This window comes from Odoribacter sp. N15.MGS-14, assembly GCF_000980245.1.
GTDB lineage: Bacteria > Bacteroidota > Bacteroidia > Bacteroidales > Marinifilaceae > Odoribacter > Odoribacter splanchnicus.
The window spans coordinates 1-91,396 of record NZ_LARE01000002.1; the positions used below are offsets into that span (position 1 = coordinate 1).

Annotated in this window: 70 protein-coding genes, 1 pseudogene and 1 CRISPR repeat array; of the genes and pseudogenes, 24 read left to right on the forward strand and 47 right to left on the reverse strand. The window is 43.6% G+C overall.

Annotation, left to right across the window (positions count from 1 at the left end; all coding sequences use genetic code 11):
• From WS34_RS00590 to WS34_RS00650, 13 genes and pseudogenes are all read right to left on the reverse strand, one after another.
• A pseudogene (locus WS34_RS00590) lies at positions 1 to 110 on the reverse strand (maltose acetyltransferase domain-containing protein); the annotation flags it as partial.
• A 170-nt stretch (positions 111 to 280) separates the two neighbouring features.
• Positions 281 to 481: a nitroreductase family protein gene (locus tag WS34_RS00595; RefSeq protein WP_286693568.1), complete on the reverse strand. Its 201-nt coding sequence runs from the start codon at positions 479 to 481 to the stop codon at positions 281 to 283.
• A gap of 198 nt (positions 482 to 679) precedes the next feature.
• A CRISPR array of direct repeats spans positions 680 to 6,058; the repeat unit is 30 nt; unit sequence GTTTCAATTCTACCTTAGTTCAATTAAAAG.
• A 218-nt stretch (positions 6,059 to 6,276) separates the two neighbouring features.
• Entirely contained in the window at positions 6,277 to 6,537 is a 261-nt protein-coding gene (cas2, locus tag WS34_RS00600; protein ID WP_046402458.1) for a CRISPR-associated endonuclease Cas2, read from the reverse strand.
• Positions 6,537 to 7,541 carry a type I-B CRISPR-associated endonuclease Cas1b gene (gene cas1b / locus WS34_RS00605; RefSeq protein WP_013611553.1) on the reverse strand — a complete coding sequence of 335 codons (1,005 nt, stop codon included), beginning with the start codon at positions 7,539 to 7,541 and terminating at the stop codon, positions 6,537 to 6,539. Before cas1b ends, cas2 begins: the two co-directional genes overlap by 1 nt.
• A gap of 41 nt (positions 7,542 to 7,582) precedes the next feature.
• A complete protein-coding gene (gene cas4 / locus WS34_RS00610) occupies positions 7,583 to 8,095 on the reverse strand; it encodes a CRISPR-associated protein Cas4 (RefSeq protein ID WP_013611554.1) in 513 nt (170 codons plus the stop codon).
• The gene (locus WS34_RS00615; RefSeq protein WP_046402460.1) at positions 8,092 to 10,815 is read right to left on the reverse strand and encodes a CRISPR-associated helicase/endonuclease Cas3; all 2,724 of its coding nucleotides are present in this window, start codon (positions 10,813 to 10,815) and stop codon (positions 8,092 to 8,094) included. The genes cas4 and WS34_RS00615 overlap by 4 nt, the downstream gene beginning before the upstream one ends.
• Before the next feature lie 2 nt (positions 10,816 to 10,817).
• Positions 10,818 to 11,597, reverse strand: a complete 780-nt coding sequence (gene cas5b, locus WS34_RS00620) for a type I-B CRISPR-associated protein Cas5b (RefSeq protein WP_013611556.1) — start codon at positions 11,595 to 11,597, stop codon at positions 10,818 to 10,820.
• Positions 11,594 to 12,532, reverse strand: a complete 939-nt coding sequence (locus WS34_RS00625) for a type I CRISPR-associated protein Cas7 (protein WP_046402462.1) — start codon at positions 12,530 to 12,532, stop codon at positions 11,594 to 11,596. Before WS34_RS00625 ends, cas5b begins: the two co-directional genes overlap by 4 nt.
• 16 nt (positions 12,533 to 12,548) lie before the next feature.
• Complete coding sequence (locus WS34_RS00630; RefSeq protein ID WP_286693569.1) at positions 12,549 to 14,369, reverse strand: hypothetical protein; 1,821 nt, start codon at positions 14,367 to 14,369, stop codon at positions 12,549 to 12,551.
• Between the two features lie 242 nt (positions 14,370 to 14,611).
• Positions 14,612 to 15,382 carry a CRISPR-associated endoribonuclease Cas6 gene (cas6, locus tag WS34_RS00635; RefSeq protein ID WP_046402465.1) on the reverse strand — a complete coding sequence of 257 codons (771 nt, stop codon included), beginning with the start codon at positions 15,380 to 15,382 and terminating at the stop codon, positions 14,612 to 14,614.
• Positions 15,383 to 16,056: 674 nt separating this feature from the next.
• A complete protein-coding gene (locus WS34_RS00640) occupies positions 16,057 to 17,316 on the reverse strand; it encodes a metal-dependent hydrolase family protein (protein ID WP_046402537.1) in 1,260 nt (419 codons plus the stop codon).
• A 92-nt stretch (positions 17,317 to 17,408) separates the two neighbouring features.
• The gene (locus WS34_RS00645; RefSeq protein ID WP_286693570.1) at positions 17,409 to 17,708 is read right to left on the reverse strand and encodes a sugar phosphate isomerase family; all 300 of its coding nucleotides are present in this window, start codon (positions 17,706 to 17,708) and stop codon (positions 17,409 to 17,411) included.
• Between the two features lie 778 nt (positions 17,709 to 18,486).
• Entirely contained in the window at positions 18,487 to 19,314 is an 828-nt protein-coding gene (locus WS34_RS00650) for a PepSY-like domain-containing protein (protein WP_286693571.1), read from the reverse strand.
• A 139-nt stretch (positions 19,315 to 19,453) separates the two neighbouring features.
• Here WS34_RS00650 and WS34_RS00655 point away from each other — a divergent pair, with 139 nt between their 5' ends.
• Both WS34_RS00655 and WS34_RS00660 read left to right on the forward strand, forming a co-directional pair.
• Positions 19,454 to 20,827, forward strand: a complete 1,374-nt coding sequence (locus WS34_RS00655; RefSeq protein WP_046402467.1) for an FAD-dependent oxidoreductase — start codon at positions 19,454 to 19,456, stop codon at positions 20,825 to 20,827.
• A 71-nt stretch (positions 20,828 to 20,898) separates the two neighbouring features.
• On the forward strand, positions 20,899 to 21,486 hold the full coding sequence (locus WS34_RS00660; RefSeq protein ID WP_013611564.1) for an acyl carrier protein phosphodiesterase: 588 nt from the start codon (positions 20,899 to 20,901) through the stop codon (positions 21,484 to 21,486).
• Positions 21,487 to 21,495: 9 nt separating this feature from the next.
• On the opposite strand, the gene WS34_RS15305 is transcribed toward WS34_RS00660, so the two are convergent.
• Both WS34_RS15305 and gad read right to left on the reverse strand, forming a co-directional pair.
• A complete protein-coding gene (locus WS34_RS15305) occupies positions 21,496 to 21,642 on the reverse strand; it encodes a hypothetical protein (protein ID WP_113028686.1) in 147 nt (48 codons plus the stop codon).
• A 347-nt stretch (positions 21,643 to 21,989) separates the two neighbouring features.
• Positions 21,990 to 23,387: a glutamate decarboxylase gene (gene gad / locus WS34_RS00665; RefSeq protein ID WP_013611565.1), complete on the reverse strand. Its 1,398-nt coding sequence runs from the start codon at positions 23,385 to 23,387 to the stop codon at positions 21,990 to 21,992.
• A 297-nt stretch (positions 23,388 to 23,684) separates the two neighbouring features.
• Between gad and WS34_RS00670 the strand changes: the two genes are divergently transcribed.
• The 10 genes from WS34_RS00670 (at position 23,685) to WS34_RS00715 (ending at position 37,234) form a co-directional block, all read left to right on the forward strand.
• The gene (locus WS34_RS00670; RefSeq protein WP_046402470.1) at positions 23,685 to 25,331 is read left to right on the forward strand and encodes an AMP-binding protein; all 1,647 of its coding nucleotides are present in this window, start codon (positions 23,685 to 23,687) and stop codon (positions 25,329 to 25,331) included.
• A gap of 87 nt (positions 25,332 to 25,418) precedes the next feature.
• The gene (locus WS34_RS00675) at positions 25,419 to 27,065 is read left to right on the forward strand and encodes an AMP-binding protein (protein WP_046402540.1); all 1,647 of its coding nucleotides are present in this window, start codon (positions 25,419 to 25,421) and stop codon (positions 27,063 to 27,065) included.
• 54 nt (positions 27,066 to 27,119) lie between these two features.
• Complete coding sequence (locus tag WS34_RS00680; protein WP_286693572.1) at positions 27,120 to 29,750, forward strand: FtsK/SpoIIIE family DNA translocase; 2,631 nt, start codon at positions 27,120 to 27,122, stop codon at positions 29,748 to 29,750.
• Positions 29,751 to 29,790: 40 nt separating this feature from the next.
• Positions 29,791 to 30,708, forward strand: coding sequence for a CPBP family intramembrane glutamic endopeptidase (locus WS34_RS00685; protein WP_013611569.1), 918 nt, complete (start codon positions 29,791 to 29,793; stop codon positions 30,706 to 30,708).
• A gap of 125 nt (positions 30,709 to 30,833) precedes the next feature.
• Positions 30,834 to 32,027 carry a C1 family peptidase gene (locus WS34_RS00690; protein WP_013611570.1) on the forward strand — a complete coding sequence of 398 codons (1,194 nt, stop codon included), beginning with the start codon at positions 30,834 to 30,836 and terminating at the stop codon, positions 32,025 to 32,027.
• Between the two features lie 133 nt (positions 32,028 to 32,160).
• On the forward strand, positions 32,161 to 33,354 hold the full coding sequence (locus WS34_RS00695) for an FprA family A-type flavoprotein (RefSeq protein WP_046402472.1): 1,194 nt from the start codon (positions 32,161 to 32,163) through the stop codon (positions 33,352 to 33,354).
• Positions 33,355 to 33,803: 449 nt separating this feature from the next.
• Complete coding sequence (locus WS34_RS00700; RefSeq protein ID WP_022161359.1) at positions 33,804 to 34,853, forward strand: TolB-like 6-bladed beta-propeller domain-containing protein; 1,050 nt, start codon at positions 33,804 to 33,806, stop codon at positions 34,851 to 34,853.
• 20 nt (positions 34,854 to 34,873) lie between these two features.
• Positions 34,874 to 35,374 (forward strand): hypothetical protein, encoded by a 501-nt coding sequence (locus WS34_RS00705; RefSeq protein ID WP_046402475.1) that lies wholly within the window; start codon positions 34,874 to 34,876, stop codon positions 35,372 to 35,374.
• Between the two features lie 59 nt (positions 35,375 to 35,433).
• Positions 35,434 to 36,615 carry a hypothetical protein gene (locus WS34_RS00710; RefSeq protein WP_046402477.1) on the forward strand — a complete coding sequence of 394 codons (1,182 nt, stop codon included), beginning with the start codon at positions 35,434 to 35,436 and terminating at the stop codon, positions 36,613 to 36,615.
• Positions 36,616 to 36,673: 58 nt separating this feature from the next.
• Positions 36,674 to 37,234 (forward strand): redoxin domain-containing protein, encoded by a 561-nt coding sequence (locus tag WS34_RS00715; protein ID WP_046402479.1) that lies wholly within the window; start codon positions 36,674 to 36,676, stop codon positions 37,232 to 37,234.
• On the opposite strand, the gene WS34_RS00720 is transcribed toward WS34_RS00715, so the two are convergent.
• The gene (locus tag WS34_RS00720; protein WP_046402481.1) at positions 37,231 to 37,902 is read right to left on the reverse strand and encodes a response regulator transcription factor; all 672 of its coding nucleotides are present in this window, start codon (positions 37,900 to 37,902) and stop codon (positions 37,231 to 37,233) included. The two genes, WS34_RS00715 and WS34_RS00720, sit on opposite strands and share 4 nt — an antisense overlap.
• Positions 37,890 to 39,233: a sensor histidine kinase gene (locus WS34_RS00725; RefSeq protein ID WP_286693573.1), complete on the reverse strand. Its 1,344-nt coding sequence runs from the start codon at positions 39,231 to 39,233 to the stop codon at positions 37,890 to 37,892. The genes WS34_RS00720 and WS34_RS00725 overlap by 13 nt, the downstream gene beginning before the upstream one ends.
• A 95-nt stretch (positions 39,234 to 39,328) precedes the next feature.
• Between WS34_RS00725 and WS34_RS00730 the strand changes: the two genes are divergently transcribed.
• The 3 genes from WS34_RS00730 to WS34_RS00740 all read left to right on the forward strand — a co-directional run bounded on the left by WS34_RS00730 (position 39,329) and on the right by WS34_RS00740 (position 42,745).
• A complete protein-coding gene (locus WS34_RS00730) occupies positions 39,329 to 39,571 on the forward strand; it encodes an NVEALA domain-containing protein (protein WP_046402484.1) in 243 nt (80 codons plus the stop codon).
• A gap of 9 nt (positions 39,572 to 39,580) precedes the next feature.
• Complete coding sequence (locus WS34_RS00735; RefSeq protein WP_046402486.1) at positions 39,581 to 40,651, forward strand: BF3164 family lipoprotein; 1,071 nt, start codon at positions 39,581 to 39,583, stop codon at positions 40,649 to 40,651.
• A 1,038-nt stretch (positions 40,652 to 41,689) separates the two neighbouring features.
• Positions 41,690 to 42,745 carry an O-antigen ligase family protein gene (locus tag WS34_RS00740; protein WP_286693574.1) on the forward strand — a complete coding sequence of 352 codons (1,056 nt, stop codon included), beginning with the start codon at positions 41,690 to 41,692 and terminating at the stop codon, positions 42,743 to 42,745.
• Here WS34_RS00740 and WS34_RS00745 read toward each other — a convergent pair.
• The gene (locus WS34_RS00745) at positions 42,721 to 43,386 is read right to left on the reverse strand and encodes a response regulator transcription factor (protein WP_046402489.1); all 666 of its coding nucleotides are present in this window, start codon (positions 43,384 to 43,386) and stop codon (positions 42,721 to 42,723) included. The two genes, WS34_RS00740 and WS34_RS00745, sit on opposite strands and share 25 nt — an antisense overlap.
• 9 nt (positions 43,387 to 43,395) lie before the next feature.
• Positions 43,396 to 44,718 (reverse strand): sensor histidine kinase, encoded by a 1,323-nt coding sequence (locus tag WS34_RS00750; RefSeq protein WP_286693575.1) that lies wholly within the window; start codon positions 44,716 to 44,718, stop codon positions 43,396 to 43,398.
• Positions 44,719 to 45,574: 856 nt separating this feature from the next.
• Here WS34_RS00750 and lepB point away from each other — a divergent pair.
• Positions 45,575 to 46,453 (forward strand): signal peptidase I, encoded by an 879-nt coding sequence (lepB, locus tag WS34_RS00755; RefSeq protein WP_046402493.1) that lies wholly within the window; start codon positions 45,575 to 45,577, stop codon positions 46,451 to 46,453.
• A gap of 55 nt (positions 46,454 to 46,508) precedes the next feature.
• Here the strand turns inward: lepB and WS34_RS00760 are convergent, their stop codons facing one another.
• Positions 46,509 to 48,791, reverse strand: a complete 2,283-nt coding sequence (locus WS34_RS00760; protein WP_022159422.1) for a bifunctional dihydroorotate dehydrogenase B NAD binding subunit/NADPH-dependent glutamate synthase — start codon at positions 48,789 to 48,791, stop codon at positions 46,509 to 46,511.
• Positions 48,792 to 49,009: 218 nt separating this feature from the next.
• Here WS34_RS00760 and WS34_RS00765 point away from each other — a divergent pair, with 218 nt between their 5' ends.
• Entirely contained in the window at positions 49,010 to 49,342 is a 333-nt protein-coding gene (locus WS34_RS00765; RefSeq protein WP_013611586.1) for a translation initiation factor, read from the forward strand.
• A 149-nt stretch (positions 49,343 to 49,491) separates the two neighbouring features.
• Here the strand turns inward: WS34_RS00765 and WS34_RS00770 are convergent, their stop codons facing one another.
• The 5 genes from WS34_RS00770 to WS34_RS00790 are packed head-to-tail and all read right to left on the reverse strand — an operon-like array spanning position 49,492 to position 57,317.
• Positions 49,492 to 51,882 (reverse strand): ABC transporter permease, encoded by a 2,391-nt coding sequence (locus WS34_RS00770; protein ID WP_046402495.1) that lies wholly within the window; start codon positions 51,880 to 51,882, stop codon positions 49,492 to 49,494.
• Positions 51,883 to 51,912: 30 nt separating this feature from the next.
• Positions 51,913 to 54,324 (reverse strand): ABC transporter permease, encoded by a 2,412-nt coding sequence (locus WS34_RS00775; protein ID WP_286693576.1) that lies wholly within the window; start codon positions 54,322 to 54,324, stop codon positions 51,913 to 51,915.
• Between the two features lie 13 nt (positions 54,325 to 54,337).
• On the reverse strand, positions 54,338 to 54,550 hold the full coding sequence (locus tag WS34_RS00780; protein WP_286693577.1) for a hypothetical protein: 213 nt from the start codon (positions 54,548 to 54,550) through the stop codon (positions 54,338 to 54,340).
• Entirely contained in the window at positions 54,547 to 55,797 is a 1,251-nt protein-coding gene (locus WS34_RS00785) for an efflux RND transporter periplasmic adaptor subunit (RefSeq protein WP_046402500.1), read from the reverse strand. The genes WS34_RS00780 and WS34_RS00785 overlap by 4 nt, the downstream gene beginning before the upstream one ends.
• Positions 55,798 to 55,802: 5 nt before the next feature.
• The gene (locus WS34_RS00790) at positions 55,803 to 57,317 is read right to left on the reverse strand and encodes a TolC family protein (protein ID WP_046402502.1); all 1,515 of its coding nucleotides are present in this window, start codon (positions 57,315 to 57,317) and stop codon (positions 55,803 to 55,805) included.
• A gap of 199 nt (positions 57,318 to 57,516) precedes the next feature.
• Here WS34_RS00790 and WS34_RS00795 point away from each other — a divergent pair, with 199 nt between their 5' ends.
• Positions 57,517 to 58,875, forward strand: a complete 1,359-nt coding sequence (locus tag WS34_RS00795; RefSeq protein ID WP_046402504.1) for a sigma-54-dependent transcriptional regulator — start codon at positions 57,517 to 57,519, stop codon at positions 58,873 to 58,875.
• Positions 58,875 to 60,197 carry a sensor histidine kinase gene (locus WS34_RS00800; RefSeq protein ID WP_046402505.1) on the forward strand — a complete coding sequence of 441 codons (1,323 nt, stop codon included), beginning with the start codon at positions 58,875 to 58,877 and terminating at the stop codon, positions 60,195 to 60,197. The genes WS34_RS00795 and WS34_RS00800 overlap by 1 nt, the downstream gene beginning before the upstream one ends.
• A 27-nt stretch (positions 60,198 to 60,224) precedes the next feature.
• On the opposite strand, the gene dacB is transcribed toward WS34_RS00800, so the two are convergent.
• The 21 genes from dacB to WS34_RS00905 all read right to left on the reverse strand — a co-directional run bounded on the left by dacB (position 60,225) and on the right by WS34_RS00905 (position 84,785).
• Positions 60,225 to 61,604: a D-alanyl-D-alanine carboxypeptidase/D-alanyl-D-alanine endopeptidase gene (gene dacB / locus WS34_RS00805; RefSeq protein ID WP_046402506.1), complete on the reverse strand. Its 1,380-nt coding sequence runs from the start codon at positions 61,602 to 61,604 to the stop codon at positions 60,225 to 60,227.
• Positions 61,604 to 61,804, reverse strand: a complete 201-nt coding sequence (gene xseB / locus WS34_RS00810) for an exodeoxyribonuclease VII small subunit (RefSeq protein WP_013611594.1) — start codon at positions 61,802 to 61,804, stop codon at positions 61,604 to 61,606. Before xseB ends, dacB begins: the two co-directional genes overlap by 1 nt.
• A gap of 45 nt (positions 61,805 to 61,849) precedes the next feature.
• Positions 61,850 to 63,232 carry an exodeoxyribonuclease VII large subunit gene (xseA, locus tag WS34_RS00815; RefSeq protein ID WP_118577274.1) on the reverse strand — a complete coding sequence of 461 codons (1,383 nt, stop codon included), beginning with the start codon at positions 63,230 to 63,232 and terminating at the stop codon, positions 61,850 to 61,852.
• Entirely contained in the window at positions 63,229 to 64,008 is a 780-nt protein-coding gene (locus WS34_RS00820) for a toxin-antitoxin system YwqK family antitoxin (RefSeq protein ID WP_046402508.1), read from the reverse strand. Before WS34_RS00820 ends, xseA begins: the two co-directional genes overlap by 4 nt.
• Positions 64,009 to 64,083: 75 nt before the next feature.
• Positions 64,084 to 64,686, reverse strand: coding sequence for a ribosome biogenesis GTP-binding protein YihA/YsxC (gene yihA / locus WS34_RS00825; RefSeq protein ID WP_046402545.1), 603 nt, complete (start codon positions 64,684 to 64,686; stop codon positions 64,084 to 64,086).
• A gap of 87 nt (positions 64,687 to 64,773) precedes the next feature.
• Positions 64,774 to 66,063 (reverse strand): DNA recombination protein RmuC, encoded by a 1,290-nt coding sequence (gene rmuC / locus WS34_RS00830; protein ID WP_046402510.1) that lies wholly within the window; start codon positions 66,061 to 66,063, stop codon positions 64,774 to 64,776.
• Between the two features lie 97 nt (positions 66,064 to 66,160).
• Complete coding sequence (locus tag WS34_RS00835; protein ID WP_046402511.1) at positions 66,161 to 67,975, reverse strand: DEAD/DEAH box helicase; 1,815 nt, start codon at positions 67,973 to 67,975, stop codon at positions 66,161 to 66,163.
• Positions 67,976 to 68,170: 195 nt separating this feature from the next.
• Positions 68,171 to 69,307, reverse strand: coding sequence for a cell division protein FtsZ (gene ftsZ, locus WS34_RS00840; protein ID WP_046402514.1), 1,137 nt, complete (start codon positions 69,305 to 69,307; stop codon positions 68,171 to 68,173).
• Between the two features lie 20 nt (positions 69,308 to 69,327).
• Positions 69,328 to 70,623, reverse strand: a complete 1,296-nt coding sequence (ftsZ, locus tag WS34_RS00845) for a cell division protein FtsZ (protein WP_046402515.1) — start codon at positions 70,621 to 70,623, stop codon at positions 69,328 to 69,330.
• A gap of 33 nt (positions 70,624 to 70,656) precedes the next feature.
• Positions 70,657 to 71,826, reverse strand: coding sequence for a cell division FtsA domain-containing protein (locus WS34_RS00850; protein WP_046402516.1), 1,170 nt, complete (start codon positions 71,824 to 71,826; stop codon positions 70,657 to 70,659).
• Positions 71,827 to 71,837: 11 nt separating this feature from the next.
• A complete protein-coding gene (locus tag WS34_RS00855; protein ID WP_046402517.1) occupies positions 71,838 to 72,563 on the reverse strand; it encodes a cell division protein FtsQ/DivIB in 726 nt (241 codons plus the stop codon).
• A 28-nt stretch (positions 72,564 to 72,591) separates the two neighbouring features.
• Positions 72,592 to 73,980 (reverse strand): UDP-N-acetylmuramate--L-alanine ligase, encoded by a 1,389-nt coding sequence (gene murC / locus WS34_RS00860; protein WP_046402519.1) that lies wholly within the window; start codon positions 73,978 to 73,980, stop codon positions 72,592 to 72,594.
• Between the two features lie 15 nt (positions 73,981 to 73,995).
• Entirely contained in the window at positions 73,996 to 75,093 is a 1,098-nt protein-coding gene (gene murG / locus WS34_RS00865; protein ID WP_046402522.1) for an undecaprenyldiphospho-muramoylpentapeptide beta-N-acetylglucosaminyltransferase, read from the reverse strand.
• Between the two features lie 68 nt (positions 75,094 to 75,161).
• The gene (locus WS34_RS00870; RefSeq protein ID WP_046402524.1) at positions 75,162 to 76,643 is read right to left on the reverse strand and encodes an FtsW/RodA/SpoVE family cell cycle protein; all 1,482 of its coding nucleotides are present in this window, start codon (positions 76,641 to 76,643) and stop codon (positions 75,162 to 75,164) included.
• Between the two features lie 33 nt (positions 76,644 to 76,676).
• A complete protein-coding gene (gene murD / locus WS34_RS00875; protein ID WP_286693578.1) occupies positions 76,677 to 78,026 on the reverse strand; it encodes a UDP-N-acetylmuramoyl-L-alanine--D-glutamate ligase in 1,350 nt (449 codons plus the stop codon).
• Between the two features lie 112 nt (positions 78,027 to 78,138).
• Positions 78,139 to 79,389: a phospho-N-acetylmuramoyl-pentapeptide-transferase gene (gene mraY, locus WS34_RS00880; RefSeq protein WP_013611608.1), complete on the reverse strand. Its 1,251-nt coding sequence runs from the start codon at positions 79,387 to 79,389 to the stop codon at positions 78,139 to 78,141.
• Positions 79,390 to 79,408: 19 nt separating this feature from the next.
• The gene (locus tag WS34_RS00885; protein WP_046402526.1) at positions 79,409 to 80,872 is read right to left on the reverse strand and encodes a UDP-N-acetylmuramoyl-L-alanyl-D-glutamate--2,6-diaminopimelate ligase; all 1,464 of its coding nucleotides are present in this window, start codon (positions 80,870 to 80,872) and stop codon (positions 79,409 to 79,411) included.
• A gap of 35 nt (positions 80,873 to 80,907) precedes the next feature.
• On the reverse strand, positions 80,908 to 83,013 hold the full coding sequence (locus WS34_RS00890) for a PASTA domain-containing penicillin-binding protein (RefSeq protein WP_046402549.1): 2,106 nt from the start codon (positions 83,011 to 83,013) through the stop codon (positions 80,908 to 80,910).
• Positions 83,014 to 83,018: 5 nt separating this feature from the next.
• A complete protein-coding gene (locus tag WS34_RS00895) occupies positions 83,019 to 83,399 on the reverse strand; it encodes an FtsL-like putative cell division protein (protein WP_013611611.1) in 381 nt (126 codons plus the stop codon).
• A gap of 18 nt (positions 83,400 to 83,417) precedes the next feature.
• Positions 83,418 to 84,326 (reverse strand): 16S rRNA (cytosine(1402)-N(4))-methyltransferase RsmH, encoded by a 909-nt coding sequence (rsmH, locus tag WS34_RS00900; protein ID WP_046402528.1) that lies wholly within the window; start codon positions 84,324 to 84,326, stop codon positions 83,418 to 83,420.
• A gap of 12 nt (positions 84,327 to 84,338) precedes the next feature.
• Complete coding sequence (locus WS34_RS00905) at positions 84,339 to 84,785, reverse strand: division/cell wall cluster transcriptional repressor MraZ (RefSeq protein ID WP_046402530.1); 447 nt, start codon at positions 84,783 to 84,785, stop codon at positions 84,339 to 84,341.
• A gap of 478 nt (positions 84,786 to 85,263) precedes the next feature.
• Here WS34_RS00905 and WS34_RS00910 point away from each other — a divergent pair, with 478 nt between their 5' ends.
• The 5 genes from WS34_RS00910 to WS34_RS00930 all read left to right on the forward strand — a co-directional run bounded on the left by WS34_RS00910 (position 85,264) and on the right by WS34_RS00930 (position 89,996).
• Positions 85,264 to 85,842: a hypothetical protein gene (locus WS34_RS00910; RefSeq protein WP_046402533.1), complete on the forward strand. Its 579-nt coding sequence runs from the start codon at positions 85,264 to 85,266 to the stop codon at positions 85,840 to 85,842.
• Between the two features lie 11 nt (positions 85,843 to 85,853).
• Positions 85,854 to 86,303 (forward strand): SsrA-binding protein SmpB, encoded by a 450-nt coding sequence (gene smpB, locus WS34_RS00915; RefSeq protein ID WP_013611625.1) that lies wholly within the window; start codon positions 85,854 to 85,856, stop codon positions 86,301 to 86,303.
• Between the two features lie 175 nt (positions 86,304 to 86,478).
• A complete protein-coding gene (locus WS34_RS00920; RefSeq protein ID WP_013611626.1) occupies positions 86,479 to 86,985 on the forward strand; it encodes a TlpA family protein disulfide reductase in 507 nt (168 codons plus the stop codon).
• Positions 86,986 to 87,234: 249 nt separating this feature from the next.
• Complete coding sequence (locus WS34_RS00925) at positions 87,235 to 88,542, forward strand: acetyl-CoA hydrolase/transferase family protein (RefSeq protein ID WP_013611627.1); 1,308 nt, start codon at positions 87,235 to 87,237, stop codon at positions 88,540 to 88,542.
• Positions 88,543 to 88,643: 101 nt separating this feature from the next.
• On the forward strand, positions 88,644 to 89,996 hold the full coding sequence (locus WS34_RS00930) for a deoxyguanosinetriphosphate triphosphohydrolase (protein ID WP_041557241.1): 1,353 nt from the start codon (positions 88,644 to 88,646) through the stop codon (positions 89,994 to 89,996).
• A 49-nt stretch (positions 89,997 to 90,045) separates the two neighbouring features.
• Here the strand turns inward: WS34_RS00930 and WS34_RS00935 are convergent.
• A partial coding sequence (locus tag WS34_RS00935) for a serine protease (protein ID WP_286693579.1) occupies positions 90,046 to 91,396 on the reverse strand: 1,351 nt, incomplete at its 5' end.

Here is a 91,396-nt window from a genome sequence, read left to right on the forward strand (position 1 = left end):
AAATTATACTTCATCAATAAACAATGTGTTTTTCTTTTCAGCTCAGGAAAAACGGGAACATGACAATCATACCACTCACCGGCCAGACATTTTTCCAGTTCTGTTTTCATAAGCCAAACTATCCGGTTTACAGTACAGTCACTATCTCATTCACCGGTTTCCTGACAGAAACACATGCCGGGAAGCGTTTACATACCCCAGGGAGATGATCACGACAGGCTCCTGCCATCCGGTAACTACAATCGAGATTTCACCCGTCCGGATCGAAATTATAACCCCATCAACTCCAAAATCCCTGTACCGCTACAGCCAAACAAATATGTTCGGCCGCTATCGCCGCACCGATATCTGCATGGTTCTTCTTATCCGGATTCCGTACCCAGCCAACCACTATATCGATACAAAATGACAATATACACCGGAGCGCCGGCAAACCATTACCGATCGTAGCATTGCCGTACTTGCTGTTTTCGTGCTTCACTTTTATAACATGCCAAATCGCCCTGTTTCTTCCCCGGCAAATGAATAAATGTCCGGAAGAAAGAGCTTTGAATATCCTGCAATATATTCAATCCAATATTCATCGTTCCGAGAAGATCAATACCCCGGCGACAAACTGACATTTCGGAATCTCACCCTTATCCGGGACGGTTAATAAAAACATGCCAGGTTGAGTCCAGTTTCAATTCTACCCTAGTTCAATTAAAAGTGCTGATATTTCCGCGAAATTCCTTTGGCAATAGAAGTTTCAATTCTACCTTAGTTCAATTAAAAGGGACAGCGCCTTTCCGGCCTACCAGTGGTGTTTCAAGTTTCAATTCTACCTTAGTTCAATTAAAAGTTTCGACCGCACACGCGGGATCAGGGTTTCCCGGAGTTTCAATTCTACCTTAGTTCAATTAAAAGGACTTTAAAGCTTATAATCGACAGGTGCGGTACCGAGTTTCAATTCTACCTTAGTTCAATTAAAAGTCAGACCATTGGCTGAAACAGATACCGGTGTTTCTAGTTTCAATTCTACCTTAGTTCAATTAAAAGAGGGCTTACCTATGAACTCCAGCAGAAAGAAGACATGTTTCAATTCTACCTTAGTTCAATTAAAAGGTTTTATTTCCATAAAGCTTAATAAGATTTTTAAACGTTTCAATTCTACCTTAGTTCAATTAAAAGCATCATTACTTTATTTTGTTGCAATTGCTGATAATACGTTTCAATTCTACCTTAGTTCAATTAAAAGTGACATGGCAAAAGAGGCGGGAGCATCAGAGGAAAGTTTCAATTCTACCTTAGTTCAATTAAAAGAACTCTATCCGGACCGGAAAGACTTCCAGAAACTGAGTTTCAATTCTACCTTAGTTCAATTAAAAGGTTAATTTTATATTTATAACTAATGAAGTACAAAAAAGTTTCAATTCTACCTTAGTTCAATTAAAAGTTCGATTCCGCCCTGAAAGAAAAACTCCTCAAACGGGTTTCAATTCTACCTTAGTTCAATTAAAAGCTTCAATCCAGAGGGCTACATACACCTCCAGCTTCAGTTTCAATTCTACCTTAGTTCAATTAAAAGATATTCTTCCTTTTGCTGCCTATCAGAAGATTTATGCGTTTCAATTCTACCTTAGTTCAATTAAAAGGGCTATTACTGGTATAAATAAGATTCGGCAAGAGTAGTTTCAATTCTACCTTAGTTCAATTAAAAGTTGTGGATTTGATCTTGAATTTACTATACTACTAAGGTTTCAATTCTACCTTAGTTCAATTAAAAGTTAATTAAAGCATATTTCAACATTCGTTCTAACAAAGTTTCAATTCTACCTTAGTTCAATTAAAAGCAAACTGCTCGTGATCAGATTTACGCGCATTTTGGTGGTTTCAATTCTACCTTAGTTCAATTAAAAGACAACTCCAAAACCAAGACAAAAAGCAAGAATCCGAGTTTCAATTCTACCTTAGTTCAATTAAAAGTTTTACAGTATTTGAAGCATTAACAAACATTTTTGGTGTTTCAATTCTACCTTAGTTCAATTAAAAGTGGGGTGTCCGTCCTTGGGATATGGCCATTATACTTGTTTCAATTCTACCTTAGTTCAATTAAAAGTAATATCTACATGGAAAGAGTATCGTGTATCTTCTACGTTTCAATTCTACCTTAGTTCAATTAAAAGCCCGGTCCAGGATAAGATCCGTCGAATGTTCCGGATGTTTCAATTCTACCTTAGTTCAATTAAAAGTTGCTGATATTTGCGCGCCACACCCTTGGCGATCGAAGTTTCAATTCTACCTTAGTTCAATTAAAAGAGGCATACCGGCAGAGACTATATTTTCAACTTGCGTTTCAATTCTACCTTAGTTCAATTAAAAGTATTGAGCAAAGAGCGATGCGGCATGAGAATAAATTGTTTCAATTCTACCTTAGTTCAATTAAAAGTCAATGGATTGTTTAGACTGATCATCAGCTTTCGGTGTTTCAATTCTACCTTAGTTCAATTAAAAGAGCATTACTACACGTCTGACAGACAAAGCGAGACAAGTTTCAATTCTACCTTAGTTCAATTAAAAGCAATCAGGCAAAAGGTCAAGGCATTACGAATGCCTTGTTTCAATTCTACCTTAGTTCAATTAAAAGAGGTCTGGTTTCGATCTTTCTCGTCGCATCTGCTTTGTTTCAATTCTACCTTAGTTCAATTAAAAGCTGAGATGCCTAATCAGGTTCCTGAGACCTTCCAGAGTTTCAATTCTACCTTAGTTCAATTAAAAGTCGGAAGTAGGAGCTGCAGCTGCAAACCACAATCAGTTTCAATTCTACCTTAGTTCAATTAAAAGCTGTCGGTTTGGGGGATTCTGCGGAAAACCAGGCGAGTTTCAATTCTACCTTAGTTCAATTAAAAGCATCTTTTGATTTCTGTGTTAATTCCGCAGAAATGTGTTTCAATTCTACCTTAGTTCAATTAAAAGTCAGAAATCACTTCCTCTTCCTTATCATATATCGTTGTTTCAATTCTACCTTAGTTCAATTAAAAGAATCGTAAAGGGGAATTAAATAACCTTTACTATTAAGTTTCAATTCTACCTTAGTTCAATTAAAAGCGCGCTACCAATAAGCGGGTCCATTATTCAGTAGACGTTTCAATTCTACCTTAGTTCAATTAAAAGTCAATTTACCAGGTTGTTTGTGGCAGGACCTGCAAGTTTCAATTCTACCTTAGTTCAATTAAAAGGAAAAATACCGTCTTGCCCGGACCCTCCACGAAAAATGTTTCAATTCTACCTTAGTTCAATTAAAAGATGGTTTCCTTTGTCATAAGGACCTTTCATTGTTTAGTTTCAATTCTACCTTAGTTCAATTAAAAGCTGGCTCCGGTCAAGGAGGAGTAAATTTCTCCTCTGAGTTTCAATTCTACCTTAGTTCAATTAAAAGAAATTCCATCAGTTTAAAAATAGTTGCCACCGCCGAGTTTCAATTCTACCTTAGTTCAATTAAAAGTTAATGCCTTTATTAAAGAAGCTCTGGAAAATCAGTGTTTCAATTCTACCTTAGTTCAATTAAAAGAGGGAGAGCGGAAAGAAAGGACAGAGTGGTAATCGCGTTTCAATTCTACCTTAGTTCAATTAAAAGACGATCCTTTTTTCGTGGTCGGCATATCGGAAATAAGTTTCAATTCTACCTTAGTTCAATTAAAAGTCGAGTGCCAACGAAACGAAATAGATAAACTATAAGTTTCAATTCTACCTTAGTTCAATTAAAAGTCAATGTTTTCGTATTGGTGGTTCTGTGAGCAACATGTTTCAATTCTACCTTAGTTCAATTAAAAGCCGCCTGGACAATCAGGCACAACAGGAACATAATAGTTTCAATTCTACCTTAGTTCAATTAAAAGCGTGTTCTCGATTCTATTTTTGCAGTAAAATGCGAGTTTCAATTCTACCTTAGTTCAATTAAAAGGAGTGCTTCCGTGTCCGGTGTTGGAAATCCTACTGCGTTTCAATTCTACCTTAGTTCAATTAAAAGTGGCTGGGGTACAACTCCAATAAATAGAATTATAGAGTTTCAATTCTACCTTAGTTCAATTAAAAGATATAAATATAACAATACAGTGTATACTATAGAATGGTTTCAATTCTACCTTAGTTCAATTAAAAGTTCTATTCTTGTCGTTCTTTCTGTGCGGTATGAACAGTTTCAATTCTACCTTAGTTCAATTAAAAGCATTGAGATTATCGACAAAAGGGAGGATGTAGAACAGTTTCAATTCTACCTTAGTTCAATTAAAAGTTTGGTTACTTTCCATGTATATACGATACCCAATAAAGTTTCAATTCTACCTTAGTTCAATTAAAAGAAATCACATCCAATCTCATCTATATATGTAGAGAAAAGTTTCAATTCTACCTTAGTTCAATTAAAAGAGAAAATACATTTTATTCAAAAAAAATGGAATGGTAGTTTCAATTCTACCTTAGTTCAATTAAAAGAAAGACTTTATGGAAAGCATTCAGGAAGTCAAAGAAAGTTTCAATTCTACCTTAGTTCAATTAAAAGTTATTTCAGGAAAGGCATAAATCAGATCTCAGACGGGTTTCAATTCTACCTTAGTTCAATTAAAAGAATTAATGGGAAATTAACTAAGTGTGAATAAATTATGTTTCAATTCTACCTTAGTTCAATTAAAAGTGCCGATCATTTTAGGATTAGTCAATGGGAACAAAAGTTTCAATTCTACCTTAGTTCAATTAAAAGCAATTTGCAGAAACCGGCTTGCGGGCGTTTTTAAAAGTTTCAATTCTACCTTAGTTCAATTAAAAGGGGCGGGCAGGAAACCTTCGACTAGCATCACTTCGGGTTTCAATTCTACCTTAGTTCAATTAAAAGTAATCTTTACCAACATACTATGCCGTTTTAATATCCTGTTTCAATTCTACCTTAGTTCAATTAAAAGGAGGCACCATCAACCCAAAAGCAGCACCATACACCAGTTTCAATTCTACCTTAGTTCAATTAAAAGAAGCGCGGATACGCTAACGACTTTGGATATACTCAGTTTCAATTCTACCTTAGTTCAATTAAAAGACGAAATATCATTTATTGAATGGCAGCAGCTTAAAAGTTTCAATTCTACCTTAGTTCAATTAAAAGAGTTTTACGGACAGGATTTTTATTGGTTGCACTTTTGTTTCAATTCTACCTTAGTTCAATTAAAAGACTGAAAGTAAAACCGCTCACACTCGGTCAGATTATGTTTCAATTCTACCTTAGTTCAATTAAAAGTCAAGAAATGGGTTGTCCTTGTATGTAGTTATAAAAGTTTCAATTCTACCTTAGTTCAATTAAAAGACACATTGAAAAACATGGACGGAAGACTACGAACAATGTTTCAATTCTACCTTAGTTCAATTAAAAGGGGGCAGGATGCAGACGGGGTGTATCTCAGGATAAAGTTTCAATTCTACCTTAGTTCAATTAAAAGCGTGTCTGATTCTGACTCTTCTCTTCCTTTAATAAAGTTTCAATTCTACCTTAGTTCAATTAAAAGGTTTCTTTTTCTTTTGTAAGCTGGTCTATCTGTTTTGTTTCAATTCTACCTTAGTTCAATTAAAAGCTTTGTCTACCATGTGCTGTTTATAGGCGGTTAGATGGTTTCAATTCTACCTTAATTCAATTAAAAGCCACCATTTTTATAGCGTTTTTTCGTAACAAAGCCTGTTTCAATTCTACCTTAGTTCAATTAAAAGGATAAATTCATTCCCTTTCAGACCGGAACCTTTAGGTTTCAATTCTACCTTAGTTCAATTAAAAGCGACTTATCCCCCAGGGCCTTCGTTTCAAAAACGTGGTTTCAATTCTACCTTAGTTCAATTAAAAGCAAATATCATATTGTGTATCGTGATAGGCTTATGCAGTTTCAATTCTACCTTAGTTCAATTAAAAGCAATAAAACTTCGCTATTGTGGACCCCCTCTATCAAGTTTCAATTCTACCTTAGTTCAATTAAAAGTATTAAAATGAAGAATAAACAGCTGAAAAAAGCATGTTTCAATTCTACCTTAGTTCAATTAAAAGCCGTTAAAAACGCCAACAAATATACTTCAAAATCAATGATTTATCATCCATTTATTCTCATTTTTTACAAACATTTGCAGTCGACCTTCAATTCTTAAATTTACCCTGACCTTCGACAACAACTTTTAAATTATTCATTTTCAACATGTCAAAGAACTATTATTCCATTTCTATTGTAATTACTCTCTCAACCCCCAATCATTTTTTTAAGGTCGACGCTATAAAAAATTAGAAACGCTGGCTTTTTCATCTCCTATAATCTCTTTTTCCAGCCATTTTTCGTCCCGGCTTTTAAAGAAAATCAAACTATCCTTTTCATCCATAAAATTCCGGGCTTCCGATGTTAATTGCTTCAACTGTACTTCTGAAATCTCCCCTTCAAATACACTGTTTTGTATCCATGAAAGGTAACGCCGGCACAATTTCAACATTTTAGCCGTCCGCTTCTGATCGACATCATATACTAAAATGACATACATTACCACCACATTTTCAAAGGTTTATATTCTTCCATCCCCAATAAATGCTTGGTCAGTTTATAACATTCTAATTTAATCAAATGCCTGTAACTGACACTTCTTCCCAATTTCCGGTGTTTTATCGTCTCTTTCGTCCTCTCTTCCCATTCCTGGGCTACTTTTTTCATAGAAGATTGCTTTAGCAGACATCGATTTAAGTGTTGATCGAAATCCGATTCCCTTAACTGTTTACGGTTAAACATGGAGAAAATCAATCGGTCCGCCAATATGGGTTTAAAGATTTCTGCCATATCCAGAGCCAGAGAATAACGCCTTTCCCCCGGCTCATGCAGAAAGCTGATCGTCGGATTCAATTGGGTATGATAAATGGCATCCAGACATAACGAATAACACATACTGTTAGCAAAAGAAATCATCGCATTCACCTCATTGGAAGGTGGCATCTTTGTCCGGTTTCCCATGGAAAAACCATCGATAATCGTATCAAATGCCTCATAATAGGTTTGACGGATATTCCCCTCGATTCCCATCAACATCGGAATATCGGTTGCAGTAGCAATCAATGGAATATAGGCTTCTATCCGTTCAATCTGTTGCCTGGTATCTTTTCCCCGATTCGTATAATATCTCAGATTCTTCAACATGTTAAACGCTGCCCCATCGATAAAACTTCGGGCAATTGCCATCCGTTTTTCCTGCCGGATATGGTGCTTCATCTGGGCAATCTGCATCTTGCCGGATAACAGGTAATCTTTAGGCATAAACGAACCAGTATAATGTTCATAATAATCGAAAAAATGAACCGCCACCTGATGCTTACCCAGAAAATTGTACATCATACTATTGGTATCCAAACTACCGAATACAAAGAGATTATCTACGGTTTCAATAGGAATGTAACGGGGTTGCCCTTCCTGTCCCTCTTCGTCTACCGGAGTAAATTTCAGCGTATTATCCTTCCGGCTCAACCGCCCGGGATTAAATAAATAGTACGTCCTTTTCATAAAACAATTTTAAGTCCATTAAAAAACATTTATTCCCTGTTTCATTCCCCTTCTCCGGAATAACAAAATTCATAATATGAACAGGCTCCGCATTTTCCTTTGGATAAAGCAGGCGGACATGCCTCCTCCCCGATCAGCTGTCGGATCTCCACCTCCATCTGACGCAATATTTCCCGGTCCCCCTCTTCCAACTCCACCCGCATCGTCTCCCTCAGTAAAGGGTATTCCAACATCCCCACCACATCGGCTATTCCTTCCCGTTCAAACAAAAGCAAATAATATTTCACCTGCCAGATATACGCCTCCTCTTTCGATGTAGATTTTTTGATTTCATGAATCACCTTCTCTTTCGGATCATAAAAATCAATCACAGAACCACCGATTCTCACTTCTTCATATCTGGCTGCCCGGTTCGGATACGAAGTCTCATGTACCAGCTTTCCTTCCGTGACTACATCCGAGGTATGTTCCATCCGGATACCATTGGCATGTAACCACGTTTCCCGTTTACACACCTGATAAAGATTAATCAAAGTTCCTGTCACATTTATCATATAAAAGTTATATCTTTCAATGCTCTGTTATTCAATCCCATTTTATAGTCGTACAATTTTCCGTTCACCCCCTCATCTTCCCAATGGGATAAATAAAAATACCCCAACTTTTCTTCCCCCGTCCCCCCTTTCAACTCCTGCAATTCTTTCGAATAACCAACCAAAGAAAAAGTAAAACACGACAATATCCGCTGCATGATTTTAAAACCGACCTTTTCTTCCAGATCAAATTTTGCAGGATGATCACGATATACGAGACGTTCGTACACCTCCCACACTTCCTTTCCATCCAACAGTCCCTCACAAGGCACAACCCCAAAATCTTCCAGAAATTGAAGTTCCCGGTCAGAAAACAGACGCTCTTTAACACCTTCTGTCATCGAATCCACTTCTACCGGCAACGGTATGGGGACAAAAACAGTTTCATTCTGCTGCTCGATTACCTGAAAATTACGATCTACCTGTTGAAAATCCAACCCTTCGACAAATCTCAAAAATCCCGAACGGAAATTCTGCACATAAGTCTGTTCGTTCATCCAATTTATCTTCTCAAAAACCAATTCATACAAACATCCGAAATCTTTTTCACGAAGAATACGTTCATATTCACCGACAGAAATTTGTTCCCAGACCATCTGATATCTTTTATCTTTTCCATACAAGACACTTGCATTATCCAGTCGGAACAAATAGACTTCACAGCCCACTTTACAGGCATTCCGGTTTACCCTCCCGGCCAACTGTTCATCACTGTCGATCAAGGATATATTTTTAAATCCTAAATCCATATCGATATCGACCCCAGCTTCAACAACCTGTGTCGTGATTAGCAATATATTTTTCTTCCGGCTGAGCGGATTTTTCAGCTCATTGATAATTTCCCGCCTCCGGGGTTCCAGAATTGTCCCAGAGAGAAGGAATACCTCGTCAAAAAAGGGCTCCTTTTCTTGTATGAAAGCATAAAATTCCGCGGCAGATTTTTTAGTGATAAACTCTATTATGGTATGAACCGTCCCGTTCTTCCCCGGTTTATCCCGATATTCCACTGATTTCCCAAGAACAAAATCCGCTAAATCGTTCATATCGATCTCTTCCTGGAACAACTCAAACCTGAACTCCACTCTCCCGGCAAAATTTGGATTCTGCATATAAGATTTTGCCTGAGGCAACAAATCCACAAATCCGGTTCTTTCCTTCAAAGGAATTCTCAGTTTACCGATCTTAGGTAAAGTCGCGGACATCAGAATAAAACGAACCTGAAAAAAGCGGGCATAATGTTCAATCAAATAATACATTTTATCCCACAAAAGCGGATTATAGGTCTGCAATTCATCGATAACCACCACCGCATTCGCCAGGCGGTGGAGTAAATAATTCGCTTCCTTCCGGTTTGTTTTCAACATATCGAAGAACTTCACATGCGACATAACGCACACAGGAAAAAGGGCAAACAAACGATCGATATAATCCTGCTTTTTATCCGCATACAGTCCATCCTCTCTTTCCTCCGTTTTTTCATTAAATCCGGCTTTGGAATGTAACTCCGCCAGTTCCGTAGAAGTCAAGCCCAAAGCATTTTTCAGTGTCTGATTTGTCTGGGTAATCAGAGTCGTATAGGGAAATACATAAAATACTTTCTGAATCTCAGGATGGACGGCCATTAATTCAGTCACCGCCAGCATGGATAAATTTGTCTTTCCCCCTCCCGTCGGAGCCTCAATATAAAACAAACGATCATCAGAATGTTCACGAACGGTCCGGATGACTTCCACAGCCATTCCGGTTCGCAGCCGATTCAAGTGATCACCGGATTTTTCCTGCGGATACTCAAAAACAAATTTATCCAATTGTTCATATATCCCCCGGTTATGCCTGTAATTTCGCAGATGCCCGATCATTTCCTCTACCCGGTGACGGTCTTCAAAAATTCCGGCCTCTTTCACCAGTCTCCCAGTCATATATGCATGAGTCGCCAGATAATCGGCAGCCGTCAGAACAGAAGAATTCAATTTAATCAGCGCATACAAAGCAAAAGAAGCTTCCCGTTGCGCATCCGTTTCCTTTCGGATAGCAACAATATGCTCGAATACAGCTTCGACACAAGTAAAATCCCCTTCATATCCCCAAACCGTCAGATAAGTATGCAATTCTTCATATCCCCCGGCAAATGAATTAAAAAACTCCTCCTCATCGGCACATCCCAAACCGCCGCTATGATGCTGCCGGATAACATAGGCAAAGAAAAAAGCATAGACAAACAGCATCTTTTTTTCTTCCTCCGTCAGGCACGGATCTTGCCACACACGGTCCAATTCAAAAGCCAGAAACAGCCAGGCGCTCAAAAACGAATGTCCATAGGCAGGTACCAATATTTCCGTCTTCCGATGTTTAAACAACCGATTCAACATCCTGGAATATTGAAAATTATCGTTTACCTTACCTGTATCATGAAAAACAAACACCGCCATAAACATCCGTTTCAACTCTTCCTGCACATTCTCCGAGTATTTTCCGGCAATCCCCGGAATCAAACGATCGACGACCTTCTCCAAACCGTGCTTGCCGATCAGCCAACAAGCCCTTTCAACCACTTTGGCCGTATGTTCCTGCAAAGATTCGGCAGATTTTCCGGGACAAATATGTGCCAGATAAGAATCATTTTTCAACCTGCCGAACAATAACTCCATCTGGCCCTGAATTATTTCTCTACAGTCTTTCATATTCAAAACAATTGAACAATCTTTCCTTCCTCTTCCAGCTGATACAAATTTACCATCTGCGTGGCAGCCTGTAAGGTCCAATCCGTAAAAGCGAAGTCGGCCAATTCATATTGCATCAGAACCGGATGAAAACCAACAGGCAAACGTTCGAAATACACAAAACTACCTCGATTCACTATGCCTTTCAGCGAAAACGAAAAACTGGCCTTTACCTGCTGTCCTTTCAATACTCCTTCTTTGATAAACAAGGATGAAACCCGAAAATCAGTTTCCGGTACAAAAGTTTTAAAAGCATATTCCCGGAACGAATCTCCGAACCAGGCCGGATATTCATTTTTACCCAAATAGGGAATATACTCGGCCCATCCTTCCCGGATATACTCGTACAACTTCCGGTGATCCGGATGCTCTTCCGACAACAAAAGATAGCAGCGATAGGCCGGACGAATCAGCATACTCTCTTCAACCAGCAGGTTACCATCCTGATTAGCATATCCGACCGTATTCGTATACTTGACTATCGTTTTCTGGAAATTCCCTTTCTCATGTCTCCCCTCCAAAGGTTCTATTCCCACCGGGAGGGCAGCCAACCGCTGGTAATATTCCGGCCATTCTCCTTTTTTCCGATAACCCCGCAAACCGATAATAGCCCCCAATATGCCTAACAGGGCGGGCTTATGTAACATATTATAGGTCAGCAACACCCCATCATTGTAATCGGGCTTTTTGAAGAAACCGAAATCAGCCTGTATATCAAATGAAATCAGTCGTTGATTATTCATAACCCGTTCAATTCAAGTTCGACCGTTCCTTCCGGCAGATGAATCACTTTTGTAATTCCCTTATTGTAAAACAATTCAATTTTTGAGATCTCATTTTTGATTTTTTCTTTGGACAATAAGGTACTTACTTTCGCAAAATCAATTTCCCGTTCTGCATTTACCTCTATCAAATCCACGAAAGAGGGTAATACCAGCTTCGACTCTTCTTTCAATTCCACCCACAACAAGGCCTCATTCTCCGTTCCTGCCTTGGAAGAGGAATCATAATATGTCACTCCGCAACGTAAAGCTTCTTTCAATTTGGCAATATCCTCCCCCGTTAATCTTCCATTATCGACAAATTCAGTCAGTTCGTCTAAATTACCGGGATTGACTGAAAAATGATGTACGTAATGGCCTTCCTGTAATTTAAATTGGGTTCCTAAAGTCGTTTGCATCGAATCCGTACTATTATCATTGGAGTTCCGGAAAGGCGAAGCAATCTGCTCTGAATAGATAATCCCTTCCACATATCGGTTCACCCCATGCGTCGGTTGTACAACACCATGAATAGACAAATTGGCCGTTTTACTGGCAAAAGTTCCGCCAAATAACCGTACATCCAGACAGCTCAACAAATTTCCCAGAATCACTTTACGCGCCTTGACCGCCTCTTTCTTATCCGCTTTCGGATAATCGCCGAAGAAACGGGCATAATTCTGGTCTAAATCCCGGGGTTGCATATCTCCATTCAGGCTTTTAAAATAAAATACCTTGTCTTCCGGATAATTTTTATCTATATAATTCCGAACGGTATATTTCAATGCTTTATCTGTTGCATATACTGCCCCATCGGGCAAAGTACGGGGCTGATGTGAAAAGTCCGCATTATAATTGGAATTGACAGATTTGATTACCACACAACCAAACACTCTGTTTTTAAATGTATTACTCATAATGTTTTATTTTAAGTTAGTTTTCTTCATTTGTTTCTTCTGATTTATTAACGCTAAAAAGCAGATTATCCGAAAAAATCCCGGCCAGCATCATGGGCAGGTAGTCCCGCATATTCGCTTGGGTCTGATAGGCCATAACCGATGCAAACGGATGACGGAAATTGCCTGAAAAATTCTCATGCTTATAGGTATCGAAAAGCCGGGCAATCGCTTTATTCAATTCAGAGGCGTGCACCTGCTGCAAAAAAGGCTCCAGCCGTTTATAACTTTTGTCTGCCGTCTTACTCTTATGTAATAAATAGTAAATCACCTGTCCGGCTGCAAAAGCATATTGTTCGTCGTTTTCCAATATAGCCTCACCTTGCGATAAGGCAACCATAAACACTCTCTGTTCTTCCAATTTACTTGCCATAGTATCTGTATTTTTAAATTGTAAATCAAAACGTTCAGCCAAACTGAACCAAATGTTCATTTTAGACAAAATCCCCCAGCGTTGGGTATGCTGGTTTCCTTTTAATTCATCCAAACGGATATCCTCCAAAATACCGGTCAATAAAATATGATCGAACATAGGACGGGTAACAGCCTGTAATCTGGATTTATAGATATAATCATAAAAAGCTTGCCGATACTTCAATACCAATAAATAGTTATTTTCCGATTTACAGTATTTCGGTTCTAATTCATCGAAATATTTACGTTGTGTATCTCCGGCTTTCGTTCGTGTAATCAACGAGTTATTAAATATTTCGCGTAACACTTTTTCCTCCAACTCAAATACATGGCTTATTTTCTCCGTAAAACCGATCTGAAAATGATCTTTTACCATCCAACCTTCTTTATCCCCACTCTGCAAACGATAGCGGAAACGGGAAACAAAATCGAAATCACAAACCGTATCGCCATAGTAATACAATAAATAATAATCACCGATATCGTCCTGATGATTTTTATAAAGCTCCCGTATGATCTCCTGATAACCGATCCTCTTGCCATCCGCCAAATACTGGGGGAAAACCGCAAGCATTTCGGTCTGCAACTCTTCCCGGTAAACAAACAACGGCAAAGGACGGGGTAAAACATTCCGGCGCATGATTTCCTGAAAATCATGGAGATTTCCAGCCATCTCTCCGGTAATCCGCCCGGCAATATCGAAAACAGCCGACTGATGGGATAAAAAAGGCTTTTTAGTTGGAAATCCATTCAGGAAATCGCTGGTCCCATAGAGTTGATTTTCTACCGAAATATTGTATTCATTAGTATTGAATAATTTGTCCGACAAATATTTTTCATGAACCCGGCGATATTTTTCCATCTCCTCCTCCAAATAAAGAATAATGTACTCCTTATCCTTGACTTCATCAACCTCTGACTGAAAACAGGCAAATAAAGCATTCAGTTTCTCTTTGGAGTTGATAAAATGCTGAAAAACCCTTATTCTTTCTTTCTCGCTATCCTCTTCGACGTAGGATAAAGCATTAGCAAAATAAGTATCGATACGGTCGTAGATTTTAGTCTTATCTTTCGCATATTTTCCTCCTCCTTCCAGAGATTCCCGTTTCAAGGCAATGCAATAAGGAGAACAGGAATGCAGCCCCTTAGCCGGAAGATCGAAACATTTATTGGTATTCACACACCATCCCACCTGAGCCAGCTCAGCACAATGCTGTAAAAAAGGATAATCGAATTCTGTCGCTTTCCGGGTCAGACAAACCCGGCAGACAGACTGTTCGTCCATAAAATGAGTTCCCTCCTTTTCCTGGATTTTCAGCAAAACATGCAGTCCTTCTTTAGGCTTCAGCCCCGCCTGCTTTAACTCAGCAGGCAAACTATTCATAAAGTTATTAATTTCCTGAAGCATATTATTGTTTTATTTTCATTCTGTAAAAATCTACTTAGGTCAATTAAAATAAGTACCTACGGTATCCCGATGGACATCGGCGGGTTATTTCAATTCTATCCCACTACTATTACAAATTCACCCAAAACAACCTGGATACCCAAACAAGGAGTTAAAAGTTTTGTTTTCCCGTTTACAACAGAATAAAAACTCAAACACCACACACACTAAACTTATTATCACTGTTTCAACACTTCCACACAACCGAATCCCTGGCTGTTCAATCGTCCGAAACCACCTTCGTAACCCAGGCGCAATAATTCCGGCTGTCCTTCCAGCTCAAAGCGGAAAGTATATCCTTTCATTCTGGTTTCCTCCGGAGTACCTACCTTCAGCACAATTGTTTTAGGCTTGGGCTCAGACAACAAATGCAAACGGGTCAGAGGCCAGGACGGATCGGGGTCCTGTCCATAAAACACCCTGTATTTATCCAGCAGATTCAAATGCAACAATTCTGCAAACTTCGGATTCCCCGGTGAAAGATGTATCGCTTTCCGGGTTTCCGGTAATTGCTCTTCAATAAACATAGGCGATAAAGTTTTAAAAGACATCCGGGAAGTGAATTCCGGCTCAGCCTGCCGCTCTAAGTTAAAGACTTCAAAGCGGACCCTTGATTTCCGGTCACCAACCTCCAATTGCCTGTTCTTAAACAGACCCATTACAAAAGCATCAATTGCTTCTATCGGATAGAACGACACAATCAACTGGGCCGTATCCGCCAAAACAAAAATCCGATCCCCCTCGATTCTGAAACACGGAAAATAGAAATTCGAAAAGGTAAATAATTTAAATGCTTTCTTTTCCTTACAATATCCTTTATCATGTAGCCAGGCAGTAAAAACCGGATTACCTTCATTCAATACCTTGTACAAACAACTTGACAATTCATACATATAATTACAAGGTAAAACGGTTCCTTCCACAATTTTAAGTACCAATTTCAAACGCATAATAATAATTCATATTTATGCCTTAAATATAATAAATAATTACAGTAACAAACAACTATATCGAACAAAAATTATCAGAAAATGTATTCGAATCCTCATTTGTGACAGACATGTATAACCGGAATACCGGACTCTTTCACTACGATCTTCATGCTATCGTAAATCAGAATCTGGTACTGATAACTCCATACGTTTTTTCATTAACTGCAAGGTTAGATTGAATGTCTGAAGACGACAAAGAATCATCCCCAAAACATGATAGAGTTGTAGACTTATACTTCCAGACTCTGCACATAGAAAACATATCGCACGCCCTCTCTTTTCCGGAGTGGAAATACATACCGTTCGCCCCAAAGGGCGGGAATATTCAATCCCGTACAAGTAAATTTCGATTCCCTTACCGTTGCCAGTCTGTTCTTGCGTTATCCCCTAACATAAATCCAATTTTATGCCCCCCAATTATATCTTCTCTACAAGATAATTTCTTTCTGCCTTCATATCCTGAAATGTAGAAGACAAAACTACCCGGATACCCCGATTATCTGTATCGTCTACACACATAAATCTCCCGGTTATCGATTAACCACTGCTCTGTTTTTTCCAAATATACAAAGCAGTGTTTAATCGATAACCGGGGAAAAATCCCGGTCTAAAAGGCTCTGGGGTAGCGGATATTATAAATCGTTTTTATATATTTTGCCGTCTTTCATGATCAACAGCATATTCTTGCCAGGATCGGTCAGCACTTTTATATCTTCGAGTGCATTTCCATCCACCACAATCAGATCGGCCAGAGCCCCCTCTTCGATCACCCCCAGTTTACCGGGATAAGGATTACGGCGGCCGGACAGAGCCAACAGTTCGGCATTATCGTGAGTGATCATCTTCAGGATTTCAAAGTTGGAAAACCAGCGGGTCATCTTTTCGATATTCAGGTTTTGATTCCGTGCATTGGCCGGACTGAAAAGCAAGTCGGTACCCCATGCCAGCTTCACCCCGTATTTCTTCGCCAGCTGATAGGCCCGGTCGGTGCCTTGTACCACCAGTTCGTGTTTCGCCTGCTGTACAGGATTGGTATAATGATTATTTCCTTCTCCGATAAAGGGTTGCATCGACAACCACACGCCTTTCTCTGCAATCAGTTTCATCGTCGGTTCATCGATCAGTTGACCGTGTTCGATACTTTTCACCCCAGCCCGGATAGCCCTGCGGATCGCCTCCGGCACATAGACATGCACCATCACATAAGTACCCGCATCCTCGGCGGCCATTACCGCCGCATGCAGTTCATCTTCGAAATACTGCACATCTTCCAGCTGGTCATACAACGAAGAGACCCCTCCGCCTGCCATCAGCTTGATCTGACTCGCACCCAGACGCAGGTTATTCCGCGAAGCGACGATCACGGCATCCACCCCGTCGGCGATGATAGCAGCCCCGATTTTCTCGGTATGAGTCAGGCCGCAACAATCGAAAGGCTCAGGGATATCGTATACCATACGAAAATCGGCATGTCCGCCTGTTTCGGAAATAATCGCCCCACTAGGATAAATACGCGGTCCCGGCAGTGTTCCCTCATCGATCGCCCTTTTCAGTCCGAATACCGGTCCCCCCGCATCCCGGATCGTCGTAAAACCCCGCAAAAGAGTCTTCCCGGCTTCCTCTCCGGCTCTCAGCTGTGTATAAGAAGCATGAGCGGTCAACAAATCGACCATCGTATTAGCAGCCAGATAAGCATGCCAATGTGCATCGATCAATCCGGGCATCAGAAATTTTCCCCGCCCATCGATCACTTCTACTTCTGCTCCGGCAACAATCGGTTCGGCCGATACTTTCCGGATCACATTGTCCTCGATCCATACATTTCCCGTGACGGTCTTTTCACTTTTCCCGTCGAAAATCACGACATTTTGAATCAGAATTCCCTTTCCCATAGTCAGTAACGGCAATAAAGCCCATAAAATAAATACGTACAACTTCAACATAATCCAATATACAAGTTTACAAATGAACGATCTCATCGAATTTATTGTACGTAATCATCCCAGAAAAGTTTATTTCCACCTACTCTCACCCAGCAACTACCACTTCGGACCGATATCCCCCCACTCTCCACGACACCGGTGATCTTTTTCCGATGCGGGACCGATGTCCCGGAAACGAACATCCAGAACCAGATTATGTTTTCTGTCACCACCGGTCCGTCTTTCCCTTTTGCCAGCCGGAGCATAATTTCCGTAGCCCCTAATTTTCTTATTTCCTGCTCGACCCAGAGCAACAGGAAATACCTCCACCGGTACAGGAAAATTTGTTCCCAACCGTCCAATCAACCTAGTGTTGTCGACAATAATAAATACAAAAAATATCATTAACAAACTCAGATAAATTAAATAGAAACAAAAATAGAGCGGCCGGCTTTCAAAAAGCCTTTCAAGAGAAAATAATTGAAATCAACAAATTTATTTGGCGAATAATAAAAAATAAACTATTTTTGTCATCGCTATCAAGTACTGTTTCAAACAGTTCCTTGCAATAAAAAATGGACGTTTAAATAGTTAGATGTAAAAAGGGATAGGTCACAAAACCAAAATACTTTATTGACTGAATAAGAGTTACTTAATAATGTTAAAAAAAGGAAATATTTGTTTGTTTTGAGAAGAAAATAAACGTCCGATTAAATTAGCCGGTAACGGACTTTTCGATAAATAAATTTCCTCAAAAAGTAACTTTTTCCATTTTTCTACATCATTAGTATTCAAGATCTTTGAATGTTTTGGACGTAAAAGATTCTTCCGGTGACGTCGCCGGGAATTGACCAGATATAAGAGAAACAGGCTGCATAAAAAGACAGGGTCCCGCGGAATTATCTTCTAATCAGGTGAAATCGATTCATACACTCTTTATGATATTTCACACGATAAATTCTACTTATGCATTTCTTACATACATACACACATACACACACACATGCGTAAAGCGGGACCCTTATTCCAATTAAATTCAGAGTTATAAAGTCTGTAAAGTTTATATAGTCATCGGATTCTTCGGACTTCATAAACTTTACAGACTTTATAAATTAACCTTCATCGTCCCGATAAATCGGATCACTGTAGGATATTTCCGGTAGGATCGATAGACAGATGTACTTCAGAATTTCCTTGTTCCAGATCGAAATAGTAATACGAATTGTTCGGCGTCTCATAAAAATGAATATCGTCGATGCGGTATTTTCCAAAATTCGAATGCCGGAAAGTTTCCATTACTACCGAAGGAACTTCGGCCTTGCTCACTTCCCAGGAAGTCGACAACCAATCGTTTCCCTGAAAAATCAATTCTTTAGCTTTTCCTCCATCCAGGATGTCCACTTCCAATTTACCTTTTTCATTATCCATTTCAATGATGGTAGCATCCGGATATTTTTGTTTGATCCAAGTCTGGATATCCGAAGCGACAGGCATATAAGAACTCCGTTTCTCTTTAGACACTTCATTCACGGTTTTGATCAGATTGCCGTTACCGACATAATACAGGTCGGTATCCAATCCTTCTTTTTCGAGTTCGATGATATACACTGCTTCCATTCCAGCCCGTTCGATCTTGTCGATATCGTCCTTTTTCCAGGTACTGTAAACACTTTTCTCGAATTGTTCGCGGATGGCCTGTGGCAGGGAACTATACCTCAGATTACTTTCCGTCATCACCCATTTACCGGTTCCGTCGAACCAAGCCTCGTGTTCGATACCGTCTTCCCGGAATTCTGCGACATAATACCCCTGCTTTTGTTCCCACTCTACTTTATCGGCCTGAGGATATTTGTTATTAAATGCCGCAACGATTTTCGCATCGGGACGATACTGGTTTTGTTGTTTACAACCGGCTATTGCAAAGCCACTGATGAATAACAAAATAAAAAGAATCAATCTGGTTTTCATATTTTTCATTTTTATGTGATCGTTTGTCTGCTGTATACGATAATCGCGGAAGGGATGTTCTAAGGAGTAATCAAACAATTCACCTTTGATTTTCGTAAGTAGTGGAGATTTCTGTAAATTTTAATCAATCACCCATTTTATGGAACATTTTGACGCAATCATTATCGGATTTGGAAAAGGGGGTAAACTACTGGCTGCTGATTTAGCTAACCGGGGACAGCAAGTAGCCATAATCGAACGTTCGGCTGCGATGTACGGAGGCTCCTGCATCAATATCGCCTGTATTCCGACCAAAGCATTGATCCATCAGGCCCAAATGATAAAGGAACTGAATCTGGCTTCTTTTGAAGAAAAGGCAGCAGCTTATCGGAAAGCTATCATAAAGAAAAACGAAATTATCGCCGCTTTACGAAAATTAAATTTCGACCGGCTCAACGACCATCCGAATATAACGGTATATACAGGAGTCGCCTCATTCCGCTCATCCCGTAAAATAGAGGTGACCACCGAAACAGACCGTCTGGAGATCGAGGGGAAACGGATCTTTATCGATACCGGAGCTCTTCCGGTGATCCCGCCGATATCAGGTATCCGGGAAAGCCGACGGGTATATACCAGTACCTCACTCCTGGAACTGGACCTGCTACCGGAAACCCTGGTCATCATCGGAGGAGGATACATCGGGTTGGAATTCGCTTCTATGTTTGCGGCTTTCGGAAGTAAGGTAATCGTATTGGAAAACACAACGGAATTTTTATCCCGCGAAGACAGAACCATTGCCGAAGCTGTACGGAAAGTAATGGAAAACCAAGGAATAGAATTTCATTTCAGTATAGAAATGCAATCGATCCAGGATACCGACGAAGAGACCGTAGTGACCTATCGGGATACGACCGATAAACCCCAACACAGCCTCTTTGCCAACGCTGTTCTGGTAGCGACAGGCCGTCAGCCCAACACCGAAAGCCTCGATCCGGGAGTGGCCGGAATACATTTAAACGAACATGGAGCGATCATCGTAAACGAATATCTGCAAACAACCGCATCGGATATCTGGGCGTTGGGAGATGTCAGCGGAGGGAAACAATTCACCTATATTTCCCAGGACGATTACAGGATTATCCGGGATCAACTGTTCGGTAAAGGCAGCCGGACCATTGTCGACCGGGAACCTGTCGTATATACGGTATTTATCGATCCACCTCTATCCCGCATCGGTTTGACAGAACAAGAAGCTATCGCCAAAGGATACGAAGTGATGACCAAAACCATTCCGGTCGAGGCCATCCCCCGAGCGCGGGTATCAGGTAATACCAACGGGGTATTGAAATCTGTCGTAAATGCCAAAAACGGAAAAATTCTGGGATGTACCCTGTTTTGTATCGATTCGGGCGAAGTGATCAACAATGTGGCCCTGGCCATGAAAGCCGGACTAGACTATTCGTCGCTCCGGGATCAGATCTATACGCATCCTTCTATGAGTGAGGCCTTGAACGATCTTTTCAGCTTTTAACCCGCAAAGGGGCTTTGGTAGTATCGTTTATAATGTGCAAATTTGTCCTTTACAAATAAGCTGAACGAATTATGAACTATCTCGCCCACATTTTCCTTTCGGGTAATGACCGTTGTATTCAGATCGGTAATTTTATCGGGGATGGGGTCAAAGGGGACGGGTATAAACAATATCCCCGGAAATTCCAGCAAGGAATTTTGTTACACCGCGAAATCGATGCTTTCTCGGACCGGCATCCGTTGGTCCGGGAAGCCGTAGGGATAGGCCGGGAAACTTTCGGGCGTTATTCGGCTGTAGTGAACGACATCTTGTTCGATTATTTCCTGGCCAGCCGGTTTCAGGACTATGCCGGTCTTCCCCTCAAACGGTTCAGCCGGAGGTTTTATACCGCCTTAGCCTGGAACTACCGCCACCTGCCGGAACGTTTTCAGGGGTTCATATGGCATTTCATCCTGACTGACCGATTGTGCCGTTATGCCTCCCTAACGGGAATCCAGCAATCCCTGGAAATCATGACCCGCTACCGGGGATTGCAGATCGATCCTGCCCAAACGCCGCTATTTATGCAGGAGCACGGAGAACGATTACAAAAAATATTCCGGGAGTTTTTCCCGGAATTACACGAAAGATGCAAACAATCGATTTATCTAAAGTCGTAATCCCCCAAATTAATTACCTGCAAACTTTGCCGGATACAAATACCAATCTTTATCCTCTTTTCCTCGGTAAGCAGCCCGACTCTTACATTTCGGATAAACGGTATCGATATGAATTCTTTCGGCCTGATAATTGAATTTCATCATATCCTTATTCATTCCCGCATCCAGATGGAAAGCAAACGGAGCTTTTTATGGTACTTTTTATTAGGCTTATCCCCAATTTACCTTCTAAGTAAAACCAATATCAACTGGTTTGAATATCTGAATCTTTCTTGTGTGACAGAATAAATAAAAACCGCTAATCTGTCTGCAAAGTTTTTCAGATAGATTAGCGGTTTACAAATTGGGTTAGCGAATTCTTTCAGAATTTTGACCGGCGAATCTGCGGCTCTGATCCATTCGTACCGATCATTCTAATTTTGTCGATTCCTTTTACGCCTATCCATTCTTGAAAGGAACACCGGTCCCATTGGGGACCAGCTCCTTCTTTTCTCTAAAAGAGATTATCTGGAGTGATTAAATCCTCTGGGCTTTTGTGGTTCTCTCTTATTCCACAAAATAGCGCTATTAGTCGGTTCCTGCAATTGATTCAACTGGGCAATATTGGTTTTAATATCTTTCACCAATAGATCGGCCAGGTCTTTACCGGTTCCCTGCCGTACAACGACACGCATGATCACGACATCTTCCATATTCTTCGGCATGGTATAAGCCGGTACCTGCCATCCCTGGGCATGCAAAGCATCCGAAAGGTCATATAACGTCCATTTCCGGGAAGAATCATTTTTCAGTTTCCAGATAAACAACGGATTAGGCATATCGTCACTGAAAAATTCAAAGATCCCCATCTCTTTTAACTGTTGTTTCAGATAGAGACATACATCGATACAATTCTGCTGGATCTGCCGGTAACCTTCCATACCTAAACGCAGGAACTGGTAGTATTGTGCCAATACCTGATTGCCCGGACGGGAGAAGTTAATAGAAATACTCGGAATGTTGGCACCCAGATAGTTCACGGCAAAGTTCATCTCTTCGGGCAGATATTGTTTATCTTTCCAAACCACCCAACCGACACCCGGATATACCAATCCGAACTTATGGCCGGAAACACTGATAGATAACACCCATTTCAAACGGAAATCCCAAACGGTATCCGGATCGATAAACGGATGGATAAAACCACCGGTAGCAGCATCCACATGAATACATATTTCCCATCCTTTTTCTGCGTTCAGTTTATCCAGGGCATCGTTGATCTCTTTTACATTATCATTCAATCCGGTGATCGTAACCCCCTGAATCGGAACGACACAAATGGTATTTTCATCACACATACCGACCACATCCTGCGGATCCATGGTAATTTTTTCCATCGTCACGGGAACCATTCTCATTTCAACGTCCCAATAGATGGCAAATTTTTCCCAAACGACCTGCATACAGGTGGAAATGATAAAATTAGGTTTATTGGTAGGCAAACCTTTGGCACGACGACGTTTTTGCCAGCGTTTCAGGGCAGCAATACCTCCCAGCATACAAGCTTCGGATGAACCGACGGTACTGGTACCGGTGCAATAGGGAGGTTCGGGTGAATGCCACAATTTAGCGATAATGTTCACACAACGTCTTTCTATCTCGGCAGTTTGCGGATACTCGGTTTTATCGATCATGTTTTTGTCCATATTTTCGGTCATCACCCGGCGGGCATAGTCGTCCATCCAAGTGGTAACGAAAGTGGCCAGATTCAATCGGGCATTTCCATCCATCATCGCTTCATCGTGTACCAACTGATAAGCCACCTCTCCCGGCATAGAGGTTTTAGGCATTTCAAACTTAGGAGCTACACGGGCTTCTTCAGGTGTTCCGAAAATTGGAGTGTTTGGATTTTCTGTTTTCATAATAATAAAGTTAAATTATTGTAACGTAATAATAATGAGCTTTTTGCATTCACTCGTCAATAACTACGCCCACCGTCGTTTTTTAGTTTCGACTTCTCACAATATTTAACTTTATACTTTTTACTTTCTACCTTTTACCTCTTTTTTGTAACCTTCTTTTCCCTATTCAGTATACATACACAGAGAACGCACCTCGAGCCCCCTCAACGGTGGAATTATGGACGAAATTAAACACGACCGTGCTGAAGCACATTCCACCCGGACCTGAGATGCGTTTTCTCATCAATCTATAACAAGATGGAAGAGAATTTTTTATACTATATAGAACATAGTATCCGAATCCATTGGGAAGAACCGGCCTTAACCGACTACCAGGGCCAAACCCATACCTTCGGAGATGTAGCCCACCATATTGCCCGTTTGCACCTGTTATTCGAAGAAAGCGGAATCCGCCGGGGAGATAAAATCGCTCTTTGCAGCCGGAATCAGACCAACTGGGGAATCGCTTTTCTGGCAATCCTTTCGTATGGAGCAGTAGCAGTACCTATTTTACACGAATTCAAAGCCGACAATATCCGCCATATCGTCAACCATTCGGAAGCCCGGATTCTATTTGCCGGTATTCCCATCTGGGAAGAACTGCAAAAAGAAGAAATGCCGAAACCGGAAACCGTCATCAAGATGGAGGACTATTCTCTTTTCTATAATACCAATCCGGCACTGGCAAAAGCTCACGGACATTGGGAAGAGTTATTCAGGCAAAAATACCCCGCCGCCCTGCGTCCGGAAGATATCCATTACGAGCCGGATCAACCTGACCAGCTGGCCATGATCAATTATACTTCCGGTACAACCAGCGCTTCGAAAGGAGTGATGTTGTCTTACCGCAGTATGTGGTCGAACCTGAAGTATGCCCTGGACAAAATGGGCTACAATCCGGGCGAACGGCTGGTCTCCATACTGACCATGGCTCATATGTACGGTCTGGCCTTCGAACTGATCTATCCCTTTGCCAGTGGTACACACGTTTATTTTATCTCCAAAACTCCGGCCCCGAAAATCATTAACGAAATATTTTCGGCTGTCCGTCCCAACCTGATCGTTGCCGTACCCTTGATTATCGAGAAAATCATCAAACACCGGGTACTGCCACAACTGGAAAAATTTCATATCAAGCTATTCCTGAAAATCCCCTATCTGAACCGCAGATTAAGGCTGTCGATCCGGGATAAAATCGTCAATGCTTTCGGGGGACGTTTCAAACTGATCGCTATCGGAGGCGCAGCATTAAATTTCGAAGTAGAGAAATTCCTTTCTTCCGTACAATTTCCTTACACCGTCGGTTACGGTATGACCGAATGCGGTCCGGCCATTTCTTATGACGACTGGCACACCTTCAAAGCCGGTTCATGCGGTAAAGCTGTCGACCGGATGGAAATTGCCATCAACTCCTCCGACCCCGAAAATATCGTCGGAGAAATATTAGTGCGGGGAGCGAATGTCATGGACGGCTATTATAAAAACCACGAAGCCACTTCGTCCGCTATCGACGAAGACGGCTGGTTGCATACCGGCGACCTGGGAATTATCGACAGTGAGGGTTATCTCTTTATCAAAGGCAGAAGTAAGAACATGATCCTGGGTCCCAGCGGACAAAATATTTATCCCGAAGAAATCGAGGACCGGCTGAATGCCCTACCCTATGTTTCCGAATCGCTGGTCATTGAAAAGGACGGTAAATTAATCGCCCTCGTCTATCCGGATTATGAAGTAGTGAAAAAAGAAAAGATCAGCCCTGAGCAGCTTAAAACTAAAATGGACGAAAACCGTAAACTCCTCAACCATATGCTGCCGATGTACAGCCAGGTTGCCCGTTTAAAAATCCAGGAAACCGAATTCGAGAAAACGCCAAAACGAAGTATAAAACGTTATCTGTATCAATAAAATAGAAAAATACGGACTCATTTTTTTCTTCCAACGTTTCCGGTTTAATACCTAAAATTCTATCTTTGTTCAAATAAACCCATGATTATGGAAGAAAATTTTATAAAATATATTGAACAGAGCATTAAAGATCATTGGGATCTGCCTGCCTTGACCGACTTTAAGGGAGCTACCAGTTCTTACAAAGATGTAGCCCGTAAAATCGAGAAATTACACCTTCTTTTCGAACATTGCGGAATCCGTAAAGGGGATAAGATCGCTCTTTGCAGCCGGAATACCAGCAGTTGGGGTATCGCTTTTCTGGCCACACTTTCTTACGGAGCTGTAGCTGTACCCATACTCAACGAGTTTAAACCCGATAATGTCCATCACATCGTGAACCATTCGGAAGCCCGTTTGCTCTTTGCCGGAGATGTGGTCTGGGAAAATCTCGACGAATCGGCTATGCCCGACCTCGACGGCGTACTCCGGATCGAAGATTACTCGCTCCGCACCTCGAATAGTAAGCAACTGACCGAAGCCAGAGCCAGATTAAACGAACTGTTCGGAAAAAAATTCCCCGATCGTTTCCGTGCCGAAGATGTTCATTACGAATACGATACGCCCGACCAGCTGGCCGTGATCAATTATACCTCGGGCACCACCAGTTCTTCCAAAGGAGTGATGCTGCCTTACCGTAGCTTGTGGACCAACCTGCAATTTGCCATCGATACCTACGGGATCAATCCGGGTGAACAAATCGTATGTATGCTCCCGATGGCTCATATGTACGGCCTGGCTTTTGAATTTATTTACCAATTTGTCAACGGGACCCACATCCATTTTTTATCCCGTACCCCGTCACCGAAAATCATAGCAGATGCTTTCGCCACGGTAAAGCCCGATCTGATCATTACGGTTCCCCTGGTTATTGAAAAGATCATCAAGAAGAAAGTTTTCCCGACCATCGAGAAACCGCATATGAAATTACTGATGAACATACCGATCATCAACGATAAAATCAGGGAAAGCATCCGGCAAAAGGTCATCGACGCCTTCGGAGGAAAATTCAAAGAATTAATCATCGGAGGAGCAGCCCTGAACAAGGAAGTAGAGCTCTTTCTCCGCTCGATTCGTTTTCCTTACACGGTGGGATACGGCATGACCGAATGTGGTCCTCTGCTCACTTACGACAACTGGAAAACTTTCCGTCAGAGCTCCTGTGGCAAGGCAGTGCCTCGTGTCGAACTTCGGATCGACTCCGGCGATCCCCAACATATCGTAGGGGAAATCCTGGCTAAAGGGATTTGTGTGATGACCGGTTACTACAAAAATCCGGAAGCTACGGCTGCCGCCATCGACCGGGACGGCTGGCTACATACCGGAGATATGGGAATCATCGACCAAGACGGCTACCTGTTTATCAAAGGACGATGTAAAAACATGATCCTCAGCTCAAACGGTCAGAACATTTATCCTGAAGAAATCGAGGATAAACTCAACAACATGCCCTATATCAGCGAATCCATCGTTATCGAAAAAGAAGGAAAACTCGTAGCCCTGATCTACCCCGATTTCGATCTGGTAAACGAAGAAAAAATTACCGATGAGAAACTGGACGAACTGATGACCGCCAACCTGAAAGAAATCAACCAACAGCTCCCGGCTTACAGCCAGCTGAATACTTACAAGCTCTATAACGAAGAGTTCGAGAAAACCCCGAAACGGAGTATTAAACGATTTTTGTATCAGTAAAAGCAAGATAAATTTTCAATTTTTCGTACCTTCGTAGGCTGAAAAATTGTAAAGATGAAAAAAATAAAACATAAACCTGTTTCCTCCAAAACGGAGAAAAAACAGGTTTCTTTGCTACCGGAATTTTTAAAAGAACAACGGACACGTATCCTTCTGGGAATTGCGTTGGCTTTGGTATCGTTGTATATTCTCTTCGCCCTGATCGGTTTCTTCTTTTCGGGAGGTATCGATCAAAGTCTGGTCGATGGTCCCTGGGGGAAAATCATTACCAATCCGGAAATCGAAGTCAGTAATCCTGCCGGAAAGATCGGAGCCTGGATTTCGGACCTATTGATCAACCGGTGGTTCGGTATATCTTCTTTCATTCTTTGCTATCTTTTATTATTATGCAGTTTCCGTCTGGGGAGTATCAAAGTAAAAAACTTCAGCCGCAGGTTATTCATCGGTATGTGTATTATTCTTTGGATCTCTTTATTCCTGGGTTTTCTCTCGGAGAGTATTTCCAATCTTTTCGAAGTCGGCACAGGCTACCTATTCCCGGGGGGAGGCCATGGACATTTTGTCAGCGTCTGGTTGAACTCATTGGTAGGACGTATCGGGACTATGCTGATTCTGATCCTCACTTTTATCGCCATTCTGTTTTTCGGATTCGAACGGACTTTCTATAAATGTGTCGATTATATCAAAGAACAAATCCGCCGTCACCAGGAAAAGGCACTGGCCGCACTAGCCGAACGGGAAGCCCGTGCTGCAGCTGCCCGTGAAGAAGCACAACGGCAAGCCGACGCACAACAAGATCCCGAAGACGAAGATACAACAAGCGATTCCGACAAGGAGAACGCAGACGAAGAACAAGAGGATTTTCCCCACGACAACGACGGTACGTTCCAACCGGAGGATACCGATTTTTCCAATCAACCGGAGCGTTTGTTAGCACCGAAAGAAACAACGGATCAAAATCCGGAAGCAATCACCTTGCAACAAGGTTTCGACCGCATGTCCGCTTCTATCAACAATTTCGAATTCAGCCAGGAACTATCGGATTTATCGGATGACCGAGCAAAATCGTCTACCGATGATGAAGAAGAAGGAGATACCGACTTACCGGCCGGAAACGATCAGGACATCACCTTGACCATCAGCAATAAGGATCAGGAAGAAACCGTCGATAAGAACCAGCCGACCGAAGATTACGATCCGACCCTCGACCTGTCCAATTACCAATATCCCGGTTTAGAACTCCTCGAAGAGCATTCCTCCGGTAATCCGAAAGTCACCCAGGAAGAGTTGGATGCCAACAAAAACAGGATTGTAGAAACGTTGCGTAATTACAAAATCGAAATCACCAAGATCAAAGCAACCATCGGTCCGACCGTCACCTTGTATGAGATCGTACCGGCTCCGGGTGTCAAGATTTCCAAAATCAAAAACCTTGAGGACGACATAGCGCTTAGCCTTTCTGCTTTGGGCATCCGGATCATCGCCCCCATTCCCGGAGCAGGAACGATCGGTATCGAAGTGCCGAACCAAAATCCGGAGGTAGTCTCCATGCGCGGAATCATCGCTTCCAAGAAATTCCAGGAATCCAAATACGCTTTGCCGGTAGCTTTGGGCAGAACCATCTCTAACGAGACGTATACTTTCGATCTGACAAAGATGCCCCACCTTTTGGTTGCCGGAGCTACCGGACAAGGTAAATCGGTCGGATTGAATGCGATCATCACTTCACTGCTTTACAAGAAACACCCGTCCCAACTGAAGTTTGTGATGGTCGATCCTAAAAAAGTAGAGCTCAGTATCTATTCTATCATAGAAAAACATTTCCTGGCCAAATTGCCGGATGAAGAAGAAGCGATCATCACCGAGACCGCTAAAGTAGTCAATACGCTCAACTCCCTGTGTATTGAAATGGACAGCCGTTACGACCTGCTCAAAATGGCACAGGTAAGAAACATTAAAGAATATAATGAAAAATTCATCAAAAGACAACTGAACCCCAATAATGGACACAAATACCTTCCCTATATCGTGGTGGTTGTGGATGAATTCGCCGACCTGATCATGACTGCCGGTAAGGAAGTAGAAACCCCGATCGCCCGGATCGCCCAGCTGGCACGTGCTGTAGGTATTCACATGATCATCGCTACCCAGCGGCCTTCTACGAATATCATCACCGGGGTGATCAAAGCCAACTTCCCGGCCCGAATCGCTTTTAAGGTAGCTTCCATGATCGACTCCCGGACAATCCTGGATTCACCGGGTGCCAACCAGCTGATCGGACGTGGTGATATGCTGATATCGGTAGGTAGTGAGATGACACGGGTGCAATGTGCTTTTGTGGATACTCCCGAAGTAGATGCGATCACCCACCATATTGCCAGCCAACAGTCATATCCGAGTGCTTTTGCCCTACCGGAATATGTACCTGAAAACGAAGGGAACGGCCTCAACGACATCGACCCGGGATCACGCGATCCGTTGTTCGAAGAAGCAGCCCGGCTCGTAGTCAGCACCCAACAGGGTTCCACCTCTTCCATCCAGCGGCGGTTTTCTATCGGCTACAACCGGGCCGGCCGTATCATGGACCAACTCGAGGCAGCCGGCATCGTCGGTCCCTTCGAAGGAAGCAAAGCCCGGCAAGTGTTGATATCCGACGAATATTCACTCGAGCAAATGCTAAAATGAGGCATTTGCTCTTCAACTTTTAATTTTTAATTTTTTACCGATGTTCCTAGAAAAAGTTTACTCCGGCCGAAATCAATGGTATTTCTACATTTTTTCGTTACTGATTATTTTCACTGCAACACAAATCGGCAGTCTTCCCTTGGTGGGATATATGATTATGGAAGACCCTTCCATCTTGCAAGGAGGGGATATATCGGCAGCCACAAGTACGAATACAGGGTTGGCTTTAACCTTACTCAGTTTTGCCGTAGGTTTCTTCACCATCTTATTTTGTGTTAAATATATCCATCATAAAAAAACGGCAGATATCGTAACCGGCCGGCAACGGATAGATTGGGGCAGGATTTTTTTCGGTGCTGCTGTCTGGGGTATTTTATCCCTGATCACCCTGGCCCTCCCTTTCCTTTTCGGGGATACCTCCCATCTGGTATTTCAATTCGAACCGGTTCATTTCCTGATTCTGGTCGTTATCTCGCTACTCCTTTTTCCTTTTCAGACCTCTTTTGAGGAGTTGCTTTTCCGGGGGTACCTCATGCAGTGGTCGGCCCTGCTCTTCAAATACCGCTGGGTAGCTGTCGTTATCACGGGTGTCCTGTTCGGCATCCTGCACGGTGCCAACCCCGAAGTCGAAGAATTCGGCATGTGGGTGGCCCTTCCCCAATACATCCTGATGGGATTGATCCTGGGCTTTGTAGCGGTGAAAGACGACGGAATGGAATTATCCCTGGGATTGCATATGGCCAATAATATTATAGCAGCCATCACCATAACCTCCGATTCTTCTACCCTGCAAACCCACGCCCTTTTCAAAGACCTGCATCCGACAGCTTCGCATTTCGACACGCTGACGATGCTTGTCGCCGGTGTGATCTTCATCTGGATTTGTAACCGGAAATATCACTTTTGGGGAAAGATCTGTTTATGGAAAAAGATCCAAAAGGAAAGCAACGAAATGTAAAGTGTTATTTTTTTCTTAAAACTTCGGCATTTCCGTGCTGAGACTTATTTTTAAATTTTCAATTGATTACCTTTGGCAGCATCGCAAACGTTAGATTTTTTTTATATCAATAACTATTTACAAACATGAGAAAATTTACCTGTTTCACCTTGGGCTTACTGTTAGCTTGTGCAGTGACTGTGAATGCCCAGGAACAAAAGAATGATCAGGAAGGTTACAAATTTACGGATATCAAACGCCTTCCGACAACAAGTGTTAAATCGCAGGATCGTGCCGGAACCTGTTGGTCCTGGTCGACTATTTCTTTTTTGGAATCTGAAATCATGCGTATGGGCAAAGATTCGCTCAGCCTGTCTCCGATGTATGTCGTATGGAACACCTATCATGCCAAAGGAGATAAATATGTACGGATGAACGGCCATGTAAACTTCGGACAGGGAGGTGCTTCTGCCGATGTGACCTGGGCAATCCGGAACTACGGTATTGTTCCGTTGTCTTTATACAGCGGCCTGAACTACGGCGAAGAGGTACATGTACACGGCGAATTGGATGCTATCCTGAAAGGTTATCTGGACGCTGTTGTCAGCAATCCTAACAAAAAATTAAGCACTGCGTGGTTAAGAGGTTATGACGGTATACTGAATGCTTATCTGGGCGAAAAACCGGAAAAATTCACCTGGCAAGGAAAAGAATATACTCCGATGACTTTCGCAACAGATGCCTGTGGGCTGAATATGGACGATTATGTCAGCCTGACTTCTTTCACCCACCATCCGTTCTATACTCAATTCGCTCTGGAAGTAGAAGATAACTGGATCGGCGAAATGTCATACAATCTTCCGTTGGATGAATTGATGGATGTACTCGACAAAGCGATCGACAAAGGCTACACTTTCTCCTGGGGATCAGACGTTTCTGAAATCGGTTTCACACGCGACGGCCTGGCTGTTGTTCCGGACGTGAACATCAAAGAAATGAGCGACGCAGAAATCGCGAAATGGGTGAAAATGCCGAAAACACAACAACAAGCCGAATTGCTAAAGAAACCGGGTAAAGAAAAAGAAATTACCCAGGAACTGCGTCAGCAAGAATTCGACAATAAACTGACTACCGACGACCATGGCATGCATGTAATAGGTAAAGCTGTCGATCAAATCGGAAATAAATATTTCATCGTGAAAAACTCTTGGGGTGACTATGGTAAATACAAGGGATACCTGTATGCTTCTTATCCTTTTGTAGCTTACAAGACTACTTCAGTGATGATTCACAAAGATGCTCTTCCCAAAGACCTGAAAAAGAAATTGGGTATAAAATAGACATTTGTGACGTAAAAGATTTGAAAGGCCAAGGAAGTTATGATAACTTCTTCGGCCTTTTCTATTTAACGCCTTTGAGGTTTTCGACCTTTTAACTAACTTTGCAAAAAATATAAGATTAAATCAACGACATATGAATAATGCTATCAAAATCAAAGACAACATCTACTGGATCGGCGTAAATGACAGAAGAACTCATATTTTCGAAAACTACTGGCCTCTCCCTAAAGGAGTAGCCTACAATTCGTATGTGATTGTAGACGAAAAAGTAGTCGTCATAGATACCGTCGAACGCAGCCGGATGGATGATTATCTGGATAGTCTGCAAGCTGTGCTCCAAGGCCGGAAGGTTGATTATTTGATCATCAATCATATGGAACCGGACCATACGGGAGCAATCAAAAACCTGCTCTGCCATTATCCCGACCTGACGGTAGTGGGCAACTGTAAAACTTTCCCCATGCTCCAAAATTATTACGGAGTAGATTCCAACTTGCTCGAAGTAAAGGAAGGCGATTCACTGAACATCGGTAAACGTACCCTGAATTTTTATATGGTTCCGATGTTGCACTGGCCCGAAACCATGGTTACCTATCTACCGGGCGAGAATATCGTATTCAGCGGGGATGTGTTCGGAGCTTTCGGAACCCTGGACGGTGGTATTTTCGATGACCAGGTCGATCTGGATTACCTGGAAGAGGAAATCAGCCGTTATTATTCGAATATCGTCGGGAAATACGGTATGCCGGCACAAACAGCCCTAAAAAAATTGAATACACTCACTTTCAACACGATATGTGCCACCCATGGTCCGATCTGGCGCTCACATGTGTGTGATATCATCGCTAAATATGAAAAATGGAGTAAATATGAAACCGAAGAAGGAGTGGTGATCGCTTTCAGCAGTATGTACGGTCACACGGAGCAGATGGCGGACACGATCGGACGTTTCCTCGCCGAACAAGGCGTTAAAAAGATACGGATCCACGACACTTCGAAGACACATCCTTCTTATATCATCAACGATATTTTCCGCTACAAAGGAGTGATCCTCGGCAGTTGTGCTTATAACGGCGGTATCTTCCCAACTATGGAAACCCTGTTGTGCGAACTGGAAAATATGGGCATTAAAAATCACCTTCTGGCCTATTTCGGTAATAAAACCTGGGGAGGCGGAGCCATCCCCCGACTGAAAGCTTTTGCAGAAAAAATGAAGTGGGAAGTGGTAGCAGAACCCAATGAAGCACTCGGAGCTATAAAATCTTCCGACATCGAGCAATGTAAAGCTATCGCCCAAGCTATGGCAGAAAAAATTAAAAAGAGTTGATAAGTTAAAAGAGTTACTAAGTTACTGAGTTACTGAGTTACTAAGGTATGAGTTGGAGAAGTTAAAAGAATTATTAAGTTGAGAAGAGTTTATAATCCCCATACTTATTTCAATTCAGTGTAATTTTATTGAAAACTTATTTAACTCAGCAACTCTTTTAACTCAGTAACTCAGCAACTCTCCAAGAAGATTGTTACTGTTATCCCCAATCCGAATTTTTTCTGGTCATAGATGAATGTAGCCGACGTCTTTTCACCTATTCCCAAAATCCCCCAAAACCGAAACCAGGCTCCCTTAACTAATATAACTTGTAATCCTTTTTAAAACTTTATTCATTATCTGATTTTAAGCTGTAACTAATCAGCTCGTCCATCCGTCCTACATGTGATATCTCGGTTTTTGACCGGATCAAATGGACCACCAGGTTACAAATGAATAAAATCAAGCATATGAATAAAACTCTACTTTTCCTGCTGTTACCAGGACTCCTGATTTCCTGTAAACCCACTCCCCCATCCGGAGATAACGGGGAGATCGTTCCCCTGACTTCGGAATGTTTGTTAAAAAACAGTGACCTATATATGAAATATCCATATAAAATAAAAGTACAGGATTCTATAATGTGTATTTGGGACCTGCATGGAGGAGATCGGTTCTATCATCTCTATTCTTATCCTGAGCTGCAATTCATCACTTCCTTTGCCGTGAACGGCCGCGGGCCGGAAGAATATATTTCGACAGGAGGATTTTGTATGGACGAGCAACATATTTATGTTTTCGACACTAGCCGGGCCCGCCTTTCGATCTTCCGGAAAGACAGTCTGATGCAACAACGCATTTCCCCTGCCCGGATAATCGACTACCCTCAAGCCGGCATTCCGATACTGAATTTTTGCCGGACGGACCAAGGGTTTGCCTTGCTCAATTTCGACGGACCGGAACGGATTGCATTTATCGATACTTGTGGACATCTGCTGAACAAAAAATACGAGATTCCGTGGGGAAATACCGCAAAAAACAAAGCCTACCCGACGATGACAGCCTCACTATGGAACTCTTATCTCGACTATAATCCCGACAATCACCTATTAGTCCTTGTCACCCAAAACGGAGAATTACTGGAAATCCATAACCTGGCGTCGGATTCTTCCCGGTTCATTGTCGGCAAAGGAGGTGAACCTGATTTTTTGAGTGATAAAAACGGACTCCTTGTCGGCAAAATCAAGGGTTATCAGGATGTACAAGTCGGGAAAAAAGCCATCTACACCTTATTCTCGGGCACCGATCACCAAGAAGAACTCAAAAAAATGATGAAGGGGCAGCCTACTCCTGATGGTGGCAATTTGTTTTTAGTATACGACCTCGACGGTAAGCTGATCCGGAAATTTTTGCTCGATCACTATACCAATGGTATAGATGTCCACGAAGACAGCAATATACTTTATACCGTAAGTTCTTCTGAAGAAAATGCAGTCAACAAATATCGGTTACCACTCTGATAGCCTATTACTGAAAATCTATGAAAAAAATTTTTTATTACCTTTTGCCTCTCTTCTTGTTGAGTCAGTCCGGAACAGCCCAACAAGATTCATTGACTTTACGGATTACAGACGAAAAAGGCCAGATCATCATCGGAGCCGTAGTCCTGCAATATCCCGAATCGTATCTTCTCGGAGCCTCTAATGAAAAAGGTGAGGTAGAAATAAAGGGGCTCCATATCCCCGCTCGGCAACAACTCGTTTTTCAATGCCTGGGATATGAGATGAAAGCCCTGCCTTTTCAAGCAGTGAAACAACATCCGAACGTCCGGTTAAAAGAAAAAACCACCGAATTGCCCGAAGCAGTAGTCCTCGCACAACCACTGCCTCGACTTCTCGCTCTCACTCACAAACAACTTTACAAAAAATACCCGGCGAAAAAAGAATATGTCCGGTATTATGCCCCTGCCTCCTACTATAAATCGGTAGAATGTAAAGGCCATTGCGTAAATCTACGCCATGAATACGGGCTTTTCATTTGATGAAAGTCCAAACGGCCAGAACCATCCTTTTCAATCACTTTTTTAAACCCTAATCCGTCATGATAAAAGTCTTTATCTACAGCTGTCTGCTCCTCGTTTTCCTCATAAATTGTAAAAGCAACATCCCGGAAGCCCGGAATAAGACCGATTATTCACAAATTACTCATTATTCGTCACGTTCCGCTCATCCGATATCTTCCGTCAATTTCGATACCATACGAATCGATGCCGGTAATGAAAACGAAATGACTTCCCTGCTAGGGAGTTTTCTTTTTCTGGGAGATACCCTTTGTTTTGCCGACCGGGAACAATCTACCCTATTCCTCTACGATCGGGACGGGCGTTTTTTGGGTACCCATCTATCCTACGGAAGAGGTCCGCAGGAAATACAGGGGATCTATGAGATTACCGCACTCCCACAAGGAGGTTATGCAATTATAAACGACTGGCATTTGAATATTTTCAATCAAAGTTGGGGAGGGAAACAACAGTTACGGATCGACTGGCAAAACGATAAAACCCCCGAAATCCTGCTCGCTTCTCCAGGTCCTGACGAAAGTGGAATTTACGAAATCGAACACTTTACCGGTCGATTATGCCCACTGGGAAACTATCTGGCCATCGCTATCGTTACCGACTGTATTACTTACAACGGTTTCCGTTCGAACAGCCAGGCAGCTCATTTTTATGAAAACAGTTATACCCTGGGACTCATCGATCCCCGTACCGGCAAAGTAGAACGGATGATGTGTACCCATTCTCCCATTTATAAACAGTACCGTTATATTCCTAATTTCAAGTCGATTCTATTCGATACCGATACAGAAAATACCTTATTTTATTCTTTCCAGATCGACTCCCTGATCTATCAAACGGACTTTAAGAACAACACCCTGCAATCTTTCGGCCTAGCCGGCCATCCGATGAATACGGATTACAGAGAAACCAATACTTTCGAAGAAGCCACTAACAATTACAAGGAAGATTATAAAAAATTCGGTTCTTACCGTTACCTGAAATACATCCCTGAAACCAAAGTCCTGTTCAGAAACTTTTACCATGGAGAACCTTCTTGCGGGGAAACCGTTCAAGCCTATAAAAATCAGACCCTGGTAGCAGAATTCAATGTACCCGACAACTTTCGGATATTCGGTTATTCAGCCCCTTATTACTATGCGTATGGCAAACCAGATCTCGACACCGAAAATATGATTATTTACAAATTCAAATTGGAAATTTAAACACGATTGACAAAACTTTTCTAATTTTGCATTCATAAATAGAAAACATCTATCGATTATGGTAAAATTTTTTAGTATTTGCCTAGTGGTATTACTCCTCAGTAGTTGCCATTCACGCCGGAAAGAAATAGCTCGAATCGTTGAAGAATGGAAAAATAAAGAAGTTATTTTTCCGGATCCCTTATTGCTAAAAGTACAAGGGCGGGATACCATCCTCCCGGATTTTCAGGAACGCAAATATAAAATCCTGAATTACATCGACACCAGTGGTTGTACGGAATGCCGGATGAAACTGGCCGAATGGCAATTATTGAAACAGGAAATCGATAGTATGGGTTACGATGTCGACATCCTATTCGTTGCCTGGGTCCACAATTACGACGAATTGGAAATCCTGCAACGTGCCAATCGTTGTCAGCTACCCTTCCTATACGATCCGCAGGGGGATATGCAAAAAATCAACCAGTTCCCTGCTGAACCGGCTTTCCAAACTTTCCTGCTTGATTCGCTCAACCGGGTCCTGCTTATCGGTAGTCCGGTCGAAAACGATAAAATCTGGACCCTCTACCAACGTTCCCTCTCCTCTTTAAACTCCGGGATTCCAGGACGGAATCCCTAGCGGGTCACTTTGAGCATATAGCCGTTGAATTTGTCAGTGACAATGGAGGCCGAAGTCAGTGAAATTTTATGCCGTAGGATACTGATGTATTTATTCAACTGCAAATGCAATTTATAATCATCCTTATCCCATCCTGCTTTGATCAATAATTCACGGGAAACTGTTTTCTCGCGGTTACGGCAAAGCATGGTAAAGATTTTAAATTCCAATCCCACCAATTTTTCTTTTCTTTCTCCGATCCATAATTCTCCGGAAAGCAGATCGAAAAATGATTTTTCTCCCAAGCGGATTTTATCACTGCCATTTTTACTTAGACAATTATACACCTGTGCTGCCACAACGGCAGGCGCGCAATTTTTCACCAGATAGGTATAGGCGCCACTTTCGAGTCCACGCATCTGGTTGGCTTCATCCCCTAACGAACTATAGATCACTATCGGTGTATAGTGGTCGGTAAGCCGGATAATTTGCAGCACCTCAAACCCATTATGACCGGGCATATCGACATCCAGCAAAACAACATTCGGTTGCCGCTCCCGGAACAGTTTCAGTGCCTCCGTCCCATTGGTAGCTACAATTACTTCAAATCCCCTCTCTTCGAGTTGCTCCGCAACCTCCATCACAGTCAGAGGATCATCCTCTGCATATAAAACCTTCAATTTTTCCATGATACCTGTGGTAAAATAATTAAAAACTTGCTACCGTTTCCTATTTCACTCTCTATATGTATTTTCCCTCCGTAAGCACAAACCACTTTATGTACGAAGGTCAACCCCAAACCAAATCCTGTTGTTTTCGTGACTTGCTGATTTCTGACACGATAGAATTGCTTAAAAATCTGTTTTTGATCTTTAGGTGCAATTCCCATGCCATTGTCTTCAACACCCAAAATATAATCAGTCCCCTCTTCATAGAAATTAATTTTAACGACCGGATGAACTCCTCCATATTTAATAGCATTGTCCACTAAATTGATAACAATATAATTGAAATATATTTTATCGAGGCAAGGGTATCCGAGTCCTTCGGCAATGTGATACTCCACCCGGGCATATTTTCGGATCATCGTAAACATTTCTGTGATCATCTCCAATTCCAGTTGCAGGTCGATCGGTTCGCGTTCCACCTCCAAAACCGAAGTTTTTAAAGAGGTCAGCATAGTATCGGTAATATCGGCCATCTTCATCAAACGTGCCTTTATCATCCCTAATTTTACTTCATCTGTAGGACATAAAGCAGATTCCTTCTGTTTCAACATCCCTCCTATCGCCGAAATCATCATAGCTAAAGGCTTTTTCAGCTCATGTTCCAAATGGGCAATTCCCATGGTCTGTACCCGTACACTTCTTAGTGTCATCTTTATCGAATTCCATTGCCAGACTAAACAAATAACGAAACCAATCAGAAAAAGTAATTCAATCCATAATACTCCTTTAAGGGCTCGGAAAACGAAAGGAAGTTTGAAGGAGGCCGTGATTTGGTGTTTGTAATCATATCCTAAATTTAGCGGAGAAGTAATGATAGTAGATGTACTTCGAAAAGAATTATCAGAAGTCATTATAACATTATTACTATCTTGAATTACTAAAGTCGGAATTTCAGTAATTCCTTCTTCTTTAAGATTTGTATAGTATTTAGATTTAATATCATTAATATCGATACAATTATTATAGAACAGACAATCATAGATTATTCTCGAACTTAAATTACTGTATATATCCATTGACACATTACTGATACTATCTTTCCTATATCCATATTTCCAAAAAAACAAATTATTAGGATGCCAACCATAGTTTAGTTCTAAAGTTGTCATTGCGTATAAATTTTTACTATCAATAAATTTTTGAACAGTGGTAGACAATACGCGATCAACAGTTTGTCTAAATTCATCAACTTTCATTTCACGAACTCGAAACAACCACATTCCTTGTCCCAATAGCACACACACTAACAAACCTACCGATAAACGTCCCATTATTCGCATACTGTTTTTCATACACCTGCCCTCTAGAATATTAAAGAATACATATTTTTTTACAAAAATAAGAATCTTTCCTAAGTTTGTACGCTGAAAATAAATAAATACTCAAAATGAATAAAAAAGTTAAATTTTTAATAGGTATTAGCATTATATTAGTTTCTCTATTTATTAATTTTGTTTTCTCTGAAAAACCAAACTTTTCAAAAATCATATTTGATAATATAGACGCATTAGCAGAAGGGGAATCTGGTAATAAGCCTAAACCTACGTGTATTCTTTCAGGTTATATTTGTTCTGGAGTTGATAAAGATGGAAATGTAGGGACATTTTATGGTTTAGATTTTGAACGCTAACTTAAAAAAATGAAAAAATTACACTATATCATCATCTCTGCCCTCCTGTTTGGAGGTTGTCAATCTGATCCGAGATTAGAGAGTGAAACTTCGCCGTTGGTACGGACGAAAGTTTCAGAGCTTTATTACGCTCAATCGGATAATATCGATTTAGAGGCATTAAACATTGTATCCCCTTCTAAATTTGTAAAGAAAGGAAACTTATATGCCATCCTGACCCCGAACAGTGCTTATCGTTTTGCCATATACGACAGTGAAAGCGGCAACGTTACCCGTTTAGTACCGGCAGGAAAAAACGAAGGTGAAGGGATGTACTATATTAGCATGAATCTACAAGGCGATATCGTTTCAGCCTTTGATTTCGGTTCCGGGCGATTGGTTGAAATCGACCTAAACGAATATGCCACGCCAGGTTACCGACCTGTTTTCACCAGTCTTGCGGAAGATGGAAAGACTCCATTCGGAGCAATCCGACTCGATGAAAGAATTTTATCCACAGGTCTCTACACTGCAGGGCGTTATTGTATTAATCAGGCCACAGGGCACAACTCCTATAGCGTAAGTTATCCAACCTGTGCCGCCCCCACTCTAACCGACACGTTAAAAAGTATTTTCTATGCCAGTAATATTTTGGCTCTGAACCCTACGCATTCTAAAGTCGCCTGTGCTAATATGCAATCCGGTTGTCTGGATATTTGTGAAATTCATGATAACGAACTGAGTCGTATCAATGAAGTCCATATGACTACCCCAAGAGTTAAATTCAACAGACATCGTCCGAAAGGCCGAGGCCTGACTCATCCGGTGACTTATTCCCGAAATAACGTGTTCGGATTCTGCGATTTGGCGGTATCGGAGAATTATATTTTCGCTCTGTATTCAGGAAGAACCCTGAAAGATTATAATCTGGATGTGGACAAAGGAAAAACAATCGTAGTATTCGATTGGAATGGTTTACACGTCCGGACTTATCAATTACAGAATGCTTGTTCAGCAATCAGCTATGATGCAGCGGACAATACAATTTATGCGCTGTCACAAGAAGGCAACAAACCTCAAATCATTACGCTGAATTTATAGATTCAAGCAGGGGATATTCTACCCGACGACGAGTATTGGAGAGAGCAAGTTGAGCAGTTAACTATTTTTTCCTAAGGGCTGCGTTTCTCGTTCCTCTCCTTTTTTATTTCTCCGGGCGAAAGTTATAATTGCCAATTATTTTTATAAATGGTATAGTCTGCAGGTCTCTCACAAAGAATTTTATTACATTAGTCAGATCACAAAACACAACTTCTATAGTCCGAGTCATTCTACCTGTACCGACTCCACTATAACCGACACGCTAAAAAGTGTTTTATACCAGTAACATTTTGGCTCTGACCTCTACGTATTCAAGAGTGGTCTGTACCAGATACCACTGTTTACCAACAAGTTAATGATCATTTTTTAGAATGGTATATTAAAGAATATAGACTGTTTTTTAGTCAAAAAGATCTTTTCTACATTTACAGTGTAGAAACAAATAAACAACAGATGAAGAAGAAGTAAACCGTAGCTTATCACTTTAGTTATATAAAGTCAGCCGGTTAAAACTAAATACAACGCAAAGGAGAGAGCATAGTAAAAGTGGAAAAAAACATTTCCCAAGCCCACTTTTCTTGCTCTTCTCCTTCTTATCAAAATGTTTTAGCAACAAACAACTCACAATAAATAGATTATCGATTATTTTAATTTTTGGTATATTAAAGAACATAGACCATTCTTTAGAAAAAATAATCTTTTCTAAGTTTGTCATGTAAAGATAAAAACAAATAATGAAGCATAGATGATAAATGATGGGGAGAATATCAGGTAGGTGATAAAACCCTAAGATTAAATAGTTGATACACAGCAACTATTTGGTGGAGAGTGAACCGAAGTTAGATAGAAATCCCAAGTCAATCTTTCTGAAGTTCCTCTTCATTTGTTTTTAGATAACAGAAAGCGATTTTTTAAATTGCAATGGAGTCGGCAAAGTATTAACTCTAGTTTTGCAATCAAGTGATTAACAAAAATTTGGGACCAGTACGGCAGCTGGTATTTTATTTTCATCTCCAAGATTTATGGGGTATTTTGTTTATGGGAAATGCTTTTCTCAACAGTGAGTCTTCTCATTTTTCAGATATACAGGCATTTAATCTCATTCTATTGGGAATTCTTTATCTTACGGTAAGGATATTGTCAGGACTTTCCCAATATATTCAGCTAACGGTAGTCTTAGGGTTACTTTTCTATTTCTTGGGTGAAGCAATAGCAGGTTTCGGTCAGATCCACGATTTCGTAACTCCCCGCCACCTTATAGCTCAGATGAGCGGCAGTTTCCAAAATTCTGAAAACTATGACGGTCTTCTGGCTTGTCTGCTTCCGTTATCTCTTTCCCTGGCTCTCCGGGCGAACGATGCTCCGAGTAAAAGATATCTCGTTGTACCTGTGTTATCGGGGTTCTGTACATTTCTGGTGCTCACTCTAATTCCAGCTAGCATGAATCCTTGTTGCTGGTTTATTGCAGGAATAGGATGTTATGTTGTAGTTCTCTACCATTTCCGGACTTTCCGTAGCTATAAGTTATTATTACGTTGGTATCCGAAGAGGGTTATTTTCTTTACCCTACTCCTTTTTGTCCTCCTATTTAAGATCGGAGACTCGATGTACACCTCGATGAAAAATCCGGAAGCAGATTGTACTTTTTTATGGGAACAAAGCGTCGGACTTATCCGTCGATCTCCGGATCAGGGATATGGCTTAGGAAGTTTCAGCCAACTGGTATCCATTCCTCATCTTTCTGAAAAAGGTTCCATTTCACCCGATTCTCCTGAAATATGGGCTATCGACAACCATACTTCCTACTGTTTTAACGAATATTTACGGATCACGGTAGAAAACGGAATACCAGGTCTCCTCTGGTTTCTCTTATTCCTGATCACGGCTTTTTACAATGCCCTTCGCTGCGGACAAATCGGTCTTAGCGGTTGTCTGTCAGCTTTCGGTATATTTGCTTATTTTTCGAACATTTTCGATATTATTCCTTTGAGTATAATCTTGACAATTATACTGGCACTCTGCGGTAGAAGGCTACCGTTCCTGCAACCTCATTGCAGGAAACGTCCCGCTTATTGTTCGATTTTAAGCCAATAACCCAAGGGCTTTTCGGTAAGGATATATACCGAATGATCACCTTTCAGCAATTTTCGTAAACGGCTGACCATTTTGTTGAGTTGCAGACTGCAATTAGGGGCCTGACTATTCCAACCTGCTTTCAGTAAATCTTCGCGAGCAACCAGAGTATTGCGGTTTTTACATAGGATGGAAAATATCTTATTCTCCAACATGGTAAGGTGATAGACAACATCCGACACCCTCAGGTTACAAGCCGAAAAATCATATTCGACCCGTTTACTCAAACGGATCACTTCCTCCCCACTTCGGGCTATACATCGCTGGATTTGGGCTAACAGCAGCGTCGGACTATAATTTTTCAGTAAGTAAACGTTAGCGCCCCATTCCAAACCTTTGATCTGTTTTTCTTCATCAATCAGGCAACTATAAATAATGACAGGTGTTTGGCTATCCTGAAGCCGTATAAACTGCAAGACCTCGAGTCCGTCTTTTCCAGGCATATCCACATCAAGAACGATCAGATCGGGTTTACAGGCAATAAATTTTTCCAGGGCTTCATTGCCATCGTAGGCGACAATAACTTCATAACCATTATTCTCCAGTTTTTCCTGAACTTCCATGACTGTCATAGAATCATCTTCTGCATACAAAATTGTCATTTTCCGTTTTTATTGTGGTAATACGACGATAAAGCTGCTGCCTACTCCAACTTTGCTTTCCACCTGAATATCTCCCCCATAGGTATCCACCACCTTCCGGACAAAGGTCAATCCTAAGCCAAAGCCCGTCGTTCTACGCACGCACCTAGTATTCATCCGATAAAATGCCCGGAAAATACGCTTCTGTTCTCGTTTTGGAATGCCGATCCCATTATCTCTGACAGCGATTACAAAATTATCATTTTCTTTCCAACAATCAATAGTTACACAAGGATGCTCACCACTATATTTTATAGCATTATCTACAAGATTGACCACCATATAAAAGAAATAGACCTGATCCAGACAGGCCGAAGTAGCCTCAGGAGTGATATGAAAACTCACTTTTGCATAGGGTTTGAGTATCTCGAAAAGTTCGAGTACCATGTCCATTTCTTGTCTGACATTCAAATCGGCACACTTGAATTGGGGTGTGGAATTACCACAAATCATGAGTAAAGTATCTGTCATATCAGCCATTTTGATCAATCTTACCCGCATCATTTTCAATTTCAGCTGCTCCCGTGCGGTCAGGATATCTTTGTTACTTTCCATCAGATCCTCTACTGCATTCAATAAAATCGCTATCGGTTTTTTCAGCTCATGTTCTAGATGAGCAGCCCCCATCATCTTTACTTCCGAAGCTTTCCAAAAAGTGTGAATGTAATGCCATTGCCACAATAAACTCAATATAAAACCGAGCAAAAAAATAACTTCCAGCAGCAAGATACCCATAAAAGCGTTGAATACAAAAGGGAGTTCGAAGGAAGCGATCAGGTGATGCTGAAATCCGCATCCCAAATTTGCCGGCACTGCCTGAATTAACTTATCGGAGCCGGAAACTTTCCCGCAAGTGAGTAAGATATGACCTGTATTCCGGTCTGAGATGGCCCAACAAACCAACGGAGGCATAGAACGTTCGGTCAAGGCATTCCGCAATAAAGAATCGAGTCGTCTCACATCGAGCTCCCGATTCTCGTACAAATCATCATATAACAAGTGGATTTTGTCCTCAGAAAATACATAGAAATGATTTACGGGAAAACATTTTTCATCTTTATTTTCTCTTAATCTCCCATTACGGAAAGAAGAATCTCTACCATAAGCCAAATACTTAAGCCCCTCGTCTGCAATATATTCCTCCGCCACTTCCGAAAGAAGATAACCTGCCCGCATTTTGAATTCTTTAACTTTCAATTCACGCACATGATAGATCCAGACTCCTTGTCCTAAGAAAAACAAGAATAACATAATGAGCGTTAATACATTGATAATCTTTATATTATTATTCACCACATAAAAGTTTTGTAAAAAGAATATTATAGAATACTTGTTTTAGCACAAAAATATAAATCTTTTATAATTTTGCTTTTGAAAAAACAAAAAACAATATTCAAAAAAGAGAAAAAACTGACATTTATAAATAATGATATAATTGTATCAGTTTTCTTATTTGAGTAAATAAATTAACTAATTTGAAAATAATACATAAAAAATAAATACAAACAAGTAATTTTACGTGCCTACAGTTCATAAACCGATTTAACCTATTAGAAAAAGAAAAACAGCATCAGAATATTTTGTAGGATTACCCATATTTCAAAATATAATGAGGTATTGAAATAGCCAGACCGGCAAGAACAAACGCTATATTTAAGTTACCTAGGATTGCCGACCTTACTATAAAGACGTTGCAAAGCGTTCTTGTTTATTCCGTAACGAAAAAAGCAAGCATTATCACTCTTGCCCGGTCTGAGCTAATTTGAAAGTTTTATATAATGAATCAAGCAATAGAAAGCATAACTAGATGATCACTGCCGACTCATCTACATGGGAGGAAAAGAAACCAAGGAAAGTATTCCCAAGTTAATCCTTGCAGGTTCTACCTCCCTTTCTTTTTGTCACTATTTCAACATATTCTTCACTTCTCCGTTTTGACATACACAGGCATACCGACCAGTTCTTTTTCATATTTTTCCTTTAAACTCTCTTTAAATTTAAACATTTTTTGCAAGCGGTCCCCGCAGGCTGTAACTCACGGGGAGGGAGAAAGCGGGCTATTGTTAAATAAATCGTGGAAAGTGATATATTTTTAAAATTATCGTTAACTTCAACCGTTCAATAAAACGGTGTTTCCGATCAGATTATAATGAAAAAAATTATCAAAAATATACTTCAATATATTGCAGTCATCGTTATTTCGTTAGTGATAGCAATCTTGTTACGGCTGTTTGTCGTCGATTTTTATTCCATCCCCAGCGACTCCATGCAACCGACGATAGAACCGGGAGATTTTATTATGGTAAATAAATTGAGTTTCGGTGCGCGGATGTATAAAAATTTCGATTTTCTGAAAGACCGAACAGAACCGGAAACTTACCGGATCAAAGGCTTTTCGAAAATTCATAATGGGGATGTGCTGGTTTTTAATTTTCCCTATTCAGGAGGATGGGACAGGATCAGTATGCACCTTTCCCGTTTCTATGTCAAACGCTGCATCGGTATACCGGGCGATAGTCTGCAAATCAAAGGGGGATTTTATGAAATCAACGGTCGGCGGGGAATAGGCAATCTGAACGATCAGGAGATGCTTTCCAATTATCGGGGTGAATATCCGCAGGGAATATACAACACTTATCCATTCGACTACCGGATAGGCTGGAACTTTATAAATTTCGGTCCCCTTTATCTGCCCCGTAAAGGGGATACCTTACCAATCGATACTTCAGCTGTCCGGATCTATTATAAAATGATTAAATACGAAAGTGGGCTGAACTTGCAAGAGCGAGAAGGTCAGGTGTGGTGTGGCGATTCGCTGGTCGAGCGTTATACTTTCCGTACCAACTGGTATTTTATGGGCGGTGACAATATGTGGAATTCTCAGGATTCGCGCTATCTGGGGCCTATCCCCGAAGAATTTATCATCGGTAAAGCGACCTTGATTCTGACAGCCAAAGATCCCGAAACGAAAGCCTATCGCTGGAGGCGTTTTTTTACCCGGATCAGGAAAGAGGTAAAGAACAGATAGGAGCTGACCACAAAAGCTAAAACTTTTGGACCAGCTCCTTCTCTATAAAGACCGATTACGATCTTAGCTGAGCATCCATATGAGCAGCTGCCCGGCGTCCGTCTCCCATAGCGAGGATCACCGTAGCTCCTCCCCGGACAATATCCCCACCGGCATAAAACTCCGGCAGATTCGACTGCATGGTAGCATCATTCACGACAATCGTACCTTTCTTAGAAACTTCCAGTCCGGCCACCGAACGGGGAACGATCGGATTAGGCGAAACTCCGACAGCTACCACTACCACATCGGCATCGATCAGGTATTCGCTCCCTTCAACCGGCACAGGACGACGACGTCCGCTGGCATCGGGTTCACCAAGTTCCATTTTCTGAACCCTGACTTGTTTTACTCTTCCCTTTTCATCAGCGATATATTCTACCGGATTGGTCAAAGTGATAAATTCGCATCCTTCTTCCTTGGCATGTTTCACCTCTTCGAGACGTGCAGGCATTTCTTCTTCACTGCGCCGGTAAACAATCATCGCTCTCTCGGCTCCCAAACGTTTAGCGGTACGAACAGAGTCCATCGCTGTATTTCCACCACCGACTACGACTACATTTTTTCCCCGGTAGACCGGCGTATCCGAAAACTCGTTATCAGCCCCCATCAAATTCACCCGGGTCAGGTATTCGTTAGAGGAAAGCACCCCATTCGCATTCTCTCCCGGAATATTCATAAAATTAGGTAAGCCTGCACCGGAAGCGACATAAAATCCTTTGAAACCCTCCTTTTTCAGGTCTTCGATACTTTCGGTCATCCCAACGATAAAGTTGGTTACAAACTTCACACCCATTTTTTTCAGGTTACCGATTTCCACATCTACGATATGATTCGGCAGACGGAATTCAGGAATACCGTATTTCAATACCCCTCCAATCTCGTGAAGCGCTTCGAAAACCGTAACCTCATAGCCTCTCTTCACCATATCTCCGGCAAATGAAAGTCCCGAGGGTCCTGAACCGATCACTGCTATTTTTATTCCGTTGGGAGCAGCCACTTCGGGTATCGCCATCTGACCGGATTCGCGTTCAAAATCAGCTGCAAAACGTTCCAGATAACCGATAGCTACCGGTGCTTTTTTCATTTTTTGCAGATAAAAACATTTCGATTCACATTGTTTTTCCTGTGGACATACCCGTCCGCACACTGCCGGCAGAGCACTGGTCTTTTTCAATACGGCAGCAGCTTCAAGAATCTCTCCACGCTCGATATTTTTAATAAATCCTGGAATATCGATCCCAACAGGACAGCCTTCCATACAGGTCGGATTAGCACAATCCTGGCAACGCCGGGCTTCCTGCATAGCCATTTCTTTCGTCAGCCCGGTATTCACTTCCAGGCGCTGGCTAGAGATCCGTTCCTGAGGAGTACGTTCAGGCATTTTCACCCTTTCGATCATCGTACGCTCTTTCGCTTTCACAGTTTCGCGCAGTGCTTTCCGCCAATCGGCATTCCGATCGCTCAGGGCACATTCGCCATGATGTACGAATTCCTCCATTTTTTCGGTTTCCGCCCCTTTAAAGCCTCCCAAGCGAGACAACATCTCATTGAAATCAATCTGATGGGCATCGAATTCAGGTCCGTCGACACAAGTAAATTTGGTCTTTCCACCGACAGTAACCCGGCAGGCACCACACATACCGGTACCATCCACCATGATAGCATTCAAGCTGGCAATGGTCGGGATTTCATATTTTTTAGTAAGTAAAGCACAAAACTTCATCATGATAGCCGGTCCGATAGTTACACACAGATCCACTTTTTCACGACCGATCACTTCTTCCATCCCCACGGTTACAACTCCTTGTTTACCATAACTTCCGTCATCGGTCATGATGATCACTTCATCGGAAGCTTTGCGCACTTCATCTTCCAGAATAATCAGTTCTTTAGTACGAGCAGCCAAAATACTCACTACCCGGTTACCGGCAGCCTTAAAGGCCCGTATAATCGGCAACAGAGGAGCCACACCGACACCACCTCCACAAGCCAACACGGTTCCCACTTTCTCTATATGAGTCGCTTTGCCCAATGGTCCTACCAAATCCGTTATATATTCTCCTTCTTCGAGATTACATAATTTGGTAGAAGAAACTCCCATTTTCTGGATCACAAGCGTAATCGTACCTTTCACCGGATCAGCGTCCGAAATCGTTAACGGCATCCGTTCGCCTTTTTCACCTACCCGTACAATCACAAAATTACCCGGTTTCCTGGATTTAGCTATTAAAGGAGCCTCGACGACCATTTGCACCACCTTCTCAGAGAAGTACGTTTTTTTCAGAATCTTATTCATTTTTTATACGTTTATAGTTCTTTGTTATATGGGCCGTATGGAATATTTTTCAATTCCACCTTTTGGTGATACAAAATTAGTGGCTATTTTCTCACAAACAACCCTTTAACAGAAAATTAAACAAAAAGTTCTATATTTGTATTTCTATTAAGAGATGGGAGAGAGGTGAAGATGAAAGATTAGGGATATATCATCTCAGAAATTTAAGATATTAGTTTATGAAAGCAGATAAAAAGAACCGAATCCACGTAGTTTATTCCACTGATCCGAACTATAATTACGAATACAATAACGAGACAGAAGACGAGACATTACCTCCGGAAAAACAAAATCTGAGAGTAATGCTCGACTCCAAACAACGTAAAGGGAAAACGGTCACCTTAGTACAGGGCTTTGTAGGCAGGGAAGACGATCTGAAAGAACTGGCCAAACTGCTAAAAAACAAATGCGGAGTCGGCGGATCGGTAAAAGACGGAGAGATCATCATTCAGGGAGAAGTGAAAGAAAAAGTCCTGAATATCCTCCGGGAAAATAAATACCGGGCCAAATAAAGGTTGTTCCATTACGTTCCAGCGATTTTATCAATTTAATTTTCCTCTGAAAGACGATATTATCTTCTTTCAGAGGAGTTTGTCAAGTCACTTCAGCCTTCTCCTTTCTGTTTCAGCCCTTAGCCTATAGCCTCCCGGCCTTTTACCTCTTATTCATCCCTCAGTGCCTCCACCGGATTCACCCGGATGATCGCGCGTATTTTCCAGGCAATGGTCAAAGCCACCACCGTCACCATCACAAAGATTATAAAAATCCAAAAAGCCGGACCGTGATCGAAATGCAGGGTAAACCTCTGAAGCCACAAATGCATGATCCAGTTCAGAAAAGGGAAAGTGAGCACCATCGCCGCCACTAATAACCTCAGGTATAACCGGGCAAAGAGACGTACAATCACATAAGCCGATGCTCCGTTGATTTTACGGATAGCGATTTCCTTTCGTCGCCTTTCGGTATCGATACTGATCGCCGAATAAATCCCCAGAACAGTAATCGACAGGCACACCAGCGTGAAAAACAGCAACATCGATTTCATCTGTTCCTGGGAGTGATTTTCTTTCTGTACCAATTCTTCCAGTGTAAAAACCCGGTTGTCCAGACTTTCCGGCACTTCTTCGGCCAGCATACGTTGCACCGTCTCCATGACCTTCGCTTTGGAGCCGGGAAGTACTTTAAGATAACACCACCTGGGATGTTCACTCAACATCCATAAACGTGCCCACATATGACTTTCTGCATAAATCTGAGGAATAGCTTCCACCACCCCACAGATATTTATTTTTTTCCCATCGATATCTTCAAATCCATCGGTGATGACCTTTCCTCCGTATATGCCGTCGATAATCCGGTCAGCCACCCTTTGCCCCGGATACTTAAACATTTCGCCGGCAAGTACGGGAATATGAAAGAAAGAAGCAAAATTCGGTCCGGTCCGCACCTCACAGAATTCCCGGTACTGCCCTTCCCCCAGCCGAACCGTCGTCGTCGAAAAGTGTCCGCCGAACAAATCCTTATCCATCGGCAAGACCTCGGTGACACCGGCAATCTCTCCGAACCGGGCGATATAAGCCGTTTCCAATCCCTGCAACTGCGGATAGGTGAGATTAACTTCGAGGATATGCTCCCTCTCCTGCTTATCGAGAAAAGGAAAAATATTCTTCATATTCATTTCCGATTGTAAATAAACAGCCAGTCCGCCGGTAAAAAACAGGAAACAAATCACCAATTGCATACCCAACATCCAATTCCGTAATCTGTTTTTTCTTATTTTCAGGGAGGTTCCTATACCGGTCTGTATGCTCTGACGATTCAGCCGATGGGAAATCCCCCAGCAAACTCCCAGAAACAGGACGACACAGCCCCCCAGATATTGTAACAAATGGCGGAACAGCATAGCCGGCTCAAAAACGATCATCTGCCTCGTCAGACTAAAATCCAACCTATCGTATAGTAATTCGAGCAAACAAGCCACGATAATCCCGACAGCCATAAGCATGATCATCGTTTCGGCAAATAACAACCCCAATAGCTGCCGACGACTACTCCCGATAGCCCGGCGGATATTGTATTCCTTTTGTCGATTCAGAAAATTACCGCTGATGAAAATAAAAAAATTCAGTACCGCCACCAACAGGATCAATAATCCGATGCATAAATACCCATAGCCGAGATCATGATAATATTCCGTACTGTTCTTTCCGGGTGATAATAACTGCGGTCTTCCTTCCATTCCCGAGACAAAAATCTTATTTTTTTCGGGATCGATCCTTTGATTCACCGTTTCTTTTTTCACTCCGGGATATAGCAAAGCAAACGTCGTACATCCGGTCCCCTCTCCCGGTATATACCCGGCAAATCGGCCCTGCTGATCGTTAATCAACAGGGCATCAATCCGATTCAGGAGACTATAACTGGCATTCACCGGCAAATCCTCCATCACTCCCGACACCACATAATCGATAGCGGCCAATTCTTCCGGAGTATAATTTCTTTCGGACCTTCTTGTCAATTTATTCGGATGGAATACCTTACCGATCGGATTTTGTTTTCCAAAAATCCGACGTGCAGCAGACCGGCTCAATACTACAGCATTCTTTTGCCGGAACAACTGCCGCCAATTTCCTTCGGTCAGTTGCACCGAGAAAACCTTCTGGAAATTGCTGTCGGCCTCGATCGTATAAAGCATACAGACCAAAGGTTTTTTCTCTCCGCGTTCGAAGGTTACATTCATTTGTCCCCCATAGGATACTGCCGTACAACACTCGATCTGTCCCGGGAAAGCCGTTTCCATATCCCCGGCCAAAGTCGGCGGTGTCCCGGCAAAATAATCCTGCAACTCCTCGCCTTCTCCTACCTTGATCTGTATCTCCGCCATCCGGTCATAGTTAGGGAAGACCTTATCTATCGAAAAGAACAAACGGGCACAAAAATTACACAATACAAAACAGAATAATCCCATCGCCAGACCGACTACCGCAATTCCGGCCGATACTTTATATTTACAGATATTACGCCAGGCAACAATCAAAATGTGTGGAATCATAATTTCATATCAGTTACAAAAGTTACATCTTCAATCGTTTTTCAATACCTCGGTCGGATTCACCCGGATGATTTTCAGCAATTGAGACCCGATTGTCAACAGCATAATGATCATCATCAGAATAAAAATCGCAGCAAACACGTCCGGTCTCAACGTGATCCGGTGGCTATATTCTTCCAGCCACCGATCCATCGTCGCGTATATCAGCGGAAAAGCGATACAGGCGGCAAAGATCAAGAGTTTCAGATAATGCAGACAAAAGATCCCGGCAATATCCGTCAAAGTAGCTCCGTTGATTTTACGGATAGCCATCTCCCGGCTTCGTTTTTCCACGGCCAGCATCATTGCCGAATACACACCCAAAGCACTGATCAGTATACAAAAAACAGCCAGCCAAAAGATCATACTGCCGAGTTCGATCACCTTACTTAAATAGCCTTCCATATCTACCCAAAGATTTTCAATATATAGAGGGGTAAACGAACTCAACTGAGCTTGCACTTTATCTTTCAATGGCTGTATCCCTTGCTGAACATATCCCGGCCTGAATTTCACATAAAGCGTTTCGTTGATATAACCTTCCGGGAAAGGCAGGTAAATTCCCGGTATGATCCGGAGTTCGTATCCTACGGGTAAAAGATTCTCCATGATACCGATAATCCGGTAAGTAATCACTCCCATCATCCCATCGATAGTCACAGACTTTCCGATCGGATTTTCACCCAGCCAATCGGCAAATGCCCGGTTAACGACCATCACATAAGGTTCACCGGTCTTGAAAAAGCGCCCCTCCTCCATTTTCGCATGGATAAAATCGGTATAGTTCGGGTCGACACAATTATAGTTCAACGTCACTTCTTTCTCTTCCTCCACACCTTCTATCCGATAGCCTTTGGGATACATCATCCAGGGAGCGAGTAATCCGGTACCACTCCGGCACCATTCTTCGGCATAGGGATTCGCCGCCAGCATATCGCGCATTTGTTTCCGGATCGGCTCGAGACTCTCACCATTCAGATTAAAGGCATAAATACGCTCCATCTCCGCCCGGGTCATCCCCCCAGCCATCTGGCTTTCCAAGGCTTTTTGCTGATTCTGCATAAACCAGGAGAGACCGATCAGGAACATACAAATGACCAGTTGGATTCCCAATAGCACTGTCTGCATACGGGCGCGGTAGGCAATCCCTCCTCCTTGTAAATTACGTAACATAGTCGCTTGCCGTACCTGCCGGATAATTCCGTATCCGACAGCCAACATCAACAGCCACACTCCGATCAGGTATTCGGATAAATCACCTCCCATTTTAATCACCCAACTCCCACCCTCGGAAAAATTCATATAATAGGTCCATTCCCCCGCAAAATACATCGAAATCAGTTCCAGCATGGCCGCCGCTATCACTCCGGTGATGAGCAAAGTCAGGGTTATTTCGACCATAAACAGCTGAAGCAGCCTCCCTGATGTCGCTCCGTGGAGTTCCCGGATACCCAGTTCTTTCCTGCGGTTAAACATCCTGCCGGCCGTAAACAACAGGAAATTGAACAGCGCTGTCAGCAAGACCAGCAACCCGATCCCGGAAAATATCAATCCCGCCTTACTCAATAGAGGCTTCCCGGTCAGTTTCTTATAGTCTTTGTAAGGATAAACTTTCACAGTCAAAGATGTATTTCCCCTCCACTCCGGATGTTTCTCCATATAAACACCGATTTTCCGGTTCAGCAATTCATAGGAAGTCCCCTCCCGCAAGCGATAGTATACGAAAACATAATCCCTGTATCGGGCCTGACGCAATGCATCGGAATTCAGGACCACCCCGTCCCCATACTGAAAATCCGTACGATGCGGAAAATTTTCCATCATCGCCGCCACGGTCCAGGAACGCTCAGTATTCTCAAAATCATTTACTTCTGTAAAACTCTTTCCGACCGCTTCCGAAGTACCGAAAATTTTATCGGCCCCTTCGGATGTCAGTATCAAAACATCGGGTTGCTTTTTCAATTTCTCCCCATTCCCCGCCGTCAGCCGAAAATCATAAAAATCGAAAAAAGAACTATCCGTCAGCACAAAGAAAGCCTTCGCAGCTGTCTGTTTCCCATTTTCCTGCCCGACGACACATAATTTATCGCTGACCCCGTACATACTGACATAATATACCGATTTTTCAATCTCAGGAAACTCCTGTTTCAACTGTTCAGCCAAATCCAGGCTGACCAACCCATCGACCTCCCCATTTTCCCGGATAGTGACCAATTTATAAGTCTCCCCGTAATGGGGTAACTGTTTATTCCAGGCCAACTCTTTCCTCAACATATAATTACATACCGTAAAGCAGGATAATCCTCCGGCTAACCCGAGTACACAAATCACCGATTGTAACTTGTACTTCAATAAATTCCGGTATGCCATTTTCAGTTCATGACAACTCATCTCTTTATTCAATTTTCTATAATTTCTACTCTCCTTCTTTCAGGGCCTTTGCAGGATCGCTACCGACAGCCCTGTTCACTTGCAGAGCCACCGCCAGGAATACAATTCCAGTGATCAAAACGGCTACGACGACAAACAAGTGTATTCCCGAACTCAGGGATTGTAGTTTATATTCTCCCAGCTCCCGCCAGACGATCTTCAAATCCTGTCTCAACATGCCTGCCTGCTCTTTTATCATTTGAGAATCAATTCTTCGGCATCTCCAAAAGTATCGTAACCCGAGGTGATCACCCGATCCCCTGCTTTCAATCCTTCGATAATCTCATATTGACGCGGATTCTGCCGGCCTACCGTAATGGGTACTTTCACCGCTCTGTTACCGGATTCGTCCAATTTGTAGATCCATTGTCCTCCCGTATACTGGAAGAAATTACCTTTCGGAATAACGACGGCATCTTCGGGCTGTCCCAGTTCGACCTGTACCCGGTAGCTTTTCCCGATGCGTACATTATCGGGCATCTTTTCACAAAATACCAAATCGACATCAAAGGTACGGTCCTTCACCTCAGGAACCACCCGGGTAATTTTCAGCGGATATTTTTCATCCTGATAATTGATGGTGGCGGGTAGTCCGGTTGTAATCCGGTCGATGTAATATTCGCTTAGAGAAGTGTGGATTTTAAACTGGTCGAGCACTTTGATCTCGGCAATGCTTTCATTCGGGCCTACCTGTTGTCCCGTGGTCACTTTGACAAAGCTCAGCTGTCCCTTCACGGGAGCTCTGACCACCAATTTATCCAGACGTTCACAGGCCCGGGCAAATTTTTTCTTTTCGCGTTCGAGATCGCCTTGCATCAATTCTTTCCGGATCACCGTCACGGTAGAATCGTGCTGTAATCCCTCGAGTTGTAAAGCCGTACTTTTCTTTTTGTATTCGTACTCATCCCGGGCAACTTCGAGCTGCGCCTTGCTTTTCACTCCCATCTTATATTCTTCCTGATCCAAAACATAGCTTTTTTCGAGGCGCTCCAATTCATAAGCAGCCTGTAATACCTGTTGTTTCAAATTCAGGCTTTTTTGTTCCATCTCGATCGCTTTCTCGCGGAATGCAGTAATTTGTTTATCCAAATCATCCCTTTGGTCATCGATAGAACGGATCAGTTCCGGATTGGTCAGTACCAGGATAGTATCTCCTTTTTCCAGCATCACCCCTTCTTCGCCGATGATCTTATCGACACTTCCCCCTTCACGGGTATTTACTTTCAACGTCAGGATCGGTTGTACAATCCCTTCGGCATCCACATACTCCAGGAATTTATCTTGTCTCACCGTTTCGATCGACAGTTTATCGGCCTCTGTACGAAGCTTGCGTCCTCCCATCGAATTTACGACCACGTAAATCAAAAAGGAGAGAAAAACGATACCGGCAATCAGATAGTTCCGATAGCGGATGATAAAAGGTTTTTTTTCAAGAATCCGGTCCATACTATTTAATTTTCAAGTTTTTTATAATCTACACTGATCTCCGAATGGCGGGCAAAATCATAGAGCGTCATACTCCGGAGCATATAATACAAATTCCAGTAATTACTCAAAGCATAAAGGAAATTACGGCTGGCACTGTCTTTCTCGGTGACCGATGCATTCAAATCGAGGATAGTGGATTTTCCCAGCAAGTACAGTTTACGGGCCACCTCATGGCGGCGGCGGGCTGTCTGGTCGGTTTTCATAGCAATCTGTACCCGTTCGGCCTGCAAGTTGAATTGTAATACCAATTTACGGACATTCATTTCCAGGTTGTTCCGTTGTTGTTCCACCTGTATTTTCACCAATTCTTCCCTGGATTTCGCCACTTTCACCCGTCCGCGTCCACGGCCCCAGTCGAGGATCGGTAAGGAAATCCCGACACGAACCTGTTGCTGATCGTTGGGATTTGTATAGGCCTGGTTAAAAGTGGTCCCCGTCTGTGACAATCCGCACTGCACATACAGATCGGCCTTCAATCCGGCATTCGCCCTGGCCTGTGCCACACCACTCTTACTTTCTAATAATTGCCGTTCGAGATCATCTATATCGGGACTATTACGGTTGAATAATTCGTAGGCTTGCTCCGGATTCACCTGGACCCGGGGAACTTCGACATTTACCCGGACTTTCAGAATAACATTTTTATCCAGACCCAAATACACACACAAAGCCTGACGGCAGTTGTCCATTTCAATAGAAGCATCCATCACGTTGGTCGATTCGTTCAACCGATTGATTTGCAACTGTAAAAGTTCGTTTTCTGTGATCCGTCCGATCTCATACCTGCCTTTACCGAATTTATACAGAGTATCCGCATTATTGTAATTGAACCGGGCCATATCGTAATTACTCTGAGCCTGTGCCAAAGCGAAAAATTTATTCACCGTTTCAGCCGATACCAGCTCGAGCGATTCCACATAGGCCTTTTTCGCCTCCCGATAACGTACCGGTTCGATCCGGCGGTCCCATCTCAGGCTATTGTATCCGAACAAGGATTGGCTATAACCGATAATAATCGGGGAAGAACGGAAGGATACCGAATTAGAATCGAATAATTTCATCCGTTGTAACGAACTCTGTACAAAAAAACTACCTCCGGTCAGGGAGACATTTTGGGAAATCGACAATTCACCGTCTACCGTCAACATATTCTGACTGACGTATTTCTCCGAACCATCCCCCAAGGTGACTTTACTAATCGTTCGTGTCAGATCGGGATTAGACGAAAGCGTCAATGAAGGCAGATAATTCGCCCGAAAAGAACGATAACTCCAATAAGCCGAACGGAAAGTGTGACGGGCAGATACTGCTGAGGGAGAATTTGTACGGGCCATGTCGACAGCCTCCTGCAAAGTCAATTCGGTCACCTGACCGCTATCCCGGGCTACTTTAACCGCAAGATCGCCCCTATTCTGGGCCGAAAGCCCGGTAGCTACCAGTAATGACCATCCTGTGATATAGCATAATTTCAGGTTCATAGGTTTCTTTTTACAAATCAGGGAGGCAAACAACGTGCCATAAACAAAATAATATAATAATCAACAACTTACAAAACAAAAGCGATAAAATAGATGTGCATATCCGCACAAAAAATGTTCGAATCCGCACATACAAGCTGTAAATATTATTCCTACATTTGTTTGAAATGAATAACAACACCTGTTCAATCCTAAAACCATGGATGGAAAAATTCTGATTGTAGACGATAATGAAGATGTGCTTTTTGCTTTGAATCTATTATTAGAGCCTTATGTGGAAAAAATAAAGGTCACCACTTCTCCTGCGCGTATAGAATATTTTATGGACAATTTCAACCCGGACATTATCTTACTGGACATGAATTTCAGCCGGGATGCCAGCAGTGGACAAGAAGGCTTTCTATGGCTGGAAAAAATTTTACAAAAAGACCCGCAAGCCGTCGTGTTGTTTATCACCGCATATGCCGACACCGAGAAAGCCGTGAAAGCTATTCGTGCCGGCGCGATCGATTTTATTCCTAAACCCTGGGAAACCGAAAAACTTCTGGCCACCATTTCCTCGGCTATCCGTCTCCGCCAAACCCGGACCGAAGTAGTGGCTTTGAAAGAGCAGCTGACAGCCCTTTCCGCTCCGGACGAAGGAGTAGAAATCATCGGTGAATCGCCGGCCATACTGGAAGTAATTCACACCATCAAAAAGATCTCGGGTACCGACGCCAACATTCTTCTATTGGGTGAAAACGGTACGGGGAAAGACCTGATAGCCAGAGCTATTTACCAAAACTCTCCCCGCAACGGAGCTCCTTTTGTCCCGATCGACCTGGGGGCAATCCCGGAAACCTTATTCGAAAGCGAGCTTTTCGGTTACGAAAAAGGAGCTTTCACCGATGCCCGGAAAGACAAAGCAGGACGTATGGAAACCGCCTCGGGGGGAACCCTGTTTCTGGACGAAATCGGAAATCTCTCGCTTCCCATGCAAGCCCGGCTATTGACAGCGATCGAGAAACGTCAAATCACCCGTTTAGGTTCTACTCAGCCTAAAAACATCGATATCCGTTTGATCTGTGCCACCAATGCCGATATCCACAATATGGTCACTACAGGAAAATTCCGCCAGGACCTTCTTTACCGCATCAATACCATCGAAATCCCGATTCCTCCCCTCCGGGAACGGGGAAAGGATATTTTACTCCTGGCCCGGTATTTTCTCAACCGCTATTGCTATAAATACAAAAAAGAAATTACCGGCTTTACACGAGACACCCAACAAAAATTGCTCCAATACAATTGGCCGGGCAATGTGAGGGAATTACAGCATGCTGTCGAACGGGCCGTTATCCTGGCCCCGGGCAAGCTGTTAGAACCGGACAATTTTATGTTACGTCCCCCATATAGTAGTACTACCGGTGACCTGGAAACCTTAAACCTGATGGAATTGGAACAAAAAGCGATAGAGAAAGCGATGAAAAAATGTGAAGGTAATATCAGCCGGGCTGCCGAAATGCTGGGCATCACCCGTTTTGCCCTTTACCGTAAACTGGAAAAATACGAAATCTGATGAAATCTTTTCTTCCCCCCCGTCTGCTCTTATTCTTACAAAGCGGAGCGCTGGTCTTCCTTTCCGTTTTGTTGGGAATCCTATTGATGAAATCGCTTTGGTTTTGTTCGCTCTTTACTTTTTTCGTCATTCTCCTGTTTATCCTCCATACCGACAAGCAGCAACAAAAGTTGACCGAAATGGTCATGCGGCTCATTACGGCTATCCGTTTTTCAGATTTTTCGTTGTCTTTCCGTCCGGGGAGTAAAAAACAGGCAGACCCTCGGTTAACGCAGGCGATGGAACAAGCTTTAAAGCAATTCCGGGAAAAAATGTACACCCTCGAAGAACAACACCTATATTATAATACCTTATTGAGTACCATCGATTCGGGCATATTGGTTCTCAACCGGAACGGAACCATCGAATGGTATAATAAAACCGTGCTTCGGGAATTCGGCCTGACCAGCCTTCGCCAACTTTCAGAACTGGCAGCGATTACCCCCGACTTACCCGACCTATTGCTGCGGCTTATCCCCGGAGAAACTCATATTCTGCGTCTGGAACAAGTCGGCCGGGTTCGTGAAATCGCTCTGAATCCGGTCATTTTCAGAATACAGGGCAAAGAATTATTATTGATCAGCCTGAAAAACATTCATTCGGTACTGGAAAACAACGAAATCGAAGCCTGGCAAAAACTGATCCGGGTGCTGACCCATGAAATCATGAATTCCCTGGCCCCCATCATTTCTCTATCCGAAACCCTGACAGAACGGGTTGCCCGGACAACGACCGAAGATGCGACCTCACCGGTTATGCTCCAGGCTTTAGAAGCGATCCACCGGCGTAGTAAGGGATTACTCGAATTTGTACAAAATTACCGGAAACTTACCCGTATCCCGGCTCCCGAACTAGTCCCGCTCTCGCTGGAAGAATTATTCACCGGTCTTCGGAAACTCCATGCGACCTCTGTTATTCCCTGTGAATTTATCTGTCACGATCCCCGCCTGCAAATCCAAGCCGACCGTACCCAGATCGAACAGGTACTCCTCAACCTCATCCGAAATGCCGAAGAAGCCTGTCGGGATACACCGGCTCCCCTGATCCGCATCACCACCCAGTCCGACACCACTCAAATCACCATCCACGTCGAGGACAACGGACCGGGTATCGTCCCTGAAGCTTTGGATAAAATCTTCGTTCCTTTTTTCACGACCAAATCCGGAGGATCGGGTATCGGTCTCAGCCTGTGTAAACAAATCATGACCCTCCATAAAGGCAATATCACCGTCAAATCACAAACCGGTGCAGGAAGTGTTTTCACCCTTTCTTTCCGAAGATAAACAAATCACGGGAGGGGGATCGGAATATCAATAGCTCAGCAGACTTTGCAAGAATTTTCCGACCGCTTTTTGTAATTGTGAAGCCGTACAGGTATAATGGTTGATGAGAACGGTAAAGGCCATTCGTTCATTCCCCGTAGTAGTCAGGTAACCTGCCAGACAACGTACTCCGGACATCGACCCGGTTTTAGCCTGCATCCGTCCTTTCAATGCTGTCGCTCCGATACAATAACCACTTAAACCACCGTCTTTTCCTGCCACCGGCAATGAACGGCCCAATGTCTCCCCTACCACTTTGTCTGCATAAACCAACAGGTCGGTAAAAACAGAAGCCGGCACAGCATCCATCGGCGACAACCCACAGGCATCTTTTAAGATCATTCCTTCCGCCGGTATCCCAGCCTCTTTGAGTAACATTCCGACCTTTTCCGGCCAATCCGCCGGAGCTACCAGGCCCCCTAAGGCTTCGGCAAACAAATTGACACTGGCTTTGTTGGTATGGAATACGATTTCCCCCAATTCAGGAGAAGTCAGGGTCAACCATTCCGTACGGGGTTGTTCTTCGATTTTTTTCTTCGCAACGGTAATTCCTCTGGCTTTCAGTATATCGGTCAATTCGGCCACAAATACCTCAGCCGGACGATGTATCGCACCTTTCACTTTAAAGAGCGTCCGGTTTTGTGGAAGAGTCCCCCGAATACATAAAACTTCACTATAGGGTCCTCCGAACACCCAGGCATCATCCCGGTTTCCGGCAGCAGCCGTTACCTCATTCACTATTTTCACTCCCGGCAAAGCAGGGACAATCTCTTTTAACTTAGCCGGAGTGCCTGCGACTCCTGTCTGAAAATGATAAAAACAGGTATTATCCCGGTAATTGAAGGGCAGATACAAAGCTGCATAGTAATTCGAAACATCTTCCCAAGGCCACGATCCCGGAATATTCACTCCCGGTAATGCTCCCTCGACCCGGATACTTCCGTCTATTCGTTGTATTCCTGCTTTTTCCAACGCAGTGATGATCGGACTCAAAAGAGAATGATTGGGGAAATAACGGGACTCGAGCGTCGGATCACCCGCTGCCACAAGAATCAAATCTCCGGTTAAAGTACCATCTTGTATCTTTCCGGTATACCCGATCCGGGTTTTAAAACGAAAATCTTTCCCTCTTTCCTGTAAAGCAAATACAGTAGGCAATAATTTCGTCACGGAGGCCGGAGTCAAGGCCATTCCTGCCTGATGAGCCAATACCGTCGTTCCATCTCCAACTTTTTTCACCGATATACCGATAGCAGCGTGATTCAATCCCGGCGTTTCCAGTAATTGCTTTAAAGCCACCTCCGGCTGTCCTTGCACGCTCCCCCCCCAAAGACAAAAACAAAATACAAATCCCCAATATCTCATCATCAATCTTCTATCGTCTTCAAAATCTTCTCTACCTCTTCCTCGGTCTCGTGCAGTTTGGATTTACAAAAAGCAATCAATTCCGATACCCGCTTTACCTTGCCGCTCAATTCATCGACATCCAGTTGATTATTTTCCAGTTTAGTCACGATATCCTCGATTTCGGCCATAGCCTCTTTATAGGTTAATTTATTTTCTTCCATAGGGTTATAAAAGTTTTTGAGTTGCTGAGTTTTTGAGTTGCTGAGTTACTGAGTTGCTGAGTTGTTAAGGATTTGACATTGGATTTTACCATGAGCTAATTCGGTTTCCACGATCTCTCCGGCTTGTAAAACCGCAGCTTTTCTGACTGCTTTTCCATTCAAACGGGTGATCGAATAACCTCTTTCCAGCACATTTTTAGGATCTACGTATTTGATCGTCGTTGCAGCCAATTCCAGACGACGGTGTTGATCTGCAAATATCCGACCGGTTTGTTGTTGTAAGGCCTTTCCGAAATTTTCCAGGCGATTTCGCTGACGATCGGCCAAGACATCTATCCGGCCGGTTATTTTCATTTTCAAACGATCGAAATATACCTGCCGGTTCCGGATATAATTTTCAGAAGCATGGTCCAAACGTTGGGACAGCAATTTCAGGTTTGTTCGATTCCCTGTCAACACCACTTGCACCGAACGTTTAAAATCGGATATCCTTACCACCTGTCTGTTTTGTTCGTTGTGGAGCAATTCCTGCACTCCTACGATAAAATCATTTTTCCAGGTCTCCAACTGCCCATCCTGCTCCCGGAAAGTCTCGATCAAAAAAGCAGCAGCAGCCGTAGGAGTTTTCACCCGCATATGTGCAACACGGTCGACGATTGTTTCGTCTCTCTCGTGACCGATTCCGGCAATCACAGGCAAGGGAAACTGCGCAATATTAGCAGCCATCTCATAAGAATCGAAACAACCCAGATCGGTCTGCGAACCACCTCCCCGGATAATGACCACCACATCGAATACCGATTCATATTCATAAATCCGTTCCAAAGCGGCAATCACCGAATCGGTCGTTTTATCCCCCTGCATAATCGCCGGAAAGAGTTTGACCTGAAAACGATACCCGTACGGATTGGTCTGCAGCTGATTCATAAAATCTCCCAATCCTGCAGCCGTAGGTGAAGAAATGACTGCGATCGTTTTAGGCAATACCGGGAATTCCAGTTCCCGGTTCATATCGATTACCCCGTCGGCCTCGAGCTGAGCCAGGATTTCTCTCTTTTTCCGTTCCAGATCCCCGATGGTATAAGTCGGGTCGATATCCCGGATATTCAACGAATAACCGTATAATTCATGAAAAACTACCTCGACATTCAACAAGACTTTCATCCCTTTCTCCAACTGCCGTCCGGTTGTCGTCTCGAAATAAGGACGCAACGTACGAAAGGTAAACGCCCAGATCGTCCCCCGGGCAGTGGCTACAATACTGTCTTCCTGTTCCCTCTTGTCCGCCAATTGCAAATAACAATGACCGGAACGATTCAGCTGTACCTCTGTAATCTCGGCCGTAATCCAAACCGAATCGGCAAAGCTAGCCTTCAAAGTCTGCTTGATCCGGTTGTTCAATTCATATAGACTGATCGCCTCCATCATTCCATCCCGGTTAATTTCATATACCCCTCCGGATCATCGGCAAAAACAGCCGGATCGGGAATCTTTTTTACCGTCGACAACAAAACATCCAACTGCCGGCTTTCTTCCAGCTCATCTTCCTCTGCCGTATCCGAAATACCGGCGCGGTAGTTTTTACGTTTTACCTCTACCCCCGAATCGTCGAAAAATACCCAGGTTCCCTCTTTCCGGTCATTCCGGTACCGGCCTTCCGAACGTAATATCCCCTGATAACTATAAGTCTTCACTTCTCCATCCAATTTTCCGGCTTTCAAACCGGCGATCATCCGCAACTGTCCGTTATCATAATACAATTTCCACTCCCCTTCCGGTTTACCGTTCACCCAATCTTTTTCCTCAGCGGGATTACCCGTACTGAAAAAACGGACCGTCTTCCCATTCAATACCTGATCACGATATTCCTCCTTCATCAAAAGACAATCGTTCTTAAAATATTCCCAGGTCCCCTGCTTCTTCCGGCCGACATATTTTCCCCGCATGCTACAATCGCTTTTCCGGCTGTACAACACAGCTTCGACCGTATCTCCGCGATACACCATCCGCGCCTGCAACTTACCGTCAGGATAATACCGTTTCATTTCTCCGGCAGGCTTTCCTGCTCTGAAATACCCTTCATAACGTAATGTCCCATCAGAATAAGTCCCTTTACGCCACTCAGCCTCCTGTCCCCGGCCCTCCGGCATCCCCAGGAGCAAACATCCCCAAAACAAGACAGCAAGCACAACGTTCGTCTCCATATTCTAAAATATAATCAGTTCTTAAAGTTGCTCTTTTGTCACTTAAAGTTTATGTACTTTATAAACTATTCAATCCTACAATTTTACGGTACGGTTCAATTCATCGATATAATCCAGCACCTCTTCCCGTCCCAATCGCTTTTCAGAAGAAGTCATAAAAGCCATAGGTGTCGTCTCCCAGGTTTCCAGCATCACCTTATGATAGTCGTCGATACATTTCAAGCGTTGTGTGGCAGAGAGTTTATCCGCTTTCGTGAAAATCATCACAAAGGGCACCCCATTCTCACCCAGCCATTCCATAAATTCCAAATCGATTTTCTGCGGTTCCAGTCTGCTGTCTATCAACACAAAAAGGCAGACCAAATTCTCCCGTTTGAGAATATAATCCCGAATCATTTTTTCAAATTGACGGCGGGCGGTTTCGGAAGTACGGGCATATCCATATCCGGGCAAATCCACCATATACCAGGTATCGTTGATCAGAAAATGATTGATCAATTGCGTTTTCCCGGGCCGTGCAGCCGTCTTAGCCAATTTTTTATTGTTCGTCAGCATATTGATCAACGATGATTTTCCGACATTCGACCGCCCGATAAAAGCATATTCATGCCGGTCCGGCTTCGGACATTTTTCCACTGTTGCATTACTGACGACAAATTCTGCTTTTACTATATCCATATTCCATTCCATTTGGGATTATTTTACAAAGATAAAATATAAAACGGAGAATGAGAAAAACAGGAAACAAAACAAGAAAAATCAGAATCACCTCAGCAGTTCCCCGGGGATTTCTTTGTCTCCTCTGCGGGATTTCACCCCCAATTCTTTTAGTTTCAGGGTTTGGGAGATCAGGTTTCCGTTACCTTCTTTTAAGCGGCTTAATGCTTGCCTGTAACTTTCTTCTGTACGTTGGATGTTGTCGCCGATAGCGGTCAGGCTTTCCAGAAAAGCCACACACTTATCGTAAAGCTTAGCTCCCCGTTCAGCGATTTCCTGAGCATGGCGGTTTTGGTATTCCCGGCTCCATAAATCGGCAGTAAGTTTCAAAGATACGATCAGGTTGGAAGGACTCAACAACAATACCCTTTTCCGATAAGCTTCATGCCAAAGGGTTGGTTCCGATTGCATAGCCAACACATAAGAAGATTCGTTGGGAATAAACAACATCACAAAATCCAAGGCACCGTCACACCAATCGCAATAATTCCTGGCAGACAATTCGTCTATGTGTTTCCTTACCGACAACAAATGGGCCTTCAAGGCAACTTCCCGTTCCGTTTCAGTCTCTGCATTGCAATAATCGACGTAGGCGGTCAACGAAACTTTAGAATCGATAATCACCTTCCGGTTATCAGGATACACCACAACCACATCCGGCCGCATCATGTTCCCGTTCTCCGTCCGGATCACCCTATCGCTTTCATCTTTCAACGTTTCCTGAATAAAATACTCCCTTCCTTTCGTCAATCCCGAATTTTCAAGAATTCGCTCGAGAATCATTTCCCCCCAATCCCCCTGAGTTTTCGTATTTCCTTTCAAAGCATTGGTTAAATTGACGGCATCCTCCCGGATCCGATTATTCAGTTGCACCAATTCTGCGATCTTTCGTTCCAGTACGGTCCGCCCGACCGTTTCTTTCGAATAGCTTTCTTCCACTTTTTTACGGAACTCCTGAATATCTTTGTTCAAAGGGCTCAGTATACGCTCTATATTTTCCCGGTTCGCTTCCGTAAAACGCCGGGATTTATCCTCCAGGATATCGTTTGCCAGATTTTGAAACTGTTCTTTCTGTAAAGCCGCTATTTGCAAAATTTCCTCTTTTTGGCCCCTCCATTTTTCTTCCGTCTGCCGCAAATTTTCCTTCAACCGTTCATTATCGCGGATCCAGGCCATTTTTTCTTCCTGCCATCGCTGTTCCTTCTCTTCCCAGGCTTTCGCTTTTTCCTGTAATATCCGAAGATTGACCTCCATTCCTTTTCTCCCGATACGGGTCGAAAGATAAGTCAGTAAACCACCTATTCCGGCTCCTGTCAAAAAATATAGTAATACTTCCATTGAAAAACAGCTTCATTATAAAAATAAAACAGACTCAACCGTTATCACCGTTTCATCTGTTTTATCTTTTGTTCTATTTCATCCGTCGTTTATCGTCTTATCTTTTCTTGCGGGAACGACCTCCGCTTTCGATACCTTTTTTCTTTTCTCCGAAGCGTCCACGGCTACTTCCGTCACTCCGGCGATTTTCCGAACGCCATTTATTGTTGGCAGTAGAACTCCGGCGTCCTCCACCCGATTCCCGTCCTCGTCTGCGTTCTCCCCCCCGGTCCGAACGGTTATAACGATCCTTTACCTCGGAAAGCGTAAAGGGCAGACCGTTGAAACTGACATTCCGGAAACAAGACATAAACCCGTTGATTCCACGCACATCGACTTCAAATTTCGTATTATTATCGAAAATGCGGATACTCCCGATTTCCAATCCTTTCCGCGGAGCATTCTCATTGATAATAGTCATCAGATCACGTGGAGTGAACCCGTCCTCCTTACCGACATTCACAGAGAAAGTCGTAAAAGTCACACTCTCTTCATTTTTCCGTTCTCCACGCCGTTTTTCTCCCCGTCCTCCATCGTGCCGCTCTTCATCCGGAAGATTCAAATCGGCAACCGAAGCATATTTTTTCAGTAATTTTCCGAATTCATAGGACATCATCTTCTGGATCAACTCTTCTTTAGACAACTCTTCGAATTTCTCGAACAACTCGTGCCGGTATTTATCCAGAGTCTCTTTCGGTTCTGTCATCAGGATCTTGTCGGCATAATACGACAGCTGAGCCCGACACACTTCTTCACCTCCGGGCACTTCCTTATACTGGAATTTTTTCTTCAGGATATTCTCGATCCGGCGCAATTTTCCTTTTTCTTTCGAATTGATAATAGCCACCGAAATCCCCTCACGTCCGGCCCGGCCGGTACGACCGCTACGATGGGTGTAACTTTCCACATCTTCGGGCAAATTATAATTGATTACATGAGTCAGATTGTCCACATCCAATCCCCGGGCAGCCACATCGGTAGCCACCAGCACTTTCAGCCGTTTAGCCCGGAAACGATCCATCACGTCATCCCGTTGTGCCTGACTCAAGTCACCGTGCAGGGCATCACAATCGATCCCGTCTTTCTGTAACTTCCGGGCAATTTCCCGGGCATCCATTTTCGTCCGGGTGAAAATAATCGCATACATATCCGGAGCGCAGTCGATCACCCGATGAAGAGTCTCATAACAATCCCTGGCCAGCACCTGATAATATTCGTGCGTCACTGTATCTGCACCCTGATTTTTCTTTCCGGTAGAAATTTCCTGAGGATTACGGAGATAATTCTTAGCGATACGTTCCACCTCACGAGGCATAGTCGCTGAAAACAGATAGGTATTTCTTTCTGCAGGAGTTTCATCCAAAATAAAATTCAGATCCTCCTTAAAACCCATATTCAACATCTCGTCGGCTTCATCGAGTACGACTGCCCGAACCTGTTCGATTTTCACCGCTTCCCGCTTGATTAAATCACAGAGACGGCCCGGAGTAGCCACCAATACGTGTACTCCCCTATCCAATTCCCTGATTTGCTTGCGGATATCCGCCCCCCCATATACACATGCCACCCGGATATCACTCCGGTATTTCGCATAATTCTGCAAGTCCTTACCGATCTGCATACACAACTCGCGGGTAGGACTCAGAATCAGCACCTGAATTGCATTCAATGAAGTATCCAACTTCTGTAATAACGGCAAACCGAAAGCCGCTGTTTTACCGGTCCCGGTCTGAGCCAAGGCCACCAAATCATTTTCTTCCCCTAAAATCACGGGAATTACTTTTTCCTGTACAGGACTAGGAACCTCGAACCCTAAATCTTCAATTCCTTTTAGAATTTCTCCTTCTAAACCTAATTCTTTAAATTTTTCCATTCTTTTTTTTAATGCAGCACCTTGCTGCGTTACTTGGCAACTCCATTGTTGCACTTTCTCCTCTCTCCCATCTCTCTCTTCCTCCCCCTATCTTTCCCCCCCTTTACTTTTTACCTTTTACCTTTTACTTTTTGTGCCTCTCCCGTCTTTAGCTTTTAGCCTTTAGCTCTCTAGCCTTTAGCTTTCAACCTCCCCTCAACTCACCCTCAAGTCCCTCCGTTCGAATGCAGGTACCGTCTCTAATTCCCTCACCTGTTCTTCGGTCAATCCGGGTTTCACCCGTACTTCTTCCTCTTTCAGGCATTCCGGTTGTTTAGCATATCCGGCACAAGTATTCTCTTCTCCGAACAACTCGATATCTCCGGTAGGGAAACCGGTAGCAATGATCGTCACAGAGATGGCATCTCCCAAATCAGGATCGGTACCCACACCCCAGATCACAGCGGCATTATTTCCCACTTTACGAATAATATGGGAAGTAATCTGAGACATTTCGTCCATGGTAATCTCATCTGTTCCGGAAGTAATATTCAGTAAAATATCTTTCGCTCCTAAAATATCGTTATTATTCAGCAGCGGACTTTCCAAAGCCTCTGTGATTGCCCGGATCGCCCGGTCTTCGCCGGTAGCCTGGGCAGCTCCCATAATAGCCACCCCACTATCCGTCATCACCGTCCTGACATCGGCAAAATCGACATTGATATATCCCGGAAGGGTAATAATCTCAGCAATACCTTTAGCAGCGATATTCAGTACATCGTTGGCTTTTGCAAAAGCCTGCGATATAGTTTGCGATCCATAGATCGATTTAATTTTTTCATTATCGATAACGATCAGACAATCCACATGATCTTTTAAGCGACGCAATCCGTCACGGGCCTGATCCAAACGTTTCGGACCTTCGAAACGCGCCGGCACCGAAACGATCCCAACCGTCAGAATCCCCATGTCCTTAGACAACTTGGCAATCACCGGGGCAGCCCCCGTACCGGTACCTCCTCCCATAGCAGCCGTGATAAAGGCCATCCGGGTATCCTTCTTCAGAATAGCTTCTATATCGGCCAGACTCTCCTGAGCCGACTTCTCCCCCATGACAGGATTATTACCTGCTCCATGTCCTGCGGTCAACTCTTTCCCCAACTGAATTTTACAAGGAATCGGACTGTTGCGGAGCGCCTGATAATCTGTATTACAAATGACAAAATCGACATCACAGATCCCTTTCTCGTACATATATTCCACAGCATTTCCACCTCCGCCCCCGACACCGATCACCTTGATAATGGTAGGCGTTTTCTCGTTCAGATTAAAATTTATAAATCCGTCGACCATGGTATTATTCGTTTATTTGTTTATTCTTCATCACTAAAAAGCGTACCGATCTTTCGTTTGAGCCATCCGTTCGTATCGGGCACTTCATTGACTCCCCGCTGGCTCCGCTCAAAACGGTCTACCCGTCGGTTAGATTCCCGTTTCTGTTTTCTCGCCCGTTCTTCTTCCTGTCTCTGACGGCGCAAACGGGCTTCTTCCTCCAGTTCGGCCGGATTCATGACCTTCATCTCCAGATCGTCGGGCAAGGGCTCCACCTTAAAATAGGGCTTTTTAGCCGATGTCGTAGTTGCCGTTTCTATTTTCTGCCCTGTTGCAGCAGTAGCTCTTCCCCGGTTATTGTTAAATCCGGTAGCGATCACCGCTACCCGCAGTTTATCCCCCAAGGTCTCGTCTTTACCGGTCCCCCAAATCACATTCACATTTCTTCCTACTTTCTCCCGCAACGAATCGGTAATCAGACTGATTTCATCCATCGTGACTTCCTTTTCGCCGTAAAGCATATTCAACAGAATATTAGAGGCTCCCCGAATATCGTTACTGTTCAACAAAGGCGATATCAAAGCATTCGTCAAGGCTTCCATCGCCCGGCCTTCTCCTTCCGCTTCAGCCGCTCCCATCAAAGCTACCCCGCTATCCCGCATCACGCTCTCGACATCGGCAAAATCGACATTGACATACCCTTTTACGGTAATGATTTCGGCAATACTCTTCGCCGCAATCGTCAGAACGTTATCGGCCATAGCAAAAGCATCGGACAACTTCAGGTCGCCGTATATCTCCCGCAACCGTTCATTGGCAATAATCAGCAAAGCATCTACATATTCTTCCAGTTCATCGATACCGGTCATCGCCTGTTCGATCTTGCGTTTGCCTTCGAAGCTGAAAGGCACGGTCACGATACCGATGGTCAGAATACCCAATTCCTTCGCCTGCCGGGCAATTTCAGGAGCGGCTCCGGTACCCGTCCCTCCCCCCATTCCGGCAGTAATAAACACCATCCGGGTATTATGTTCGAGAATCGTCTTGATAAAATCCATACTCTCGATAGCTGACAGACGTCCTCTTTCGGGCTGGCAACCAGCCCCGCGTCCTTCTGTCAGCTCCTTCCCCAACTGGATCCGGTTTTTTACCCGGCTCTGGCGCAAAGCTTGTATATCCGTATTACAAACGACAAATTCAACCCCATGAATTCCCTGCCGGAACATATGGTTTACGGCATTACTTCCACCTCCGCCGACACCGATCACCTTAATGATCGATTCTTCTTGAGTTGCATCAGGTAATTTCAATGAAATCAGGTCGTCTTCAATTTCCATAACTTGAAAAATAAAAGTTAAACATTCCGGAGCCTAAATACCGAAGATCTTACCGATTCTTCTGACAATCTTTTCTCCAATACCATTAGGGGTCTCCTTCGGTTCTTGCCGGGCACAAAGCAACAATCCCAGAGCCACCAGATACTCAGGTGTCCGCAACACTTCTTCCCGGGGTGCCTGAATCCGACGTGCCGCAGCACTTTCTACAGGATGTCCGGACATCCGCCGCAACAATTCATCTACATCCTGCAACCGGCTGCCTCCTCCTGTCAACAACACCGGATCTTCGACATCATCGAATCCCCATTGCTGCAACTGGAAAATCACACCCTCCAGCAATTCTTCGCACCGACTTTGTATAACCGTAGCCAAATCCCGGCTTTCCAACGTTAAGCGGGTATCCGGTATCGGCAATTTTTTATTTTTACAGATCGACCTTAAGGCCTGTCCGTATTCGTGTTTCAACTTACGGGCTTGTCCGAAACTCAAGGCAAAAGCAGCCATCGTATCGGTATCTATCGTCCGTACCCCGATCGGCAAATGCGCTTCATATTCCAGCATTCCATCACGGAAAAGGACGACGTTCACTCCCATCGCTCCCAGATCCACCAAAGCAAAGTCACGTTCAGCCCGTTCTACATCCAGCGCTTCAGCATAAGCACGAACCGCCGGATAAAACTCTATCTCCTGAATCCCGCTTCCCTCGAACAGTCCCTGAATATCGGCCAAATAATCATAATCGGCCAGATATACCTGATAAGTCACCTCCAGATTCCGTCCGCTTCTACCCAGCGGATCGGCGATCATTTCCCCGCGGTCGATCGCATAACCTACCGGCAGGATATCCACCACTTCATCTTGTCCTCCGCCATAAGCGTCTATGCAACGTTGTTCTGCCCGGAATAAATCACTTTGTTCAACGACTTTCTTTTGTATAGGTACGACTATTCTTCGTTCGACGATCCGCAAAACAGCTCCCGACAAGGCCACATTCATCACCTCGATTTCCCGGTCTTTCATCAGCTCCGACATCAGGCTACGAATACACATTCTCACCTTCTCCTTATCCTTGATTACGCCATGTTCGACGCCTTGTGAGGCCATAATCTTTATTCCTTTCAAATAGCAAACGCTCCCTTCTCCCGAAGCCAGCGCCATGACCATTTTTTCAGATCCCATATCCAAAGATGCAGTCCAACCCATAATCTGCTATATTATCTTTTAACACATACTATCTGATTCTTAAACTTCAGATTTATTTCTTTATATACGTTCCATCCCTTTAAAACTATACCTTCCCGAAGAAAAAGACGTAAATTTTCCAATTTTTCGTTCATATCGTCCAAAGTCCCCAATACAATCCTGAAATTCCCGACTTTCGGGATCAGTACAACTTCATTTCCTTTTTCGACAACGATCTGTTCCACCAAAGCATCCCAGAACTCATCATTCCGTAAAGTCATTATAAAAGGGTATAAACCATCACAAGCAAACTTTCTGGATATATTTCCGGTAGCCACGACTACGCGTGACGTATATTTCCGGGACAACGGCATGATTTTACCATCTTCATCCACATAATAACCTTCACCTGACATAATTCTCAGTACAGGCTTTCGTTGTGTGATTTCTACATGAAAATAACCGTCCAAAGTGTAGTAAACCTGAGCCGACTTAATCACCGAATTTCTGACCAGAATATGCTCCAAACTGTCTTTATCGACACTGACTATATTGCATCCCCCGATATCACCATATCCGCGTTTAATAATCCCCAACACTTCCGTCTCGTCGATAAACGCATTTTCTTCGGTACCGTCAACGACAACCTGCAAACCCTCACATTTTACCTCCCTCAATTTTGCCGATGCAAAGGTAAACACAATTATCAGGTATACAAACAAACTGACAGATAATATGTAAGGCAATGCTTTTTTCATTTTTCCCTGCCTTTATAGCTTTTAGTCTTTAACTTTTTACTTTCTGCCTTTTTACCTTCTCCCCAATCTCTCCCACCAACCGATCAATATCCCCTGCTCCCATCGTCACCAATATACCTCCCTGAAAATCAGGTATAATCTGTTGTAACAGTTCCTCTTTTGTCACAATATTCCCCGGAACAGTAAGCCTTTTCCGGATCACTTCCGCAGTAATTCCCGGAATAGGTCGTTCCCTGGCCGGATAAATCTCCAGTAAAACCACCCGGTCGGCCAAACTCAGGCTCCGGGCGAAATCCTCCTGAAAATCCCGGGTCCGGGTATATAAATGAGGCTGAAAAACCACCGTCATCGGCCGATCAGGCCACATTTCCCGGACAGAACGCAGCGTAGCTTCGATCTCCCGCGGATGATGAGCGTAATCGTCGATATAAATGGTCTTTTCGGTATACACTTGTATATTAAAACGCCGGGCTACTCCCTTAAAGTCAGGCAGTGCTCTCCGGATTTCCTCAGGCTGTACTCCGGCTTCCAAAGCCAACGTAATGGCTGCCGTTGCATTTTCAACATTCAACCGCCCCGGTATTCCCAGTATCAATCCTTCGATATCTACCCCACGCCCATGATAATCGAATACATAACGTCCCTGTTCGATCCTCAACCCATCGGCATACCAATCGGCTTTCACCTCTACGCCGTAATAACCGGTTACCTGCGTCTGCTTCAACTGCAATCCTTTTCTCAGAAACAGTCTCCCGCCCTGTGGGTTCACTTGTCCGGCAAATGCTTCGAAAGCCTCCAACAGATTGGCTTTATTCTCATAGATATCCAAATGATCTTCATCCATTGCCGTAATTACCGCTATTTCCGGACTCAGATGTAAAAACGAACGGTCGAATTCATCTGCTTCGATAACGATATACGAAGAATTACGATCCAGCAATAGATTAGTTCCAAAATTCACCGCTATTCCACCCAAAAAAGCATTACATCCTACAGTTGAATTTTTTAACAAAAAAGCAGTCAGCGTAGATACCGTCGTTTTCCCATGTGTACCGGCTACACAGATCGCCTTTCCTTTCCGGGAAATCATACCCAGGACCTCCGCCCGTTTATGCAAATCGAAACCCGCCCCTACGAAATAAGCCCGTTGCCGGTTATCCCCGGGTATCGCCGGAGTATATACCACTAACGTCGTCGTTTTATCCCGGAATTCAGCCGGAATCTCTTCCTCTTCATCGATATAATTAATCCGGATTTCTTCTTCAGCCTGCATTTTTTGAGTCAATGCCGAAGGAGTCCGGTCATAACCGGCCACTTTGTACCCTTTAGCCTTAAAATAACGGGCCAAAGCACTCATACCTATTCCTCCGATACCCAGGAAATAAACGTTTTTTATCGTCTGTTCTAACTCAACCATAATATTTTCAAACACTTAGCCGATCACCTTCAATATTTCTCTCGCAATTTGCTCATCCGAATCCCGGATAGCCAATTTCGCTATATGCTTTTCCAGCTCTTTTCGTTGTTTTTCATCCGATAGCAAACCGGTGAGCACCTGTTCCAACCGTTCTTCAGCTTCCGCATCCCTGATCATGACAGCAGCCCCTTTATCGACCAGCGCCATAGCATTCTTTGTCTGATGGTCTTCTGCCACATTAGGCGAAGGAATCAATACTGCTGCTTTTTCCAATAAGCAAAGTTCGGATATTGTCCCTGCTCCGGCACGGGCAACGACAATATCCGCAGCAGCATAAGCCAAATCCATCCGCTTCAGGAAAGCCAGTAATTTTACATTTTCCGGTAATTTACCCTCCAGCTGTTTTTTCAGATTCTCATAATAATAACTACCACACTGCCACAATACCTGTACCTCTTGCCACTGTCCTATATCCTTTAAACAACGCATCACCGCTTTATTCAATGTGCCGGCACCCAAGCTTCCTCCGGTCACCAATATCGTCTTCTTCGAGGCATCCAGTCCATAGAATTCTATCCCTTCAGCCCTGATTTCCCGGGCCTGTAACAGATCTTTCCGTACCGGGTTACCGGTAAAGATAATTTTCTTTTTTTCAAAAAAACGCTCCATCCCTTCATAAGCCACACAAATCTTACAAGCTTTCTTCGCCAGTAGTTTATTCGTCACCCCTGCATAGGAATTCTGTTCCTGCAAAATCAAAGGAATACCTGCTTCTGCAGCTACCCGTCCGATCGGCCCACTGGCATATCCACCGACTCCCACCACAGCATCGGGTTTAAACTCCCGGATAATCTTTCTGGCTTTACGCAGACTCTTCCAAAGATTATACAATACTTTCACATTTTCCAGAGTCAGTTTACGTTTTAGTCCCCTCACCGGTAATCCTTCGATGCGATAACCCGCTTCAGGCACTTTTTCCATCTCCATCTTCCCCTCGGCCCCGACAAACAAAATCTCGATATCCGGTTGCAACCGCTTCAATGCATTCGCAATCGACAACGCCGGAAAGATATGTCCTCCGGTACCTCCTCCGCTAACAATCACTCTTTTCATATCACAAAAGTATTAATCTATCTTCAAATCAAAAATCCGTATATAACTTAAATTTATAAACTTCCAATTTATCTTCCCCTTCGCTTCAGCTCATTCAATACTTCCCGGCCTTCACTTTCCAACTCGTCCCTGATCTCTCCGATTCCTTCCTCACCGAGAATATCGAAATCCCGATCTTCGTCGTACTCTGCCGGTTTTCTCCCCCGCCGTCTTCCTGTCGGAGGCGTTACGGTCCGGGGTTGCATCTCCGGCAATTCCCCATCTTCCACTTCATCGACCAGCACTTCCTCGGGTTCGTATTCTTCCCGTCTGTTCTTCCGCCCCTGTTTTTCACTTTTCATCTTCAGCCGTTCGCTCTCTTCCTGTTCACCCTCCGGTGAAAAGGTATGGGCAATACTGAGAATCACGCCGAAAGCTGCACTGGTAAACAAGAGCGACGTACCTCCCATACTCACCAAAGGCAAGGTCTGTCCGGTCACCGGTAATAACCCCACACAGACTCCCATATTGATCATTGCCTGTAAAACGATCGTCAACCCTAAACCGACAACCAGCAAAGCCGGAAAAATATCCGGCATACCCCGATCATTCAACACTTCCTTCCTCATGCTCTTTCGCCCGATCACTCCTACCCGGAACAAAATCACCGCATACAGCAACATGATGAAAGCACCGCCTCCCAGTCCGTATTCTTCAATTACAATAGCATAAATAAAATCAGAATAAGGGTGAGGCAAAAAATTACGCTGCGTACTGTTACCGGGTCCACTCCCCATCAATCCACCCTTAGCCACCGCAATACGAGCCTGTACCGACTGATAGGAATAACCGTCTCCATCCTCTCCGCCTTTGGCAAAATCTGTAATACGGTTAACCATCGTACCGATCCGTCCCCATTCTTTCACCTGAGGCACATAAATTCCCAGAATCAACACCAAAGCAATCGCCGCCAAAGCGGTTCCCAAGGTCATCGCCAACAACCGCCAGCGCATCCGGGCTATCATAAACAGGATAAAACATACTGCCCCGATCAAAGCCGAGGTAGAAAAATTATCCATAAAAATCAACAAAATCACCGGTCCCACAAAAAGCAGAAACTTCTGTAAAACGCTATCGTCACAATGCGTGTCGGTCTGAGCCTCGGACAAAATCCGGGCTGTAAACATCATGATAGCGATTTTCGCCAGCTCGGAAGGCTGAAAAGTAAGACCGATCAAAGGCAAACGGATCCATCGCCCGGCTCCGTTGATATTCGTACCCCCAAAAGCTGCACAAACCAACAAAATCATAGATACGAACAACAACACTCCGGCATATTTATAAAAATACCGGTAATGAATCGACTGTACGATAAACATCACTCCAAAACAGCCTCCGATCAGAAATAATTGCTTGATCAGATAGAAAAACGTATTCCCCGCCTTCTCGTTATAAGCCAGACGTCCTGTAGAGGAATACACCACCATGACAGAAGCGATCATCAGCATGATAACGATATACCAGAGAATCTTATCTCCCTTAAATGCTATTTTTTCTTTCCAGTCGTTCATTTCAATCGAATCCAGGTTTCAGTTCACAATTCCCTACAGCTCTTTTACGGCAGCTTTAAAAAGTTCGCCGCGGTTTTCGTAATTTTTGAACAGATCGAAGCTGGCACAACAGGGAGAAAGCAGAACCGTATCTCCTTCCACCGCATACTGCCGGGCAGCTGCCAGCGCATCTTTCAAACTATGTGTATCGACTACCTGACAAATTCCGGAAAAATTATCGATCAATTTCCGGTTATCCACGCCCATACAAATCAACACTTTGACTTTTTGACGTACCAGATCGAACAAGACACTGTAATCATTTCCTTTATCCGTACCTCCGGCAATCCAAATCACCGGAGTAGTCATACTATCCAAGGCATACCAGGCAGAATCGACATTGGTGGCTTTCGAGTCGTTGATATAAGTCACACCCTCCACTACCCGCACGGTTTCGAGCCGATGTTCCACCTGCGGGAAGGTCCGCAATCCTTCTGCGATTTTTTCGTCCGAAACGCCGACCTGCATACAAGCCAGAATCGCAGCCATCGCATTATAGATATTGTGTCTCCCCTGAATACTGATCTCCTGTTTGGCGATCCGGAACTGCCGGTTTTCCAACCGTACGACCACCTCTTCTCCTTCCATCCAGGCACCGCTTCGACATGCATTTTTCTCCCATATACTCCGGTCAGCATAAGTAAATCCGGCCATCCGGGGCACAACTCTCACCTGCCGGAGTTTATGCCCTACCGCCTCGCTATCCAAACCGTAAATAAACAAATCCTGAGGACGCATATTATTCAGTATCCGGAACTTCGAATCGATATAATTTTCGAATTTATGGTCGTACCGATCCAAATGATCCGGGGTTATATTCGTCAGAACGGCAATATCCGCCCGGAAATCAAACATCCCGTCGAGCTGAAAACTCGAAAGCTCGACGACATACAGCGGATGTGCATCCTCTGCCACCTGTGCAGCCAGACTACGCCCCACATTTCCGGCTAATCCGGCATCGATCCCCGCTGTAGTCAAAATATGACAAGTCAGCAAGGTAGTCGTCGTTTTCCCATTGCTCCCGGTAATACACACCATTTTCGCCTCCGTATGCCTGCCGGCAAATTCGATTTCCGAAATCACCTCGATTCCCCTTTCGCGCAGAACTACGACCATCGGCACCGTATCGGGAATCCCAGGACTCTTTACCACCAATTCAGCAGCAAAAATCCGATCCATCGAGTGCTGCCCTTCTTCAAACGCAATCCGGTGTGTAATCAATTCGTCCCGATAAGATTCAGCCAATTTTCCCTTATCCGACAAAAATACTTCATATCCTAAATGACGGCCCAACAAGGCTGCACCGACCCCACTTTCTCCCCCTCCTAAAACCACCAATTTCATAGACTTCAATTTTTATATTTATTTTCCTCCCTTTCTTTCCCCTCCTTCTATCCCATAACTTCCAGCCTTCAGCTTATAGCTTATCGCTTTTAGCCTTTCAGCCTTTTACTTTCTACCTTATCTTCAGCGTCACAATCGTCACCACCGCCAGAATAATACCTATAATCCAAAAGCGGGTAACAATCTTAGGTTCGGGTATACCTTTCTTTTGAAAATGATGATGTAAAGGCGCCATCAAAAAAATCCTTCTTCCTTCTCCGAATTTCCTTTTCGTATATTTAAAATAACTGACCTGCATCACGACAGACAGATTCTCCATCAGGAAAATCCCGCACAAAGCCGGTATCAATAATTCTTTATGAATGATAATAGCAAAAACGGCAATGATCCCTCCCAATGCCAGACTTCCGGTATCCCCCATAAACACCTGGGCCGGATAAGAGTTATACCACAAAAACCCGATCGTCGCTCCGATAAAGGCAGAACCGAATACCACCAATTCTCCGGAATGCGGAATGTACATGATATTCAGATAATCGGCATAGACCATATTCCCCGACACATAGGCCAGGATTCCCAGCGTCGCTCCGATAATCGCCGACGTTCCGGTAGCCAGACCATCCAGACCATCGGTCAGATTCGCCCCATTCGACACAGCTGTAATGATAAAAATAGTAACCAAAACAAACAACAGCCACCCCAGCTCGTCGGCATATTTTCCCGCAAAAGAAGTAAACCAAGCATAATCGAACTCGTTATCTTTAAAAAAAGGAATAGTTGTTTTCGTCGATTTGATATCTTTCGTACGGACCTGCTGGGTACCCTCAGCAGAAAATCCTTCATCCACCGTACTGGTCACCACACCGATTTCACTCACCGCAGCCCTCTCCCGGATGACGACCTCATCATTCATATAGAGGGTCAGTCCGACAATCAATCCGAGCCCTACTTGTCCGATCACTTTGAAACGGCCTTTCAACCCTTCCTTATGCTTCCGGAATACTTTGATATAGTCATCGGCGAAACCGATCAATCCCAACCATATTGTCGAAATAATCATCAGTTGGATATAGACATTATCCAAACGGGCGAACAAAAGTACCGGGATCAGGATAGCCAGTAAAATAATGATCCCCCCCATCGTCGGTGTTCCTTTCTTCTCCATCTGGCCCTGCAAACCCAAATCACGGATTTCCTCCCCGATCTGCTGTCTCTGCAGCATCCGGATCACTCTTTTCCCCACCACGGTAGCAATGATCAAGGACAAAATAATAGCACAGGCCGAGCGAAAAGTGATGTATTGAAACACCCCGGCTCCCGGAAAATCAAAACTCTCTAAATATTGAAATAAATGATACAACATTACGTTTAAAAGTTAGGAATTAGCGATTAGAGAGATCAAAAATCTCCCGGATAACTTCCTTATCGTCGAAGTGGTGTTTTACTCCTTTCACTTCCTGATAATTTTCATGTCCTTTACCGGCAACCAATATGATGTCTCCTTTTGAAGCCATACCAATCGCTTTCCGGATAGCCTCTTTCCGGTCGGTAATGGCTTCTACCCGGTACTGAAATCCTTCTTTCACTCCGGTCAGCATATCACGGATGATCTGTTCGGGATCTTCACTCCGCGGATTATCGGAAGTGAGGATGACATGATCACTATAACGGCAAGCTGCATCAGCCATCTCCGGACGTTTGGTCTTATCGCGGTCGCCTCCGGCTCCCACAACGGTAATCACCTGATTATCTCTGCCCTTCAATCCGCAAATCGTCGACAATACATTCTCTACAGCATCCGGAGTATGGGCATAATCGACCACCGCCATCACTCCTTCGGTCGAAATCAAAGTTTCGAAACGTCCGGACACCGGCACCAGCAAACTCACATATTCCAATACGTTCTCTTTCGTGAACTCCAACAAACGGGCTGCAGCATATACTGCTAACAGATTGTAAGCGTTGAAATCACCGGTAAACTTGGTCCACACTTCTTCCCCGTCGAGCCGGAGCAAGGTTCCGTCCAAATGTTTCTCGATCGCTTTAGCTGTAAAATCAGCCATCGTCCGGCAAGAATAGGTATATCGGTGTGCCCTGGTATTCTGCAACATCACCAGGCCATTTTTATCATCTGCATTAGTCAAAGCAAAAGCATGGGCCGGTAAACGGTCGAAAAAAGCTTTCTTCGCTTCGATATAAGCCTTGAATGTTTTATGATAATCCAGATGATCGTGCGTAATATTGGAAAAAATAGCCCCGTCGAAATCCAGACCGGCAATCCTTTTCTGATGGATCGCATGCGAACTGGCTTCCATAAAACAATACCGGCATCCGGCATCTACCATCCGCCGTAATAATTCCTGGATAGACAGCGCATCCGGAGTTGTATGTGTCGCCGGAATCTTTTCCTCCCCGATATAGTTACATACCGTCGACAACAGTCCGGCCTTTTCTCCGGCCAATCGAACCAGTTCGTACAACAAGGTTGCCGTCGTCGTCTTTCCGTTTGTCCCCGTCACCCCGACCAGTTTCAGTTCCCGGGAAGGATTATCCCAGTAATTCCCGGCCATTACTCCCAAAGCCTCGGAGGTATCTGCAGTCCATATATAAGTTACCTCTTCCGGTCTGTTTTCCGGCAATTGTTCACACACTACCGCAACAGCCCCGCGGGTCAACGCTTTGTCGATAAAAGCATGTCCGTCCGCATTGACTCCTCTCTGAGCGATAAATACATCCCCCGGTTCGATTTTGCGTGAATCGAAATGGATATGTCCGATCTCCCGGTCGGTATCCCCATATACTTTTCCGACATTCACTCCGTTTAATAATTCCTTTAATTTCTTCATCTCTTTGTGCAGCCCTGGCCGCGTTATTTAATCTCTTATCTTAATTCAATCCGGATATAAGACCCTTTGGGAACTTCCGCCCCGGGTTGGAGCGATTGCCGCTGTACCATTCCGGCACCGGAAAAATCGACTTTCAAACCGGAATTTTCCAATACGTACAGTGCATCCCTCAAACCCATTCCCTTCACATTCGGCACCGATGAATAGGAAATCCGCCGGGGTTTGATCACGATATTTTCCCCTTCGTTGCTGGCCGTGACCACCCAATCGGCACCATCCGCATCCCTCACCCCGTCTATATCCATATCCAATTCATCGAAAATAGTTCTAAAATCTTCTTTCAGGCCATTTTTACATACCGGCAAAGTTTTATCCGCTTCATATTCGGGTTTACCGTATTGTACGTATGCCATAGAGTAAACCTTATCGGCAATTTCCCGGAAAACCGGAGCCGATACAGTCGTGGCATAATAACCGTTCGTCGGATTATCGATCACGACAATACAGGAATACAAAGGCCGTTCGGCAGGGAAATATCCCACGAAGCTCGCCCGGTAACGTCCACCTCCATATCCGCTCGACCCGCTTGCCAAACGGGCTGTACCCGTTTTACCGGCGATCCGGTATTTAGGCGTATAAATATTCCGGGCCGTACCGTTTTCGACGACTCCTTCCAACATATCTTTTACCTCGTTCAACGTCTTCCGGCTACAAATCCTTCCCCCGACTTCCTCCGGCTCGAAGGATTCCACTACCTCTCCCCGGTTCCGGATCTCTTTTACCAGGCGCGGACGCATCCGCTGACCGTCATTGGCTATGGCATTATAAAAAGCCAGAATCTGCAGAGGAGTAACTTTTAATTCATACCCGATACTCATCCAGGGCAAACTGATACCGCTCCAGCTTTTATCTTTGGGATATTTGATATAAGGCTCTATCTCTCCCGGCAGACAAATACCGGTTTTCTTATCCAACCCCATAGCATACCAGCGGTTTACAAATTTCTCCGGCCGGTCTTTATAATGATCATACACCAATTTCGCAATACCGTTCGACGATTTTTCCATCATCTGCTTCACCGTCACTTTCCCTAAACCATCATGCGATTCGGTCAGATAACGGTCATAAAATTTATATCTCCCTGAAGTACCCAGGTCGATCGTATCGTAAGGAGTGACACACCCGTCCTCCAGCAAGGCGATCATAGTCGCTGCTTTGATTACAGATCCCGGTTCACCGGCACCACTGATAGCAAAATTCTGGTTTTCAATATATACCCCGTCCTTTCTGGCCAGGTTGGCGATTGCTTTGATATCCCCGGTTTTCACTTCCATCAGGATAGCCGTACCGTGTGTCGCCTCGCTTTTCTCCATCTGTTTTTTCAGGGCATGCTGCACGATATCCTGATAATCCACATCTATCGTGGTCACGACATCGTGTCCATCTACCGGTTCCTTACGGGTAATGACCATCCAGGTCCCCGACATCATCCGCTTGATCCCCTGTCCGCATTCACCCTTCAACTGGTTTTCAAAAGTAGCTTCCAGTCCTACCCGTCCTTCCCTTTCCCCGGTCTCCGATTCGTTCAGATAACCGATCGTCCGGCCGGCTAAATTCACATGGGGTTGTAATCTTTCGTCATTGACTATAGCCTGAAAACCACCTTTATTCTTTCCCAGACGGAAAATCGGGAATTGACGGATTTGTTTCAACTCCTTATGATTCACTTTACGTTTATTGATCAGCAAATAACGGTCGGGACGAGGTTTCCGATTGCGGGCACCCACCAGCTTATCTTTATAAAAAGCCTTACTTCCATCCTTAAAGAACCGGGATAAACACAAAGCCAGACTATCCACTTCAGCATCGAACACTTTCTTATTCACTGCAATAGGATCGAAACGGAGTTCATAAAAAGGAACCGAGGTCGCCAGAATCCGACCGTCGGCTGCCCAGATATCTCCCCGGTTGGGTTCTATTTTGACAGGCTGCACCGGCACATTTGCCGACGCCATCTTCCGCCACTTTTCCCCTTCCACAGTCATTACTGCACAAGCTTTAGCCAGAATCAGACAACCGAACAGTACGATAAACACATAAACAATTATGGTTCTCCACGTTATGTCATCCTTTATTGCCATTTCGATCACCGATACAATTTTACCGGAGGTTCTTTACTCTCCTCCAATGCTAATCCTTCATTTTTTATCCGTTTGATAATCTCCGATTGCTTGCGCATCAACATCAAATCCGCTGCTGCAGAAATCGACTCGAAACGCAGATCGGTTACTTCCTTTTCCAGAAGAACCCTCTCCCGATGCAGCTTTTCAGTAGAATATCCATTGGATATATACCAAATCCCTAAAAAAGTAGCAAAAAGCACAAACCGGATATTCTGCCGCAGTTTTTCTGCGAGCAGACTTCCCTCCAATACACTTTTCACCGAGGACGCCGTTTTGGCCTCCTCTTGCCTCTTCTCCTCCACCGGCACATCTTCCGTTACCTTTTTTCTACTAAAAACTCCCATCTCTTTCCTTATTGTCTCTTAATCCTTCTTTCTCGCAATCCGAAGCTTTGCACTCCTGGCCCGCGGATTACGCACGATTTCCTCTTCCGAGGGAACGATCACTTTCCGGTTGACCAATTCAAAGTTATGGTGTACATGACCGAACACCAGATCCTTTTCCAATTTACCTTCCGCATTCCCGGCCTTCAAAAAATTCTTCACAATCCGATCTTCCAGAGAATGATAGGTAATAATCACCAATCTGCCCCCCGGCTTCAATACCTCCATCGCCTGTTGCATCATCTCCTCCAAAGCTTCCAGCTCCCCGTTCACTTCTATCCGTAAAGCCTGATAGACTTTTGCCAGATATTTTTTTTCTTTCAACTTCGGAATACAAGGCAAAATAATCTGATAAAACGCCTCGGAAGTTTTTATTTCCTGATTTGCCCGGGCTTTCACGATCAAATCCACCAACCTCCGGGCATTCTCCACCTCCCCGTAATTCCTGAAAATAGCGGTCAACTGTTCTGCATCGTAGGTATTCAGCACGGTAGCGGCTGTCAGCTTACTCCGTTGGTTCATCCTCATATCCAATTCCGCTTCGAACCGGAACGAAAATCCCCGGCCGGCTTCATCGAATTCATGAGAAGATACCCCCAAATCCGCCAGAATGCCATCCGCTTCTTCATACCCATAATAGCGCATAAAATTACGCAAATATCTGAAATTATGATTCACAAAAATAAAACGATCATCTTCCGGCACATTAGCCAAAGCATCCTCATCCTGATCGAACCCCAGCAAACATCCCTCTGCATCCAATCGTCTCAATATCTCCCCGGAATGTCCTCCACCCCCGAAGGTCAGATCCAGATACACACCTCCCTGCCGGATATCCAATCCATCGACAGACTCTTTCAGCAAAACCGGTACATGATATTCGGACATATCTATCGTATATTAGTTTTTAAAAATTTCTTCCGCCATCGCCCCTAACTCTTTTCCACTAATCGCCACCTCCTCATACACCCTGGCGTCCCACACCTGTATCATCGAATCCTGCGCAGCCAACACCATCTCCTTATCGATACCGATCTCATCCAGCATCTTCCGGGGTAGTAAAATCCGGCCATTGGTATCCATTTCCACCTCCTGCGTTCCCCGACAAAACTCCCTAAAAAAAGCCGCATGTTTAGGATCGAACAAATTCAGACGGGCACGTACCCCCGCAATCATATTTTCCCATTCCTGCAAAGGATACATATCAATGCACTTCCCGAAGACATTTTTCCGCAAAACAAAAAACGTCTGTTGCGAAGCCACCATCACTCTCCGGAAAGAGGCAGGCACCACAACCCGACATTTGCTATCAGCTTTACAGGTATAATCTCCGATAAATGAAGCCATCGTATTACCAATTAATTCTATAACAACTTATTACAAACATACACTACTCCCGAAAACAAGAGGTGGATTTGTGATGTAAAGTTAGGAAATATTTCCCACTTTAAACCACTTTATCCCACTTTTTTATTAAAAATAACGTATTCCCAAGCGGAACAAGGGATACATGTATTTGGCAACACCCGTACCCCGATTTTTAATCAGAGAACGGATAAGCCTTTCGAAGGCTATGCTTTCCCTAAGGTTCCTCCATACATCAGCTACTATAAAATCAATTTAAACCTATATTAAATCCAGATTAAAACCAATTTATCTAACTTTTGATGTGGATTTAACCTGGATTTAATCTGAATTTAATCTGAATTTGAAGATACGAATCCCAGGCGCATCCCTTAGGCATCCCTAGCTTTGTCTTCCCCGGACAAAGTATCTTCAAAAATTCCTGTTGTTTTTCAGGAAAAATTAGATATTTTTGTCTGGCATGAAAAATATTAATTTCAAATATCTATACCGACGCACCGAACAATTGCTGATGGTTCCGGAGACTGTATGGCCGGAAGCCCTGGATGAAACTAATTCCGGAAAGGAATTGTATCGGAATTATCTGATTCCCATCACTATGGTTATCTCGATAATGGTTCTGTTGATCAATCTGATCAATTATAATTTTTGGCAAGCTACCGGTCTGACAATCATTAATCTGATAGCAATGCTCATCGGTAACTGGTTCGCCTATCTGATTACACGGGAATATTTGTGCCGGAAACTCTCTTTCGATACGAACCTGGCCTTAAATCTGACCGTATACAGTGGAGTGATTTTCATTATTTTTCATAGTATTGGAAATGCTCTGGGAAATATTTTTCTAGGCCAACTTTTTACGTTGCTCAGTTTTATTTTTATACGGACGCTTTACAAAGGACTTGGCCAAATCCCCCGATTGCATCCGGGCCAGAAAACCAATATTCTCGTCATCAGTTCCCTGGCGATTATTTGTATTCCAGTCATTATCAATCAACTTTTGATGATCATCTTTGGAATTTCTGCTTTCAATATTTAATTTTTCAGTTTATGCCTAACGAAGTCAATATACGAAACAAACGAGCCTCCTTCGACTACGAATTTCTCGAGGAATATAATGCCGGCATCGTACTTACCGGTACCGAAATTAAATCTATCCGGGCCGGGAAAGCCAGTCTGGTAGATTCCTACTGCTTTTTTAACCGGGGAGAGTTGTGGGTAAAAGGGATGCATATCGCCGAATACAAACTAGGGACTTATTACAATCACGAAGAAAAACGGGAACGAAAACTACTGCTCACTCACAAAGAGCTGATCAAACTGCAACGTAAAGTGAAAGAATCCGGCCTGACCATCGTACCGGTGAAAGTTTTCCTCAACGAAAAAGGATACGCCAAACTCCGGATCGCCCTGGCTAAAGGCAAAAAGGAATTCGACAAGCGGGAAAGCCTGAAACTGAAAGATGCCAAGAAAGATATGGAGAGGGCGATGAAAAGGTAAAAGGCTAAAAGCTATAGGCTAAAGGCTGTAGGCTAAAAGCTATAGGCTAAAGGTTATTCGAGGAGATAAAAGAGAGAGGTTAAAAAGTGGGGAGATAGAAGTTGAGAGAAAGGGCTGTAACCGTTATAACTGAAAAAACAAAGGATAGACTTGAATACTAAAATTCTGATAAACAATGAAAAACACAATTATTTTACTGACCATGCTATTATTCAGCGGTATTGGATTTGCACAGGAAAGCAACAACGGCAAACAGTTGTGGGCAAAATCTTTTCTGAACGAAAAGGCACCGGAACTAACCGTAGAAACCTGGATTTCTAAAAAACCCGATACTGAGGGAAAATTCGTCATCATCGACTTTTGGGCTACCTGGTGTGGTCCCTGCCGGAAAGCAATTCCCGAGCTCAACGAGATTGCCAAAGAATTTTCGAAAGATGTCGTCGTTATCGGCATTTCGGACGAACCGGTAGAAAAGATTAAAGCGATGAAAGAACCCGTTATCGAATATTATTACGGAGTAGATACTAAAAAAACAATGGACAAAATCCTGGAAATCAAAGGTATTCCCCATGTCATCATCATCGATCCGAAAGGTATTGTCCGCTGGGAAGGTTTTCCTCTGCTCGAAAATCATAAATTAACCCCGGAAGTCGTTAAAAACCTGATCGAAAAATACAAGTAAACTAAAAAGGACGATTCTATACTTTACAGATAGAGTTGTCCTTTTTCACCATACTATTGATTATATATATCCGATCCGCAAACCATTACAGCAGTTTTGTCCGGTATTCTCCCCTATAATTTTATTACGCAACAAATTCTACACACAATTTACTCCCACTTTTTACCTTTTACCTTTTACTTTTTACTTTTTATTGCCTACCTTCGCATCGTTTGTGAGTGAAAGATTTTAATCTAATATAACAACATTATGGTTCAAGGTATAAAAACAGTATCATTTGAAGAAGCTGTCAAAGTGGTGAAATCGGGCGACCGGATTCATATTCACAGTGTAGCTTGTGCACCTCAGGGTTTGATCCAGGCTTTGTGTGCCCGCGGACGTGCCGGAGAGCTGAAAAACATTAAATTGCAACATCTTCATACGGAAGGCGCTGCTCCTTATGCAGAGCAGGAATTTGAAGGTGTATTCCAGCTGGAATCGTATTTTGTCGGCCACAACGTACGGAAAGCGACTCAGGACGGTTGGGCAGACTATATTCCGGTACACCTCAGTGAAACCCAGAAATTAATCCGTATGGGGATTACTCCGGTAGATGTGGCCATGATTCAGGTATGTCCTCCGGATAAACACGGCTATGTATCTATGGGTACTTCTGTAGATGCCACCCTGGCTGCCGTTCAAACGGCTAAAACAGTAATTGCGGTGATCAACCCTAACGTGCCGCGTGCCTGGGGAGATGCCATCATCAAATTATCCGATATCGATATCTTCTGCGAAGACAACACTCCGCTGATTGAAGCTAAACCGGCACAACCATCGGAACAGGATATTCAAATCGGTAAAAATTGTGCCGGCCTGATCGAAGACGGTGCTTGTCTTCAAATGGGAATCGGAGCTATTCCGAACGCCGTATTGTCACAGCTGGGTAACCACAAAAATCTGGGGATCCACACCGAAATGTTTGCCGATGGAGTATTACCTCTTTATTATAAAGGAGTAATCAACAACCTGAATAAAAAATACGATAAAGGGAAAATCGTTTCTACTTTCCTGATGGGTTCTAAAGCGGTATATGACTTTATCGACGACAACCCGGCAGTAGCTATGATGGACGTAGGCTATACCAACGATCCTTATATCATTGCCCAGCAACCGAAAATGACTGCCATCAACTCTGCACTTTCTATCGACCTCACCGGCCAGGTAAACGCCGACTCTCTGGGATGCAAATTCTACAGTGGTTGTGGAGGACAGTTGGACTTTATCCGGGGTGCAGCAGCCAGTGAAGGAGGTAAACCGATTATCGCCATGCCGGCTATCACAGCCAAAGGGATCAGTAAAATCAGTCCGACCCTGTTGAATGGCGCCGGAGTGGTGACCACCCGTTTCGATGTGCATTATGTCGTTACGGAATACGGGGTAGCCGACCTATATGGAAAAACCTTACAGGATCGCGCTAAAGCCTTGATCCGTATTGCTGCTCCTCAATGCCAGGAAGAACTGGACAAAGCTGCATTCGAACGCTTCGGAAGTCACTTCCACTTCATTACAAAATAAAAAGTAACCTTATACAAAGAGGCTGTCCCCAAAGTATAAACTTTTTGGACGTCTCTTTGTTTTTCAACCTATTATTCGATCTTATCTTCATTGCTTTACCTATGGATTGGAATCAACTTTTATCAGCCCATCGTTATCATCCGGGAAGTACCACTTCGTTGTTTCATTCGCACGACCGTTCGCAATTTCAACGGGATTACGACCGCCTGATATTTTCATCTCCTTTCCGTCGCTTACAGAATAAAACGCAGGTATTTCCCCTTCCGGGTAATATTTTTGTTCACAACCGTCTGACTCACAGCCTTGAAGTAGCTAGTGTAGGACGTTCGCTCGGAAATAAGGTCAGCCAATTCCTGAAACAACAGCAAGTAGAGATCGAAAATCCGGAAATTCTGGAAGAAATCGGAACCATTGTCAGCACCGGTTGCCTGGCCCACGACCTGGGGAACCCTCCTTTCGGCCACTCGGGCGAAGAAGCGATTTCCTATTTTTTCAGTGAAGGTGAAGGCCTGTATTTCAAAAAATTGCTTTCCGACGAAGAATGGAATGACCTAAGCCATTTCGAAGGTAATGCCAATACCTTCCGTCTCCTGACCCACAGCTTCAACGGACGCCGCCCGGGAGGCTATACCATGACCTATACCACCCTGGCTTCTATCGTCAAATACCCCTTCGAATCGACAAAAGCCAATCCCAAAGGATTCAAATACGGTTTTTTCCAGAGTGAAAAAGACATTTTCCGGCAGGTAGCCGGGGAACTGGGAATCCGCCAGCTCGGTGACCATCCGCTGCAATATGTACGCCATCCGCTGGTATACCTTGTCGAAGCCGCTGACGATATCTGTTACCAGATTATGGATATCGAAGACTCACATAAACTACGCATACTTTCTTATGACGAAACCGTCGCTATTCTGGAAAGCTTTTATGACAAAAATGAAGACAAAGAAGATCTGAAAATCATCACCAAAACTTTCAAGACGGTTACCGACAAAAACGAACGGATTGCTTTTTTGAGAGCCGGAATCATCAATAAGCTGATCAATGCCTGTGCCGACGTATTCTGCCAGAATTACGAAGCGATCATGAAGGGTGATTTCAACAGTACCCTGATCAAACAAGTCAGCGGAACGAACAAAGAAGCCTACGATGCCTGCACCGCCTTAGCTTACGGACGAATCTACCACACGAATATGGTAACCCAGATTCAAATTGCCGGTTTCAAAATACTCGGAACCATCCTCAAAGAATATACGGATGCAGTACTGAAACCGGAAACTTACTACGCCCGGAATATCTTATCGATCATGCCCGAACAATACAAGGTCAGTAAGGCAGATTCTATGTATACAAAGATTCAGACCGTAGTGGATTACGTCTCCGGCATGACCGACTCGTATGCCCTGAATCTCTATCGCAAAATCAAGGGGATCGATTTACCGGAGATTAAATAAGCAAAGACAGCAATCCAACCGACCTTGGAATCATAGAGGGGAACAATCATCATTTATTTGTTAAAATCATATCTTTCAAGTAGTTGCATGTACCCCAGTCGAAGTTTTCAATTCGGACTACCAGGCCCTGTCCCGGACTGACCAACAATGTACAATAGTCATTCTTTTTCAAATTTACTTTTGCCGCCGCAAAAATATCCAGCAATCCGTAAATAAACAGTATATCCTTTGCTTCGTTCCGCAGCCATCTTTTCATGTCTTTGGTTTGTTCCTGCCGGAAAGTAACGTTTTTCCAAGGCATATCGGATGCATACAAAAAAGAACGGTCGTGAATATCCTTCGGTACCCATTCCCGGTAAGGCCGGACAAAATGAGTATAACTTCCCGTTTCGTTCAGGGCCAGCCACGACATCGGCTCACGGGCATATAATGTGCTGTCACAAAAACGGGCCGGATCGGATACGGTAATCAAATGTTCGAAATAAAATGCCGGATTATCATATTCCTTATCGGGAATCAGTTCCTTCGATACGGCTCCGTAAAAGAAAGCCGGCCGGTATTCGAGGATGGTCAATTGCAGAGCCCGCAAAGAAGATCCTACCCGCCGGAAATCCAGTCTGTGTTCACGGCTATATGCTTCGAACAAGGGTAACAGGCTGTCCAAATGCCGGAAACAGTAACGCTGAAAATCCTTTATATCGAAATTCAGTTCACTACCGGTCGGAAAAAAAGAAAAACCGCCGCCATTCATGCCCATTTGGATCCCCCCTCCTCGAAACATTTTATTCGGTTTTCCCAACCTGACCTGATAGCGACCGACTCGTTTGTCAGGCGAATCACTACATAAAGGAGTATTGAATAAAATGGTCTGCCGCACATCTTCCGGATAATACCGTTTGTGAAACAAAGCTTCCAAACCACCCTGACCGTTTCCGGTAGATACCCGGTAGTTGGAAGAGTATAGTGCCGTTTCCAGACTTTTTATGACAGCGTGCAGGTCGGCTGCAATTTGCGGCAAAGTCAGCGTATGCCAGTCGATCGTACTGTCAGGCCGGCTACGGCCGCAATAGCGGGTTTCCAGGATGACCTGATTGGCTTTCAGCAAAGTCGCGGCTTCTGTCCAGTATAAAGAATCAATAGTTCCTCCGGATGTGACAAATACCACGGCTGCCGAATCGGAGCGGTGCAGGAGACAAAATTGCTGCCGGAAGTTGCCTTTTTCCGGATGATTATGGTCATAAGGTTGCCGGATGAAACAACGGAAATACTCTCCGTATATGGAATCGCAACCCGCTTCTACCGAGACAATCTCCGGAATGGCGTTCAAACGTTCTCTCAGATTTTTCCCCTGAACGGTTCCGGTATACATTTCCAGAACCCCGATCATAATACTAATCCAT

Bases quoted from the DNA above. Each gene is read 5' to 3' on its own strand.
- ftsZ (WP_046402515.1), bottom strand. From the start codon at position 70,623: ATGGAAATTGAAGACGACCTGATTTCATTGAAATTACCTGATGCAACT.
- WS34_RS00855 (WP_046402517.1), bottom strand. From the start codon at position 72,563: ATGAAAAAAGCATTGCCTTACATATTATCTGTCAGTTTGTTTGTATAC.
- WS34_RS00630 (WP_286693569.1), bottom strand. From the start codon at position 14,369: ATGAATAGTTTGCCTGCTGAGTTAAAGCAGGCGGGGCTGAAGCCTAAA.
- murG (WP_046402522.1), bottom strand. From the start codon at position 75,093: ATGAAAAGAGTGATTGTTAGCGGAGGAGGTACCGGAGGACATATCTTT.
- cas4 (WP_013611554.1), bottom strand. From the start codon at position 8,095: ATGATAAATGTGACAGGAACTTTGATTAATCTTTATCAGGTGTGTAAA.
- WS34_RS00835 (WP_046402511.1), bottom strand. From the start codon at position 67,975: ATGGAAAAATTTAAAGAATTAGGTTTAGAAGGAGAAATTCTAAAAGGA.
- WS34_RS00715 (WP_046402479.1), top strand. From the start codon at position 36,674: ATGGTAAAATTTTTTAGTATTTGCCTAGTGGTATTACTCCTCAGTAGT.
- cas2 (WP_046402458.1), bottom strand. From the start codon at position 6,537: ATGTATGTCATTTTAGTATATGATGTCGATCAGAAGCGGACGGCTAAA.
- WS34_RS00640 (WP_046402537.1), bottom strand. From the start codon at position 17,316: ATGGGAAAGGGAATTCTGATTCAAAATGTCGTGATTTTCGACGGGAAA.
- murC (WP_046402519.1), bottom strand. From the start codon at position 73,980: ATGGTTGAGTTAGAACAGACGATAAAAAACGTTTATTTCCTGGGTATC.
- WS34_RS00710 (WP_046402477.1), top strand. From the start codon at position 35,434: ATGATAAAAGTCTTTATCTACAGCTGTCTGCTCCTCGTTTTCCTCATA.
- WS34_RS00930 (WP_041557241.1), top strand. From the start codon at position 88,644: ATGGATTGGAATCAACTTTTATCAGCCCATCGTTATCATCCGGGAAGT.
- dacB (WP_046402506.1), bottom strand. From the start codon at position 61,604: ATGATGAGATATTGGGGATTTGTATTTTGTTTTTGTCTTTGGGGGGGG.
- WS34_RS00625 (WP_046402462.1), bottom strand. From the start codon at position 12,532: ATGAGTAATACATTTAAAAACAGAGTGTTTGGTTGTGTGGTAATCAAA.
- WS34_RS00720 (WP_046402481.1), bottom strand. From the start codon at position 37,902: ATGGAAAAATTGAAGGTTTTATATGCAGAGGATGATCCTCTGACTGTG.
- WS34_RS00790 (WP_046402502.1), bottom strand. From the start codon at position 57,317: ATGAACCTGAAATTATGCTATATCACAGGATGGTCATTACTGGTAGCT.
- WS34_RS00780 (WP_286693577.1), bottom strand. From the start codon at position 54,550: ATGATAAAAGAGCAGGCAGGCATGTTGAGACAGGATTTGAAGATCGTC.
- WS34_RS00615 (WP_046402460.1), bottom strand. From the start codon at position 10,815: ATGAAAGACTGTAGAGAAATAATTCAGGGCCAGATGGAGTTATTGTTC.
- WS34_RS00885 (WP_046402526.1), bottom strand. From the start codon at position 80,872: ATGAAGAAATTAAAGGAATTATTAAACGGAGTGAATGTCGGAAAAGTA.
- rsmH (WP_046402528.1), bottom strand. From the start codon at position 84,326: ATGTCCGAATATCATGTACCGGTTTTGCTGAAAGAGTCTGTCGATGGA.
- WS34_RS00675 (WP_046402540.1), top strand. From the start codon at position 25,419: ATGGAAGAAAATTTTATAAAATATATTGAACAGAGCATTAAAGATCAT.
- cas1b (WP_013611553.1), bottom strand. From the start codon at position 7,541: ATGAAAAGGACGTACTATTTATTTAATCCCGGGCGGTTGAGCCGGAAG.
- murD (WP_286693578.1), bottom strand. From the start codon at position 78,026: ATGAAATTGGTGGTTTTAGGAGGGGGAGAAAGTGGGGTCGGTGCAGCC.
- WS34_RS00695 (WP_046402472.1), top strand. From the start codon at position 32,161: ATGAATAATGCTATCAAAATCAAAGACAACATCTACTGGATCGGCGTA.
- WS34_RS00730 (WP_046402484.1), top strand. From the start codon at position 39,329: ATGAATAAAAAAGTTAAATTTTTAATAGGTATTAGCATTATATTAGTT.
- WS34_RS00745 (WP_046402489.1), bottom strand. From the start codon at position 43,386: ATGACAATTTTGTATGCAGAAGATGATTCTATGACAGTCATGGAAGTT.
- WS34_RS00895 (WP_013611611.1), bottom strand. From the start codon at position 83,399: ATGGGAGTTTTTAGTAGAAAAAAGGTAACGGAAGATGTGCCGGTGGAG.
- WS34_RS00655 (WP_046402467.1), top strand. From the start codon at position 19,454: ATGGAACATTTTGACGCAATCATTATCGGATTTGGAAAAGGGGGTAAA.
- smpB (WP_013611625.1), top strand. From the start codon at position 85,854: ATGCCTAACGAAGTCAATATACGAAACAAACGAGCCTCCTTCGACTAC.
- cas5b (WP_013611556.1), bottom strand. From the start codon at position 11,597: ATGAATAATCAACGACTGATTTCATTTGATATACAGGCTGATTTCGGT.
- WS34_RS00650 (WP_286693571.1), bottom strand. From the start codon at position 19,314: ATGAAAACCAGATTGATTCTTTTTATTTTGTTATTCATCAGTGGCTTT.
- WS34_RS00680 (WP_286693572.1), top strand. From the start codon at position 27,120: ATGAAAAAAATAAAACATAAACCTGTTTCCTCCAAAACGGAGAAAAAA.
- mraY (WP_013611608.1), bottom strand. From the start codon at position 79,389: ATGTTGTATCATTTATTTCAATATTTAGAGAGTTTTGATTTTCCGGGA.
- rmuC (WP_046402510.1), bottom strand. From the start codon at position 66,063: ATGGAAGTATTACTATATTTTTTGACAGGAGCCGGAATAGGTGGTTTA.
- WS34_RS00760 (WP_022159422.1), bottom strand. From the start codon at position 48,791: ATGAATAAGATTCTGAAAAAAACGTACTTCTCTGAGAAGGTGGTGCAA.
- xseA (WP_118577274.1), bottom strand. From the start codon at position 63,232: ATGATGGAGGCGATCAGTCTATATGAATTGAACAACCGGATCAAGCAG.
- WS34_RS00685 (WP_013611569.1), top strand. From the start codon at position 29,791: ATGTTCCTAGAAAAAGTTTACTCCGGCCGAAATCAATGGTATTTCTAC.
- WS34_RS00920 (WP_013611626.1), top strand. From the start codon at position 86,479: ATGAAAAACACAATTATTTTACTGACCATGCTATTATTCAGCGGTATT.
- WS34_RS00820 (WP_046402508.1), bottom strand. From the start codon at position 64,008: ATGGAGACGAACGTTGTGCTTGCTGTCTTGTTTTGGGGATGTTTGCTC.
- WS34_RS00800 (WP_046402505.1), top strand. From the start codon at position 58,875: ATGAAATCTTTTCTTCCCCCCCGTCTGCTCTTATTCTTACAAAGCGGA.
- WS34_RS00700 (WP_022161359.1), top strand. From the start codon at position 33,804: ATGAATAAAACTCTACTTTTCCTGCTGTTACCAGGACTCCTGATTTCC.
- WS34_RS00690 (WP_013611570.1), top strand. From the start codon at position 30,834: ATGAGAAAATTTACCTGTTTCACCTTGGGCTTACTGTTAGCTTGTGCA.
- WS34_RS00870 (WP_046402524.1), bottom strand. From the start codon at position 76,643: ATGAACGACTGGAAAGAAAAAATAGCATTTAAGGGAGATAAGATTCTC.
- WS34_RS00925 (WP_013611627.1), top strand. From the start codon at position 87,235: ATGGTTCAAGGTATAAAAACAGTATCATTTGAAGAAGCTGTCAAAGTG.
- WS34_RS00890 (WP_046402549.1), bottom strand. From the start codon at position 83,013: ATGGCAATAAAGGATGACATAACGTGGAGAACCATAATTGTTTATGTG.
- WS34_RS00660 (WP_013611564.1), top strand. From the start codon at position 20,899: ATGAACTATCTCGCCCACATTTTCCTTTCGGGTAATGACCGTTGTATT.
- WS34_RS15305 (WP_113028686.1), bottom strand. From the start codon at position 21,642: ATGAATAAGGATATGATGAAATTCAATTATCAGGCCGAAAGAATTCAT.
- WS34_RS00905 (WP_046402530.1), bottom strand. From the start codon at position 84,785: ATGGCTTCATTTATCGGAGATTATACCTGTAAAGCTGATAGCAAATGT.
- WS34_RS00850 (WP_046402516.1), bottom strand. From the start codon at position 71,826: ATGGGTTGGACTGCATCTTTGGATATGGGATCTGAAAAAATGGTCATG.
- WS34_RS00795 (WP_046402504.1), top strand. From the start codon at position 57,517: ATGGATGGAAAAATTCTGATTGTAGACGATAATGAAGATGTGCTTTTT.
- WS34_RS00765 (WP_013611586.1), top strand. From the start codon at position 49,010: ATGAAAGCAGATAAAAAGAACCGAATCCACGTAGTTTATTCCACTGAT.
- WS34_RS00735 (WP_046402486.1), top strand. From the start codon at position 39,581: ATGAAAAAATTACACTATATCATCATCTCTGCCCTCCTGTTTGGAGGT.
- WS34_RS00740 (WP_286693574.1), top strand. From the start codon at position 41,690: ATGGGAAATGCTTTTCTCAACAGTGAGTCTTCTCATTTTTCAGATATA.
- lepB (WP_046402493.1), top strand. From the start codon at position 45,575: ATGAAAAAAATTATCAAAAATATACTTCAATATATTGCAGTCATCGTT.
- xseB (WP_013611594.1), bottom strand. From the start codon at position 61,804: ATGGAAGAAAATAAATTAACCTATAAAGAGGCTATGGCCGAAATCGAG.
- WS34_RS00725 (WP_286693573.1), bottom strand. From the start codon at position 39,233: ATGAAAAACAGTATGCGAATAATGGGACGTTTATCGGTAGGTTTGTTA.
- ftsZ (WP_046402514.1), bottom strand. From the start codon at position 69,307: ATGGTCGACGGATTTATAAATTTTAATCTGAACGAGAAAACGCCTACC.
- WS34_RS00785 (WP_046402500.1), bottom strand. From the start codon at position 55,797: ATGGACCGGATTCTTGAAAAAAAACCTTTTATCATCCGCTATCGGAAC.
- WS34_RS00670 (WP_046402470.1), top strand. From the start codon at position 23,685: ATGGAAGAGAATTTTTTATACTATATAGAACATAGTATCCGAATCCAT.
- gad (WP_013611565.1), bottom strand. From the start codon at position 23,387: ATGAAAACAGAAAATCCAAACACTCCAATTTTCGGAACACCTGAAGAA.
- WS34_RS00705 (WP_046402475.1), top strand. From the start codon at position 34,874: ATGAAAAAAATTTTTTATTACCTTTTGCCTCTCTTCTTGTTGAGTCAG.
- WS34_RS00910 (WP_046402533.1), top strand. From the start codon at position 85,264: ATGAAAAATATTAATTTCAAATATCTATACCGACGCACCGAACAATTG.
- WS34_RS00770 (WP_046402495.1), bottom strand. From the start codon at position 51,882: ATGATTCCACACATTTTGATTGTTGCCTGGCGTAATATCTGTAAATAT.
- cas6 (WP_046402465.1), bottom strand. From the start codon at position 15,382: ATGCGTTTGAAATTGGTACTTAAAATTGTGGAAGGAACCGTTTTACCT.
- yihA (WP_046402545.1), bottom strand. From the start codon at position 64,686: ATGGATATAGTAAAAGCAGAATTTGTCGTCAGTAATGCAACAGTGGAA.